Annotated in this window: 102 protein-coding genes, 1 tRNA gene and 5 pseudogenes (1 of these 108 only partly in view); 64 read left to right on the top strand and 44 right to left on the bottom strand. The window is 70.3% G+C overall.

Annotated elements, in window-relative coordinates; genetic code table 11:
• Positions 1 to 89 precede the first annotated feature (89 nt).
• Positions 90 to 1661 carry an ABC transporter permease gene (locus ACFYR3_RS27505; protein WP_355841073.1) on the top strand — a complete coding sequence of 524 codons (1572 nt, stop codon included), beginning with the start codon at positions 90 to 92 and terminating at the stop codon, positions 1659 to 1661.
• 122 nt (positions 1662 to 1783) lie between these two features.
• Entirely contained in the window at positions 1784 to 2371 is a 588-nt protein-coding gene (locus ACFYR3_RS27500) for an ABC transporter (RefSeq protein WP_355841074.1), read from the top strand.
• Positions 2372 to 2407: 36 nt separating this feature from the next.
• On the opposite strand, the gene mshD is transcribed toward ACFYR3_RS27500, so the two are convergent.
• Positions 2408 to 3334, bottom strand: coding sequence for a mycothiol synthase (gene mshD / locus ACFYR3_RS27495; RefSeq protein ID WP_355841076.1), 927 nt, complete (start codon positions 3332 to 3334; stop codon positions 2408 to 2410).
• Between the two features lie 129 nt (positions 3335 to 3463).
• Here mshD and ACFYR3_RS27490 point away from each other — a divergent pair, with 129 nt between their 5' ends.
• Positions 3464 to 3604: a hypothetical protein gene (locus ACFYR3_RS27490; RefSeq protein ID WP_389284923.1), complete on the top strand. Its 141-nt coding sequence runs from the start codon at positions 3464 to 3466 to the stop codon at positions 3602 to 3604.
• 428 nt (positions 3605 to 4032) lie between these two features.
• Positions 4033 to 5829 (top strand): bifunctional metallophosphatase/5'-nucleotidase, encoded by a 1797-nt coding sequence (locus ACFYR3_RS27485; protein WP_389284922.1) that lies wholly within the window; start codon positions 4033 to 4035, stop codon positions 5827 to 5829.
• Positions 5830 to 6017: 188 nt separating this feature from the next.
• On the opposite strand, the gene ACFYR3_RS27480 is transcribed toward ACFYR3_RS27485, so the two are convergent.
• From ACFYR3_RS27480 to ACFYR3_RS27465, 4 genes are all read right to left on the bottom strand, one after another.
• Positions 6018 to 7487, bottom strand: coding sequence for a HAMP domain-containing sensor histidine kinase (locus ACFYR3_RS27480; RefSeq protein ID WP_356784657.1), 1470 nt, complete (start codon positions 7485 to 7487; stop codon positions 6018 to 6020).
• Positions 7487 to 8218, bottom strand: coding sequence for a response regulator transcription factor (locus ACFYR3_RS27475; protein ID WP_355841082.1), 732 nt, complete (start codon positions 8216 to 8218; stop codon positions 7487 to 7489). The genes ACFYR3_RS27480 and ACFYR3_RS27475 overlap by 1 nt, the downstream gene beginning before the upstream one ends.
• Positions 8219 to 8297: 79 nt before the next feature.
• Positions 8298 to 8477 (bottom strand): hypothetical protein, encoded by a 180-nt coding sequence (locus tag ACFYR3_RS27470; protein ID WP_356784706.1) that lies wholly within the window; start codon positions 8475 to 8477, stop codon positions 8298 to 8300.
• 14 nt (positions 8478 to 8491) lie between these two features.
• The gene (locus ACFYR3_RS27465) at positions 8492 to 9706 is read right to left on the bottom strand and encodes a S1C family serine protease (protein ID WP_389284921.1); all 1215 of its coding nucleotides are present in this window, start codon (positions 9704 to 9706) and stop codon (positions 8492 to 8494) included.
• A 467-nt stretch (positions 9707 to 10173) separates the two neighbouring features.
• Between ACFYR3_RS27465 and ACFYR3_RS27460 the strand changes: the two genes are divergently transcribed.
• Positions 10174 to 11931, top strand: a complete 1758-nt coding sequence (locus ACFYR3_RS27460) for a trypsin-like serine protease (protein WP_355841088.1) — start codon at positions 10174 to 10176, stop codon at positions 11929 to 11931.
• Positions 11932 to 12041: 110 nt separating this feature from the next.
• On the opposite strand, the gene ACFYR3_RS27455 is transcribed toward ACFYR3_RS27460, so the two are convergent.
• Together ACFYR3_RS27455 and ACFYR3_RS27450 are read right to left on the bottom strand one after the other, a co-directional pair.
• Entirely contained in the window at positions 12042 to 13064 is a 1023-nt protein-coding gene (locus ACFYR3_RS27455; RefSeq protein ID WP_355841090.1) for a LacI family DNA-binding transcriptional regulator, read from the bottom strand.
• A 23-nt stretch (positions 13065 to 13087) separates the two neighbouring features.
• On the bottom strand, positions 13088 to 13906 hold the full coding sequence (locus ACFYR3_RS27450) for a response regulator transcription factor (protein ID WP_355841092.1): 819 nt from the start codon (positions 13904 to 13906) through the stop codon (positions 13088 to 13090).
• Positions 13907 to 14158: 252 nt separating this feature from the next.
• Between ACFYR3_RS27450 and ACFYR3_RS27445 the strand changes: the two genes are divergently transcribed.
• The 9 genes from ACFYR3_RS27445 to ACFYR3_RS27405 all read left to right on the top strand — a co-directional run bounded on the left by ACFYR3_RS27445 (position 14159) and on the right by ACFYR3_RS27405 (position 20073).
• The gene (locus tag ACFYR3_RS27445; protein ID WP_389284920.1) at positions 14159 to 15040 is read left to right on the top strand and encodes an alpha/beta hydrolase family protein; all 882 of its coding nucleotides are present in this window, start codon (positions 14159 to 14161) and stop codon (positions 15038 to 15040) included.
• 65 nt (positions 15041 to 15105) lie between these two features.
• Positions 15106 to 15360 (top strand): MoaD/ThiS family protein, encoded by a 255-nt coding sequence (locus ACFYR3_RS27440; RefSeq protein WP_261702086.1) that lies wholly within the window; start codon positions 15106 to 15108, stop codon positions 15358 to 15360.
• An 8-nt stretch (positions 15361 to 15368) separates the two neighbouring features.
• On the top strand, positions 15369 to 16502 hold the full coding sequence (locus tag ACFYR3_RS27435; protein WP_389284919.1) for a hypothetical protein: 1134 nt from the start codon (positions 15369 to 15371) through the stop codon (positions 16500 to 16502).
• Between the two features lie 182 nt (positions 16503 to 16684).
• Positions 16685 to 17428, top strand: a complete 744-nt coding sequence (locus ACFYR3_RS27430; protein WP_356784669.1) for a DUF2993 domain-containing protein — start codon at positions 16685 to 16687, stop codon at positions 17426 to 17428.
• A gap of 354 nt (positions 17429 to 17782) precedes the next feature.
• The gene (locus ACFYR3_RS27425) at positions 17783 to 17863 is read left to right on the top strand and encodes a putative leader peptide (protein WP_350310325.1); all 81 of its coding nucleotides are present in this window, start codon (positions 17783 to 17785) and stop codon (positions 17861 to 17863) included.
• 148 nt (positions 17864 to 18011) lie between these two features.
• Positions 18012 to 18857, top strand: a complete 846-nt coding sequence (locus tag ACFYR3_RS27420) for a sulfurtransferase (RefSeq protein WP_355841100.1) — start codon at positions 18012 to 18014, stop codon at positions 18855 to 18857.
• A gap of 30 nt (positions 18858 to 18887) precedes the next feature.
• Positions 18888 to 19175, top strand: a complete 288-nt coding sequence (locus ACFYR3_RS27415) for a DUF1416 domain-containing protein (protein ID WP_054232391.1) — start codon at positions 18888 to 18890, stop codon at positions 19173 to 19175.
• A 189-nt stretch (positions 19176 to 19364) separates the two neighbouring features.
• On the top strand, positions 19365 to 19628 hold the full coding sequence (locus ACFYR3_RS27410; protein WP_355841102.1) for a DUF3099 domain-containing protein: 264 nt from the start codon (positions 19365 to 19367) through the stop codon (positions 19626 to 19628).
• 49 nt (positions 19629 to 19677) lie between these two features.
• Entirely contained in the window at positions 19678 to 20073 is a 396-nt protein-coding gene (locus tag ACFYR3_RS27405) for a VOC family protein (protein WP_355841104.1), read from the top strand.
• Between the two features lie 57 nt (positions 20074 to 20130).
• On the opposite strand, the gene ACFYR3_RS27400 is transcribed toward ACFYR3_RS27405, so the two are convergent.
• A complete protein-coding gene (locus tag ACFYR3_RS27400) occupies positions 20131 to 20493 on the bottom strand; it encodes a DsrE family protein (RefSeq protein ID WP_261702080.1) in 363 nt (120 codons plus the stop codon).
• A gap of 252 nt (positions 20494 to 20745) precedes the next feature.
• Between ACFYR3_RS27400 and ACFYR3_RS27395 the strand changes: the two genes are divergently transcribed.
• The 6 genes from ACFYR3_RS27395 to ACFYR3_RS27370 all read left to right on the top strand — a co-directional run bounded on the left by ACFYR3_RS27395 (position 20746) and on the right by ACFYR3_RS27370 (position 26059).
• Positions 20746 to 21576, top strand: a complete 831-nt coding sequence (locus ACFYR3_RS27395) for a hypothetical protein (RefSeq protein ID WP_389284918.1) — start codon at positions 20746 to 20748, stop codon at positions 21574 to 21576.
• Positions 21573 to 22592, top strand: a complete 1020-nt coding sequence (locus ACFYR3_RS27390; RefSeq protein ID WP_389284917.1) for a hypothetical protein — start codon at positions 21573 to 21575, stop codon at positions 22590 to 22592. Before ACFYR3_RS27395 ends, ACFYR3_RS27390 begins: the two co-directional genes overlap by 4 nt.
• A complete protein-coding gene (locus ACFYR3_RS27385) occupies positions 22589 to 23617 on the top strand; it encodes a hypothetical protein (RefSeq protein WP_389284916.1) in 1029 nt (342 codons plus the stop codon). Before ACFYR3_RS27390 ends, ACFYR3_RS27385 begins: the two co-directional genes overlap by 4 nt.
• Positions 23618 to 23878: 261 nt before the next feature.
• Positions 23879 to 24454: an FABP family protein gene (locus tag ACFYR3_RS27380; protein WP_355841114.1), complete on the top strand. Its 576-nt coding sequence runs from the start codon at positions 23879 to 23881 to the stop codon at positions 24452 to 24454.
• 74 nt (positions 24455 to 24528) lie between these two features.
• On the top strand, positions 24529 to 24954 hold the full coding sequence (locus tag ACFYR3_RS27375; protein WP_356784679.1) for a Fur family transcriptional regulator: 426 nt from the start codon (positions 24529 to 24531) through the stop codon (positions 24952 to 24954).
• Positions 24955 to 25093: 139 nt separating this feature from the next.
• Positions 25094 to 26059: a YgfZ/GcvT domain-containing protein gene (locus ACFYR3_RS27370; RefSeq protein ID WP_389284915.1), complete on the top strand. Its 966-nt coding sequence runs from the start codon at positions 25094 to 25096 to the stop codon at positions 26057 to 26059.
• A gap of 56 nt (positions 26060 to 26115) precedes the next feature.
• Here the strand turns inward: ACFYR3_RS27370 and dtd are convergent, their stop codons facing one another.
• The gene (dtd, locus tag ACFYR3_RS27365; RefSeq protein ID WP_355841120.1) at positions 26116 to 26541 is read right to left on the bottom strand and encodes a D-aminoacyl-tRNA deacylase; all 426 of its coding nucleotides are present in this window, start codon (positions 26539 to 26541) and stop codon (positions 26116 to 26118) included.
• Between the two features lie 192 nt (positions 26542 to 26733).
• Here dtd and ACFYR3_RS27360 point away from each other — a divergent pair, with 192 nt between their 5' ends.
• The 3 genes from ACFYR3_RS27360 (at position 26734) to ACFYR3_RS27350 (ending at position 30608) form a co-directional block, all read left to right on the top strand.
• Positions 26734 to 27387, top strand: coding sequence for an AmfC protein (locus ACFYR3_RS27360; RefSeq protein WP_355841122.1), 654 nt, complete (start codon positions 26734 to 26736; stop codon positions 27385 to 27387).
• Positions 27388 to 27723: 336 nt separating this feature from the next.
• On the top strand, positions 27724 to 28662 hold the full coding sequence (locus ACFYR3_RS27355; RefSeq protein WP_355841124.1) for an asparaginase: 939 nt from the start codon (positions 27724 to 27726) through the stop codon (positions 28660 to 28662).
• 686 nt (positions 28663 to 29348) lie between these two features.
• Positions 29349 to 30608: a GNAT family N-acetyltransferase gene (locus tag ACFYR3_RS27350; protein WP_355841125.1), complete on the top strand. Its 1260-nt coding sequence runs from the start codon at positions 29349 to 29351 to the stop codon at positions 30606 to 30608.
• Positions 30609 to 30789: 181 nt separating this feature from the next.
• Here ACFYR3_RS27350 and ACFYR3_RS27345 read toward each other — a convergent pair whose 3' ends face one another.
• Positions 30790 to 30975 carry a hypothetical protein gene (locus ACFYR3_RS27345; RefSeq protein ID WP_355841127.1) on the bottom strand — a complete coding sequence of 62 codons (186 nt, stop codon included), beginning with the start codon at positions 30973 to 30975 and terminating at the stop codon, positions 30790 to 30792.
• Positions 30976 to 31191: 216 nt separating this feature from the next.
• Between ACFYR3_RS27345 and ACFYR3_RS27340 the strand changes: the two genes are divergently transcribed.
• On the top strand, positions 31192 to 32100 hold the full coding sequence (locus ACFYR3_RS27340; protein ID WP_355841426.1) for a GntR family transcriptional regulator: 909 nt from the start codon (positions 31192 to 31194) through the stop codon (positions 32098 to 32100).
• Here the strand turns inward: ACFYR3_RS27340 and ACFYR3_RS27335 are convergent.
• Entirely contained in the window at positions 32090 to 32284 is a 195-nt protein-coding gene (locus tag ACFYR3_RS27335) for a hypothetical protein (protein WP_355841129.1), read from the bottom strand. The two genes, ACFYR3_RS27340 and ACFYR3_RS27335, sit on opposite strands and share 11 nt — an antisense overlap.
• A gap of 187 nt (positions 32285 to 32471) precedes the next feature.
• On the opposite strand from ACFYR3_RS27335, the gene ACFYR3_RS27330 reads away from it, so the two are divergent.
• The 5 genes from ACFYR3_RS27330 (at position 32472) to ACFYR3_RS27310 (ending at position 38548) form a co-directional block, all read left to right on the top strand.
• Complete coding sequence (locus ACFYR3_RS27330; RefSeq protein ID WP_355841131.1) at positions 32472 to 33353, top strand: winged helix-turn-helix domain-containing protein; 882 nt, start codon at positions 32472 to 32474, stop codon at positions 33351 to 33353.
• Complete coding sequence (locus ACFYR3_RS27325) at positions 33302 to 34090, top strand: HAD family hydrolase (RefSeq protein ID WP_355841133.1); 789 nt, start codon at positions 33302 to 33304, stop codon at positions 34088 to 34090. The genes ACFYR3_RS27330 and ACFYR3_RS27325 overlap by 52 nt, the downstream gene beginning before the upstream one ends.
• 321 nt (positions 34091 to 34411) lie before the next feature.
• Positions 34412 to 35470, top strand: coding sequence for a phosphotransferase (locus ACFYR3_RS27320; RefSeq protein WP_389284913.1), 1059 nt, complete (start codon positions 34412 to 34414; stop codon positions 35468 to 35470).
• A 129-nt stretch (positions 35471 to 35599) separates the two neighbouring features.
• Entirely contained in the window at positions 35600 to 36229 is a 630-nt protein-coding gene (locus ACFYR3_RS27315; RefSeq protein WP_355841137.1) for a TetR family transcriptional regulator, read from the top strand.
• Positions 36230 to 36289: 60 nt separating this feature from the next.
• On the top strand, positions 36290 to 38548 hold the full coding sequence (locus ACFYR3_RS27310; RefSeq protein WP_389284912.1) for a HelD family protein: 2259 nt from the start codon (positions 36290 to 36292) through the stop codon (positions 38546 to 38548).
• A 142-nt stretch (positions 38549 to 38690) separates the two neighbouring features.
• Here ACFYR3_RS27310 and ACFYR3_RS27305 read toward each other — a convergent pair whose 3' ends face one another.
• Entirely contained in the window at positions 38691 to 39362 is a 672-nt protein-coding gene (locus ACFYR3_RS27305; RefSeq protein WP_389284911.1) for an SDR family NAD(P)-dependent oxidoreductase, read from the bottom strand.
• Between the two features lie 268 nt (positions 39363 to 39630).
• Here ACFYR3_RS27305 and ACFYR3_RS27300 point away from each other — a divergent pair, with 268 nt between their 5' ends.
• The gene (locus ACFYR3_RS27300; RefSeq protein ID WP_355841142.1) at positions 39631 to 40569 is read left to right on the top strand and encodes an NAD(P)-dependent oxidoreductase; all 939 of its coding nucleotides are present in this window, start codon (positions 39631 to 39633) and stop codon (positions 40567 to 40569) included.
• A 172-nt stretch (positions 40570 to 40741) separates the two neighbouring features.
• On the opposite strand, the gene ACFYR3_RS27295 is transcribed toward ACFYR3_RS27300, so the two are convergent.
• Positions 40742 to 41347, bottom strand: a complete 606-nt coding sequence (locus tag ACFYR3_RS27295) for a TetR/AcrR family transcriptional regulator (protein WP_355841144.1) — start codon at positions 41345 to 41347, stop codon at positions 40742 to 40744.
• Between the two features lie 65 nt (positions 41348 to 41412).
• Here ACFYR3_RS27295 and ACFYR3_RS27290 point away from each other — a divergent pair, with 65 nt between their 5' ends.
• The 5 genes from ACFYR3_RS27290 (at position 41413) to ACFYR3_RS27270 (ending at position 45032) form a co-directional block, all read left to right on the top strand.
• A complete protein-coding gene (locus tag ACFYR3_RS27290) occupies positions 41413 to 42429 on the top strand; it encodes an ATP-binding cassette domain-containing protein (RefSeq protein ID WP_389284910.1) in 1017 nt (338 codons plus the stop codon).
• The gene (locus tag ACFYR3_RS27285) at positions 42426 to 43274 is read left to right on the top strand and encodes an ABC transporter permease (RefSeq protein ID WP_389284909.1); all 849 of its coding nucleotides are present in this window, start codon (positions 42426 to 42428) and stop codon (positions 43272 to 43274) included. Before ACFYR3_RS27290 ends, ACFYR3_RS27285 begins: the two co-directional genes overlap by 4 nt.
• Before the next feature lie 126 nt (positions 43275 to 43400).
• Positions 43401 to 43931, top strand: a complete 531-nt coding sequence (locus ACFYR3_RS27280; protein ID WP_355841150.1) for a helix-turn-helix transcriptional regulator — start codon at positions 43401 to 43403, stop codon at positions 43929 to 43931.
• A 56-nt stretch (positions 43932 to 43987) separates the two neighbouring features.
• Entirely contained in the window at positions 43988 to 44575 is a 588-nt protein-coding gene (locus ACFYR3_RS27275; protein WP_355841152.1) for a hypothetical protein, read from the top strand.
• A 118-nt stretch (positions 44576 to 44693) separates the two neighbouring features.
• On the top strand, positions 44694 to 45032 hold the full coding sequence (locus tag ACFYR3_RS27270; RefSeq protein WP_355841429.1) for a DUF2516 family protein: 339 nt from the start codon (positions 44694 to 44696) through the stop codon (positions 45030 to 45032).
• Between the two features lie 478 nt (positions 45033 to 45510).
• On the opposite strand, the gene ACFYR3_RS27265 is transcribed toward ACFYR3_RS27270, so the two are convergent.
• The 3 genes from ACFYR3_RS27265 to ACFYR3_RS27255 form a co-directional block, all read right to left on the bottom strand.
• Positions 45511 to 46839, bottom strand: a complete 1329-nt coding sequence (locus ACFYR3_RS27265) for a SpoIIE family protein phosphatase (protein WP_355841154.1) — start codon at positions 46837 to 46839, stop codon at positions 45511 to 45513.
• A 325-nt stretch (positions 46840 to 47164) separates the two neighbouring features.
• Entirely contained in the window at positions 47165 to 48256 is a 1092-nt protein-coding gene (locus ACFYR3_RS27260) for an NlpC/P60 family protein (RefSeq protein WP_355841156.1), read from the bottom strand.
• 440 nt (positions 48257 to 48696) lie between these two features.
• Positions 48697 to 49482, bottom strand: coding sequence for a class I SAM-dependent methyltransferase (locus ACFYR3_RS27255; protein ID WP_356784697.1), 786 nt, complete (start codon positions 49480 to 49482; stop codon positions 48697 to 48699).
• A 331-nt stretch (positions 49483 to 49813) separates the two neighbouring features.
• Here ACFYR3_RS27255 and mshA point away from each other — a divergent pair, with 331 nt between their 5' ends.
• From mshA to ACFYR3_RS27240, 3 genes are all read left to right on the top strand, one after another.
• Positions 49814 to 51151 (top strand): D-inositol-3-phosphate glycosyltransferase, encoded by a 1338-nt coding sequence (gene mshA, locus ACFYR3_RS27250; protein ID WP_355841160.1) that lies wholly within the window; start codon positions 49814 to 49816, stop codon positions 51149 to 51151.
• Between the two features lie 78 nt (positions 51152 to 51229).
• A complete protein-coding gene (locus ACFYR3_RS27245) occupies positions 51230 to 51721 on the top strand; it encodes a YbjN domain-containing protein (protein ID WP_355841162.1) in 492 nt (163 codons plus the stop codon).
• 152 nt (positions 51722 to 51873) lie between these two features.
• Entirely contained in the window at positions 51874 to 53634 is a 1761-nt protein-coding gene (locus ACFYR3_RS27240) for a glycosyl hydrolase family 28-related protein (protein ID WP_389284908.1), read from the top strand.
• A gap of 35 nt (positions 53635 to 53669) precedes the next feature.
• Here ACFYR3_RS27240 and ACFYR3_RS27235 read toward each other — a convergent pair whose 3' ends face one another.
• Positions 53670 to 54461, bottom strand: coding sequence for an AraC family transcriptional regulator (locus ACFYR3_RS27235; RefSeq protein WP_389284907.1), 792 nt, complete (start codon positions 54459 to 54461; stop codon positions 53670 to 53672).
• A 49-nt stretch (positions 54462 to 54510) separates the two neighbouring features.
• Between ACFYR3_RS27235 and ACFYR3_RS27230 the strand changes: the two genes are divergently transcribed.
• Positions 54511 to 54963 (top strand): DUF2000 domain-containing protein, encoded by a 453-nt coding sequence (locus ACFYR3_RS27230; protein WP_355841168.1) that lies wholly within the window; start codon positions 54511 to 54513, stop codon positions 54961 to 54963.
• Positions 54964 to 55074: 111 nt separating this feature from the next.
• On the opposite strand, the gene ACFYR3_RS27225 is transcribed toward ACFYR3_RS27230, so the two are convergent.
• Positions 55075 to 56394 (bottom strand): MDR family MFS transporter, encoded by a 1320-nt coding sequence (locus tag ACFYR3_RS27225; RefSeq protein ID WP_389284906.1) that lies wholly within the window; start codon positions 56392 to 56394, stop codon positions 55075 to 55077.
• A gap of 195 nt (positions 56395 to 56589) precedes the next feature.
• Here ACFYR3_RS27225 and ACFYR3_RS27220 point away from each other — a divergent pair, with 195 nt between their 5' ends.
• Positions 56590 to 57351: a phosphoglyceromutase gene (locus ACFYR3_RS27220; RefSeq protein WP_355841172.1), complete on the top strand. Its 762-nt coding sequence runs from the start codon at positions 56590 to 56592 to the stop codon at positions 57349 to 57351.
• Positions 57352 to 57485: 134 nt separating this feature from the next.
• On the opposite strand, the gene ACFYR3_RS27215 is transcribed toward ACFYR3_RS27220, so the two are convergent.
• Positions 57486 to 58265 carry a hypothetical protein gene (locus tag ACFYR3_RS27215; RefSeq protein ID WP_389284905.1) on the bottom strand — a complete coding sequence of 260 codons (780 nt, stop codon included), beginning with the start codon at positions 58263 to 58265 and terminating at the stop codon, positions 57486 to 57488.
• A gap of 559 nt (positions 58266 to 58824) precedes the next feature.
• Between ACFYR3_RS27215 and ACFYR3_RS27210 the strand changes: the two genes are divergently transcribed.
• On the top strand, positions 58825 to 59298 hold the full coding sequence (locus ACFYR3_RS27210; protein WP_355841176.1) for a hypothetical protein: 474 nt from the start codon (positions 58825 to 58827) through the stop codon (positions 59296 to 59298).
• 38 nt (positions 59299 to 59336) lie between these two features.
• Here ACFYR3_RS27210 and ACFYR3_RS27205 read toward each other — a convergent pair whose 3' ends face one another.
• The 4 genes and pseudogenes from ACFYR3_RS27205 to ACFYR3_RS27190 form a co-directional block, all read right to left on the bottom strand.
• On the bottom strand, positions 59337 to 59882 hold the full coding sequence (locus ACFYR3_RS27205) for an HAD domain-containing protein (protein ID WP_355841432.1): 546 nt from the start codon (positions 59880 to 59882) through the stop codon (positions 59337 to 59339).
• A gap of 27 nt (positions 59883 to 59909) precedes the next feature.
• Positions 59910 to 60131: pseudogene (locus tag ACFYR3_RS27200) on the bottom strand (ribosomal protein L7/L12); the annotation flags it as partial.
• Between the two features lie 276 nt (positions 60132 to 60407).
• Complete coding sequence (locus tag ACFYR3_RS27195; protein ID WP_389284904.1) at positions 60408 to 64193, bottom strand: HelD family protein; 3786 nt, start codon at positions 64191 to 64193, stop codon at positions 60408 to 60410.
• A gap of 278 nt (positions 64194 to 64471) precedes the next feature.
• A pseudogene (locus ACFYR3_RS27190) lies at positions 64472 to 64966 on the bottom strand (ATP-binding protein); the annotation flags it as partial.
• Positions 64967 to 65141: 175 nt separating this feature from the next.
• Here ACFYR3_RS27190 and ACFYR3_RS27185 point away from each other — a divergent pair.
• From ACFYR3_RS27185 to ACFYR3_RS27170, 4 genes are all read left to right on the top strand, one after another.
• On the top strand, positions 65142 to 66059 hold the full coding sequence (locus ACFYR3_RS27185; protein WP_389284926.1) for a Scr1 family TA system antitoxin-like transcriptional regulator: 918 nt from the start codon (positions 65142 to 65144) through the stop codon (positions 66057 to 66059).
• Positions 66013 to 66153 (top strand): DUF397 domain-containing protein, encoded by a 141-nt coding sequence (locus ACFYR3_RS27180; protein WP_356780595.1) that lies wholly within the window; start codon positions 66013 to 66015, stop codon positions 66151 to 66153. Before ACFYR3_RS27185 ends, ACFYR3_RS27180 begins: the two co-directional genes overlap by 47 nt.
• A 314-nt stretch (positions 66154 to 66467) precedes the next feature.
• A complete protein-coding gene (locus tag ACFYR3_RS27175) occupies positions 66468 to 67364 on the top strand; it encodes a hypothetical protein (protein ID WP_389284903.1) in 897 nt (298 codons plus the stop codon).
• 85 nt (positions 67365 to 67449) lie between these two features.
• Entirely contained in the window at positions 67450 to 67662 is a 213-nt protein-coding gene (locus tag ACFYR3_RS27170) for a hypothetical protein (RefSeq protein ID WP_389284902.1), read from the top strand.
• A gap of 96 nt (positions 67663 to 67758) precedes the next feature.
• Here ACFYR3_RS27170 and ACFYR3_RS27165 read toward each other — a convergent pair whose 3' ends face one another.
• Positions 67759 to 67911, bottom strand: coding sequence for a hypothetical protein (locus tag ACFYR3_RS27165; RefSeq protein WP_389284901.1), 153 nt, complete (start codon positions 67909 to 67911; stop codon positions 67759 to 67761).
• A gap of 408 nt (positions 67912 to 68319) precedes the next feature.
• Complete coding sequence (gene phoU, locus ACFYR3_RS27160; protein ID WP_355841187.1) at positions 68320 to 69009, bottom strand: phosphate signaling complex protein PhoU; 690 nt, start codon at positions 69007 to 69009, stop codon at positions 68320 to 68322.
• Between the two features lie 244 nt (positions 69010 to 69253).
• Here phoU and ACFYR3_RS27155 point away from each other — a divergent pair, with 244 nt between their 5' ends.
• Together ACFYR3_RS27155 and ACFYR3_RS27150 are read left to right on the top strand one after the other, a co-directional pair.
• Positions 69254 to 70531, top strand: coding sequence for an ATP-binding protein (locus ACFYR3_RS27155; RefSeq protein ID WP_355841189.1), 1278 nt, complete (start codon positions 69254 to 69256; stop codon positions 70529 to 70531).
• The gene (locus ACFYR3_RS27150) at positions 70528 to 71208 is read left to right on the top strand and encodes a response regulator transcription factor (RefSeq protein WP_037622332.1); all 681 of its coding nucleotides are present in this window, start codon (positions 70528 to 70530) and stop codon (positions 71206 to 71208) included. The genes ACFYR3_RS27155 and ACFYR3_RS27150 overlap by 4 nt, the downstream gene beginning before the upstream one ends.
• A gap of 212 nt (positions 71209 to 71420) precedes the next feature.
• Here the strand turns inward: ACFYR3_RS27150 and ACFYR3_RS27145 are convergent, their stop codons facing one another.
• A complete protein-coding gene (locus ACFYR3_RS27145) occupies positions 71421 to 72071 on the bottom strand; it encodes a DUF461 domain-containing protein (RefSeq protein WP_355841191.1) in 651 nt (216 codons plus the stop codon).
• A 772-nt stretch (positions 72072 to 72843) separates the two neighbouring features.
• Between ACFYR3_RS27145 and ACFYR3_RS27140 the strand changes: the two genes are divergently transcribed.
• The 6 genes from ACFYR3_RS27140 (at position 72844) to ACFYR3_RS27115 (ending at position 79385) form a co-directional block, all read left to right on the top strand.
• Complete coding sequence (locus ACFYR3_RS27140) at positions 72844 to 73326, top strand: CarD family transcriptional regulator (RefSeq protein ID WP_003953493.1); 483 nt, start codon at positions 72844 to 72846, stop codon at positions 73324 to 73326.
• Between the two features lie 354 nt (positions 73327 to 73680).
• Entirely contained in the window at positions 73681 to 74433 is a 753-nt protein-coding gene (gene ispD, locus ACFYR3_RS27135; RefSeq protein WP_389284900.1) for a 2-C-methyl-D-erythritol 4-phosphate cytidylyltransferase, read from the top strand.
• On the top strand, positions 74423 to 74959 hold the full coding sequence (ispF, locus tag ACFYR3_RS27130) for a 2-C-methyl-D-erythritol 2,4-cyclodiphosphate synthase (RefSeq protein WP_355841195.1): 537 nt from the start codon (positions 74423 to 74425) through the stop codon (positions 74957 to 74959). Before ispD ends, ispF begins: the two co-directional genes overlap by 11 nt.
• Before the next feature lie 134 nt (positions 74960 to 75093).
• The gene (gene cysS, locus ACFYR3_RS27125) at positions 75094 to 76494 is read left to right on the top strand and encodes a cysteine--tRNA ligase (RefSeq protein WP_355841197.1); all 1401 of its coding nucleotides are present in this window, start codon (positions 75094 to 75096) and stop codon (positions 76492 to 76494) included.
• Between the two features lie 119 nt (positions 76495 to 76613).
• On the top strand, positions 76614 to 77558 hold the full coding sequence (rlmB, locus tag ACFYR3_RS27120) for a 23S rRNA (guanosine(2251)-2'-O)-methyltransferase RlmB (protein WP_355841199.1): 945 nt from the start codon (positions 76614 to 76616) through the stop codon (positions 77556 to 77558).
• Between the two features lie 123 nt (positions 77559 to 77681).
• Positions 77682 to 79385: a DoxX family membrane protein gene (locus ACFYR3_RS27115; protein ID WP_389284925.1), complete on the top strand. Its 1704-nt coding sequence runs from the start codon at positions 77682 to 77684 to the stop codon at positions 79383 to 79385.
• A 214-nt stretch (positions 79386 to 79599) separates the two neighbouring features.
• On the opposite strand, the gene ACFYR3_RS27110 is transcribed toward ACFYR3_RS27115, so the two are convergent.
• The 3 genes from ACFYR3_RS27110 to ACFYR3_RS27100 all read right to left on the bottom strand — a co-directional run bounded on the left by ACFYR3_RS27110 (position 79600) and on the right by ACFYR3_RS27100 (position 82348).
• Complete coding sequence (locus tag ACFYR3_RS27110; RefSeq protein WP_355841200.1) at positions 79600 to 80331, bottom strand: nucleotidyltransferase family protein; 732 nt, start codon at positions 80329 to 80331, stop codon at positions 79600 to 79602.
• A gap of 185 nt (positions 80332 to 80516) precedes the next feature.
• Entirely contained in the window at positions 80517 to 80966 is a 450-nt protein-coding gene (locus tag ACFYR3_RS27105; protein ID WP_355841202.1) for a hypothetical protein, read from the bottom strand.
• Between the two features lie 245 nt (positions 80967 to 81211).
• On the bottom strand, positions 81212 to 82348 hold the full coding sequence (locus tag ACFYR3_RS27100; RefSeq protein WP_355841204.1) for a sn-glycerol-3-phosphate ABC transporter ATP-binding protein UgpC: 1137 nt from the start codon (positions 82346 to 82348) through the stop codon (positions 81212 to 81214).
• 239 nt (positions 82349 to 82587) lie between these two features.
• Between ACFYR3_RS27100 and ACFYR3_RS27095 the strand changes: the two genes are divergently transcribed.
• Positions 82588 to 82661: transfer RNA gene (locus ACFYR3_RS27095), tRNA-Thr, on the top strand.
• Between the two features lie 201 nt (positions 82662 to 82862).
• On the opposite strand, the gene ACFYR3_RS27090 is transcribed toward ACFYR3_RS27095, so the two are convergent.
• Both ACFYR3_RS27090 and ACFYR3_RS27085 read right to left on the bottom strand, forming a co-directional pair.
• Positions 82863 to 83357: a hypothetical protein gene (locus ACFYR3_RS27090; protein WP_355841206.1), complete on the bottom strand. Its 495-nt coding sequence runs from the start codon at positions 83355 to 83357 to the stop codon at positions 82863 to 82865.
• Between the two features lie 215 nt (positions 83358 to 83572).
• The gene (locus ACFYR3_RS27085; protein ID WP_355841208.1) at positions 83573 to 84202 is read right to left on the bottom strand and encodes a lactococcin 972 family bacteriocin; all 630 of its coding nucleotides are present in this window, start codon (positions 84200 to 84202) and stop codon (positions 83573 to 83575) included.
• A 38-nt stretch (positions 84203 to 84240) separates the two neighbouring features.
• On the opposite strand from ACFYR3_RS27085, the pseudogene ACFYR3_RS27080 reads away from it, so the two are divergent.
• Positions 84241 to 84399 (top strand): annotated as a pseudogene (locus ACFYR3_RS27080) (ISAs1 family transposase); the annotation flags it as partial.
• A 133-nt stretch (positions 84400 to 84532) separates the two neighbouring features.
• On the opposite strand, the gene ACFYR3_RS27075 reads toward ACFYR3_RS27080, so the two are convergent.
• Together ACFYR3_RS27075 and ACFYR3_RS27070 are read right to left on the bottom strand one after the other, a co-directional pair.
• Positions 84533 to 84865, bottom strand: coding sequence for a hypothetical protein (locus tag ACFYR3_RS27075; RefSeq protein WP_355841210.1), 333 nt, complete (start codon positions 84863 to 84865; stop codon positions 84533 to 84535).
• A 348-nt stretch (positions 84866 to 85213) separates the two neighbouring features.
• Positions 85214 to 85769, bottom strand: a pseudogene (locus ACFYR3_RS27070) (tyrosine-type recombinase/integrase); the annotation flags it as partial.
• An 859-nt stretch (positions 85770 to 86628) separates the two neighbouring features.
• On the opposite strand from ACFYR3_RS27070, the gene ACFYR3_RS27065 reads away from it, so the two are divergent.
• Together ACFYR3_RS27065 and ACFYR3_RS27060 are read left to right on the top strand one after the other, a co-directional pair.
• The gene (locus ACFYR3_RS27065; protein WP_389284899.1) at positions 86629 to 89103 is read left to right on the top strand and encodes a hypothetical protein; all 2475 of its coding nucleotides are present in this window, start codon (positions 86629 to 86631) and stop codon (positions 89101 to 89103) included.
• A gap of 34 nt (positions 89104 to 89137) precedes the next feature.
• Positions 89138 to 89869, top strand: coding sequence for an RDD family protein (locus ACFYR3_RS27060; protein WP_389284898.1), 732 nt, complete (start codon positions 89138 to 89140; stop codon positions 89867 to 89869).
• A 146-nt stretch (positions 89870 to 90015) separates the two neighbouring features.
• On the opposite strand, the pseudogene ACFYR3_RS27055 reads toward ACFYR3_RS27060, so the two are convergent.
• Both ACFYR3_RS27055 and ACFYR3_RS27050 read right to left on the bottom strand, forming a co-directional pair.
• Positions 90016 to 91880: pseudogene (locus ACFYR3_RS27055) on the bottom strand (N-acetylmuramoyl-L-alanine amidase).
• 342 nt (positions 91881 to 92222) lie between these two features.
• Positions 92223 to 92717: a DUF1877 family protein gene (locus tag ACFYR3_RS27050; protein WP_355841216.1), complete on the bottom strand. Its 495-nt coding sequence runs from the start codon at positions 92715 to 92717 to the stop codon at positions 92223 to 92225.
• Positions 92718 to 92898: 181 nt separating this feature from the next.
• Here ACFYR3_RS27050 and ACFYR3_RS27045 point away from each other — a divergent pair, with 181 nt between their 5' ends.
• The 3 genes from ACFYR3_RS27045 to ACFYR3_RS27035 all read left to right on the top strand — a co-directional run bounded on the left by ACFYR3_RS27045 (position 92899) and on the right by ACFYR3_RS27035 (position 95546).
• Positions 92899 to 93555 (top strand): RNA polymerase sigma factor, encoded by a 657-nt coding sequence (locus ACFYR3_RS27045; RefSeq protein WP_389284897.1) that lies wholly within the window; start codon positions 92899 to 92901, stop codon positions 93553 to 93555.
• Between the two features lie 149 nt (positions 93556 to 93704).
• Complete coding sequence (locus ACFYR3_RS27040; protein WP_389284896.1) at positions 93705 to 94418, top strand: hypothetical protein; 714 nt, start codon at positions 93705 to 93707, stop codon at positions 94416 to 94418.
• A gap of 315 nt (positions 94419 to 94733) precedes the next feature.
• On the top strand, positions 94734 to 95546 hold the full coding sequence (locus ACFYR3_RS27035; RefSeq protein WP_355841222.1) for an AraC family transcriptional regulator: 813 nt from the start codon (positions 94734 to 94736) through the stop codon (positions 95544 to 95546).
• 84 nt (positions 95547 to 95630) lie between these two features.
• Here ACFYR3_RS27035 and ACFYR3_RS27030 read toward each other — a convergent pair whose 3' ends face one another.
• The 3 genes from ACFYR3_RS27030 to ACFYR3_RS27020 all read right to left on the bottom strand — a co-directional run bounded on the left by ACFYR3_RS27030 (position 95631) and on the right by ACFYR3_RS27020 (position 98975).
• Positions 95631 to 96341, bottom strand: coding sequence for a hypothetical protein (locus ACFYR3_RS27030; protein WP_355841224.1), 711 nt, complete (start codon positions 96339 to 96341; stop codon positions 95631 to 95633).
• A 230-nt stretch (positions 96342 to 96571) separates the two neighbouring features.
• Positions 96572 to 97075 carry a HAMP domain-containing sensor histidine kinase gene (locus tag ACFYR3_RS27025; RefSeq protein WP_355841226.1) on the bottom strand — a complete coding sequence of 168 codons (504 nt, stop codon included), beginning with the start codon at positions 97073 to 97075 and terminating at the stop codon, positions 96572 to 96574.
• A 91-nt stretch (positions 97076 to 97166) separates the two neighbouring features.
• Complete coding sequence (locus ACFYR3_RS27020) at positions 97167 to 98975, bottom strand: hypothetical protein (RefSeq protein ID WP_389284895.1); 1809 nt, start codon at positions 98973 to 98975, stop codon at positions 97167 to 97169.
• A gap of 198 nt (positions 98976 to 99173) precedes the next feature.
• On the opposite strand from ACFYR3_RS27020, the gene ACFYR3_RS27015 reads away from it, so the two are divergent.
• Positions 99174 to 102101 carry a BTAD domain-containing putative transcriptional regulator gene (locus ACFYR3_RS27015; protein ID WP_389284894.1) on the top strand — a complete coding sequence of 976 codons (2928 nt, stop codon included), beginning with the start codon at positions 99174 to 99176 and terminating at the stop codon, positions 102099 to 102101.
• Between the two features lie 125 nt (positions 102102 to 102226).
• Here the strand turns inward: ACFYR3_RS27015 and ACFYR3_RS27010 are convergent, their stop codons facing one another.
• The 4 genes from ACFYR3_RS27010 to ACFYR3_RS26995 form a co-directional block, all read right to left on the bottom strand.
• Positions 102227 to 103810, bottom strand: coding sequence for a glycosyl hydrolase (locus ACFYR3_RS27010; RefSeq protein ID WP_389284893.1), 1584 nt, complete (start codon positions 103808 to 103810; stop codon positions 102227 to 102229).
• A 514-nt stretch (positions 103811 to 104324) separates the two neighbouring features.
• Complete coding sequence (locus tag ACFYR3_RS27005; protein WP_389284892.1) at positions 104325 to 105359, bottom strand: hypothetical protein; 1035 nt, start codon at positions 105357 to 105359, stop codon at positions 104325 to 104327.
• Positions 105360 to 105753: 394 nt separating this feature from the next.
• Positions 105754 to 105951, bottom strand: a complete 198-nt coding sequence (locus tag ACFYR3_RS27000; protein ID WP_355841236.1) for a hypothetical protein — start codon at positions 105949 to 105951, stop codon at positions 105754 to 105756.
• A gap of 722 nt (positions 105952 to 106673) precedes the next feature.
• Positions 106674 to 108653 (bottom strand): hypothetical protein, encoded by a 1980-nt coding sequence (locus tag ACFYR3_RS26995; RefSeq protein ID WP_355841238.1) that lies wholly within the window; start codon positions 108651 to 108653, stop codon positions 106674 to 106676.
• A 495-nt stretch (positions 108654 to 109148) separates the two neighbouring features.
• Between ACFYR3_RS26995 and ACFYR3_RS26990 the strand changes: the two genes are divergently transcribed.
• On the top strand, positions 109149 to 109607 hold the full coding sequence (locus ACFYR3_RS26990) for a DUF4913 domain-containing protein (protein WP_355841240.1): 459 nt from the start codon (positions 109149 to 109151) through the stop codon (positions 109605 to 109607).
• A gap of 107 nt (positions 109608 to 109714) precedes the next feature.
• Here ACFYR3_RS26990 and ACFYR3_RS26985 read toward each other — a convergent pair whose 3' ends face one another.
• Positions 109715 to 110749 (bottom strand): NlpC/P60 family protein, encoded by a 1035-nt coding sequence (locus ACFYR3_RS26985; RefSeq protein ID WP_355841242.1) that lies wholly within the window; start codon positions 110747 to 110749, stop codon positions 109715 to 109717.
• 113 nt (positions 110750 to 110862) lie between these two features.
• Between ACFYR3_RS26985 and ACFYR3_RS26980 the strand changes: the two genes are divergently transcribed.
• Positions 110863 to 111303, top strand: coding sequence for a hypothetical protein (locus tag ACFYR3_RS26980; protein WP_355841244.1), 441 nt, complete (start codon positions 110863 to 110865; stop codon positions 111301 to 111303).
• Positions 111300 to 112541, top strand: coding sequence for a DUF418 domain-containing protein (locus ACFYR3_RS26975; RefSeq protein WP_389284891.1), 1242 nt, complete (start codon positions 111300 to 111302; stop codon positions 112539 to 112541). Before ACFYR3_RS26980 ends, ACFYR3_RS26975 begins: the two co-directional genes overlap by 4 nt.
• Here ACFYR3_RS26975 and ACFYR3_RS26970 read toward each other — a convergent pair.
• Positions 112459 to 113246 carry the final stretch of a type IV secretory system conjugative DNA transfer family protein gene (locus ACFYR3_RS26970; RefSeq protein WP_389284890.1) on the bottom strand. It continues 1012 nt past the right edge of the window, so 788 of the gene's 1800 nt are visible here — the last part of the coding sequence; its start codon lies off the right edge, out of view; it ends in the stop codon at positions 112459 to 112461. The two genes, ACFYR3_RS26975 and ACFYR3_RS26970, sit on opposite strands and share 83 nt — an antisense overlap.

Genomic DNA, 113246 nt, shown 5'->3' with positions numbered 1-113246 from the left:
TCGAACGGCACGCACTACAGGCCATGCACCCACCGGGACCGAGAGGTCACAACCCTACTCGTGAGGGCTGCAGAAGGGATGGTCCTCTAATGAGCGCCACCACCGGCACGATCACGCAGGCGGCTCCCACGGGGGTGGAGCCGCCTGCGCGGGGCACGGAATCCCGGGTGGCCGCAGTCCTGGCCCTCGCCCGCTTCGAAGCACGCGAACTGCTCCTCCAGATCCCGGTCCTGCTCTTCCTCGCGCTGTATGTCGGCTACGCCGGCTGGAGGTTGTTCATCGGGGGCGACGGCATGGACGACTTCCCGGTCCTCCAGGACGCCGACAGGGCCACCCAGCCGACCCCCATGCTGCTGGCCGTCGCCGTGTTCATCTGCGTCAACCGCGCAGTGCTGCGGTCCCGCCGGCATTCCACCGACCAGCACTTCGACATCCTGCCCATGGAGCACTGGCGGCGTACGGTGGCGCACGCGCTGTCCGTCCTGCCCCTCGGTGCGATCACGGCGTTCGTCGTCGGCTTCCAGTACACCTGGGCGGCACTGAAGCCGGGCGCCGTCGGTCACGGCTCACCCGCCGAACTGGTCGTGGGCCCGCTGATGGTCCTGCTGGCCGGTGTCCTGGGCGTCCTGCTCGCCCGGGTGATACCGGTCGGGTTCGTCGCCCCGCCCTTCGTGATCGGCGCGTTCGTCCTCACCACCCTGGTCTCCGCGGCCACCCAGGGAAAGCACTGGGTGGCCTGGCTCGGACCGGTCGTCGTGGAAGAGGGTGCCGACCCCTTCCCCTCCGAACTGCTGGGCCGCCCGGCCGCCTGGCACGCGCTCTATCTGACGGGCCTCGCGGTCCTGCTGCTCTGCGTTGCCGTGCTGATCAGCGGGGGCCGGACCCGGCTGGTCAAGTCGGTGGCCGCGGTCGCGCTCGCCGCGACGGCCGTCGGCGTGGCCGGACAGTCCCCCGACGAGCCGGCCTCGCTGCTCGCGGCCCGCACCAAGGCGTCCGTGACCCCGCAGAAGGTGCAGACCTGCGTAAAGCACGGACGGTCCACGTACTGCGCCTTCCCGGAGTGGGCGGGCCGTACCGCCGACTGGGCCGACGCCGTCGACCGCATTCAGTCCCGCGCGGGCGGTTCGGCCGGGGGCGAGCGGCTGACCGTGCGCCAGCGGATCGACGCCCGTTACGGCCTTCAGAGCGATGCCGCGATTTCCCCGTCCACGACGCCGGGCACCGTGACGGTCGGCACGCGCTGGGGCGGCAACCGCCTTCCCGAGTTCGCGGTCGGTGTCGCCTCTGTCCTGGTCGCGGGCGACGAGGACGCCGCCGGCAAGATGTGCGACGCCCGCGTGGTGACCACGATGTGGCTGGCACTGAGCACACAGCCGGACCCGGTCAAGTCCCTCCGCAACGTCCGGCTCGACGACAGCATCAAGGGTTCCGCCATCGCGCTGGCCCCCACGAACCCCATCTCCATGTCCGCTCAACAGACCACCGTGGTGCGTGAGTTGCTTCAGAGGCCGCACTACAGCGTCGCCGCCAAGGTGAAGGCCCACTGGACGGAGCTGACGTCGGCGAAGACGCCCACGGCACGGGTGGCCGAGCTGCTCGGCGTGCCGGCCGGCGGCGAGGGGACGCACGCGGATTCGGGGAGTGGCTCGTGCGAGGAGTAGCGAAGACACTGGGAGGGACTTCTGCGGGCCCGTCCGCGGAAGCCGCCGGGCCCCCTCCCGCGCACATCGTGGCACGCGCCCTGCTCCGACCTGTCTGGCGCAGTCTGCCGCGGTGGGCCCTGATGACAGGCGCCGTCCTCGGGCTGCTGCCGGCCGCCGCCTCTCGGACGGTCTCCGGTCCACCGGATCCATGGCTCTGTCTGAACCTGTTGCGGGCCTCCGCCCTCGCCTTCGCCCTGGGGCTGGCGTTCCTGCTCGACGATCCGGCCCGGCACACCACGGCCACGGTGCCGGTCAGGCGCCCTCTGCGGACCGGGCTGCGGCTGGCGCTCGTCGTGCCGTCCATGGTGGCGTGCTGGACGGCCGCGCTGTTCCTCGAACCCGCCAAGGGCCGGCCCCCGGTGGGCGCGATCACCCTGGAGGCAGCCGCCGTCATGGTGGTCGCGCTGGCCTCCGCGCTCGTAGCCGTGCGGCACTCGGACGCCGGCGAGCCGGGGATCGCGATATCCGCCGGAATCCTGGGCGCGTTCTTCGGCGCCGCGCTGCTGCTCCCCGAACGCTGGGAGCTCTTCGTCGGACCGTCCGACCCGCACTGGGACGACGCGCACCGGCGCTGGGCGGGCGTCCTGGTCATCGCCGTGCTGGCAGGAGCCCTCTCCCTGGCCGAACCCCTGCGGCGACGCCGGACAACCGTCCTCGCCCACCGCTGACCTCGGCCCGCGGAGCGGAGCTCGCGCAGCGAGGGCTCAGGACTCCGTTCGGTACATCAGGTCCGTCTCGTGGGTGACGAAGCCGAGACGCTCGTAGACGGTGACCGCCGCCTTGTTGTCGGCGTCGACGTAGAGCATCGCGGTGGGCAGGGTCTGTGCGGCGAGGTGGCGCAGGCCGATCGTGGTCAGCGCCTTGCCGAGACCGCCGCCCTGGGCGCCGGGGCGCACACCGAGGACGTACACCTCGCCCAGCCCCTCCTCGGCGTGGACCTTGGTCCAGTGGAAGCCGACGAGTTCGTCGCCGCGGAAGGCGAGGAAGAAGCCGGCCGGGTCGAACCACGGCTCGGAGGTCCGGTCGTCCAGGTCACGCTGGGTGAGGGAGCCCTGTTCGGGGTGGTGGGCGAAGGCGGCGGCGTTCACGGCGAGCCAGGCGGCGTCGTCCTGGCCGGGCACGAAGGTCCGGACGGTCACTCCCTCCGGCAGCTTCGGCTCGGGCAGGTCGAGGTTCTCCAACGGGCGGCGCATCTGGCGCAGTTCGCGGAACAGGGTGAGGCCGAGGACCTGTGCGAGATGCCGGGCGGCGGAGTGCCCGCCGTGCGCCCACACCCGCAGCCGCTTCCCGGACTCGTTGAGCATGGCCGAGCCGAGGGCCCGTCCGTGCCCGTGACCCCGGTATGCCGGGTGGACGACCAGCTCGGCGGCCGGGGCCTCGACCGGGTCGGTGTCCTCCAGCTGTGCGTAGCCGATCAGTTCGTCGCCGAGGGTCAGCAGCAGATGCCGGACGCCCTCACGGCTCCCGCCCTTCAGCTGAAGCCGCCCCTGTTCGGACACGGCCTGCTGTCCATCGGCCCGAGCGGCTTCCGCGAGCAGCCGGAGCACGTCCTCGGCCTGATCCGGGGAGAGCACGGAATAGGTCTCGATGGAGCGGGTGAGGGCGAAGGGTGCCGCGTCGTCGCTGGTCATGGATACGAGGGTACGGCTCGGTGATGGGGGGACGAGGAGTTGGGCGGCGTGGACACGGGTCGTGGCGGGGAAGGGCAATCCGGGCCGGTCCGAGCATGCCTTCGCGGATCGGGGCAGAGGCTCGAAGGGGTGCCCGACGGTACTCGATGGGCGGCGGTGACGTGCACCACGAACCACGCCGCCACCGGGCGCAACCCGTTCAACCTGCTCACCGCTGCCCGGTCCGAAGAGCCCGATCCCGTCACCGCACCCAACGACCGTCATCCGTAGAGGTCACACATTCGAGGCGGGAACCTTCGTTCTCTCCGGGCCTCGTACGGGCGGAGGCCGTCGAAACTCATACGTGCACGCCAGAACATGCTCACAGGCAGTCAAATCGCCAACCCCCTTTCGCGCTACGCGCGTTGATTCTAAAGTGCGTGCAAAGCTGCGGCTGTCCTTCAGGTCGTGGGGCTCGCGCACGGTTCGCGCAGCCCGCACGGCCTGAGGGCCCCGCACGGCTCGCATCACGTGCGGGGCCGGCAGTCCGCACCACCCGCACCACCCGCACCACCGCGGGTCCCGAACGGCGCACGTCGCCGGCGGGGGCCCGGCAGCTCGGACAGCCCGTTCGGCACGCACCACCTGCTCGGCACGTACCACTGCTCGGCTCACGTACGGCACACCGTTTCGCATCTCACCGTTCTCCAGGGGGAACCATGCCGCCCACGATCCGGTACAGACGCACTCATCGCCTCCTCGCGGCCGCCGCCGGCCTCGCCACCGTCGGTGCGCTGGCCGCGGCGATGCCCGCCAGCGCGCACCAGGACAAGGCCACACCGCTGCACCACCACGGCAGTGGCCGCTACCAGGACGTCCAGTTGCTGTCCTTCAACGACCTGCACGGCAACCTGGAGCCGCCGACCGGTTCCTCGGGCCGGGTCACGGAGCTGGAGGCGGACGGCACGACGAAGACCATCGACGCGGGTGGTGTCGAGTACCTGGCCACGCATCTGCGCAACGCCCGCAAGGGCAACAAGTACTCGATCACCGCGGCCGCCGGTGACATGGTCGGCGCCTCCCCGCTGATCTCCGGCCTCTTCCACGACGAGCCGACGATCGACGCGCTCAACGGCCTCGACCTCGACGTCACTTCGGTCGGCAACCACGAGTTCGACGAGGGCGCCAAGGAGCTGGCGCGGCTCCAGAAGGGCGGCTGCCACCCGACGGACGGCTGTTACGGCGGAGAGAAGTTCACCGGCGCCGACTTCCCCTACCTCGCGGCGAACGTCACCGACGAAAAGACCGGGAAGCCGATCCTCAAGCCCTACTGGGTGTGGAAGAAGAACGGCGTCAAGATCGGCTTCATCGGCGTCACGCTGGAGGGCACACCGAACATCGTCTCGGCCGAGGGCGTCAAGGGCCTGAAGTTCGGCGACGAGGTCGAGACGATCAACAAGTACGCCAAGGAGCTCCAGCACCAGGGCGTGAAGTCGATCGTCGCGCTGATCCACGAGGGCGGGGCGCCCGCGTCGACGGCGTACAACTTCGACTGCGACAGCCCCGGCGCCGGTGACGGCATCTCGGGGCCGATCGTCGACATCGCCAAGAACGTCACGCCGGCCGTGGACGCGCTGATCACCGGCCACACCCACCAGGCGTACGCGTGCACCATCCCCGACCCGGCGGGCAGGCCCCGCATGGTCACCTCGGCCTCCTCCTTCGGCCGGCTCTACACGGACACGACGCTGACGTACGACCGTTGGACCGGCGACATCGCCCGCACGGCGGTGAAGTCCGCGAACCACGTGGTCACGCGTGATGTCGCGAAGGCCGCCGACATGACGTCGTTGATCACCAAGTGGAAGGCGCTCTCCGCGCCGGTCGCCTCGCGCTCCATCGGCTACATCGCGGGTGACATCGGCAACACCGGCACCGAGTCCCCGATGGGCGACCTGATCGCCGACGCGCAGCTCGCGTACGCCAAGTCCGTCGACCAGGAGGCCGACCTCGCGGTGATGAACCCGGGCGGCATCCGCGCCGGACTCACCTACACCGCGAGCGGCGGTGAAGGCGACGGGGTGGTGACCTACGGGGAGGCGTACACGGTCCAGCCCTTCGCCAACACGGTGAACCTGGTCGACCTCACCGGCGCCCAGGTGATCACCGCACTCCAGCAGCAGGTGAGCGGTGCCAACGAGGCCGCTCCGAAGATCCTTCAGATCTCCAAGGGCCTCACCTACACGCTCGACCAGACCAAGACCGGCGCGGCGCGTGTCGTCGCCGATTCGGTCAAGCTCAACGGCACGGCGATCGACCCGGCCGCCACCTACCGCGTCGCGATGAACTCCTTCCTCGCGGGCGGCGGCGACGGCTTCGCGGAACTCGGCAAGGGCACGAACGTCCGTGTCGGCGGCGACGACCTGGCCGCCCTGGGTGCCTACCTGACGGCCAACTCCTCGGCCTCGACGCCGTACCCGGTCCCGGCGGCGGACCGGATCACGATCGTTCAGTAGCTGATCCCGAGGACCGGGCTCGGGGGCTTCCGCTTCGTTCCCGAGCCTCGTTCCCGAGCCTCGTCCCCGAGCTGCGCCGTGAGACGAACGAGCCCCCACCCCTCGCAGTCGCCGAGTCGGGTGGGGGCTCGTTCGCGGGAGCCTGTCAGGCATTGTCGCTCATGGGGTGTCGGTCCATGGGGTGTCGGTCAGGACATGTCCGGCGGAGCCGTCGGAGCCCCCGGAAGCCGTACGGTCGCGATCGTGCCGCCGCCCGCCGCGGGGTGCAGCGACACCTCGCCGCCGCACTGCTGGACCGTGCGGGCCACGATGGACAGGCCGAGGCCCGAGCCCGGGAGGGCCCGCGCGTCAGGGGAACGCCAGAAGCGGTCGAAGACGTGCGGGAGTTCGTCGGTGGGGATGCCGGGGCCGTGGTCGCGCACGGTCAGTTCGCCGTCCTTCAGCCGGACGTCGACGGTGCCGCCCCCGGGGCTGAACTTCACCGCGTTGTCGAGGATGTTCACGATCGCCCGCTCCAGCGCGGAGGGCTCCGCCCGGACGAACCAGGGCTCCAGATCGGCCGTGATCGTCAGCTCCGGGCCGCGCAGCCGGGCCCTGCGCAGGGCCGCTTCCACGGTGTCCTGGAGTGCCACGACCTCCACCCGGTCGGCCGGGTGTCCCGCGTCCGAACGCGACAGCGTCTGCAGGTCGCCGATCAACGCCGCCAGTTCGGTCATCTGCGCCGTCACCGAGGCGAGCAGCGCCTTGCGGTCCGCCGGGGGGATCGGGCGGCCGATCTCCTCGCTGCGGGTGAGGAGTTCGATGTTCGTACGCAGGGAGGTGAGCGGAGTCCGCAGCTCGTGCCCGGCGTCGGCGATGAGCTGCTGCTGCAACTCGCGGGAACTTGCGAGGGAGGCGGTCATCGAGTTGAACGAACGGGAGAGCCGGGCGATCTCGTCGTCGCTCTCCTCGTCCACGGGGATGCGGATGGTGAGGTCCTCGGTACGGGCGACGTGCTCGACGGCGTCCGTCAACTCGTCGACGGGGCGGAGACCGGCGCGCGCCACCCAGAGCCCGGCCGCCCCGGCGCCGACCACTCCGATGCCGCCGACGAGCAGGAGCACCAGGGCCAGCTCGTTGAGCGTGGAGTTGGTGCCCTTGAGGGGGACGGCGTACATGGTCGCGGCGTCCGGGACGATCGAAGTCGTGCCGTTCTGATCGCCAATGGTCAGGGGGACCGTCAGAACCCGTACGGGGTTGCCCTTGGTGTCGCTGCCGTCGCGGAAGATGCCGTGGCCCGCGACCGGGTTCTTGGCGAAGTCGGTGTCGCTGCCGGTGACCTCGATCTTGCCCGGCGAGACGGGTGCGACGCAGGACTGACCGTTCGCGGTGACCACCTGGAGGTAGGACTCGAACTGTGCCCGGAACCCCCCGGCGTCGGGCGGTGTCTGGCCGGACGGGTCGCTCGTGGAACTGTTGCAGTTGTTGATGGTGTTGGCGATGTTCCTGCCCTGCGGGCGGGTCGCCGACGACTGCAACTCATTGTTCAGCTCGTCGTACAGCTTCCCGCGCACGATGAACCAGCACGTCACCGAAACCGCCGCCACCGCGAACGCCACCGCCGCCGCCACCAGCAGGGCCAGTCGGGACCGCAGGGGCAGCGACCTGAATCTGCGCATCACTCCGCGCCGCCGGAGCGCAGTACGTACCCCACGCCCCGCACCGTGTGGACCAGGCGCGGCTCGCCGCCCGCCTCCGTCTTGCGGCGCAGGTACATGACGTAGACGTCGAGGGAGTTCGACGACGGCTCGAAGTCGAAGCCCCAGACCGCCTTCAGGATCTGTTCGCGGGTGAGGACCTGGCGCGGGTGGGCCAGGAACATCTCCAGCAGGGTGAACTCGGTGCGGGTGAGCTCCACCGGGCGCCCCGCACGGGTGACCTCGCGCGTCGACAGGTCCATGCGCAGGTCGCCGAAGGTCAGCGCGTCGTCCTCGACGACCGCACCCGCCGACGCCGCGTACGAGCTGCGCCGCAGCAACGCCCGGATGCGGGCGAAGAGTTCGTCGAGCTCGAAGGGCTTGACGAGGTAGTCGTCCGCCCCGGCGTCCAGCCCCGTGACCCGGTCACCGACCGTGTCACGGGCCGTCAGCATCAGGATCGGCGTGGTCGTGCCCGCGCCGCGCATCCGGCGGGCCGCGGTGAGACCGTCCATGCGGGGCATCTGGATGTCGAGGACGACCAGGTCGGGCTGGTAGGCCGTCGCCTTCTCCAGGGCGTCCGCGCCGTCGACCGCGACCTCGGTGTCGTACCCCTCGAAGGCGAGACTGCGCTTGAGTGCGTCGCGCACGGCCGGCTCGTCGTCGACGATCAGGATGCGCTGGGTTTCACGGTCGCCTTCGGCGGAGCTCATGGGTGTCGGGTTCCTCGGGTGGGATGGGTCGTGATCGGGTGCTTTCAGCCTCGCACGTTCCGGGCTGCCCCGGAATGGATCAGCTTCGTACGGTACGGCGGTGGCCGGAGGCCCGGCGCGGGGCGGGCCGGGAGACGGCGGGGGCCAGTTCCGGGGCGCGCCGTGCGGGCGTGTGCAGCTCGCGGGCGACCGCCAGGGCGAGGCCGAGTCCGGCCGGGTCGCCGACGGCCGCGGTGTGCGGGACGCGCTTGATCATCATGGCGACCTCCGGGGTCAGCTGTCGGAACCGCCGGCCCGCAGCGTGGCCAGGTCGGACTTGACGGTGTTGATCGGGATGGCGAAGCCGAGGCCGACGCTGCCCGCGCTCGACGAGGACGACGAGGAGTCCGAAGCGGCCGAGTACATCGCGGAGTTGATGCCGACGATGTTGCCGTTCATGTCGATGAGGGCGCCGCCGGAGTTGCCCGGGTTGAGCGAGGCGTCGGTCTGCAGGGCCTTGTACGTCGTCGTGGAGGAGCCGGTGTCGCCGTTGAACTGGCGGCCGCCGAACTCGAACGGCCACTGGCCGCTGCCGCCGCCCTGCTGTTGCTGCTGGCCCTGGCTCTCGTCGGTGGAGACGGTCACGTCACGGTCGAGGGCGGAGACGATGCCGCTGGTGACGGTGCCGGTCAGGCCCTCGGGGGAGCCGATCGCGACGACCTGGTCACCGACCTGGATGCCGTCGGAGTCGCCGAGCGTGGCCGGCTTCAGACCGGACGGCGCGTTCTCCAGCTTGATCAGCGCGAGGTCCTTCTTGCTGTCGGTGCCGACGGTCTTCGCGGTGTACGACTTGCCGTCGTTCAGCTGGACCTTGATCTCGGAGGCGCCCGAGATGACGTGGTTGTTGGTGACGATCTCGCCGCCGGTCGTGATGATCACGCCCGAGCCGGTGGACGAGCCCGCGTTCGAGGTCGCGCTGATCTCGACGATGCTCGGGCTGACCGCCTTGGCGACGCCGGAGACCGTGCCCCGCTGGCTGGTGGGCACCACGCTGGTGCTGCTGGTGCTGCTGGAGGCGACGGTGTCGTTGCCGGTCAGCTCCTGGAAGGCGTACGCGGTGCCGCCGCCGATGGCCGCGGCGACGATGGCCACGGCGGCGAGCAGGGCGAACGGCCCCTTGGCCCGTCGCTTGGCGGTGGCGGCCGCGCGGGGCTCCGGGTGGCCGGGTGCCGTCGTGGCGAACGCCGCGGTGGAGCCGACGGGGTCGGGATCGGGGTAACCGGCGTACGGGTCCGCGCCGTGGCCGCCGTTCCCGCCGCCGCCACCGTGGCCGGAGCCCGGCCAGACGGTGGTGCCCGGCTCGACGTGGACCGGCGCGGCCGGGTCGTACGCCGGCGGTGGAGGCCACTCGGGGTTCACGGAGGAGGGATGCGACTGCTGCTCGGGGTACGCGGACCCGTGGTCGTCGCCCTGGGGGTACTCGCCGCTGCGGCGGAAGCTGTCGGTCATGAAATAAGACTGTCCCCGGATCATGAGAGCTCCCTGAGTGGTCCCTGAGAAGCCCGACAGAACCTCGTATGCCCGATATAAAGATGCTTCCTGCGAGTCTCCTGCGAACCCCCTGCGAGTTCTCTGTGTGATCCCCGGTGCGTCTCGGTGTGCCCGGAGCCGACCGCGGCCGCCCGCCGGAGCGTTCGGGACGGCCCCCGTCACCCGGACCGTCCCGCTCCGGCGAACGGCAGGTTGCGCCCGGGTGATGTCCTGGAACGCCCGGGACGAACACTCGTCCGACCGCCGTGAAGGGCGTGTGTCGAGGGGCGGGTGAGGCCTACGATTTCCGGGCCGGAGGGGGGCTCCGCGGTTACGCCCGATGTCGATGCAAGCGATTGCCGTCGACGATCGGGCCGGTGCGTCGTATGCCCTTCTCGGGCCTCTGACGAAGAAGACAGCACACGCACCCACACCAGGAGTCCTGAGTGATACCTGCCCTGCGCGACCGCTGGAGACGCCCCGCCACGGCGTTGCCGACGGCCGCTCTCGCGCTGGCGCTGACCTGCGCCGGCGCCCTCGCGGCGCAGCCCGCCACCGCGGCCGACAACCCGGCCGGACTGCCCGACGCGAGCGTCGCCCAGTCCACGGCGGCGCCCGCGCCGACCGCCTCCGACAAGGAGTTGCGCCACCGCGTCGTCGAGGCCGCCAAGACCCAGGCGACCCCCGACACGGCTCCCAAGAAGACGCCGTTCATCATCGGCGGCACCGAGACGACGATCTCCTCCGCGCCGTGGATGGTCCAGCTCTCCTATTACGACAGCACGGCTCAGGTCGGCTACTTCTGCGGCGGCACCCTCGTCGCCCCGAACAAGGTCCTGACGGCGGCCCACTGTGTCGCGGGTCTGGACTGGACGGACAACGGCGCGGTGGTCGCCGGTGCCACGGGTCTGCTGGACGACACCAACGGCACCGTCGCGGGCGTCTACCGCCAGTGGAACCACCCGCACTTCAACGACTCGACCCTCCAGAACGACATCGCGGTCCTCACCCTGGACCGTCCTCTGGAGCAGCAGTGGCAGAAGCTGGTGGCCGCGGGCGACAGCGCCTCGTACAGGGCCGGCAACTCCGCCACCGTCTACGGCTGGGGCCTGACCTCCGGCGCCACGGACGCCGACCTGTCGGCGAACCTGCGCAAGGTCACCCTGCCGCTGGTCTCCGACTCCACCTGCAACAGCGCGATGAACTCGGTCCTCGGCGAGGACGACTTCGTCGAGGGCTCGATGTTCTGTGCGGGCACCCCGGCGACCGGCGTGGACGAGGGCACCAAGAGCCCGTGCAACGGTGACTCCGGCGGTCCGGTGATCGTCGGCGGCAGGGTCGTCGGCATCGTCTCGTGGGGTGTCTCCGGCTGCACCGCGAAGGGCGCCTACCCGGTGTTCACCAAGGTGTCCTCGTACACCTGGGCGGCCCAGCCCCGCATCGACGACACGGACCTGACCTTCGACGGCCGCGCCGACCTGCTGGAGCGGACGCCTTCCGGCGGCCTGTTCGAGCAGGACAGCAAGGGCACCTCGCTCGCCGCCCGTGCCTACCAGGGCAACGGCTGGCAGAACGCCAGCTGGGTCCTCCAGGCCGATCTGGACCGGGACTTCTACCAGGACCTGATCGAGCGCGACAAGAACGACGGCAAGCTCTACCGCAGCTACCTGAACCACGGCACGGGCCAGTTCGAGTGGATGCAGATCAGCTCGGTTTGGGGCGGCTACAAGTCGTACGCCGTCCCCGGTGACCTGACCGGTGACGCCCGCCCCGACCTGGTCGCGGTGGACTCCGACGGTTCGGTCTACCTCTACCCGGGCAAGGGCAACGGCCAGTTCTACGGCCGGGTCAAGATCGTCGACAAGGCGTGGAGGAACGTCAAGATCTTCGGCCACGGCGACCTGTCCGGTGACGGCCGTGCCGACCTGCTGGTCCGCAACAGCTCGGGCGTCCTGTACCTCTACCGGGGCACGCAGGTCGAGAAGACCCCGTTCTCCGCGCGCATCCAGGCTCGTACGGGCTGGAACTTCACCGCGAACGTGGCTGACGGCGACGTGACCGGTGACGGTATCGCCGACGTCGTCGCCCGCGACTCGGGCGGCACGCTCTGGCTCTACCCCGGCACCGGCAAGGCTTCCAGCAGCCTCTTCGGCAGCCGCAAGAGCCTCGGCACGGGTTTCAACCAGTACAACCTGCTGTTCTAGTTCCTACCTGGCCCACTGCTGCAAACAGAGATCCCCGCGCCCCCTCAGGGGCGCGGGGATCTCCGCGGTCCGTGCGTGCGTGCGGCGGCGTCGGGCCCGCCGAGCGGGGTCTACTCGCAGCCGCAGGAGTGGCGTACCACCAGGCGTGAGGGGAACAGCTTCAGCCGCTCGCGGCGGGACCCCGGCACCCGCAGCCCGTCGTCCAGTACGAGGTCCACGGCCGCGCGGGCCATCGCCGAGCGGTCCGATGCGATCGTTGTCAGAGGAGGGTCGGTCAGGGCCGCTTCCTTGACGTCGTCGAACCCGGCGACAGCCAGCTGACCCGGCACGTCGATGCGCAGCTCGCGCGCGGCCCGCAGCACACCGATGGCCTGGTCGTCCGTGGAGCAGAAGATGGCCGGCGGCCGGTGCGGTCCGGCGAGCAGCTCCAGGCCGACCTGGTAGGCGTCGTAGCGGTTGTACGGGGCCTCGAAGAGGCGCCCCTCGGTCGGCTTGCCGGCCTCCTGCATGGCGCGCCGCCAGCCCTCGACGTGGTCGGAGACGGGGTCGCCGACGGCGGGCGTCTCGGCCGTACCGCCGAGACAGGCCACGTACTCGTACCCGTGCTCCAGAAGGTGCCGGGTGGCGAGCTGGGCGCCCCCTATGTCGTCGGTGACGACGGCCACGTCGTCGATCGCCTCGGGGCGTTCGTGGAGGAGCACCACACGGGCGTCCCACGCGTCGATCTCGGCGGCCGCGTGGTCGTTCAGCGCGTGGCTGACGAGGATCAGTCCGGAGACCCGCATGCCGAGGAAGGCGCGCAGATAGTGGACCTCGCGCTCGGCGATGTAGTCGGAGTTGCCGACCAGCACCATTTTTCCGCGCTCGGCGGCGGCCTGTTCGACCGCGTGCGCCATCTCCCCGAAGAAGGGCTGGCGCGCGTCCGGCACGATCAGGCCTATGAGCTCGGTCTTCCGCGATGCCATGGCCTGGGCGACCCGGTCGGGCCGGTACCCCAGCTCCTTGATCGCGGCGAGAACGCGCTCGCGCGTGGCCGGGGCGACCGGCCGGGGTCCGTTGTTGATGACATAGCTGACGACGGCGGTGGACGTACCCGCCAGTCGCGCTACATCATCCCTAGTCACCTTGGCCACGCGCGGAGTCTACGCGGATGGACCTACCTCTGGGCAGGGCGTACGGCGGCTTCCTGCGGCTCCACGGCGGCCTCGGCCGGGGCGGCGCTGTCCAGGTGCGCCGTCTCGTCCGCATCCTCCGGCTTTGGCTGGGCCGCCTTGGCCTTCGCCCCGTCCGCGGCGCGGTCCACCTTCTCGGGGGTAACGAATCGATAACCGACGTTCCGGACGGTTCCGATCAGCGACTCGTGCTCGGGTCCGAGCTTCGCGCGCAGCCGCCGTACGTGGACGTCGACCGTCCGCGTACCGCCGAAGTAGTCGTAGCCCCAGACCTCCTGGAGCAGCTGGGCGCGGGTGAAGACGCGGCCCGGGTGCTGCGCCAGGTACTTCAGGAGCTCGAACTCCTTGAAGGTGAGATCGAGGACCCGGCCCTTGAGCTTGGCGCTGTACGTCGCCTCGTCCACGGAGAGGTCGCCGTTGCGGATCTCCATCGGGGAGTCGTCGTTGACGATCTGCTGGCGGCCCATCGCGAGCCGCAGGCGGGCCTCGACCTCGGCCGGACCGGCCGTGTCGAGGAGGACGTCGTCGATGCCCCAGTCGGCGGTGACGGCCGCGAGGCCGCCCTCCGTCACGACGAGGATGAGTGGACAGCCGGGTCCCGTGGAGCGCAGCAGCTGGCACAGGCTGCGGACCTGCGGGAGATCACGTCGTCCGTCGATCAAGATGACGTCGGCACCTGGGGTGTCGACGAGAGCTGGGCCTTCCGCCGGAGCCACGCGCACGTTGTGCAGCAGCAGGCCGAGAGCGGGAAGCACCTCCGTCGACGGCTGAAGGGCATTGGTCAGGAGCAACAGAGAACTCATCGCGCCTCACCCACTTGGGTCGTCCTGCCTTCGTGCACGGTTCGCTCGCCCATAACGTCTGGTTCCTCCTCGGTCCCTGCGAGGACGTTTACGGCACTGCCCTGTACGTGCGGTTCCCGCGCCCCTGGGATCCGCTGTGCGTCCGAGGCCCGTACACCTGCGGTTTCCCGCTTCGTATACAACGCTTCCGAAAGCACAAAAGGACCCGGGGGCTACTCTGCCCGAGTCCTCATGCCCAGCAGAATAGCCCACATGAGCTCAGGTCCGGCAGGTCAAGTGACGCGATCTTTCAAGAGTCCACGCCTTGAGACAACGTCGCGCACCCCTTTGCGGAAGTTTCTGCGCACGGTCGACGGGGTGACGATCGACGCCGCCTACGACCCCGGAACGGAGTCGTCGGGTGACCTTGCGTTCATCGTCGCACACGGATTCACGGGTGATCTGGACCGTCCGCACGTCCGCCGCGCTGCCGGCGTCCTCGCCCGCGGCGCGGCGGTGGTCACCTTCTCCTTCCGTGGTCACGGCGGATCGGGCGGCCGTTCGACGGTCGGCGACCGCGAGGTCCACGATCTGGCGGCCGCGGTCGCCTGGGCGCGTGAACTCGGGCACACCCGGATCGTGACCGTCGGCTTCTCGATGGGCGGCTCGGTGGTGCTGCGGCACGCCGCGCTGTACGGGGAGAAGGGGCCGGGGCCAGGTGGTGAGCCGGGGCCCGGCCGGGAGCACGAGGGGCGCACAGGGGCGCATACGGACGTGGTGGTTTCGGTGAGCGCACCGGCCCGTTGGTACTACCGGGGTACGGCCCCTATGCGGCGGGTGCACTGGCTGGTAACCCGCCCGGAGGGCCGGATCGTGGGCCGGTTCGGTCTGCGGACCCGGATCCACCACCGCGACTGGGACCCGGTGCCGGAGTCCCCGGTCGAGTGCGTCCCGCACATCGCGCCGACCCCGCTCCTCATCGTCCACGGCGACCAGGACGGCTACTTCCCCCTCGACCACCCGCGCATGCTGGCCGAGGCCTCCGGCGGCCACGCCGAACTGTGGCTGGAGCACGGCATGGGGCACGCCGAGAACGCCGCCGCCGACGACCTGCTCACCCGGATCGGGGACTGGGCCGTCACCCACGCGGGCTAGCCTGACGGGGTTCACGCAAACAGACGCGCGGACACCACACACCAGATCGCTGATTGAGGAACGAGATGGCAAAGGGCACGGTGCGTTACTGGGCCGCCGCCAAGGCCGCGGCAGGCGTCGACGACGAGCCGTACGACGCGGGCACGCTCGCCGAGGCACTCGACGCGGCCCGCGAACGACACCCCGGCGAACTCGTCCGCGTCCTGCGGCGATGCTCGTTCCTGATCGACGGTGATCCCGTGGGGACCCGCGGGCATGAGACGGTACGGCTGGCCGAGGGCGGCACGGTCGAGGTGCTCCCGCCGTTCGCAGGAGGGTGAGCGAGACGATGAGCAACCAGCCGTACGAGGGTCGGCACGAGGGGTACGACCCGTATCAGCAGCCCCAGCAGCAGGAGCCCCAGCAGCAGCCCGAGTGGCCGCAGCACACCCAGCAGTGGGAGGGGCGGACCTGGGAGACGCAGGCGCAGACGCCGGTCCCCGCGGCGGACACGTATCTGCCTCCGCAGGGGTACCAGACGTACAGCGAGCCCCAGGGGTACGGCGGCGTCGTGGGCGCGCCCCTGCCCCCCGAGGCTCCGGCACAGCCGTGGACCCCGGCACACCCGCCGGCCGCCGATGCGGCATCCGGCGCCGGCGGGACCCTTCCCGAGAGCGCGAGCGAGGCCGCCGGGTACGGGCCCGCGACCGTCATCGGCCAGAGCCGGATCACCGACGCCCAGCGCGCCCGCGCCGAGGGTCGGTCGCCGATCATCGAGCCGGGGATGCAGCCGGCCGCGCTGACGGCGCTGCTCGCGCTGCTGCTCTCCGGGGCGGCGGCGATCGGGGAGTACGCGCTCGTCGTCCCCCTCGTCCTGCTCCAGGCCGTCACGGCGGCGGGCTGGTTCCGGCTGAACGGGATGTGGCCCGCCCGGCAGGGCATCGCGCTGGCGTTCCTGGGCGCGGTGACCGCCGACGTGGCACTGCTCGCGGCCGGCCGGGAGAACGCGCCCGCCGCGATCCTCGGCACCCTCGGTGTGTGGGTCCTGCTGACCCTCGTGCTGCAGTTGCGCAGTCACGCCGACCCGGACACCCGGATGTACGGCCTGATGGCGACCGTCGTCTCCGCGGCTCTGTCGATCATCGCGGCCGGGTATCCGGCGGCCGAGCCGGACGCCGTGACGGTGGGCGCCGCCGCGGTCGCCGTGGCGATCCTGGCCCGCGCGCTGCCGCTGCCCACGGCGGCCTCCGTGGTCGTCGCGCTGCTGGCCGCCGCGGGCGCCGGTATCGCGGTCGGCGGGATGACGGACCTGGGCACACAGGGCGCCTTCCTGGGCCTCGGCGCGGGTGCCTGCGCGCTGATCGGGCACCGGGTGGCGAGCTACGACTACCCCTCCCGGTTCGTCCACTTCACCGCGGGCGTGGCACTGCCGCTGGCCGCCGCCGCCCCGGCGGTCTACCTGCTGGGCCGAGCGCTGGGCTGATCGCCGATCCCGTCGGCCGGATCCCGTCGGCCGGATCCGGGCGTCGGGCCGCGCCTATCGTCACAGGTGATCGACAACTACCTTCAAGGGCCCCCGATTTGGGGGCCCTTCGGGGTTAGGCTCGCGCTCGGCGGCCACTCGGCCGTTCAGACGGGGCCGTCCCAGGTGGGGGAACATCGAGCATGCGCGCACTGCGAATAACCCTGATTCTCGCAATCGTTCTCGGCGGTCTTTTCGTGCTCGCCGACCGGGTTGCGGTCGGGTTCGCGGAGGACGAGGCGGCCGGCCGGATCAAGAGCACCGAGGGCCTCGCGACCACCCCCGACGTGTCCATCGGGGGCTTTCCGTTCCTCACCCAGGTCGTCGGCGGTGAACTCGACGACGTGAAGATCGGCATCAAGAGCTACGAGGCGTCGACGGGCGGCACGGGCTCCTCCGCCGGCACCATCCGTATCGACGACCTCAACGCCGAGATGCACGGCGTCGCCTTCAACGGTGACTACAGCTCCGCCACCGCCGGCAGCGCCACCGGCAGCGCGTCGATCTCGTACGCCGAACTGCTCAAGGCCGCGAAGTCCGGCCCCGCGGACGTGGCGCCCGGCGTCGAGGCCCAGGTCATCGGCCTCTCCGACGGCGGCAACGGCAAGATCAAGGTCACCGTCTCGGGAACTGTCCTCGGCACCAAGCTCCCCGAGCCGGTCTCGGTGCTCAGCTCGGTCACCGTCTCCGGCGACACCGTGAAGGTGCACGCCGACTCGCTGCCCAAGCTGGGCGTCCAGCTCGCCGAGGGCCGGATCCGCTCCATCACCGACTTCCAGCAGAAGATCGAGCAGCTGCCCGGCGGCATCAAGCTCGACAAGGTCGAGGCGGCCCCGGGCGGTGTCGAGATCTCGGTGAAGGGTTCGGACGTCAGGCTGGTCGGGTAGAAGGCACTCCTGCCGGACCAGGCCCGTAGAAGTCCTACCGAACCGTGAAGTCCTACCGAAAGAAGTCCTGCCGAACCGGTCCGGGCCGGTTCGGACCGGCCCGGGATGAAGATTCTGCCGGGAGGGTCCGGTGGAACGGCCCGGTGGAAGGCCCCGTCGGCGGGTGGCTGTCCGAAAGGCGAGACGGCCCCGTCCGTACCGCAGATGCGGCGGCGAATTGATGACCGATACAGACCCCCGGAATCCATGGGGACCGGGCCTCGACGGCGCCTGCGTATCACAATGCGGACGATCGCGTCTCAACATTCGACACGCCGGTGACATGCGCGCCTGTCCGTCCCTACGATCGGACCCATGAAGCGACAGGCGGACCTCACGAAGCGGCGGGCAGTAGACCTGTGCCGCGTCGCCGCCATGCTCTGTCGCACCTTCTGAGCGGAAGCCTTCCCGCCTTCCGCGAGCCGGGCCCCTGGACCTCTCTTGTCCGGGCCACCATTGCGCCGCGCAGCCCTCACCGGCATGCAGCACCGCGCACCCTCTCCAACGCACCACCCCGCCGCAACTGCCCCGGAGGAGAACGAGCATGAGCCGCAGCGACGTCCTGGTAGACGCCGATTGGGTCCAGGACCACCTGGACGACCCGAACGTGGCCGTCGTCGAGGTCGACGAGGACACGTCGGCGTACGAGAAGAACCACATCAAGAACGCCATCCGGATCGACTGGACCAAGGACCTCCAGGACCCGGTCCGCCGTGACTTCATCGACCAGGAGGGCTTCGAGAAGCTCCTCTCCTCGAAGGGCATCGGCAACGACACGCTGGTCGTCCTCTACGGCGGCAACAACAACTGGTTCGCGTCCTACGCCTACTGGTACTTCAAGCTCTACGGCCACGAGAACGTGAAGCTGCTCGACGGCGGCCGCAAGAAGTGGGAGCTCGACTCCCGCGACCTGGTCGACGGCTCGCAGATCCCCGACCGCGCCGCCACCGCCTACAAGGCCAAGGCCCAGAACACCTCGATCCGCGCCTTCCGCGACGACGTCGTCGCCGCGATCGGTTCGCAGAACCTGGTCGACGTCCGGTCGCCCGACGAGTTCAGCGGCAAGCTGCTCGCCCCGGCGCACCTGCCGCAGGAGCAGTCGCAGCGTCCGGGCCACGTCCCGAGCGCCCGCAACATCCCGTGGTCGAAGAACGCCAACGACGACGGCACCTTCAAGTCGGACGACGAGCTCAAGGAGCTCTACGCCGCCGAGCAGGTCGACCTCGCCAAGGACACGATCGCCTACTGCCGCATCGGTGAGCGTTCCGCGCTCACCTGGTTCGTGCTGCACGAGCTCCTCGGTGTGCAGAACGTCAAGAACTACGACGGCTCCTGGACCGAGTACGGCTCCCTCGTCGGCGTGCCGATCGAGCTCGGCGCCAACAAGTAACCCTCAAGGCCTGAAGGACGGAATCGAAATATGTGTGGAGCGAAGGCCGGCGGCCCCGACGCCTCGACGATCAAGCCCGGTGAGACCACGATCCAGGGTCAGGTGACCCGCGACGGCGAGCCGGTGACGGGCTACGTCCGTCTCCTGGACTCGACCGGCGAGTTCACGGCGGAGGTCCCCACCTCCGCGACGGGTCAGTTCCGCTTCTACGCGGCCGAGGGCACCTGGACCGTCCGCGCGCTGGTCCCCGGTGGCACCGCCGACCGCACGGTCGTCGCCCAGACGGGCGGCCTCGCCGAGGTCGCGATCGCCGTCTGAACGGCGGACCGCCGTCCGTGACGGCAGTCGACTGAACGGCCGAAGGGCCGCACCCCCGGGGGTTGGACGCTTACCGGATCGGGGTGCGGCCCTTCGGCTTGCCCTCCTCGCCCGCCCCGGCACCCGTCCCCGCCCCGCAGGGGTCGCCGACACTGCGCCGGACGGGTTGTCCGGGCCTACGCTGGTGGTATGTACGCGCGCAGGCGTCATCTGTACTTCGCCATGATGGGGACGTGCATCGTGCTGTTCGTCCTCGCCTGGGGAGTCGTACGGCTGTGGTCGGTTCCCGTGGCCGTCGGAATGTGTGTGGTGGCCATGCTGATACCGCCGGTGGCCGCGATGGTGGCCAACCGGCGGGGGCCGGAGGACCGATGGTGGGACGACCCGTCCGGGGACCCGAAGTCCGACGAGTGGTGGGACGAGCTGGACGGCAAGAAACGACGGCAGCAGTAGAGCGGCAGCACTGAAAACGGCGGCGGAAGCAGGAGCGGAAAAGGCGTCTATGTCGCGTACGAGGTTGTCCACCGTGGTGCTCGACGCGCCCGACGCCCATGAACTGGCCGACTTCTACCGGAGGCTGCTCGGATACGAGGTGCGCGCCGAGGAGCCCGAGTGGGTGCTCATCGGCCCGCCGTTCGGCGGGGTCGCGCTCGCCTTCGAGACCGAGCCGCTGTACACACCGCCGGTATGGCCCGCGGGCCCCGGTGACCAGCGGATGATGCTCCATCTCGACATCGAGGTCGACGACCTGGCCGAGGAGACCGTCCACGCCGTCGAGCAGGGTGCCCGGCTGGCCGACCATCAGCCCCAGGAGGACGTACGGGTGCTGTTCGACCCGGCGGGCCACCCCTTCTGTCTCTGGGTGGACACGCGCGGCCGGCGCAGACGCGGTCAGTAGGGCCGCGGCGCGGTCGGCGGAGGCGCGGGCCCTGCCCGCGGAGCCGTGCGGACGGCGTCAGTAGACCAGCGCCTGCGTCCCGTCCGCCATCGCCTCCTGCACGAACACCTGCGCACCCGCGATCCGTACGCCCTCCAGGACGTCCTTCTCCGTGATGTCGCGCCGGGCCGCGCACTGGGTGCACAGGGTGATGCGCCCGGCCGCCAGGATCGAGTCGATCAGATCGGGCAGCGGCGCCGCGTGCGGCAGCTCGAACTCGGCGGCGCGGCCCGGCAGCGCGAACCACGCGGACTCGCCGGTCAGCCAGAGAGAGACCTCGACGCCACTGGCCACGGCCACCGCCGCGACGGTGAACGCCTGTGAGCAGCGCTCCGGGGCATCGGCCCCCGCCGTCACCTTGATCACGAGCTTGTTCGCCATGACCGCCATGGTATTCCGAATCGTGATCAACGTCCGGGCAACCCCATGCGTGAGCCATGGGTCTCCTGTGCACGCGGATACGGAATCCGTGCTTCACGTTCGTGGGGGGACGTCTTGGTAGTACCCGAAGGATCCGAAACACCGGAAAGACCGGGCGTGCCCGAGGTTGCGCCGATTACTGATTCCGGTACGACACCTCGTGCTCCCGTACAGCCCGCGGAGTCCGTGCCGGCCGAGGAATCCCCGGCGTCGGTGTCGACCCCGGTGCTGACCGCGGCAGCGGCGGAGCCGGATGAACCCGCGGCGTCCGCCGAGCAGTTGGCTCCGGTGATGTCCGAGTCCGCCGAGGCGGAATCCTCGGTCGAGGCGGATGACGCTCCGTCAGTGCCGCGCGTCCGTCGGCGCGGTCGTACGACTCTGCTCATCGCCACGGCCGCCGTGCTGGGTCTCGTCGCCGGTACCTGCGCCGGATACCTGGTCCAGGCCGACCGCGCGCCCACCGAACTGCCCTCGCTGTCGCAGCCGGTGGTCGCCCAGGCCAAGGGCCCCGGCCCCGAGCCGCTGTCCGCCGCCCAGGACCACCGGGTGAAGACGGACGGCGATCTGCGCAAGCTGCTGCTTCCCCGGCCGAAGGGCGCCAAGGTGCCCGACTGGGCGCCGGAAAGGGACGGCTGGCTGGACCTGGCCGTCTACGCGGGTGAACTGGAGCACTCGGACCGGGTGTTCGGCGACCTCGTCACGGCGGAGTTCCGGCGGGCCGCCGGCGTCACCTGGACGGTGGGCAGCACCTACAACGCCAGCGTCCGGCTGGTGCAGTACCGCCAGGAGGAGAACCTCAGCGCCTCGGACCAGGCGGGCGGGTGGGACGTGGACGACACCAGCAGCTGGCCCGTCCCCGGTGCGAGCGACGGCATGGTCTACCTCTTCAAGCCGGAGAGGAAGGCCGGCTACCTGCCGCTCTACAAGGCGCAGGCGACGGCCTCGCGCGGTGACATCGCCATGGAGATCTGGATCTACGACTCCAAGCCGATCCCGAAGTCGAAGATCATGGACCTGGCCAAGCGGCAGATGGAGCGGCTGTGAACGAGCGATCTGCGAACCCGGAGGACGCGGAACCCATGAAGCCCGTGGAGCCCGCTCCGGCGCCGGCCGCGTCCGAGCCGGTAGTCCCCGAGCCGGTAGTCCCCGAGCCGGTAGTCCCCGAGCCGGTAGTCCCCGAGCCGGCGGTCCCCGAGCCGGCGGTCCCCGAGCCGACGGCGACGGCGGCAGTGGCCGTGCCGGAGTCGGCCCTGCCCGGGTCCGTCGTGCCGGAAGCGGTCACCGCTGAACCCACTCCCGGCAAGAAGCCCGTCCGGCGTGGCCGTATCGCCGCCGTCGCCGGTGCCGTGCTGCTCGTCGGGGCCGTCATCGCGGGCAGCGCCTACACCGTGGTGACCGTCCAGGACGCCGACCGTGCCGCGGGCGCGCCCACCTGGAAGTTCCCGAAATCGGAGAAGCACGAGGTCAAGACGCCGAAGGCCGCCTCGCCCCTGGCCGCCGTGCTCGTGCCGTACGACGACAGCTGGAGCCGCGGTCCGGACATCGCCGAGTTCGGCTCCGACGCCGCGCTCAGCGGGGGCGAGGCCACCGCCCTGCGCAAGGAGTCGATCCGCGGTCTGCCCCGCTCCCAGCGGCGGCGGATCGAGAAGCAGATCGACAAGCAGCACACCAAGGGCATCGCGATGCGCAGCTACCTGAGCACGTCGAACGCCGGAGACTCCACCCTCTACGCGTCCCATGCGTTCACGGTGAGCATCGAGCTGGTCCAGATGGAGGACAAGGCCGCGATCCGGAACAGGTCCACGTTCCAGAACGAGTTCCTCGACGCCCTCAAGATCTTCCGTGCCGGACCGAAGATCGAGGGCCACAAGAACGCCAAGTGCTTCCTGCCGCCCAAGGACAAGGAGGAGAAGCTCGACATGATGATCTGCTCCGCCTACCAGGGCGACGTACAGGTCAGCGTCACCGCGTACGCGGCGAAGCCGATGAACACCAAGGGGGTCGCGCAGCTCCTCCGTGAGCAGCTCGACCGTATCCAGGAGCCGGGGGAGGCGGTATGACCGAGCAGACGACAGAGGTCGGCCAGACGACGTCGGCCGAGCAGACGACGGTGGTCGAGCAGACGGCACCTGCCGAGCGGACCGAACCGGAAGCCGTACCGCAGACCGAGCCGCAACCCGACTCGCGGGCGGCGGAGCCGCCGGCCGTCACACCGCCGGCAGGGCCGGAGGCCGCGGTGAGCCCGCTGCCCGAGGAGCCGTCCGCAGGCGCCGAGGTCATCGCGGCCGACGAGCCCCAGGTACCCCCGGTCAAGGTCAAGAAGGACCGCCGGGTGCTGCGCGCCGTCCTGCGCTGGACCGCCGCCACCGTGGTCTTCGCGGCGGTCGGCTCGTCCGTCGCGTACGGCATCGCCGGCATGGAGCGCACCGACGTACCCGGTCTGGCGACGCAGGCCGACGGGCGCTGGGACTACCCGACGATCACCAAGCCGCCGCTGCCGTCCGGCAGTCCGGGCCCGTTCGCCTCGTCGAACAAGGCCGGCACCCACTACGCCGACCTGCGCAAGCTGCTCCTCCCGGCGCCGAAGAACGCCAAGGCCGATGCGGCCCTGCGCGGTGACGACGGCTGGCTGGCGCAGAAGACCTTCCTGGCGCAGTACGCCGAGCCGCAGGCCCGGGAAACCCTCGGCGATCTGCTGACCGGCAGCGCCGTGCGGCACATCGCCGCGCGCGGCTGGACCGCCGCTGACGGCACGCACACACGGATCTACCTGCTCCAGTTCGACACCGCCGCCGTCGCGGAGGACCTGGCCTCCGCGCAGCTGACGAACTACGACTCCCCGCACTACGCGCTGCGCGGTGCCGCCCTGACCGAACGGGACGAGCAGTTCCCGGAGCGGGCCGCAGTCGACGAGATCACCCGGTACGCCTACACGGAGAGCAAGCCGTACGGCGCCGAACAGGTCCGTGAGGCGTATGTGTCGGCCGGGGACACCATCGCCCTCGTCGTGCAGTCCCGCAAGGGCTCCGCGTCGGCGGTTCCCTTCCAGCAGACGGTGGTTCTGCAGAGCCAGCTCCTCGGCTGAGGACCACGGCCGCGACAGGGCCTACCTGAAAGAGAGCGCCGGGCCCCAGCCGCGTAAGCTGGGGCCCGGCTTTTGTGTACCTCCCCAGTCCCGGCTCGCCCGGGCGGGGACCCGTTCCGCTCACCGAGGAGCACCCCGTGGAGATCTTCTTCGAAACCCTGCTGGCCTTGGTCTGCGTCGGCGTGCTCGCCTTCGCCGGACTGACCGTGAAGAAGCTGTACCAGGGCCAGCGCTGACCCCCATCAAGGAACTGCTCAGCTCATGATCGAGATCCCGTCGGACCTCCACAAGGACCTGGTCCCCCTTGTCTTCCTGCTCGGCGACTGGGCCGGAGTCGGTGTCTACGACTTCCCCGGCTCCGAGAAGTGCAACTTCGGGCAGGAGGTCAGTTTCACGCACGACGGGCGGGACTTCCTGGAGTACCGCTCGCACAGCTGGGTGCTCGACGCGGAGGGCGAGAAGGTCCGGCCGCTGGAGTCGGAGGCCGGTTTCTGGCGCGTCGACGCCGACCGCAAGGTCGAGGTCGTGATGACCCGCGACGACGGCGTCGTCGAGATCTGGTACGGCGAACTGGCCGACAAGAAGCCGCAGATCGACCTGGTCACCGACGCCGTGGCCCGTACGGCCGCCTCCGGTCCCTACACCGGTGGCAAGCGCCTCTACGGCTATGTGCACAGCGACCTCATGTGGGTCGGTGAGAAGCAGACCCCCGAGGTCGAGCTGCGCCCGTACATGTCCGGGCACCTGAAGAAGGTCGTCACCCCGGAGGACGTCGAGCGCTGGGCCAAGGACCTGCCCGACGACATGCCGGACGACGGGATCGCTTTCTTCAAGTAGGCCGCAGTCCGGTTCGTGAGCCGCCGTGCAGTTCATCAGGTCGGCTCCGACGGGAATGGTCCTAGACTTCCAGTGTGGTGAGCACCGACTGGAAGAGCGACCTCAGGCAGCGCGGCTACCGGCTGACGCCGCAGCGCCAGTTTGTCCTCGAAGCAGTGGACACCCTGGAGCACGCGACCCCCGACGACATCCTCGTGGAAGTGAGGAAGACGGCGTCGGGGGTCAACATTTCCACCGTCTACCGGACCCTGGAGCTCCTGGAGGAGCTCGGGCTGGTCAGCCATGCCCATCTGGGGCACGGCGCACCGACGTACCACCTGGCCGACAGGCACCATCACATCCACCTCGTCTGCCGCGACTGCGAGAACGTCATCGAGGCCGATGTCTCCGTCGCCACCGAGTTCACCGCGAAGCTCCGGGACACCTTCGGCTTCGAGACGGACATGAAGCACTTCGCCATCTTCGGACGCTGCAAGGACTGCCAGGCCCGGGAGAAGTGACCGCGCTGGACACCGGCGCAGGAGATCTCGGAATTGACCCCGTACGAGCACGGATGGTCATCCGGGATCACATTCGGCGATCACGCGGTCTCGGCGCAGAAATAAAATCGGCGACCGCGCGGTCGTAGTGTGTATGTCCATGAAGAGCTCCCTCCTGTCCCTGCCCGGCGCCGTTCCAGCCGAAGGCGTGGACGAAGGCGTCGCGGCCCACTACGGCGACCTGTTCCGTGAGCAGCGTGCCCTTGCCGACGGCATCGGCTTCGTGGACCTCTCGCACCGCGGAGTCGTCACCGTCACCGGCGACGACCGCCTCGCCTGGCTGCACCTGCTGCTCACCCAGCACGTAACCGACCTCCCGGCGGGCCGTGCCACCGAGGCGCTGATCCTCTCCGCGCACGGCCACATCGAGCACGCGCTGTACCTCGTGGACGACGGCACGACGGTGTGGATGCACACGGAACCCGACACCCAGGACGCGCTGATCGCCTACCTGGAGTCGATGAAGTTCTTCTACCGCGTCGAAGTCGCCGACCGCACCGCCGACTTCGCGGTCGTCGAGCTCCCGGCCGGTTCGATCGCCGAGGTCCCCGAGGGAGTCGTCGTCCGCGAGACGCCGTACGGCCGTGATCTCTTCCTCCCGCGCGCGGACCTGGACGCGTACGCCGCCAAGGCCGGCCCCGCGGCCGGTCTCCTCGCCCACGAGGCCCTGCGCGTCGAGCAGCACCGGCCCCGCCTCGGCTTCGAGACCGACCACCGCACCATCCCGCACGAGCTGGGCTGGATCGGTACCGCGGTGCACCTCCAGAAGGGCTGCTACCGCGGCCAGGAGACGGTCGCCCGCGTCCAGAACCTGGGCAAGCCCCCGCGCCGCCTGGTCTTCCTCCACCTGGACGGCAGCGAGGTCCTTCTGCCTCCGCACGGTACCGAGCTGCGCCTCGCGAGCGAGGACCCCGACGGCCGCAAGATCGGCTTCATCACCACGTCCGTACGCCACTACGAACTGGGCCCGATCGCCCTGGCACTCGTGAAGCGCAACGTGCCGCTGGACGCCCCGCTGATGGCGGACTCGACGGCGGCGGCGCAGGAGGTCGTGGTCGAGCCGTAGGGCTCGTAGCTCCGGGAGGGGTCATATCTCCCGGAGAGCTCGCACCTGTTGGGTGCTCACATCTCCAGAAGGACGGTGAACGGGCCGTCGTTCGTCAGCGAGACGCGCATTTGGGCGCCGAAACTGCCTGTGGCCACCGTGGCGCCCAGAGCGCGGAGTTGGGCGACGACCTCGTCGACGAGCGGCTCGGCCACCTCGCCGGGGGCGGCGGCGTTCCAGGTGGGGCGGCGGCCCTTGCGGGCGTCGCCGTACAGCGTGAACTGGCTGATGACGAGCAGTGGCGCGTCGATGTCGGAGCAGGACCGCTCGTCGGACAGCATCCGAACGGACCAGAGCTTGCGCGCGAGTTGGGCCGCCTTCTCCTTGGTGTCCTCGTGAGTGACCCCGACGAGGACGCACAGGCCCTCGCCGCTGATCTCGCCGACCGTCTCGCCGTCCACGACGACGCTCGCGCCGTCCACCCTCTGCACCACCGCACGCATGCGGACCATGATGCCGTGTCACGGCGCCATCGCGCGCCGCGGGCCCTTCGCGTGAATTCCAGGGGTATCCAACCCGCCATCTGGGGCTGATCGGGTCACTCAGTCACATAGCGACCATCCGGGGTGGCACCATGCGGGGTGTCGCGGTGCGTCCGTTGGGTGGACCGCTGTTCGAGGGGACGGTAGAGGCACATGAGCACATCGAGGACCGGGCAGCCCGGGGCCGTGTCATTGACCCGCACGAGCACACGGGCGGAAGGGATGGCGGCCCGGCCGCCGGTGCAGCGCACCGACAGCGGCCCGCCGGCGGCCGGCCCGGCCCGTTCCGACATCGTCCTCCTCCGGCTGCCCGAACTGCGGACGCTGCGCCGGGACGCCCAGCGGGACGAGGCCGACCTCAGTTATGTCCGGCGGCTGCTCCAGGGGCGTATCGACATCCTGCGCGCGGAGCTCGCGCGCCGCGGAGAGCGCCGGATGACCGGCCCGGCCTCCGGACACCTGTCGCTCGTGGACCGGGGGAACCCCTCCGTCGTCGAGCGGCTCTCGGAGATCCTGACGGACGCTCCGGCCCGGTACCGCTCCTCGGCCCGTCATGTGACGGTGGGCACGCCGCACGGCGAGCAGTACCGGGCGCTGGCCGCAGACATGCTCGCCGAGGTGGAGCTGTCGGACCTGGACGCCCGGACGGACGAAGAGCTGGTCGCGGGCCTTGGGCGGCTCGTCCGCTATGAGCAGCAGGTCTCCCGGCAGCGCCAGCAGCTTCAGCGCACGGCCGACGATTGCAGCGCCGAGATCGCCCGCAGGTACCGTGAAGGCGAAGCACAAGTAGACGACCTGCTCATGTGACGTGGCGGCCCCGGCGATCCCGGGGCCGAGGGGTGCGCCGGAATCCAGGGGCGCGCTTCCGCTCCGCGCAGGCGGGGGTGTGGACCGGGACACGACCCGGCCGATGCCTTCCGAGCGGGTCCCCGTTCCGGAAGGCCACCGCCGATGTCCGTAGCTCCCAGTACGCCCGAAGGCCCGCCCATACCCGACGCCACACCGGTCATACCAGGCGCAACCAGCACTCCTGCCACCTCTGGCACTCCTGCCACCTTCGTTACCCCCAGCCCAGCCGGTGTGCCTGGTGCGCCCGGCTCGACTCGTACGACCGGCGCCGCCCCTGCTCCCGGTGCAGCCGGCGTGCTTCCGGTTCTCGCCGAGGTCGTGCGGTCCGGCTTCGTCGAGGGCCGCCACCGCGGCAGCCTGGTGGTGCTGGCCGCGGACGGGACGGTCGAGCTGGCGCTCGGCGAGGTGACGGCGCCGGTCTTCCCCCGCTCGTCGAACAAGCCCATGCAGGCCGCGGGCGTCCTGCGCGCGGGCCTGGACCTGGCCGGGGAACGCCTCGCCCTCGCCGCCGCGAGCCACTCCGGCGAGACCTTCCACCGTGATCTGGTCCAGAAGATGCTCGTCGAGCACGGACTGACCGGCGGGCAGCTCCAGTGCCCGGTGGATCTGCCGCTGGACCCGGTGGAGGCCGAGACCTATCTCGCCTCCGGTGCCGTCCGCGACCGGGTCACCATGAACTGCTCGGGCAAGCACACGGCGATGCTCGCGGTGTGCCTGCAGCGCGGCTGGCCCACCGAGTCGTACCTCGATCCCGGGCACCCCCTTCAGCGGTTGATCCACTCCGTGATCGAGGAGAACGCCGGGGAGACCGTCGCCGCGGTCGGCACGGACGGCTGCGGGGCGCCCCTGATGGCCATCACTCTCACGGGTCTCGCCCGTGCCTTCCGCTCCTTCGTCCTCGCGGCCCCCGGCTCCGCCGAGCGCCGCGTCGCCGACGCCATGCGCACTCACCCCGAGTACGTCGCCGGTACCCGGCGCCCCGACACCTGGCTGATGCGCGAGATCCCGGGCGCCCTCTCCAAGATGGGTGCCGAAGCCGTCCAGGCGTTCGCGCTCCCCGACGGCCGTGCCCTCGCCTTCAAGATCGACGACGGCGGGGGTCGGGCACTGGGCCCCGTCCTGGCCCGCGCGCTCGGCCTGCTGGGCGTGGACGCGCCCGTGGTGACGAGGATCGGCAGCGCACCCCTGCTGGGCGGCGGCCGCGAGGTGGGCGAGATCCGGGCGGCTTTCTGAGGAGAGGACACGGTGGGCCGGGGACGTGCCCTGTAAGCGGCGGCGCGGGGCACCCTGCCAGGTCACGGGGAACTGCGCCGGGGCTCGCCCCGGGCTCGCATCCGTCCCGCGCCAACTTGCACCGGGCTCGTGCGGGCTTGAACCGTCCCGCACGGGCCCGCGCCCGTCCCGCAGCCCCGCAGTGGGCCCGCACCGGGCCGCACCGGGCGGGCACCGGGCCGCACCGGCCCACACCGGGCCGCGCCGGGCCGCGCCGGGCCGCACTGGGCCGCGCCGCACCGGGCTCGTGCGGGCTTGAACCGTCCCGCACGGGCCCGCACCCGTCCAGCAGCCCCGCAGTGGGCCCGCGCCGCGCCGCACCGCACCGGCCCGCACCGGGCCGTACCGGGCCACGCCGGGCCACGCCGGGCCACGCCGGGCCGCACCGCACCGCGCCGGCCCGCACCGCACCGGGCCGGCACCGCACCGCGCCGGCACCGCGCCGCACCGGGCTCACCGGCCCGCACCGCCCGCCCCGGGTGCGGGTGCCGAGGGTTCTGGGTGGAGCCCTGGGTGCAGATGCCGTTGGTTCCGGGCGGTGCCGGGGGTTTCGGGTGGAGACGGTGTGCGGAGGGGGACGGTACGGCCGGGAGAGACCGCGCGGAAATCCGGGCGACACGCCGTCGACGTCCGCCTAGCGTGGCTCCATGACCCCGCCCGACGCCATCGACGTACGACCGATCACCACCTCCGACATCCCGGACTGGCTGCGCGCCCTGAAAACGGGGTTCCTGCGGCCGCCGGTCGTCTCGGAGCGGGAGGCCGAGGCGCGGGCGCCGGTGCTCATCCCGCCGAGGACGGTGGGCGCGTTCGACGGCTCCCGCTGTGTCGCGACGTTCAGGTCGTTCCCGCAGGAGCTCACCGTGGTCGGCGGAGCGACCGTCCCCGCGGACGCGATCTCCAACGTCACCGTCTCGCCCACGCACCGCCGCCGGGGCCTGCTCACCCGCATGATGAAGGCCGACCTGGCGGCGGCGAGGCAGCGCGGCGATGTCGTCGCGACGCTCATCGCCGCCGAGTACCCGATCTACGGCCGCTACGGCTTCGGCCCCGTCACCACCACCACCGAGTGGACCGTCGACGTACCGCGTACCGGTCTGGACCCCCGCTGGGCGGGCCCGTCCGACGGTGGTCGCATCGACCTGGTGGACGCCGAGGACGTCCGCAAGGCGGGCCCCGAACTGCACGAACGGTTCCGGCGTGACCGGCCCGGCGCGGTGAGCCGCGACGAACGCTGGTGGCAGGTGGACACCGGCCTGCTGCGCCTCGGCGACGACCCCCGGAAGGAACCGTTCTACGCCGCTTACCGATCGGCGTCCGGCGAGATCGAGGGACTGGTCTCCTATACGTCGGACGACAACTGGGGCGACTCCAACCAGCCCCGGAACACGGCGGAGGTGAACTGGCTGCTCGCGGTGACACCGGCGGCCGAGCGCGCCCTGTGGCAGTACCTCTGCTCGATCGACTGGATCACCCGGGTCAAGACCGGCCGACGCGCCCCCGACGATCTGCTTCCGCACTTCCTGCCGGACCCGCGCGCCGCTCGCATAACCAGCCAGTCGGACTGGCTCTGGGTGCGGATCCTGGATGTCGTACGGGCTCTGGAGGCGCGGACGTACGGTGCTGCCGGGACGCTCGTGCTGGACGTGACGGACGAGAGCGGGCCGGACGGCGGCCGCTACCGGCTCCAGGCCGCGTCGGACGGCACGGCGACCTGCGCACCGACCACCGAGGAAGCCCAACTGTCCCTCTCCATCGCAGACTTGGCGACGCTCTGGCTCGGGGACGAGTCCGCCGTCCGGCTGGTGGCGCTGGGCCGGGTCCGGGAACGGCAAGAGGGCGCCGCCTCCGTGGCCGACGCCCTGCTGCGGACGTCCAGGCGACCGTGGTGCCCGGACATCTTCTGAACTGCTGCTGCCAGTAGGGAGGTTCTCCTTCCACGCGGGTGCCGATGCCGACTGCTCATCCGTAGCGATTCAGTTGTGGTTGTGGTGGTGCGGGTTGGTGCGGTGGTGCGGACTGACCGAGCTCCCGGCTCCCCTCCGGAGGGGAGCACGGTCAGCCGGGCTGGCGGACGGCGGTGTCCGGTCAGCCGGACTGGGCGAGCAGCATCACGAGGATCACGGCCCCGATGCCGCTGACGGTGGTGTTCCGGGCCTTGAGCCCGACGGACAGCGCGACGAACGCGATGATGCCCATCGGCCCGTACTCCCACTGGATGAGGTTCTCGAATCCGATGGCCAGGGCGGCGACGGCGAGGGCGACGAGCGGCATGACGGTCCCTCCTTGGGGACGGGGAGGCGGACCCCCGCTGAGGACCGTCCGCGCCGGCCGCCCGGCGCACAGGCGGAGCTTCGGCGGCCAACCCTCCGGAAGTTTGACCATGTTGTGCAAGTTGGCGACCAACTCACTCTTACTTATCTCCGTGTTGGGACGACTCATAACCACCTGTCCGGCAACTGTCAAAAGATGGCGGGAAGTTGTAGGGTTCTGGTTGTGGAGCCGGAGCATGCCGCCGTCAACGGGCGGAACAGGTCACCACGGCCGCCGAGGTCACACCGTGAGGTGGCCGACGAGCTGCGCAGCCGGATCAGGTCCGGTCAGCTGCGGGCCGGCCAGCGTATGCCGACCCAGGCCAAACTGGCCGACGAGTTCGGTGTCGAACGCGGCGCGGTGCGCCAGGCGCTGCGCATCCTTCAGTCGGAGCGGCTGCTCGTCAATGTGTCCAAGGGGAGCCCGGCGACGGTCGCGGACCATCCCGAGAGGGCTCTGACCGGGCCGGAAGCTCAGCCGCAGTCCACCATGGTGGCGCTCGCCCCACGGATCACGGCGGCCTTCGCGGTCCCGCACGTGGAGATCGACGCCCTGTGCCTGACCGCCGTGTCGCTCACCCTCGCCATGGGTGAGCCGTTGCGCGAGATTCACGCGGGGCGCATAAAACCGGCCAGGGTCGACGTCCGGGTGCTGCTTCCCAGCCGGGACATCGACCTCGCGTTCCCCGCGCCGGTCGACGACCTGGAGGACGACCGCCCGCGGCGTCGCTGGCTCGCCCAGCGCAATGCGCAGGTGCAGGTGCTGCGGCACAATCTGCTGGCGCTGCGGGCCACGCACGGCATCGACGTGCGGGTCTCCTTCCGCGCGCTGCCGTTCACCCCGCCCGTGAAGCTGTACCTGCTCAACGAGGCGGAGGCGCTCTTCGCGTACTACACGCTCGCGCGGCGGGGCGAGGAGATCGACCACGAATACCTGGAGATGTACGACGCCGAGGGCACGCAGTCGATGCTGTTTCCCTTCAGCCAGGGAGTGGGACTGCGGGACACCACGTTCGTGGAACAGTCCCACCTCTGGTTCAACGCGCTGTGGGAGACCATCAGTTCCGAGCTGCTGTTCACGAACTGATGGCGGGCCCCGCGACCAGCAGGGCCAGCACGACAGCCCCGATGGAACTGCACGTGGGGTTCCTCGCCTTGATCCCGATGGTGAGCAGCAGCAGCCCGACGATGCCCGTCGGTCCGTACTGCCATTGAACGAGTTGCTCGAAGCCGACGACGAAGACGGCGGAGAGGAGGGCGATGGCGGGCACGGTGGTTCCTCCTGCTTCTTCAGTGACCTGCTCGGGGTGCTGGGTGCCACGGATGGGCGAGGGGGAGGCAAAACTTCCGCCATCTTGGCCAAGTTGGTAACCAACTCTGACTATGTTGTCCCCACTTGGTAAGGATCCATAAACAACTTTCAAGCAACTCCCCATAGATGGGAGAGAGTTGTACCGTTTGGTCGTGACTCAGGAGAACGTTGTGGTGAGTGACAGCAGCAGAAGGCTTTCGCCCCAGCAGATCGCCGACGTCCTGCGGGAGCGCATCCGCACCGGCGAGCTGAAGGCCGGCGACCGTCTGCCCACTCAGGCGGAACTGGCCGACGAGTTCGGCGTCGAGCGCGGCACGGTCCGGCTGGCCCTGCGCGAGCTCCAGGAGGGCGGCCTGCTCAGCAACGTCAGCAAGGGCAGTCCGCCACGGATCGCGGAGGTCGCTCCCACCCGGAACGGACCGCAGCCGACGATGGTGGGCCTCGCCCCCCGTCTCGCCGAGGCGTTCTCCGTGCCCCATGTGCGGATCGACGCGGCCTGCCTCACCGCGGAGACGCTGATGATGGCGCTCAGTGAGCCGGTCCGCCAGATCCACGACGGCAGGATCCACCCGGAGCGCATCGACGTCCGGATCCTGCTGCCCAGCAGGGAGATCAACCTGGCCTTCCCGATCTCCGTCGACGACCCCGGCGAGGACGACCCGGTCCACGAGCGCTGGCTCAGGCAGCGCAACGCCCAGGGACACGTCCTGCGCCACAACCTCCAGTCCCTGCGCTCCTCCCACGGCATCGACGTCCATGTGACCTTCCGGGCGCTCCCGTTCACACCACCGGTGAAGCTGTACCTGCTCAACGGATCGGAGGCGCTGATGGCGTACTACATGATCACCAGGCGTGAGGAGACCGTGGACAGCGGAGTCCTGGACATGTACGACACCCTCGGCTCCGCGTCCCTGCTCTTCTCGTTCGAGAAGCGGGCGGGCGGGCGGGACAACGCGTTCGTGGACGAATCCCAGCAGTGGTTCAACGCCCTCTGGGAAACCATCACCACGGACCTCAGACTCTCCTAGTGACTTCTGATACGACGCAGACTGATGCGGTGGCGACACAGACGGAGAACCTGCGGGACACGATCACCCAAGCGCGCTTCGTGCTCTTCGACTTCGACGGGCCGGTCTGCCGGCTGTTCGCGGGGCACTCGGCGGAGACGGTGGCCAGGGATCTGGTCGAGTGGCTCGAACGACAGGGGATGCGCGGGCTGCTGACCTCTGAGGAACGCGTACACCCCGACCCGATGGAGGTTCTGCACGCGGTCAACCGGCGGCGTCCGCACAGTGACCTGGTGGCCGAGCTGGAGGCACGGCTCACCCAGCAGGAGCTCAAGGCGGTGGCCAAAGCCTGGCCCACCGAGTACGCCGACGCGGTGATACGGACCTGGAGCGCCGTCGGCGCCCGGCTGGCCATCACCACCAACAACTCCCCGCACACGGCGGCCCGTTATCTGGACACTCGCGGTCTGGGCGAATGCTTCACGCCCAACATCTACGGCCGCACCCAGGACCTGCATCACCTCAAGCCCGACCCGCACTGCCTCAATCGGGCGCTGAACGCCCTCGGGGCGGATCCGTCGAAGGCGCTCATGATCGGCGATGCCCCCTCGGACCTGTACGCGGCCGAGCGGGCCGGGGTTCCGTTCCTCGGCTACGCGTGCAACGAGCGCAAGGAGAAGCTGCTGCGGGACGCCGGAGCCGAGCACGTGGTGGCGTCGCTGCGGACGGTGCTGCAGGTGCTGTGGGGTCAGCTCTGAGACGCGTTCCTCGTCTTCGTGCCGCGTGATGACGGTGTTCGCCGTGAACGGGGGTACCCCCGACAGTGTGAACCGCAAGGGAGTCCGCGCGGCGGCCGAGGTGAGCTGTAGTCGCTGCTCAGTAGCTGCTTCGCGGGAGCCGGCGGCCATGTGTTCACGTAGCGGATCAGGGCGATGGGCAGCAGGTCTTCTGGGATTATGCCCATTCACGAGGGGCCGGGGAGTACCGTTCTCCCCTCTTTTCTCATTGGTTGCGGTCACCCGAGAGAACGGTCAATGTCACCCGAATCGGCTTCCTTGGCTCGGCAGCGAGCCGTTGAGGTGAGTGGCGACGCGGGAGCGGTCGAAGGGCCACTCCAGGGCTACCACCATGAGACGTATGTCTTCCCCCTGCCGGGTGGGGCCGCGGGGGCCGAGCCGGTCCGCTGGAAGTGCCGGGAGCCGCGTCCCGGACTGCTGTGGTTCGACCGGCGCTGTTTCGCCTCCGAGGAGCAGTTGCTCCGCGCTCTGGTGGGACGGATCGAGGGCATCCCCGACCTCATTCAGGCGGGTCCTGCCGGTCTCCAGCGGTTCATCGAGGGACAGACCCTGGGCGCGCTGTACGGATCCGGCAGCGAGATCTCTCCGTCCCTCTTCGGGCAAATCGTTTCCCTCTTCGGGCAGTTGGCCCGTGTCAGGCCCGATTCTCTCACCGCGGAACGGACGTGCAAATCCGCGGACCGGGCGGCCGAGGGCGACACCGCGGGCTTTTTGGAGCGGCTCATCCTGTTCACCGAAAAGCAGGTGTACCAGGAGAATCGGGCCGACTTCGAGGGAGTGTTCGAGGCGCTCGGACTGGGCGAGGCCTCCTTCGCGAATCTCCGAAAGCATGTCTCGGGACTGACCGGGCGACCCTTCTGCCTGCTGCACGCCGATCTCCACCGCGAGAATTTCGTGGTCGATGCCGAGCGGCGGCTCTGGACGATCGACTGGGAGCTGGCGATGTTCGGCGACCCGCTCTACGACCTGGCCACCCACCTCTACCTGATGCGGTATCCGAAGGATCAGGAAGAGCTGATGACCGAGCAGTGGTGTGCGGCCGTCGAGAGTGCCGCTCCGGGCAGTTCGGCCGGATGGGAGAAGGACCTGCCCAAGCTGCTCGCCTACAAGCGTGCCCAGTCCGTCTTCACCGACGTCATCCGGACGGCCCTGTCGCTGGTCGAGGAGCCGAGGGTCGACGAGCGTCTCCTCGTACACGTGGGCGGCAAGATCCAGAAGGTGCTGAGCGCCGCGACCAAACCGCTGGAGATCGAGGTGCCGACCGTGGAGGACGTCACCGCCTCGCTCGAAAAGTGGTACTACAAGCGCTATGACCCGATCGGTAGCAAGCGTCTGCCGTGACGCGCGCCGCGCGCCGACGGTGGGGCACGGTGGGGCACGGCGGGACAGGGCGGGAGGGGGTGGGAGAGAGCCGCGTGCGCGGGATTCCGTGTCGGGGCGGGGTCCCGATCGGTGCGTAGGCTCGTGACCATGAGTGACACCGGACTGCGCGAACGCAAGAAGCAACGGATGTACCAGGCCGTCTCCGACACCGCCATCGGCCTCTTCCTGGAGAAGGGGTTCGACGCCGTGTCCGTCGCCGAGGTCGCGGCCGCCGCCGAGATCTCCAAGCCGACGCTCTTCCGGTACTTCCCGGCCAAGGAGGACCTCGTCCTGCACCGCTTCGCCGACCACGAGACGGAGGCCGCGCGGGTCGTCGAGGAAGGCCGGGCGGCCGGGCGGTCCGCGATCGACGCGCTCCGCGAGCACTTCCTGGACGGGCTGCGCCGCGAGGACCCCGTCACCGGGCTCAACGAACATCCCGGCATCCTCGCCTTCCACCGGCTGCTCTACGGGACGCCGTCGCTGGTGGCGCGGATGTACGGCTACCTGGAGCGGTCCGAGGCCGCGCTCGCCGAAGCCCTCGCCGAACCGCTGGGCGCCGGGCTCGACGCGCGGCTCGCCGCCGGGCAGATCACGGCCGTGCGCCGCATCCTCGCCGAGGAGAACCTGCGGCGGATCGCGGAGGGGGAGCGGGTGGAGGACGTGCGTTCGGACGCCGCGGTGGCGGCCGAGCGGGCCTTCGCGCAGCTCGCGGCGGGGTTCCCCGGGCTCACCTGAACGAGACGTGACCGGGTAAAGAATATTACTCAGTTGCGTTATTCCGGTACTCTGGGTGGAATGACGCCACCCGACCCCGTCCGACGGCATGCCCCGGACCTGCCGCTCGCCCGCTCCCTCTCCCGTGAACGAGCCTTTCACGACACCTGCCGCGCCGCCCTCGCCGCGATGGTCGACGGTGCCGAGGAGCAGGTCGTCACCGGTGAGGACGTATCCGCCTCCGGCGCCGACGCCGAAGTGCTCGGATACCAGCTCCGCAGTCAGGCGAAGGAGCTGCGGGAGCTGCCCCAAGGGCCTTTGTTCTTCGGCCGGTTGGACTTCCAGGACGCGGGCGCGGCGGCCGGCGACCATGCCGGGCAGAGCTATCACATCGGGCGGCTGCGGATCAGGGAACACCCCGCCGCCCCGCCGCTCGTCGTCGACTGGCGCGCCCCCGTCTCGCGGGCCTTCTACCAGGCGAGCGCCCGCGCCCCCCAAGGCGTCGCCGTCCGCCGCCGCTTCGGCTGGGCCCCCGGCAGCCGCGGCGACTCCGCCGACCTCACAGGACTGGAGGACGAACCCATCGGGGCGGACCGGATCGCGGCGGAGCCGATGGGGGTCGGTGATGCCGGTGGCGTGGGCGTCGAGCGTGAGGGCGCCCCGTGGCTCGCCCCCTGCGAGGGCGGGAGCGAGGGCGAGAGGCGGGGCGAGGGCGAGGAGGGCGGGCGCGAGCGTGTCGGCGGCCGGACTGCCGCGAGCGGGATCGTCGGGGCCGGGACGGTCGGGAGCGGGGCCGGTCGTGGCAGTTCGATCCTGACTGGGGAGATCGAGCGCCCCCGCGTCGGTCCCATGCGGGACATCGCCGCCACCATCCAGCCCGAACAGGACGATCTCGTACGAGGTGATCTCGCGGCCTCGGTCTGCGTACAGGGCGCCCCGGGCACCGGCAAGACGGCCGTCGGCCTGCACCGGGCCGCCTACCTCCTCTACACGCATCCGCAGCGCATCCGCCGCGGCGGCCTGCTGATCCTCGGCCCCAACCGCACGTTCCTGTCGTATATCGCGGAGGTCCTGCCCGCCCTCGGGGAGACCGGCGTACGCCAGTCGACGATCGGGGAGGAGATCGCCGCCCACCCGGTGACCGGCGAGGACGACGAACGTGCCGCGGTCGTCAAGCACGACGCCCGGATGGCCGAGGTGCTGCGCCGCGCGCTGTACGGGAACATCGGGGTACCGGCCGACGCCCTCGCCGTGCCGGACGGCACATACCGCTGGCGCGTCCCCGTCGCCGTACTGCGCCGCATCGTGGACGACGTACGTGCCGAGGAACCGCCGTACGCCGTCGGGCGCGAGCGGGTGCGGACGCGGGTCGTGCGGTATGTGCGGGAACGGGCCGAGTGGCGGGCCGGGCCGCAGACGAACGTCTGGGCGCAGCGGATCTCGCGGGCCCGGCCGGTCGGCGAGTACGTCGACGCGGTGTGGCCCCGGGTGCGCCCGGCGGAGCTGCTCACTCAACTCCTCACCGACGCCGGGGCGTTGGAGTGGGCGGCCGACGGGATCCTCGACGCCGACGAGCAGAAGGCGATCCTGTGGGCGAAGCCGCCGCGTTCGTGGAAGTCGGCACGGTGGTCGGCCGCCGATCTCGTTCTCCTCGACGAGATCGCCGGGCTCATCGAACACCCCGAGGGATACGGCCACTTGGTGATCGACGAGGCGCAGGATCTGTCGCCGATGGAGTGCCGGGCCATCGCGCGGCGGGCCTCCTTCGGGTCGCTGACCGTGCTCGGGGATCTCGCGCAGGGCACGAATCCCTGGGCCGCGCGGGAATGGGACGAACTCCTCGTCCATCTCGGCAAACCGGACGCCGCCGTCGTCCCCCTGACGATCGGGTTCCGGGTGCCCGAGGTCATCGTCGAACTCGCCAACCGGGTGCTGGACCGCCTCGGGGTGGGCGTTCCGCCGGCTCGATCCCTGCGCAGAGACGGCGAGTTGAGGATCCGGCCGACCTCCGAACCGTGGGCCGAGACCGTCGCGGCCGTGCGGGAGGCGCTCGCGTACGAGGGGTCCATCGGGGTCATCACCGCCGACGCGGACGTCGCCGGGGTGCGGGAGGCGCTCGGCGCCGCGGGGATCAGTGCGGCCGGCGTCGACGAACTGGGCGCCAGGGTCGCGGTGTTGCCCGCGGGCCTGGCCAAGGGACTGGAGTACGACCATGTCGTGGCCGTGGAACCGGCCGCGATAGCGGAGGCCGAGGCGCGCGGGCTGCACCGGCTCTACGTGGTGCTGACCCGGGCGGTGTCGCGCCTGGACGTGATCCACGCGCGCCCGCTGCCCTGGTGACCGTTGCCCTGGTGACCCCTGCCGCGGCGGCCCCTGCTCCGGTGATCCCGCCCAGATGAGGCCTGCCTTCTGATCCCGCCCGGGTGAGGCCTGCCTCTGTGGCCCCTGCCTCTGTGGCCCCTGCTCTCGTGATTCCGCCGGTTCACCAGGGCAGTGGCCGGCCGTCGCGGAAGAAGCCGCCGGTGGGGCCGTTGTCCGCGAGGGTGGCCGCCCAGACGACGCTCGCGGCGCCCTCCTCGACGGGCCGGCCGCCGGGCCCGCCCATGTCGGTGGCGACCCAGCCCGGACAGACGGCGTTCACCAGAATCCCGTCGGACCGCAGTTCGGCGGCGAACATCCTGGTCAGGGCGTTGAGAGCGACCTTCGACGCCGAGTACGCCGGGGTCGCGCCGCCCATGCCCGTGAGAGACGCGACCTCGCTGGAGACGTTCACGATCCGCGGGTGCCGACTCGCGCGCAGCAGCGGGAGCAGCGCCTGGGTCAGCCGCCAGGGCCCGTACAGATTGGTCTCGGCCGCCGCACGTACGACATCCAGGTCGGCGGTCGTGGCGCGCTGCCAGGTGTCGTACGTGATCGCCGCGTTGTTGATCAGTACGTCGAGGGTGTCGATGTCCCGGGCCGCCGCTGCGATGTCCGCCTCGGAGGTGACGTCGAGGCGGAGCGGGCGGACACCGGGCAGTCCGATGGCCTCGGCCGCGTCGGCGGCGGCCTCCGCGGACCGGGCCGTCAGGTACACGGTGTGGCCGTCGGAGGCCAGCCGGCGGACGGTCTCATGGCCGATACCGCGGTTGGCGCCGGTGACGAGCGCGATCACGGGGTCGCTCCGGCGGAGTCCAGGAGTGGGATCAACTGCTCTTCCTCAGGCGTCGGACGGTCTTCGAGCCCGCTCGTGAGGCGGTCCGCCTCGGAGCGTACGCGGCCGGGTCCGCGTGCCCTCCCACGCCGGTGACCCCGGCGTGCCGTCCGCATGTCACAAATGCCCCGGTCCGGTTCGTCCATGGGGTGAGAGCCGGTCGTTGCCTCAGGGTGGCATCCGGCGGGATCGGGCGGGGTCGGCCGAATCGGTTGGAATCGGGAAGGTGATGGTCATGCGGGTGTTCGTGGCGGGCGGGACCGGGGTTCTGGGGCAGCGGCTGGTGCCGCAGCTCGTGGCCCGTGGTCACCAGGTGACGGCGACGACGACGAGTGCGACCAAACTGGGACTGCTGCAGCGGCTCGGCGCCGACGGCGTCGTGATGGACGGGCTGGACGCTGTGTCGGTCGGCGAGGCGGTGGCGGGCGCCCGGCCGGACACGATCGTCCACCAGATGACCGCGATCTCCATGGCCCACGCGGGCAAACCCGACATCAAGCACCCGGACCGCTGGTTCGCCACCACCAACCGGCTGCGCACCGAGGGGACGGACCATCTGCTGGCCGCGGCGGAGGCGACCGGCGTCCCCCATTTCGTCGCGCAGGGCTACGCCAGTTGGAACGGTATCCGCGAGGGCGGCTGGGTGAAGACGGAGGAGGACCCGCTGGATCTGATGGAGGGTACGGCGGCGCACGGGGGCATGCTGGCGATGCGCCATGTCGAGGAAGTGGCGCTCAAGGCGGGCGGAGCGGTCCTGCGCTACGGCGCGTTCTACGGTCCCGGCGCCACCGACGACCAGGTCAAGCTGGTGCGCAAGCGGCAGTTCCCGCTGGTCGGGCGGGCCACCGGGCACAGTTCGTGGATCCATCTCGACGACGCGGCGAGTGCCACCGTCCTGGCTGTGGAGCAGAAGGCGACGGGCGTGTTCAACATCGTCGACGACGATCCGGCCCCGGCCTCCGAGTGGCTGCCCCACCTGGCCTCGTGCGCGGGAGCGAAACGGCCGGTGCGGATTCCCGTGTGGCTGGCGCGACTGCTGGCCGGGGACCAGGCGGTGGTGATGATGACCGAGGGGCGCGGTTTCTCCAACGCCAAGGCCAAGCGGGACCTCGGCTGGCTGCCCCGCCATCCGTCGTGGCGCCAGGGCTTCGCGGAAGCGCTGGCCTGACCTGGGCCGCACCACCGCGGGTACTTGAAGGGGGGCAGGGGTCTTCGTGATGGACGTGATGCCGGGCGGCGGCGTCGCAGGCCTGCCGGGTGGTTCGGCGCTGCCGCGCTGACCGAGGTGGTCCCGCGCTGCCGCGGACCGACCGCGCGGAGGTCCCCCGGAAGGCAGAGCTCTACGGGCGGCGCGTCTTCCCGCCGCAGAGGCGAAGTGTGCTTTCCAAACACAGCAGCTCGGCCTCATGGGTGGTGAGGCGCCCGGTGGCGACCTGCGCCGCGGCGGTGTGCTGGAGCCCGAGGACGGCGGCGGCGAGCCAGTCCGCGGGGAGTGACGGGTCGAAGTCGCCCGCGTGCTGACCTCGCTGGATGAGCCGTTCGAGCCGTGGGGGCACGACGTCGTGGGGGTCGGGGTCCGGTCGCGGGAGCCGGGCCGCGGCGGCGTTCAGCACCACGGGATAGCGGCCGATGAACCGCCAGCCGGCACCGAGGAACTGGGCCAGCGCGTCGGCGGGCGGGGCCGTGTCGAGGCCCGCGTCGTCGAGCAGGGCGGTGTACTCGGCGGCCGCGACCTCGACGAGGGCGGTGACCAGGGCATCGCGGGAGGGGAAGTGCGCGTAGACCGTCTGGCGAGTGATGCCGGCGGTGGCGGCGATCTCCTCCACGCTCGCGTCGGGCCGCTCGCCGAGCACGACCCGGGCCGCGTCCAGGATGGCGTCGATGCTGCGCCGGGCGTCGGACCGGCGGCGGCGTGGCGGCGTGGCGGTGTCGTGCGAGTCGACCATTCCAAGAATGGTAGGCGTTCGGCCATAACCTTGACGAACTGTAAGAGATAGCTAACTCTTACAGCATGTCAAAGAAAAGTTCGGGTGGGGATCATCCGGCTGTCGAGGCACACGGTCTGGTCAAGGCCTACGGAGAGAACCGGGCGCTGGACGGGATCGACCTCACGATCCCGCGCGGTCAGGTGTTCGGATTCCTCGGCCCCAACGGGGCGGGCAAGACCACCACGATCCGCATCCTGGCCACGCTGACGCGGCCGGACGGCGGCACCGCCCGCGTCCTGGGCCACGACGTGCTGACCGACGCGGACGCGATCCGCGCCCGGGTGGCGGTGACCGGCCAGTTCGCCTCCCTCGACGAGGACCTGACCGGGTACGAGAACCTGCTGATCCTCAGCCGGCTGCACGGCCTGTCCCGAGCCGCCGGCAGACGGCGCGCCGACGAGCTGCTCGCCGCGTTCGACCTGACCCGGTCGGCGGCCCGGCCGGTGAGCGGCTACTCGGGCGGCATGCGCCGCCGGCTCGACATCGGCGCCAGTCTGATCGTGACCCCCGACCTGCTGTTCCTCGACGAGCCGACCACCGGTCTCGACCCGCGCAGCCGCAACCAGGTGTGGGAGCTGGTCCGCCGGATCGTCGCCGCCGGTACCACGGTGCTGCTCACCACCCAGTACCTGGAGGAGGCCGACCGGCTCGCCGAGCGGATCGCGGTCATCGACAACGGCCGGATCGTGGCCGAAGGCACCAGCGCCCAGCTCAAGTCCCGGGTCGGCGCGGGCACCCTGCACCTGCGGCTCCTCGACGGCGAGCAGCGTCCGCAAGCGCTGCGGATCCTGGCCGGCGTCCTGGAGGGGACGGTCCAGCTCGGCGCCGACCCGCTCGCCCTGTCGATGCTGCTCACCACCCGGCCTGACGCGACGGACGTGGGCCGGCTGGTCGGGCACGCCATGACCCGACTCGCCGACGCCGGGGTCGGCATCTCCGATCTCTCCCTCGGTCAGCACAGCCTGGACGAGGCATTTCTCGCCCTGACCGGCCATCGGGCCGGTCCGGCCGTCATCGACCACGAGGAGCTGAGCGCGTGAGTACTCCTGCCGCCTCCGCGCGCCCGGCCGGGGCGGAGGCCGACCCGATCGACGTCCTGCTCGCCGCGGGACGCTCACGCAGCCGTGCCGGAGCACTGGCCGCCTCGGCCACCTTCGGCCTGCGCGCCATGCTCAAGATCAAGCACGATCCCAAGCAGCTCGTGGACTCGGCCGCCATTCCCATCCTGTTCACCGTGCTGTTCACCTACCTGTTCGGCGGCGCCATCAGCGGTTCGACCGGCGACTATCTCAGGATCCTGCTGCCCGGCGTGCTCAGCATGAGCATCGCCGTCGTCACCATGTACGGCGGTGCCCGTCTCGCCCAGGACGTGCGGAGCGGAGCCTTCGACCGCTTCCGCGGCCTGCCTGTCTGGCGCGGCGCCTTCGTGCTCGGCGGCCTGATCAGCGATGCCGCCCGCTATCTGTTCGCCTCCGCCATCGTGCTGGTCCTCGGCCTGGTCATGGGCTACCGCCCCGACGGCGGCGCGCTCGGCGTGCTCGCCGCGGTCGCCCTGGTCGTCACCTTCGGACTCTCGCTGTCCCTGCTGTGGGCCGCGGTCGCCCTGGTCGTCCACGACCCGGCAGTCGTCATCGGCATCGCCAACGCCGTGCTGATCCCGATCTCGTTCGCCAGCAACATCTTCGTCCAGCCCGGCAGCATGCCCGGCTGGCTCCAGGCCTTCGTCGACGTCAACCCGCTCACCCACGTCGCGACGGCGGCCCGGGACCTGATGAACGACACCGGCGGCACCGGCGCGGCGATCGCCTGGTCCCTCACCGCGACCACCGTCATCACCCTCGTCTGCACCCCGATCACGCTCCGCCTCTACAGCAGGCAGGGCTGAGGCGACAGCAGGCAGGGCTGAGGGGTGATCCAACGAGGATCCGACGGTGTCGTACGACAAGTGGCGTGACACACTTTTGCAAGCAGGTGCTTGCAATAGTTAGCGATGGTGCGGCAAGGTGGAGTCATGGCATCGCTCAACGTCGGCAACCTTGGTGAGTATCTGCGGGAACAGCGGCGCACCGCGCAGCTGTCGCTGCGGCAGCTCGCCGACGCCGCCGGGGTGTCCAATCCGTATCTGAGCCAGATCGAGCGCGGGCTGCGCAAGCCGAGCGCGGAGGTGCTCCAGCAGGTCGCCAAGGCGCTGCGGATCTCCGCCGAGACGCTGTATGTGCGGGCCGGCATTCTCGACGCCGAGCGGGACCGGGACGAGGTGGAGACGCGTGCAGTCATCCTCGCCGATCCCACGCTGAACGAGCGGCAGAAGCAGGTGCTGCTCCAGATCTACGAGTCCTTCCGCAAGGAGAACGGATTCGAGATCGCGCCGGCGGACGGGACCGCTCACGGCATCGAGGTGCCCGGCACCGGCGAAGTCCGCGGCGCCGACGCACCCGAGGCTCAGGACATACCGGACGCCCAGCCTTCACCGGACACCGCCGTCCGAGGCCCCCGCACGGCCGACGGCAGCGATGCCGATCCGCAGCAGACCGCGAGTTGACCGCATGCGGATCACCAAAACCCTCAGCTGAAAGCGATTACGGGAGGACCATCGTCATGGCCATCACCGACGACATCCGCAAGGCCGCCACGGACCCGACCCCGCTGTACTTCCTCGCCGGCACCGCCGACCTGGCCGTTCAGCAGGCGAAGAAGGTCCCCGGCATCGTGGAGCAGATCCGCGCCGAGGCCCCGGCGCGCATCGACACCGTGAAGAAGATCGACCCCAACGCCGTCCAGGAGAAGGCCACCGCCCGCGCCAAGGAGGCGCAGGAGACCCTTCAGGCCAAGGTGACGGAGATCCTCAGCACCCTCGACACCGACCTGAAGAAGCTCGGTGAGTCCGCGCAGGACTTCGCCCTGCGTGGTGTCGGCGTCGCCGCCGAATACGCCGTCAAGGCCCGGGAGACGTACGAGAAGGTCGCCGAGCACGGCGAGCAGACCGTACGGACCTGGCGCGGCGAGGCCGCCGAGGAGATCGAGGACTTCGCCATCGCCGTCGAGCCGAAGGCCGAGCCGGTCGAGGTCAAGGAAGAGGAGAAGCCCGCGGCCGACGCCGAGGACGCTTCCTCCAGGAAGAACCCCGCGAAGAAGGCCCCGGTGCGCAAGCCGGTCGCCAAGAAGACGACTCCGCCCGCGAAGTAGGCGAGCGGCGGCAGCACAACTCCGCCTTACGCTGACGGGCCGGGGCACTCTCTGAGTTCCCGGCCCGTTCTCCGGGTACGGTGGCCGTAGAGACGACTCGAACAGGGCGGTGGGCATTGTGCTGATGACGGCATTCGGCGGTCTGATGTGGCTGATCTTCACAGCCATGCTCGTGCTCGCCGTGGTGGCGCTGGTGTTGGCCGCGGTCGCCCGCGAGGACGCCTACCGTGCCGCCGACAAGCAGAACAAGATGTTCTGGCTGATCATCCTCGGCATCACCGTGGCCGTGAACCTGCTGGTGCCGATGCTCTTCCTGCAGCTCGCGGGCCTGATCGCCACGATCGTCTTCTTCGTCGACGTCCGCCCCGCGCTGCGCCAGGTCTCCGGCGGCGGCCGGGGTCGCAGCGGCGGAAGCAGCAGCGACGGCCCTTACGGCCCCTACAACGGCGGCCGGTAAGCCACCCCGATCGCCCGAGACACACCGGCTTGCAGGACATGGCACGCCGCCTGAGAAACGGCGGCCCGCCCCCCCAAGCCACGAATCACCCGCGGCCGTCCGCGCAGCGGAGAGGCCGTGCCGGTGCGTCCCGAATGTCCGTCGCTCACGTTCGGATCGAGCGACAGTTCGCGCAGGTAGCCCACGTCTGATCCCGCGGCGACGGACTGGGATGTACCGCACGGCCCCGCCCCATCCACCGGACCCGCACGCGAGCAGACCCGCACGCGAGCAGACCCGCACGCGAGCAGACCCGCAGGGGGCGCACCGCGCAGGGGAGTGAACCCCGCACGCGAGCGGACCCCGCACGGTGGCGAACCCCGCACGCGACGGACCCCGCACGCGACGGACCCCGCACGCGACGGACCCCGCACGGGGCGAACGGCGCAGGAGAGCGAACCCCGCAGGGGAACGAACCCCGCGACGGCGGAGTCGGACGTTACGGCGTCCTGTCCAGGAGCAGTACCGCCACGTCGTCCGCCAGTTCCCCGCCGTTGAGTTCGCGCGCCTCGTTCACCGCCGCGCGCAGCAGCTCCTCGCCCTGTAGTCCCTGGGCGAGCTGGCGGCGGACCATCTCCACCATGCCGTCCAGGCCCAGGCGTTCGTTGCCCACGCCGGTGTGGCCCTCGATCAGACCGTCGGTGTAGAGCATCAGGCTCCACGCGGCACCCAGTTCCACCTGCATGCGCGGCCAGCGGGCGTTCGGGAGCAGACCGAGCGCGGGGCCGTTGTTCTCGTAGGGCAGCAGTTCGGCGGCGCGGCCCGGACGGGCGATCAGCGGCGACGGGTGACCGGCGAGGCAGAGCCCGGCACGGCGGCCGTCCGGCGCGATGTCCACGGTGCACAGCGTCGCGAAGATTTCGTCGTTCTCGCGCTCGTGCTCCAGCACCTGCTGCAGCGTGGACAGGAGTTCGTCGCCGCACAGGCCCGCGAACGTCAGCGCGCGCCAGGCGATGCGCAGTTCCACACCGAGCGCCGCCTCGTCGGGCCCGTGCCCGCAGACGTCGCCGATCATCGCGTGCACCGTGCCGTCGGCCGTGCGCACGGTGTCGTAGAAGTCGCCGCCGAGCAGCGCGCGGGAGCGGCCCGGACGGTAGCGCGCGGCGAAGCGCAGCGGGGAGCCCTCCAGCAGCGGGGTCGGCAGCAGACCGCGCTCCAGACGGGCGTTCTCCTGGGCGCGCAGCTTGGACTCGGTGAGTCGCCGCTCGGCCTTGTCGGAACGTTTCCTCTCCACCGCGTAGCGGATCGCGCGGCTCAGCAGTCGGCTGTCCAGCTCGTCGCGGAAGAGGTAGTCCTGGGCGCCGACGCGCACCGCCTCGGAGCCGCGCTCGGCGTCACCGGACGCGGTGAGCGCGAGAACGGCGTGGCCGGGCGCGAGCCGCAGTACGTGCTTGAGCGTCGCCAGCTCGTCGGCGCTGTCCGCCGCCCGGCCCGGCGCGGGCAGCGCGAGGTCGAGCAGGATGCAGTGGACGTCGTCGGTGAGCAGCCGCTCGGCCTCGGTGAGGTTGCGGGCGGTACGGATCCTGATCGGCTTGCCTGCCGCGTCGAGCGCTTCGGGCACGCCGAGTGAACCCGCCGGGTCGTCTTCGATGACCAGGAGAGTCAGGTTGGTGGTGCCGGTGATCGGGGTCGTGGTGCGGGCTTCCGGTGCTGTCCCGGCGGGGCCGCCGGTGGTGTCTCCGGTTGGGCCGCCGGGTGAGAACACGGCTTGAGCCTGACCACTTTCCACGGCCGGGATGGCTCTCTGCCGCGGTACGGGTACGGGCATCGTCTGGGTTCCTTCCCTCCCCCCGAGGGCGTGGTGGGCGAAGGACCTCGACCCACCGACGGGGACCATAGCGCCCGCCGGTGCCGCAACGGAATGGCGAACGGCGCGGTGCCCGGCAAAGGGCCACCGTCATATGCCGCATCCCGTAACGCATTTGGACAGGACGCGGTTCCGACAGGGATGACGAAGGTCACGTCCCCGGGGTTGCGAGGGCGGGGCAACCGTGCGGTACGTCACGTGCGGTGCGTCACGCGTGTCCCGTGACGCGTGACGCCTTCCGTGGTTCGCGGTGTTGGGCACCCGGTGCGGCGTATTGCGCGGCGCCTTATGCGTCCGGCCGTACGACGCCCAGGATCCGCATCGAACCCGCCCCTGTGATCGTCACCGTGCGTCCGGGGCGCGGGGCGTGCACGATCGCGCCGTCCCCTATGTACATCCCGACATGGCTGGCGTCGTCGAAGTAGATGATCAGGTCGCCGGGGCGCATGTCCTTGATGTCGACGTGCTTGAGCTGCTTCCACTGTTCCTGCGAGGTGCGGGGGATGGGGTGACCGGCGGCCGCCCAGGCCTGTGAGGTGAGCCCCGAGCAGTCGAACGTCTTCGGACCCTCGGCGCCCCATTCGTACGGCTTGCCGATCTGGTCGGTCGCGAACTTCACGGCCTTCCTGCCCTGCTCGGACGCGTCGCTCTTGATGTCCGCGAGGACACCGGAGCTCAGCCAGGTCGACTGCGCCTGGTACGCGGCCTCCTCCTCCAGCTTCGCCAGCCGCTCCTTCTCCTTCTTCTCCAGCCGCGACTCCAGCTTCTCGGCTTCGGAGATCCGCTGCTTGATCTTCTTCTTGGCCTCGGCCCTGGTCCTGCGGTCGGCCTCCAGCTTCCGCCACTGCGCGGAGGCGTCCTTCGCGTACAGCTGCAAGTCCTGCTGGGTGCGCGCCATCTCGTCGAGCAGCCCCTTGGTGGCGTGCTCGCCCTGCCGCACCCGTCCCGCGCCGTCGAGGAACTCCTGCGGGTCGTCGCTCAGCCACAGCCGCGCCTCGGGCGGCAGCCCGCCGCCCCGGTACTGCGCACGGGCCGCGGCACCCGCGCGGTCCTTCAACTCGTCCAGCTTCGCCTGGCCCTTGACGATCTCCTGGGCCAGACCGACGATCTCCGCGGACTGCTTCTCGGCCTTCTCCTCGGCGGCGTTGTACGCGTCCGTGGCGACCGCCGCGTCGTGGTACAGCTTGTCGAGCTTCTTGCGGACCGCTTCAAGGTCCTTGTTGCTCACAGGAGTCGGGGTCGCCGTGGGGGTTCTGGTGGGCGCCGGTTTCGGTGCCGGGCTCGCGTAGGCCGTCCCTGGTGACGCCAGTACCACGCAGGCACATGCGCAGGCCAGGGCCATGGCCGCCGTGGTCAGGCTCCGCTTGCCGGATCCCATTAGTCTGCCCCCAAGCTGATTTACCGTCAGTAACATACGGAACGCCTGGGGGATCGTGCCATGTCGGCGCGCAATGCGACAGAGCCGGGCAAGAACTCCCTTCCCCCCGCGTGCAAGGCGGCCAGGAACTCCCTTCCCCCAGGCCTGCTTCGGCATGACGATCTCACTCCCCCGAGTGTGTGACGTGCGACTCACCGAGATCGTTCCCCGCAGGTCACGCGCTGGTCGCCTCCCGGCCTTTGGGCAGGCCGGTTCGGCACGCCAGAGTCCGGTCGGTTCGGCGCGCCCGGGTCAGATCGGTCCGGTTGGTTCGGCGCGCCCGGGTCACATTGGGCCCGTCCGTTCGGCGTACCGGGGTCGTTCGGCTCGTGCGCTTCCGGATTGATTCGGTCCGCCCCGGCGCCCGCCGCTGTCGTTGCCCTCGGATGCGCGGCGCCGCGTCAGGTGCGCGGCGCCAACGCCTCCCAGCGCACTGTCACTTCGCCCTGGCGCCAGCGGGTGATCCCGTCCGTGACCGGCCAGTCGGCCGTCAGGTCGCGGACCGTGCGTATCCAGCGCTGCCTCGCGCCGTACGCGGCGTACGGCGCGGCGGCCGCCCACGCGCGGTCGAAGTCGCGGAGGAAGGCGTGCACGGGCTCGCCCGGGACGTTGCGGTGGATGAGGGCCTTCGGCAGCCGCTCGGCCAGGTCGGACGGGCGGTCGAGCGAGCCGAGCCGGGTGGCGAAGGTGACCGTGCGCGGGCCTTCCGGGCCGAGGGCGACCCAGACGTGCCGGCGGCCGATCTCGTCGCAGGTGCCCTCGACGAGCAGTCCGCCCCGGGAGCCGTGGTCCGCCGGTGCGAGCCGCGCGCAGAGCCGCCGCCAGACCTCGGCGACCTGCTCCTCGTCGTACTGGCGCAGTACGTTCGCCGCCCGGATCAGCCGCGGCCGGCCCGGCACCGGGACCTCGAAGCCGCCGTGCCGGAAGGCGAGTCCCTCGCGTTCGTACGGGCGGGCGGCGGCGACCCGGGCCGGTTCGATCTCGATGCCGAAGACGTGGGTGCGGGGTGCGGCGGTGCGCAGACGGGTCAGCAGTTCGACCGCGGTCCAAGGCGCGGCGCCATAGCCGAGGTCGACCGCCACCGGCTCCGGCGTCCTGCGGAGTTCGGCGCCGTGCACCGCCGCGATCCAGCGGTCCATGCGGCGCAGGCGGTTGGGATTCGTCGTCCCGCGCGTCACCGTACCCACGATGGGGGTGCCCCCGCTCGAGCGAAGCCGAGAGTGGGGGAGGGACGCCGCGCGGGTTGTCATGCGTACGAGAGTAGGCGGCCCCGGCGGGGACCGGGCGCCCCTGTGGACAACCCGTGGCCGGCCCCGGCCCGCTGTGGAAAACCCCGGTGGCGACCCTCGTGGAATTGCGGCGGGCAGGGAGGCAGACGCACACGGGTATCGAACGGTTGAGCGACAAGCGGTAATGATTCGGCAAAGAGGAAATGGAGCGGACACCTCCGGCGTTCCACCTCCTGGAGGGCGTGACACGTCCTCCGAAAGGCATGCCCGCAGCGAGGAGGAACGCCACGTGAGCCAGTACGTCAGCAGGCTCGGGCGTCGCTCACCGGCGGCACCCTCACGGCTCAGGCTGCACCGCAGGCCCCGTCGCGTCGCGATGCTCTCCGTGCACACCTCGCCCCTGCATCAGCCCGGCACGGGCGACGCGGGCGGGATGAACGTATACATCGTCGAACTCGCCCAGCGGCTCGCCGCGATCAACATCGAGGTCGAGATCTTCACGCGGGCCACCACCGCGGCACTCCCGCCGACCGTCGAGCTGGCTCCAGGCGTCCTCGTCCGGCACGTCGACGCGGGTCCCTACGAAGGCCTCGCCAAGGAAGACCTCCCGGCCCAGCTGTGCGCGTTCACCCATGGCGTCATGCAGGCCTGGGCCGGTCACCGCCCCGGCTACTACGACCTCGTGCACTCGCACTACTGGCTCTCCGGCCATGTCGGCTGGCTGGCCGCAGAGCGCTGGGGCGCGCCCCTGGTGCACGCGATGCACACCATGGCCAAGGTCAAGAACGCGGCGCTGGCCGAGGGCGACACCCCCGAGCCCGCCGCCCGCGTCATCGGCGAGACCCAGATCGTGCGCGCCGCCGACCGCCTCATCGCGAACACCGCGGAGGAGGCCGACGAGCTCGTACGCCACTACGGGGCGGAGGCCGGCAAGGTCGCCGTCGTCCACCCGGGCGTCAACCTCGACCGCTTCCGGCCCGCCGACGGCCGCGCCGCCGCCCGCGCCCGGCTCGGCCTCCCGCAGGACGCCCTGATCCCTCTCTTCGCGGGCCGCATACAGCCTCTGAAGGCCCCCGACGTGCTGCTGCGCGCGGTCGCCGTGCTGCTCGACGAGCGGCCGGAGCTGCGCGCCAGGATCGTCGTCCCCGTGGTGGGCGGTCCGAGCGGCAGCGGGCTCGCCAAGCCCGAAGGGCTCCAGAAGCTGGCCGCGCGGCTGGGCATCGCCGATGTCGTGCGCTTCCGGCCGCCCGTCGGGCAGGACCAGCTCGCGGACTGGTTCCGGGCCGCTTCGGTGCTGGTCATGCCTTCGTACAACGAGTCCTTCGGGCTGGTCGCCATCGAGGCGCAGGCGGCCGGTACGCCGGTGCTCGCGGCCGAGGTCGGCGGCCTGCCGGTGGCCGTGCGCCACCAGGAGACCGGCTTCCTCGTCCCCGGCCACCATCCCGCCGACTACGCGCGTGTGCTGCGTCAATTCGCCGACGACGAGACCCTCGTGGCCCGCATGGGTGCCGCCGCGGCGCGGCACGCGGAGCACTTCGGCTGGGACACCGCGGCGGCGGCGACGGCGGACGTGTACACGGCGGCGACGCAGGACCACCGACGCCGGGTGCGAGCACACCACGCCTGACGGCGGTCCCGGTCAGGTGTGGTTGCACCACACCTGACCGGCGCGTCACCCCCGCCGCGGGTCACGTACGCTCGGCTCATGGCTGACGCAGCGTCGATCATCGAGCGGGTCCTCACCGAGGCCGAGCTGGAGTGGGAGAGTCCCGGGGCGGGCTCGTACGTCGTGAAGCTGCCCGGCACCCGCAAGCTCTCGACGACGGTCTCGCTGATCGTGGGCAAGCACTCGCTGTCGCTGAACGCGTTCGTGATCCGCCACCCCGACGAGAACCACGAAGCGGTCCATCGCTGGCTCCTGGAGCGCAATCTCAAGCTCTACGGGGTCGCCTACGCGGTCGACTCCCTCGGTGACGTCTACCTGGTCGGCAAACTGCCGCTGACCGCCGTCACCCCGGAGGAGGTGGACCGTCTCCTCGGGTCCGTCCTCGAAGCGGCCGACGGTTCCTTCAACACCCTCCTGGAACTCGGTTTCGCCTCCGCGATCCGCAAGGAGTACGCCTGGCGGGTGTCCCGCGGCGAGTCGACGCGCAATTTGGACGCGTTCACGCATCTGACTCAGCGCCCCACCAACTGACCCTCGCCGTCCAGTAATTAGGCATTGCGTGACCCCTTCCCCACCCGGGGTCCGCGTGGCATGCTCGCCGCCGACGCAGATCTGAACGTCGTTCACATCCATGAAAAATCGCGCGGAGGTCGCATGAGAGCCACAGGGAAGGGCGGACGGGCATGACCGACAGGAACCGGTACACGGGGATCACCAGACGGGCCCTGCTCGGCAGCGCAACGGCAGTGGCGGCGGGCGCCGTGACCGGCGCGGCGGCCACGGCGGCGGCCGCATCGCCCGGAGCCACGGCGGCGCCGCCGTCACCCGTGCGGGGGACGGCCGTCGCGACATCCGGGGGTACGCCGGGCACGCTCTCCCGGCCGGGCGAAGTCCCGGCGCTCTGGCGCGAGTTCACCCGCTCCCCGTTCACCCACCCGCAGATCCCGTACGTCGGCCGGTCCGGAGCGCGCCGCGGGGCGGCGCGCTTCCCCCGCCACCCCGTCGTGGCCGACATCCGTGACCACGGCGCCGTCGCCGCCGACGGAACGACGGACTGCGCCCCCGCGATCAACCGTGCCATCGCCGCTGCCGGAAGGGCCGGCGGTGGCACGGTCACCATCCCTCCCGGAACGTTCCGCATCGACGACCTGATCCACATCGGTCACTCGAACGTGGTCCTCCGGGGCGCCGGCAGCGGCCGTACGACGCTGTACGCGACCAAGAACCTCACCGAACTGATCGGTGTCTACGGATCCCGTTACGGCGGCGACAAGTCTTCCTGGTCCTGGGCCGGCGGCCTCATCTGGCTCGCCCCCACGGCCCGTTGGGACTCCCTCGTCGCCGCCATCAGGGCCAAGGCGTGGCCCTTCGAGGGCTGGACCGGCAATGGACGCGACGCCTGGCAGACCCTCACGACCGTCGAGCCCGCACGCCAGGGATCCTGGACGGTCACCGTCGCGGACGCCTCGAAACTGCGCCCCGGCACGCTCGTCCTCCTCCGTCTGGCCGACGACGCCGACCACACCCTCCTGGAGCACATGTCGGGCGGCGGACCCGGACCCGAGGCGTACTTCTGGGACGACAAGACCAAACTGACCTCGTACGTCCCCTACGAGTGGCCCGTTCGCATCGCCCGCGTGCACGGGCGCCGGGTGACCCTCGAACGCCCCCTCCCGCTCGACGTACGCCCGGAGTGGGACCCGCGGCTGACCACGCACGTCGAGGAGCTGACCGGCTCGGGGGTGGAGGGGCTGACCCTGGAGGCGGTGGAGACACCGCAGTCCCCGCACCTCCTCGACAAGGGATACAACGGCGTCGTCGTCCAATGCGCCTACGACTGCTGGGTGGACGACGTCACGGTCCGCCACGTCGACAACGGATTCGGTCTCGTCGCCGCCTCCGCCTGCACCCTGCGCCGTACGACCGTCGCCGGACGCGGCTCGCACCACCCGTACTTCTGCCGCGAGGGCTCGCACGACAACCTGATCGAGGACTTCACCGTCGAGGAGCGCACCGTCCCCGCGCCCGCCGGAACCCAGCTGCACGGCATCAACGTCGAGGGCCTGTCCTCGTACAACGTCTGGTCGCGCGGCGACATGCGGATGGGCACCTTCGACTCCCACCGCGGACTGCCCTTCGCGAACGTCCGCACCGACATCACCGTCGACAACGACGGCCGGCACGGCGGCGACGCCTCCGCCGGACCCCTGTTCGGCGCGCGCTTCACCCACTGGAACATCCGGGTCACCAACGGCCGGGCGGGCCTGATGAAGATCGACGGCCTCGCCCCGTACAGCGCCACCGTCGGCGTCAACGAGGTCACCGAGTTCGACCAGATCGACGTACCCGACTTCACCGGGGACCTGCATTCCCGACTGGAGCTGTACGGGACGACGGACGTCGTACGGCCGCGCAATCTGTACGAGGCCCAGCGCGACCTCTAGGCCGCGCCATGACTCCCGAGCGGTCCGCCGCCGGCTCACGACCGTGCGTACCGGCCCGGAGTCACCCCCACCAACCGCCGGAAATGGCGGGTGAGATGTGACTGGTCGTAGAAGCCGGTCGCGGCGGCCACCTCCCCCGGTGGCCGTCCGTCGAGCAGCAGGCGGCGGGCGCGGTCCACGCGGCGGGACATCAGGTACTGGTGCGGGGCGATGCCGAACGCGCCGCTGAACGCCCGGACCAGGTGCGCGGGGTGGGCGTGCACCAGCCGCGCGGCCTCGTCGAGGGCGATCCCCTCGACGAGCCGTTCGTCCAGGAGCTCGCGCAGGCGGTGGGCCAGCGGCCGGTCGGCTCGCGAGAGCTCCGCGGCGGATTGGGGGCGCAGCAGGCCGCGCAGCCGGTCCGAGATCAGCGTCAGCCTGCTGTCGGCCTCCAACTCGTCCCCGGGATGCGCGAGCGCCGTGTGCAACTGCCCGACCCGGCGCCGCAGTACGGCATCCGCCAGATCGGGCCCGTCCACCGCGGGGCCGATGAGGTCGTCGGCCAGGCGCGAGCCGTCGAGGTAGAGGACGCGCTTGCGGAAGCCGTGCTCGGTGGCGGGAGCGCCGTTGTGCGGGATGTGCGGCGGCAGCAGCGACACCGTGTCGTGCGGGGTGCCGTGCTCATGGCGGTCGAGGTCGTAGCGGACGGCGCCGTCGTCGACGATCAGCAGGGTCCAGGCCTCGTGCACGTGCATCGGGTACTCGTACTCGGTGTAGTGCGCGTGGAAGACCTCGACGATGCCCGGGACGCTCGGGCGCCACGCCGATATCTCGCGCTGGGGGGCCATGCAAAGAACGTACAAGACGACGGTGCACGCCGGTCGGCAGTCTTCTCGCATGAGCAGCGAGAGCGACATGAGCCCTTCGGACGACGGGCGCGTCCGTTTCGACACCAAGATCACTGTCGTCCTGCGTGACGACCTGGAGCCCTGGCAGCGGCTCAATGTGACCGCCTTCCTCGTCAGCGGCCTGGGGACGGCGGTCTCCGAGGTGATCGGAGAGCCGTACGAGGATGCCGACGGGGTCTCCTACCTCCCGATGTTCCGGCAGCCGGTGCTCGTCCTCGAGGCCTCGAAGGAGACGCTGACCGCCGCCCACGGCCGCGCCCTGTCCCGGGCGCTGCCGCGGGCGGTGTTCACGTCGGACCTGTTCACCACGGGCAACGACCGGGACAACCGCGCGGCGGTACGGGCCGTGCCGACCGGTGAACTGGACCTCGTGGGAATCGCGGTGTACGGGCCGCGGAACGCGGTGGACAAGGTGGTGAAGGGGGCGCGGATGCATCCGTGAGGTGCGGATTTGTCCCCGAGGGTGACCTCGGGCGGGGGTGGCCTCGGGCGGGGGTGACCTCAGATCGGTGTGACCTGGGCACCCGCGTGTCCCAGACAGGCCGGCGTGACCCTAGGCCGGGGTGGCTTCCGCGTGGGGTGCCGCGGCGGCGGCTATCTCCGTCACGGCGGGGCCGGCCTCGCCCACAGGGGCCGGGACCTGGGACGACTCCCGTACCGACTTCTGCGCCGACTCCTCGGCCGGGAGCCGTCGCATGAGCAGCCCGTATCCGAGACCCGCCGCCGTGCCGACCACCGCGCACAGGCCCCAGAGCCAGGCCGCGCCGAAGCGGTCGATGACGACGCCGGACATCACCGGGGCGATGAGCGCGGCGAGGGCCCACGAGAGCGTGTACATGCCCTGGTAGCGACCACGGCCGTGGACGGGGGAGAGGCGGACGACGAGACCGGTCTGCGTCGGGGCGTTGACGATCTCGGCGAGGGTCCACACGCAGACGGTGAGGGTGAAGACCCCGACCGACCCGGCGAAGGCGGTGAGCCCGAACCCGTACCCGGCGAGCAGCGACGAGAGCACGAGCAGCCGCTTAGGGTCCCGGTGCTCGATGAAACGGGTGACCGGGATCTGGAGCGCGACGATGAGTACGCCGTTGACGGCCATCGCCGTGCCGAAGTCGGCCGGGGTGAAGCCTGCCTTGCCCATGGCGACCGGCAGCCCGACGGAGCCCTGCTGGAAGACGAGGGCGACGAGGAAGGACAGCCCGACGACGCTCATGAACCGTCCGTCGCGCAGCACGGTGCCGAGCCCGACCGCGGGTTCCGTCTCCTTGGCGACCTGCACGGGCCTGGACTCCGGGAGCTTCGCGAAGACGACGAGCGCGCAGACGAGGGTCATGCCGGCCTCGATGAGGAAGCCCGCGAGGTAGCTGAACTCGGCGATGAAGCCGGCGCCGATCGAGGAGACGGCGAAACCGAGGTTGATGGCCCAGTAGTTGAGGGAGAAGGCGCGGACGCGGTCCTCGGGCCGGACGATGTCCGCCATCATCGCCTGCACGGCGGGCCGGGAGGCGTTGCTGGCCATGCCGACCAGGAAGGCGACCGAGGCGATGGCCACCGGGTCGTGCATGAAGCCGAGCAGCGCGACCGAGCCGGCCGTCGACACCTGCGCGACGAGCAGCGTGGGCCGCCGGCCGAACCGGTCGGTCATCACTCCGGCGGCGAGCGAGGAGACGACGCCGCCGAGGCCGTGCAGGGACGCGACCAGACCGGCGTACGAGGCGGAGTAGCCGCGGTCGAGGGTCAGATACAGCGCCATGAAGGTGGCGACGAAGGCCCCGAGCCGGTTGATGAGTGTGCTGGTCCACAGCCACCAGAACTCACGGGGGAGCCCTGAGACGGTCTCCCGGACGGCACGTCTCAGGACGGCGGCTGGCATGGATCCCCCACGGATGTAAGCGGCTCGGGCGGTGAGCACAACTTACGAGCGGGCTGCCTCGGAGAGCCACTCAATTAACAGATGCCGTCAACTGAAGGACGGTGAAGAGGGGCGGGAGCGTCGAGGCGGGGCTTCCCGTGTCCGACTGATGGCCTAGGGCGCGAGCGGTCGCGGGGTTCGATTACGCTCGGAGCCATGGCCGACGCACCGTACAAGCTGATCCTCCTCCGCCACGGCGAGAGCGAATGGAATGCGAAGAACCTGTTCACCGGTTGGGTGGACGTCAACCTCAACGAGAAGGGCGAGAAGGAGGCAGTCCGCGGCGGTGAGCTGCTCAAGGACGCCGGCCTGCTGCCCGACGTGGTCCACACCTCGCTCCAGAAGCGCGCGATCCGCACCGCCCAGCTGGCCCTGGAGTCCGCGGACCGCCACTGGATCCCGGTCCACCGCAGCTGGCGCCTGAACGAGCGTCACTACGGAGCCCTCCAGGGCAAGGACAAGGCCCAGACGCTCGCCGAGTTCGGCGAGGAGCAGTTCATGCTCTGGCGCCGCTCGTACGACACCCCGCCGCCGGCGCTCGACCGCGACTCCGAGTACTCCCAGTTCGACGACGCGCGCTACGCGGCGCTGCCGCCGGAGCTGCGCCCGCAGACGGAGTGCCTCAAGGACGTCGTCGTCCGCATGCTTCCGTACTGGTTCGACGGCATCGTCCCCGACCTCCTGACCGGTCGTACGGTCCTCGTCGCGGCGCACGGCAACTCGCTGCGCGCCCTGGTCAAGCACCTCGACGGCATCTCCGACGCCGACATCGCGGGCCTGAACATCCCCACCGGCATCCCCCTCTCCTACGAGCTGGACGCCGACTTCAAGCCCCTCAACCCGGGCGGCACCTACCTCGACCCGGACGCGGCCGCGGCGGCGATCGAGGCGGTCAAGAACCAGGGCAAGAAGAAGTAGAAAGCACGATCATGCCTCCCACCTGCGCAAACGGCGCGGGCGGGAGGCATTTTCGTGGTCTGGACCCTCTGCGGGACCTCAGCGCGGTGGCTTCTGCGGCGGTGAGTTGGGGAACATCTCAGTGCGTAGCGGTGTCATGGAGCGCTGCTGCGTGCTTCGTACCGGCTGGCTGTGTGTTCAAGCAGTTTTCGGCATGCCTCCGCCATTTCTTCCAGCAGGTCGTCATCAATGCCAAAGTTCACAAGGACACCACCGTTCGAGGTGGGCATCGCGCTGCGGATTTTCGCGGCTCGGAGACTGGGCCAGAAGCGGCCGTGGGCAAAGCCGGAGGCCACACGCCACAGTGCCTGGGTTGGGGTAGGTGCAAGCCCGGCGCCTGCGGCGGCCTCGTAAATGATGCTCGTGGCCTCTGGCTTCGTCAGGCTGGGCAGGCCGAGGGTCAGGGCCAGTTGCTTGACCTCTTCCCGGCGCTCAGCTCCGGTCTTGCCACCCGGCCTCGGGCCGTGGTTTGTGTCTCTCTCGTGCTGGGCGCGGTTGCGGAAGTCTTCAGCCCACAGGGAGAGCACCCGGTGGCGACGCTCATCGCGGTTCTTGCCGGCCAGGAGCCATGCTGCGGTGGCGAAGTTCTCAAGGGCCCCGCGCAGCAAGGTCCAAGGGCTGTGCAGGTCAACCTGCTGCGCGACGGTGACGAGCTGCGTGAAAGCCTCGACATGAGTGAGGCCGGCCGAGAAGGAAGACTGGACGAACTTGGCGGCACCCCACGGCCCCAGGGGTTCGTCGTCCTTCGCCAGACTGCTGCGCTCTGCCGCGTCGGGCAACAACAGGAAGTGATTGTCCGCTCGGTAGACGGCGGCTGCGTTGAAAAGCGGGGCGAGGTAGGTGAAGCCCTCCCGGCCGGTCGCGGGCCCGTTCATTTCGTCACCGTACGCCGCTCGTGACGCGTCACGCCTTACGTTATCCACGCCTGCTTGTCTGGTCTTGCGTCGCGTGATTCGTAAGGGTCGCCGGACTTGCAAGGCCACGCGCTGGGCCCTCCGAGGACGACCAACGACGACAGGCAACTACCATCAACGACCGTCTGAATGCAGGTCAGTTGGGGTACGTGCCGCGCTGACCAGGACCGAAAAACGGGCCCGCCAGACCCAGGGCAAGAAGAAGTAACCAGACGCGATCAGGCCCCCTACCTGCGGGTTTCTCGCTGGTAGGGGGCTTCTTGCTGTGCTGCTCGCCCCGCGGTCGGCGATCGCATGAAGCTGATCAGTGGCCTCCCGGCGATCAGGTTTGTCGCCGTGGAGTATCCGGCAGAGCGGCCAGCCCTGTCCTGGGCCGTGCCGTGCCGTGTCGGGCGCCAGGGGGCTGGATCGTGGCCGATCGTTTGAATGCTGCATGGGGTGAATACCGCATTTGGCGGGGCTTCGTCTGGAATGTTCGAAAGGGCAGTGGGGCCGGTCTTCTCGATGTCACAGTCGAGGCGTGACATCGACAACCCTCGTGCCACTCCTTGGCGTCTTGCTCGGCGGCTTCGTGTCGACAGTGACTCAGTACTCGCTGGGGCGCGCCTCGGAGCGGGCCGAAGTACGGCGGAGCGCTCGTGAACGAGCCGAGACGCGTCGCAACGAACGCGTCACCCACCTCATCGGCTTCCTCTCCGCGGTACAGGAAGCCGAACGCGTCGCCGTGGACCGCTATCACCACAACCTGACCGACGAGCAGTGGCAAGCGCGGGCAAAACAGTCCATCGACCGGATGTGGGTCGCCCAGAAGACGATCCACATGCTGTGTGCGGCCGAGGTGAACCAGGCGGCACGTGATCTGGCGTACGACGTTCAGGACGTGATCAGAAAGGGCCCCGACGATCCGGGAGAACCGCGCGACGAGAAGGTCTGGGAGTACATACGCCCCAGCCGAAAGGCGTTCCTGGACGTCGTCCGCGACCAGTTGAAGTAGAGGGCCGGCCGCGGTGAACGAGTTCGGCCGGCCGGGTCCTAGCCGCCCGTTCCCGAGGCTGAGCCCGGTACGGCGGTGCGGAGCCAGTCGGCCAGTGCGGAGAAGTCGTCCTCGGTCAGGCCCTCGGACGGGTCGACGCGGTGAAGCAGCGAGGGGCCCTCGTGCTGCGCGGCGACCCAGAGCCGGTCCACGGGGCCGATCTCGTCGTCGACCCAGATGAACGGGCGGCCGCCTGCCCAGTCCACGAGGGTGCGGGTCTTCCAGTGCAGGCCGCGCGGACCCTCGTCGGAGGAGCCAGAGGCCTCGGGCCACGCCACCACAGGCAGCCGGGGCAGCCCGATCCGTGGGCCGACGGACTCGTTCGCCTCGGCCGTCCATGTCGTCGCCCACACCAGGTCGCACCCCAGCGCCATCAGACGCGGGCCCACGGCCGGATCGAGCCGCCCGAGCAGCGGATTTCCCTGATCGGGGAGCGCTTCGGAGCCGGAACCGGAGTGGGAGACGGAGGTCTGGTGGCTAGCGGGCGACGGGCCGAACGGGATGAGGGGGCCGTCGACGTCGAGGAAGAGGATGGCGCGCCCCACCGTGTGTTCCCTTGTCTCCGCCCGCGCTCCCACGGCGTGGAGAGCCGCGACCGCTGCCTCGGCGTCCCGCTGGGGCAGGCCGTGGAGGATCACGACCGGGGCCCGGTCCGCGAGAACCTTGCTGCGCCACAGGCTCAGTCCGGTCAGCCGTCGTACGACGTGGGCCGTGTCCAGTCCAACGGGCCCGGGGCCGGTGAGCAGCACGTCATGGGGCACGTCGTCGCACACCAGTAAGAAGTACTCCGTCATCGCTCTCCCCGTCCCTCTCCGGTCCGGAGGATACGAGCCCGCAGTCGTCGTGTCGCCTCGATTCGGGTGGTCCTTCTCGTTCGGCTGCCTGACCCGGGTGTCTGCCCGTCGCCTGCTCGATCGGAGGGCAGCCCCGGGACACCACGGGGATGGCGGTGAGTCGCCATCCCCGATCGGCCACGTCGGCGTCCTGCCAGGGTGACCACCGGGGTCGGCCTTGGCCCACGAGTCAGGCGTGGGCCACGAGTTAGCCGTGGGCGATGAGCCGTTCGCTGGTCAGTCGGTCAGGTGCAGGGCCGTTCGTGCGTCCGGGCCGTGCCAGCCGGCTGCGGTCCGCCATACGACGTGCACGCCGAAGACCTCCCGGATCGCGTCGGGGGCCCAGTCCTCCGTGGGCGTCTCGGACAGGACCAGGTACCGGGTGTCCGCGGAGCGGGCTTCCGCCCGGTCGAGTTCCATGAGGCGGACGGCTCCCGCACACAGGTGCGCGTAACCGGAACGGCCGGCGCCGAGCACCTCGTAGCGGAGGAGACCGTCCGGGCCCTCCAGGGTCGCGTCGGAGACGCGGGAGTCCGAAGGGCGTAGTCCGGCTCGCAGAAGAGCGGCCCTCAGTTCGAAGCGCACGGCCTCGTGCGTGTTGCAGTCCCGGTCGGTCTGCGCCTCGACGTCCAGTTGCCGTGCGAGTGCCTCGCTCCACGCTGACCGTCCCTCGGACGGGGCGGGGTCGGTGTCCAGGAGAGCGGCAGTGTTCATGGGGTCGGTGTCCTTCTGCTCGTGTGTCTGGCGCGGCTCGGTCGGTGGAGCCGTGATCGCCGTGATCGCCTCGGGTGGTGCCGTGACTGCTTCGGGTGGTGCGGCGGCGGCTTCGGGCGCCGTGTCGGGCTCGGATGCCGTCTTGGGCTCGGGACCGAGCTCCGGTACGGGCTTCGGCTCCGGCTCCCGCTCCGGATTCGGCTCCGGTTTCGGCCCTGGCCCCGGCTCCGGGTTCGACTCCGGTTCGGTGTCGCTTCGATGGCGGAGTTCGTCCTGAGCCCGGTCGAGGGCGTCGGTCCAGTGACGGAACGCCGGATCGTCCGTCAGGGCGGCTCGCAGGCCGGGAGCGTCCGACGCGACCGCTTGTCGTGTGCGCTGGGCGAGGTCCGCCAGATCGCTCAGGCGGTCGCGGTCGGCCGAACCCAACAGGCGCCAGACGCTCAGCCAGTCGACCCGGTCGCGGCGCAGGCAACGGCTGGCCATGCCCCTCAGTTCGGAGAGGAGAGCCGTCGTCTCCGGCCGAGCCGCTCCGTCGCCGTCGGCTATGTCCCGCAGGACGCCGAGTGCGTCCTCGTAACGGGGCGCCATCCGGGCGGAGATGGGTCTGCGGCCGAAGTCGCCTGCCGATACCAGGCTCAGCCGGCCTTCGTTCCGGGTCACCCAGCCGTCCAGCCGGGAGCCCGTGGCCGGGGTTGGTTCGCCGTGGCGGTGGACTAGGAGAACTGTCCGCTCCGTCGCGGGGGCGAGGACCTTCACCTTCCAGTGCGAACTGGGGCCGGGGCCGAGCACACGCACGTTCACGGATGTGCCGACCGGCAGTTCATCGCCGCTGGAGCCATCGCTACTGGAGCCATCGCCGCTGGAGCCATTGCTGGTGGAACCGTCGAGGGCGGTGTCTTCGGAAGTGGAACCAGCGGCGCCCGGCCCTTCCCCCAACGGTGCTGCGGCGGGTGCCAAGTGCGGCAGAGCGGGGGAGAGTTCACCGTTCGCGTCGTCGACCGTAGCGCCGAGTTCGAGCGGCAGCGGTGTCGTGTGGAGGACCGTCAGTGTCTGGGTGCTGCGGGTCAGGGCGACGTACAGCTGGCGGAGTCCTGCGGGGCCCCGGTCGGCGATGGTCGTCGGCTCCAGGACCAGCACATGGTCGAACTCCATGCCCTTGGCCTGGGCGGCGGGGAGTACGGACACCGTCCGGAGCATCTCCTCGGTCATGTCGTCCACGAGGTCGACGCGTCGGCGGACCTCCTCCAGCCAGTCGGAGTCGTCGGGAACGATGACGGCGATCGACCTCGGGGACCGCCCGTCATCGGTGCCCACGAGTCGTGCCGTACGCGTCGCCGCGTCGTCCAGCAGCTCCCAGGGAGTTGTGGACACGAGCCGCACCGCCTCGTCGCCGGCCCGTCGCACGGCCGTCGGGTAGGGCAGGGAGGGTGCGACGGCCCGGGCCAGCGGCGCCACGAACTCCATGATCTCCGCGGGCACTCGGTAGCTGGTGTTCAGCTCGGCCACCCGCCAGTCGCCCTGCGCGGACAGAATTCCGCCCAACTGGTCCCAGGCGGTGTAGGAATGCGGTCCGGTGGCCTGGGCCAGATCGCCGAGCACGGTCATCGAGCCGGTCGGACACCGTCTGCGCAGGGACCTCGCCTGCATCGGGGTGAGGTCCTGTGCCTCGTCGACCACGATGTGCCGGTACCTCTGCGGGCTCTCCCCGGCGATGAGGAAGCGCAGCTCTTCAAGGCACACCAAGTCGTCGATGGTCCAAGGCTCTTCGGCGGCGCTCTCGGCCTTCGGCCTCTGGAGGGCCGCCTGTTCGCCGCCGTCGAGGATCCCGGAGGCGCACTCACCCAGTCTGGTGGGCGAGTTGAGCAGACCGCGCAGTGCTTCCTCGGGGCTCAGCGCGGGCCAGATCCGGTCGACGAGGGTCGTGACCTGCCGGTTGCGCTCCAGATCACGGCGCACGGTCGCGTCCCCGCTGCGGCGCGGGGCGATCCGGACGAGTTCACCCAGCAGCCGGTCCACCAGCAGCGTACGGAACCGGTCCCTGCGCGACCGGTAACCCTCGGGTCCCTCTCGGGCGTCCTGGAGGAGGCCGAGCACCTCCGAGCGCGGCACACGCAGGGAAGTGCCGCCCACGACAACGACGAAGGCCGGTTCGTCCTGGGCGTGGGAGGGGGCCGAGATGATGGTGTCGAGGGCTTCGGGCCGGCACTCGTTCTCCACTCGCCCGCGCAGTACGGCCGCCATCCGTTCGTCGGACTTCACCAGCCGCGCGGCGATGGAGTCCGTACCCCGGATCTCCCCTTCCCAGAGGCGGGCCAGTTGTACGGCGGTGACATTGCGGGTGCCGAGGGTCGGAAGCACGCGCCCCACGTACTCCAGGAAGTTCTGGTGCGGTCCCACGACCAGGATGTCCTGTGCGCGGAAGTGGTCGTTGTTGACGAGCCAGGTCACTCGGTGCAGACCGACCGCCGACTTTCCGGTGCCGGGCCCGCCCTGAATGACGAGGACGTCCTCGGGCGAACCGGTGACCAGTGCCATCTGGTCACGTCTGATCGTCTCCACGATGTCGCGCATCCGGCCACTGCGGGACCGGCGCAACTCACGCAGGAGGAACTCGTCGACCGGTTGCGGTCTTTGACGCCGTCGGCCGACGACATGGCGCGGCGAAGGGACGGTACGCGGCCGTCCGTGGTCGTCTCCGGCGGGCGGGGTGGTGGTGCTTTCCGGCTTCTCCGGGGCTTCCTCCGCCTCAAGGACTTCAAGAGCCTCAGGGCCTTCGGCGGCTTCGAGCGGAGTGGGCTTCTCCTCGAGAGCCGGCGGTGAGGTGGCCTCCCGCCCGGGTCCCAGCGAGCCGGTGTGCGGTTCCGCGGCCGGGGTGATCTCGTCCAGGAAGTCCTCGACCGTCCGCTCGGCGCAGCGTAACCGGCGTCGCAGGAGCACTTCGCCCGGCGTCTCCGGGCGGGCGTTGTGCCAGCTCACGGCGATCGGGTTCGTCCAGGAGACGACCACCTGTTCGCGGGTCTCGGTGTCGAAGACATGGCGTCGCCCGACGTAGAACGTCTCCGGCTCGGCGTCGCCCGCTTCCTGGATGTCGACGCGGCTGATGACCAGGGCCTCGCCCCCGAGACCGCCGTACTCCTCCGCTGTGCTCTCCGCCTTCTTGCGGACCGCGACGCCGTCCTTGCCGCTCGCGGAAGCCGTGGCCGTCGATGGCGACGTCATCTCCGCGAGCCGGGCCTCGTAGCAGTCGTAGGCGCGGTCGACGGCCTTCTGCTCGATGGCGATGACCGCGTCCCGTGGTGTCGTGCTCACGTGTGTCCCCTCCTGGCAGCGCCCCTCGCGCTGCCGCGGGCCAGGGCCCGCCTCCCCTGCCCCAGAGGTAGCAGAGTTCGACGGTCAGACCACGGTCAATCGGACAACAGCCCCATAATCGCGGTGACTTCGGTCAGCTCCGAGCACATCTGGTCCTCTGGCGGACCCGATGTGGAACAGGCGGTGTTCTGGGTGCGGCTCGGCGGTCCCTCCGTGTCCGTCCCCGCCTCGCCCAGGAGGTCTCGCTGTGCCCGGGGTTTTCCGTCCGGGGACCCGGTCGACACCTCCGCCCAGACCGTCTTGCCCACGGGTCGACGAGGCATCGAGCCCCAGCGCACGGCCAGGACGTCCACCAGGAGCAGACCTCGGCCGGACTCGCCCTCGGGGTACGACGAGGGCGGGGCCGTGGGTGGCCCCTTCGCGGAGGCGGCGTCCGCGACCTCGATACGAACCAGGGCCGCAGCCGCGTCGAGGGTGAGATGGAGGCCGAAGTCGCGTCCAGGGACGCGGCCGTGCTGTACAGCGTTCGCCGCGAGTTCGCCGACGACGAGGGCGACCGTGCACGACACGTCCGACATCGGCGGGTGGCCCCACTCCTCCATGCGCCGGACGGCGATACGCCGGGCGAGCTGCGCACCTCGTGGCGAGGAGGCGAACTGCTCTGCGAAGGAGGGGAGTTCACATGTTCTGTCGGTGAGCGCCACGGGTTGCGCCGCGCGGGGCGCGGTGCTCCGCCGTGGCTCGTCTCCCGGAGTGGTCGTTCCTGTCAGCACGGCTTTCCCGTCCTTGTCCGTCGAGTCGGGCATTCCGTGACGCACACGAGTCGTCACGTTCCGTGCTCAAGAGTCGACCGATCGCCCTACGCTCGACAGGTGACGCGGCCTTACTTTTCAGTCCGTAAGGAACGGAAGTGACGCTTTGGCCAACGGAATTGACCCCAGTACGTCGATGGCGGGGCTCTTCGGCGCACGGGTGCGCAGGCTTCGCACGGCGGCCGGACTGACCCAGGCCGAACTCGGCGACAGAACGCACGTGGTGAGCACGCGGATCACGCAGATCGAGCGGGCGTCCGGGGCGAAACCCACGCTGGAACTGGCGCGTGCGCTGGACGCGGCCCTCGGCGCGGACGATCTGCTGGTCGAGCTATGGCCGTACGTGTACCGGGAGGCGTTTCCGGACTGGTCGCGGAAGTTCATGGAGCACTCGGAGCGGGCACTGGCCATCAGGCAGTACGCGGCTCACGTGGTGCCGGGTCTGTTGCAGACGGAGGACTACGCGCGGGCGGTGCTGAGAGTCGGTCGAACACTCGGCAGCAAGGAGCAGTTGGAAGAGCGGGTTGCCCTGCGTATGGGACGACAGGTGCGCCTCGGCACGTCCGATCGGCCCGAACTGTGGGTGGTCCTGGACGAGGCGGTGCTCAGGCGTCCGGTCGGCGGCCAGGCGGTGATCCACGAGCAGTTGGCGCGGTTGCTCGGGGTCACGGCGGAACCTCACATCACCGTGCAGGTACTGCCGTTCGATCAGGGCGAGCACGATGTCATGGGCGGCTCGCTCACGGTGCTCACCATGTCGGACGGATCGGAGATCGCCTATACGGAAGGCGCGCACTATGGCCAACTCGTCGAGGATCCGGACGAGGTCAGGAGTTTCGCGCTGGCCTACGATCGGCTGCGGGCGGCGGCTCTGCCCCCGCTCATGTCTCTCGACATGATCCGATCCGTGATGGAGGACAACCACCGTGGAGCGAAGGTCCCGTCCCGATCTGAACGGCGCCGTCTGGCGCAAGAGCAGCTACAGCAATCAGGAGGGGGGCGACTGCGTGGAGGTGGCCGACCGGTTTCGAGGAGCCGTCGTCCCGGTCCGTGACAGCAAGGTCCCGCACGGTCCGGCGCTGTGCTTCGAAGCCGCCTCCTGGGCCGCCTTCATAGGCGAGTTGAAGGCCGGGCGCCACCGTTCCTGAGGCGACCGGGCCTCGGCTGCGGCCCGTTTCCCGGGCTCACCGGGCTTCGGTCACCGTCCGTCTTCCGGGCTCACCGGGCCCTTGTCCGCGAGGGTCCGGCGGGCCGCTGACCTCCTGAAAGAACCGGGGGAAAGAACTACCCGCCCACCCACCCTCCCCACCGCGAAGCCCGCGTCACTCGTCCGGGTGACCGGCTTGCAGGGGCGGGATGCGGACCGTTACGTTCGCCGCGACAACCGAAAAAAGTACGGCCCCCGGCCGGGACTGCAATCCCGAACGAGGGCCTGACCGATCAGGAAGCTTCGACCTTCCCAATGGCTGACTCGCAGTCTAACGCGCGCCTGCGCGCCGACGCCGGAACTCCGACCTCCGGCGTGATCCATGTACGCACCCGCCTCACCGCCGACTTCACCGTGATCTCCAACGCCCTCGCGCAGCGACGCGGCAGCGCGGTCACGGTCGGCGTCGCGGCGTACATCTCCTCACTGCCCGACGGCTCCCCCGTGAGCATCGCCGCCCTGTGCGAGCACTTCAGCGAGGGAGAGATCCTCATTTCGCGAGCACTGAGGGAGCTGGAGACGGCCGGGTACCTGGAGCGCCGCCGCGAGCGCCTGTCCACCGGACAGATCCGCACCCGGACGTACTTCCATGACATCCCCTGCGGCACCCCGGGACCGGACGGGCCTCCCGAGCCGCCCCGGCCTCGGCGGCAGCCAGCCACTGCTGCGGTGGTCCCGCCCGCGTCCGCGGACGTGCAGCCGCCCGTACAGGTCGAGGCTGTGCAGCCACCCGTGCAGGCCAAGGCCGAGACGCCGATCCCACATGCCGACGCCGACTCTCGAGCCGTCGCCGTACTCGCCGCTCTGCGCCGAGTCGACGCCCGCCTTGTCCTGTCCGCGCAGGAAGCCGCCCGCCTCGCCCCGGCCGTCACCCAGTGGCTCGCGGCAGGTCTCCTGCCCACGCAGATCACGGACCACCTCACCGCACGGCTCCCGGACCATTTCCTGACGCGCCCGGCCGGCATCCTCGCCTACCGGCTCAAAGAGACTCCCCTTCCTCTCCCCGCACCGGCCCGAAGTGCAGAACCCCCCGTACGTCCGGCGGTCGTGCCCATGCGGAACTGCGACGGCTGCGACCGGGGATTCCGCACGGCGGAACCCGGCCGTTGCCGGGACTGCCGATCCCGGGACCAACTCCGTGCGGCCGGCTGAGCCGATGACTGGGTGTGCGGTGCACCCCCAGGTGGGAGGCTCGACGTGGCACGATGCGAAACCCGGGGCCAAAAAGAGGCGGGGCATGGCCCACAGGTTCACGGACGGACTCCTGCCGCCCGCAGAGACCGCCTCCTACCTTGAGATTCCGCAGTCGACTCCCACCTCGTGGCTGAAGGGCAAGACCGCCGGAGCGCCACTGGTCCACCAGGTCGAGCCGGTGCGCAAGGGGCAGCCCTCGGTGCCATCGAGCGCACGTGGCCGTCCTGACGGGCGGACCGCGAGTCGGCAGAAGTGATGGACGGAAGGCGAAGGGCCCGGCGGAAGTGAAGGTCCTCGGCAAGGGCGAGGGGCCCCGTCCTGCGACGGGGCCCCTCTGGACGTACGTAAGCGATCAGCCGCACTGGCAGGGATTGCCCGACTGGCAGCCGCAGCCGCAGCCGGAGCCGCAGCCGCAGGCGCCGAACAAAGGGAGAGTTTTGATCTCGGCGGGCTGTTGGGTGGCGCGGTCCTGGGTCGGGTCGGGCGTGCTGGGGGATTCGGCCATGGGTCCCTCCTTCAGGCACGGAGGCGTCCGACGCACACCGCGCCGCACAGCCCCTGTCGCCCATGACATGCCCAGCCGGGCGGGCGCATCAACGGCGCACTGAGGCGTCTCTCGCGCCCAGGGCGCGAATCCCACGCGGGGCGGGCCGGGATCAGGGCGCGCCTCCGGCGCCCGCGAGGGAAAAGCGCCGGGCCCAGCCGTCCCGACTGGGAACGGCTGGGCCCGCAGGCTTCGTGCGTCCGGAGAGGGCTGTGCCCGCCAGGGAGAGGTGGGCCGCCCCGTAACCCCGGCCCGTCTGGGAGAGCCGGGCCTGTCAGGAGGCCCTGGCTTGCCCAGGGGGAGTCAGGTTCGTAGCCCTGGCCCGTCTGACGAGGGTCGGGTTCGTAGCCCTGGTCCGGTAGGAGAGGGCTACGCGCTCTCCACCCCCGTGGCCGGCTGGATGTCCGGCTGGAGTTCGTCGGCGTGTTCGCCGGTGACGAGGTAGACCACTCGCTTGGCGACCGAGACGGCGTGGTCGGCGAAGCGCTCGTAGTAGCGGCCGAGGAGGGTGACGTCGACGGCGGTCTCGATGCCGTGCTGCCATTTGTCGTCCAGCAGGTGCTGGAACAGCGTGCGGTGCAGGAGGTCCATCTCGTCGTCGTCCTGCTCCAGCTGCATCGCCAGGTCGACGTCCTTCGTGATGATGACCTCGGCCGCCTTGGCCATCAGGCGCTGGGCGAGCTGGCCCATCTCCAGGATCGTGGCGTGCAGGTCGTGCGGGATGGCGCGGTCGGGGAAGCGCAGCCGGGCCAGCTTGGCCACGTGCTGGGCCAGGTCGCCGGAGCGCTCCAGGTCGGCCGACATCCGGAGCGAGGTGACGACGATACGGAGATCCGTCGCCACCGGCTGCTGGCGGGCCAGCAGGGCTATCGCGCGGGCCTCCAGCTCGTGCTGGAGATCGTCGACCCGCTGGTCGGCAGCGATCACGCTCTCGGCCAGCTTCAGGTCGGAATCGAGGATGGCCGTCGTGGCACGCCCGATCGCCGACCCGACGAGCCGGGCCATCTCGACCAGGCCGTCGCCGATCGAGTCAAGTTCTTCGTGATACGCGTCACGCATGTGGTCGTCCCTCTCGTACGTCAGCATTTGGGGGTCCGGGGTCCGGGACCGTGTTGTTCCGGCCGCCGCCAGGCCGCCGGAGGGACCCGAGAACCCCACGCTCCCACGTTCGGGCCTGTACGCGTCCGTTTCCGGCATCCCAAGTGAATCAGTACTGGCTCCTGGGTGAACTCTGGGCGACGAGTGTTCGAGGTCGCACTCGGATGGCTGTGGCCAGGAGCGACGGCATGCCTAACCTGGGTGCATGGACGTGAACGCGGCGGTCGCCGCAGCGGCAGCGATCGCCGGAGTACTTACCGGTGTCATCGCCATGCTGGCGTTCCGCTGGAGCGAGCGCGACCAGAAACGCCCGACCCGCAGCTCTCTGCACACGGACGCGGTCCTTCCGCCCGGTGTGGACACCGTGCTGTCGGTGCTCAGCTCCTCTGCGGTCGTACTCGACGAAGCGGACGCCGTGGTCAAGGCCAGTTCGGCGGCTTACGCCCTCGGACTGGTGCGCGGGGGCAAGCTGGCCGTCGAGCCGATGCTCCACATGGCGCGTGACACCCGTCGTGACGGGGAGATACGTCAGGTGGAGCTGGACCTGCCGAGAAGGGGCACGGGGAGGGGTGAGGCCCTCGCCGTCTCGGCGCGCGTGGCTCCCCTCGGGTCGCGGCTCGTCCTCCTCCTTGTGGAGGACCTGACGGAGGCGCGCCGGATCGAAGCCGTACGGCGGGACTTCGTCGCGAACGTGAGCCATGAGCTCAAGACTCCCGTCGGAGCGCTCTCCCTGCTCTCCGAGGCCGTCATGGACGCCTCGGACGACCCGGAGGCCGTCGAGCGCTTCGCCGGACGCATGCAGATAGAGGCCACCCGGCTCACCAACCTCGTCCAGGAGCTCATCGACCTGTCGAGGGTCCAGAACGACGACCCCCTCGAGGACGCCGAGCCGGTCCGTGTCGACGAGCTGGTCGCCGAGGCGATCGACCGCTGCCGCCACCAGGCCGGCACGAAGCAGATCACCATGTCCGCAGGCGGCACCGCCGACCTGAGCCTGTGGGGGAACCGGGGTCAGCTCGCCGCGGCCCTCGGCAACCTCGTCGAGAACGCCGTCAACTACTCGCCCGCCCGCACCCGCGTCGGGATAGCCGCCCGCCGGGTGACGGCACCCGGTGGGGAACACATCGAGATCGCCGTGACCGACCAGGGCATCGGCATCTCGGAGAAGGACAAGGAGCGCGTCTTCGAGCGCTTCTACCGTGTCGATCCGGCCCGCTCCCGTGCCACCGGCGGTACGGGCCTCGGGCTGGCGATCGTCAAACACGTGGCCGCCTCGCACGGCGGGGAGGTCACGGTGTGGAGCTCCGAGGGTCAGGGCTCCACGTTCACCCTGCGGCTGCCGGAGGCGACCGCGGCCCGCGAGCGCGTGACCGATCACCACATGCCCGGACTCGACGAAGAGGACGAGACCGGGCAGCCCGACGGGACGACCACCGTCACATCCCCGTACGAACCGCTTCCTGCCCCGGAGGTCCTTCCGTGACCCGTGTGCTCGTCGTCGAGGACGAGGAGTCCTTCTCCGACGCCCTGTCGTACATGCTCCGCAAAGAGGGCTTCGAGGTCGCCATCGCGACCACCGGGCCCGACGGACTCGACGAGTTCGAGCGCAACGGCGCCGACCTCGTGCTCCTCGACCTGATGCTGCCGGGGCTGCCCGGCACCGAAGTCTGCCGCCAGCTGCGTGGCCGGTCCAACGTCCCGGTGATCATGGTGACCGCCAAGGACAGCGAGATCGACAAGGTGGTCGGGCTCGAAATAGGAGCAGACGACTATGTCACCAAGCCCTTCTCCTCCCGGGAGCTGGTCGCCCGTATCCGGGCCGTCCTGCGCCGCCGCGGGGAGCCGGAGGAGGTCGCCCCGGCCGCCCTGGAGGCCGGTCCCGTCCGGATGGACGTCGACCGCCACGTGGTCACCGTCTCCGGCGGCAAGGTCGACCTCCCGCTGAAGGAGTTCGACCTCCTGGAGATGCTGCTGCGCAACGCGGGCCGCGTGCTGACCCGGATGCAGCTCATCGACCGGGTCTGGGGTGCCGACTACGTCGGTGACACCAAGACCCTCGACGTCCACGTCAAGCGTCTTCGCGCGAAGATCGAGCCGGACCCGGGCGCGCCCCGGTACCTGGTGACGGTGCGCGGTCTCGGCTACAAGTTCGAGCCGTAAACCGGCCCCACCTCCACGCCCGTGCCTGGAGTACGGCGTAGAGCATGACGCGGAAGTACGACGAAGGGCGGGACCCCTGGAGAGGGGTCCCGCCCTTCGTCGCACTGTCGTACGGACCGCTGTGGCGCGTACGGGCTCGCGTATGGGCCGCGTACGGGCCGCGTCATGGGTCGTGTACGGACCCTTGTGCGCGCCCGGCGGACGTCAGCTCACTACGAGGCGGACGCCGACGAGGTGGCGGTGGCCGGGGCCGTCGCGCTCGACGACGGCTTGCCCGACGCGGGCGCGGACGGGGAGCCCGTGACCGACTCCGACGGCGAGGTGACCGGGGAAGCGGTCGGCGCCGCCGGGATGTCGCTCGGGCCCCACTTGGTGAAGTAGCTCTCGGCCGGGACGACGTAGGCGCTCAGGCTCACGTCACCGGTCTTGCTGAAGGCGAAGGTGACCTTCTGGACGCTGCCGTTCAGGACGGTTCCCGAGGGGCTGGACAGCGCCGCGGAGGCGTTGCCCTTGCCGCCGAGGACGATCGAGCCGCCAGCCGGGACGGTCAGCTTGCCCGTGCCGCTCGCGGGCGTGATCTGGGCGGTGCCCTCGCCCTCGACGCTGATCGAGTCCACGGTCTGCGCGCTGGTTCCGTTGTTGAACAGCGTCGCGGAGATCACCGCCGGACCGGTGGCCTTCACGTCGGGCTGGGTGATGACGAGCGCGTTCTGGACCTTGATGTCGCCCACGGAGGTGGCCGCGTTGTCCGGCTTGACCTCCAACGTCTGGGCGTCGCTGCCGGCACCGCACGCGGCGAGAGAGGCGATCGAGAACGCGATGACGGCGGCGGCGAGAGTGCCGCGTCGAAGGCTGCTGCTCACGGCGGCGGCAACTCCTTGAACGTGGGCGAAGCAGGGCGACCTCTGTGTAAAGCCGCCCTAAGGGTCTGTCAGCGGCCTTAGGTTACCGATCCGTTCCCGCGCGACCGCACCCGACCCTCCCCAAGCCGCCGACTTTGCTCGCCCGAGGGGAAACCCGGGCGCGCTGAGGATGGGTCGGGCTCGGGTTGGGGCGGGCTCCGGTGGAACGGGCTCAGGGGTGGTCGCGCTCCGGGCGGGGCGGGCTCGCGAGGCATGCGCCCGCGGGCTCCGTTGCGCCGGGTGTGCGCCCCGCCGTTCACGCTCCGCTCCAGTGGCGCGTCGGCTACTTTGATCGCGCGCTCGTCCGCCATTCACTTAAGTTCCGCAGACTTAGGCTTGCGCATTTCGTGGAATGAATGCCGGCTCTCCGGAAAATGGATCACGGGGTCATCGAGGGCCGATGAGCAGGTGATCATCGAACGCCTTGATCAATTCCGGATTCGTCTCGTACTCGGCTCCGCCCATCGAACGGAGTAGCGGAAGTCGCGCTCTTGGAGCCGGACAAAACGGGATGTTCAGACGCAGGTGACGGGCTCCGGGTGCCTGTAACGTACGCGTTTCACTCCGCCTGGACAGCGGCTCCGACCTGCGAATACCCTCTTCCGCTCGCCCCTCGCAGCACGTTCCTGTTGCGGTTGTCAAGCCCCGAGATATGCCCTGACCTGCGAAAACGCCATTCAGAAGACGCCGTTTCCGTGTTACTCTGGATAGCCACGGAAGGGGTACCTGTCACATGACGTTCAAGGTTGGCGACACCGTGGTCTATCCCCATCACGGGGCCGCGCTGATCGAGGCCATCGAAACTCGCCAGATCAAAGGCGTGGACAAGACCTACTTGGTGCTGAAGGTCGCCCAGGGTGACCTGACGGTACGTGTGCCAGCGGACAATGCGGAGTTCGTCGGCGTACGTGATGTGGTCGGTCAGGACGGGCTGGACCGGGTCTTCGAGGTGCTGCGCGCGCCGTATGCCGAGGAGCCCACGAACTGGTCGCGTCGCTACAAGGCAAATCTGGAGAAGCTCGCCTCCGGCGATGTCATCAAGGTCGCGGAAGTCGTGCGTGACCTGTGGCGTCGTGAGCGCGAGCGCGGACTCTCCGCAGGTGAGAAGCGCATGCTCGCCAAGGCGCGCCAGATCCTGGTGAGCGAGCTCGCCCTCGCGGAGAACACCAACGAGGACAAGGCCGAGGCCCTGCTCGACGAGGTTCTCGCGTCCTGACGCCGGCTCAGTCGCCGAGACGCCAGTCGTCTTGACGTACGCCCAAGCCCGCGCAGCAGCGCAATGAAATGCCGCGGTGCCCGATGACGCAATTGCCAAATTGCTGTCGCCGGGCGCTGCGGCATGTTCGTACCCGCGCCCATTCGGTAAACCGGACGTTCACCCGGCATCGGCTTTCCCGCGGTATACCGGCGTATCCGATACTTGGGGTGCCGACCCGGGCGGTCGACTCGACCGGATGTCACGGAAGGGTCCGGTCAAGGCGTCGCGCCCGGCGCTCCCCCAGCTCTCCGAGCAGGGGGTACCCCCAGGCCATACCCATCCCGGTCGAGCACTAAAACCTGACAGGAACCGATGTCTGACGTTTCGCTCTCTTCGCCGCCGGAAGCCCGCACCGCCGCCGTGATTCCGGCCGCCGGACGAGGTGTGCGCCTCGGTCCGGGCGCCCCCAAGGCGCTCCGCGCGCTGAACGGCACGCCCATGCTCATCCACGCGGTCCGCGCGATGGCCGCGTCCCGCGCCGTCTCCCTGGTCGTCGTCGTGGCTCCGCCGGACGGCGCGGCCGAGGTGAAGACGCTGCTCGACGCGCACGCGCTGCCCGACCGCACCGACTTCCTCGTCGTCCCGGGCGGTGACAGCCGCCAGGAGTCCGTGAAGTACGGGCTCGAAGCGCTGCCGCCCGGCATCGACATCGTCCTCGTGCACGACGCGGCCCGGCCGCTCGTGCCCGTCGACACCGTGGACGCCGTCATCGAGGCCGTCCGGGACGGCGCTCCCGCCGTCGTACCGGCGCTGCCGCTCGCCGACACCGTCAAGGAGGTCGAGCCCGCGGCCGTCGCCGGGGAGCCCGAGCCGGTCGTGGCCACCCCCGAGCGGGCGCGGCTGCGTGCCGTGCAGACGCCGCAGGGCTTCGACCGCGAGACGCTTCTGCGGGCCCACGAGACCGTCACCGACAAGGTGACCGACGACGCGAGCATGGTCGAGCAGTTGGGCGTGCGGGTCGTGGTCGTGCCGGGCCACGAGGAGGCGTTCAAGGTGACACGCCCGCTGGACCTGGTGCTGGCGGAGGCGGTTCTCGCACGGCGGAGGCTGAACGATGGGTTCTGAGACACCGGAGCGGACGGCCGGGCAGGACCAGGGACGGGCTCAGGGCCCGGTGATCCCGCTCGTCGGGATCGGCACCGACATCCACGCCTTCGAGGAAGGGCGGGAGCTGTGGTGTGCCGGCCTGAAGTGGGAGGGGGAGGGCCCCGGACTCGCAGGGCACTCCGACGCGGACGTCGTGGCGCACGCCGCGTGCAACGCGCTCTTCTCGGCGGCGGGCCTCGGTGACCTCGGGGCCCACTTCGGCACCGGGCGCCCGGAGTGGTCCGGGGCGTCCGGGGTCGTGCTGCTGACGGAGGCGGCGCGGATCGTCCGCGAGGCCGGCTTCGTCGTCGGCAACGTCGCGGTCCAGGTCGTCGGACCCCGCCCGAAGATCGGCAAGCGACGGGACGAGGCCCAGAAGATCCTTTCGGACGCGGTGGGGGCGCCGGTGTCGGTGTCGGGTGCCACGACGGACGGGCTCGGATTCCCGGGCCGCGACGAGGGCCTGATGGCCGTCGCCACGGCACTGGTCGTCCGGGCGGGCTGAGACAGGCGGCCGGGCTGAGACAGGAGAGGGTCCCGGGGTTCGTCCTTTCGGTTCCGTCCCCCGTATGTCACGAATACGTGGCCTTGCGGGGGAAGGGTCGCGGGGCACTACCCGGGGCCCACTACCCTGGAGTGGTGACCATTCGTCTGTACGACACCAGCGCCCGGCAGATCCGTGACTTCACCCCGCTCGTGCCGGGTTGCGTCTCGATCTACCTGTGTGGCGCGACCGTGCAGGCGGCACCGCACATCGGGCACATCCGCTCGGGCCTCAACTTCGACATCATGCGCCGCTGGTTCGAGTACCGCGGCTATGACGTGACGTTCATCAGGAACGTCACGGACATCGACGACAAGATCATCGCCAAGTCGGCCGAGCAGGGCCGCCCCTGGTGGTCCATCGGCTACGACAACGAGCGCGCCTTCAACGACGGTTACGACGCGCTCGGCTGCCTGCCGCCCACGTACGAACCGCGTGCCACCGGCCACATCCCCGAGATGATCGAGATGATGCGCGGGCTCATCGAGCGCGGTCACGCGTACGCGTCCGACGGGAGCGTCTACTTCGACGTGCGGTCGTACGACGGCTATCTCCAGCTCTCCAACCAGGAGCTCGACAACCTGCAGCAGCCGTCCGGGGTGGGCGAGACCGGCAAGCGCGACCCGCGTGACTTCGCCATGTGGAAGTCCGTGAAGCCGGGCGAGCCGAGCTGGGAGACGCCCTGGGGCCGGGGCCGTCCCGGCTGGCACCTGGAGTGCTCGGCCATGGCCCACAAGTACCTGGGCAGCGCCTTCGACATCCACGGCGGCGGGATCGACCTGATCTTCCCGCACCACGAGAACGAGATCGCGCAGGCCAAGGGCTTCGGCGACGAGTTCGCGAAGTACTGGGTGCACAACGCCTGGGTCACCATGAGCGGCGAGAAGATGTCGAAGTCCCTCGGGAACTCGGTCCTCGTCTCCGAGATGGTCAAGGCGTGGCGCCCCATCGTGCTGCGCTACTACCTCGGCACCCCGCACTACCGCTCGATGATCGAGTACAGCGAAGAGGCCCTGCGCGAGGCCGAGTCGGCGTTCGCGCGCATCGAGGGCTTCGTGCAGCGGGTGGTCGAGAAGGCGGGGGGCGTCGTCGAGCCGTCCGCCGAGGTGCCGCCCGCGTTCGCCGAGGCGATGGACGACGACCTGGGCGTCCCGCAGGCGCTCGCGATCGTGCACACGACGGTCCGGCAGGGGAACTCCGCCCTGGCCGCCGACGACAAGGAAGCCGCCGTCGCCCGCCTCGCCGAGGTGCGGGCCATGCTCAGGGTCCTCGGGCTCGACCCGCTCGACCCGCAGTGGGCCGACGAGAGCGACCGCGGCGATGACCTGCACGGCGTCGTCGACACCCTCGTCCGGATGGTTCTCGACCAGCGCGAGGCCGCCCGTACCCGCAAGGACTGGGCCACCGCGGACGCCATCCGCGACCAGCTCAACCAGTCCGGCCTGGTCATCGAGGACGGCCCGCAGGGGCCGCGCTGGACGCTCGGACCGCGCTGAGCACCCGCTCCGGCGGCCCCGGCCGACCCCCGTCGGCCTTGATCGATTGTGCCGCCCGGACCTCCGGGCGGCACACTTCATATACGTACGTACGCACGCTTCAAACAGACAGGTAGGTCATGGCTGCTAACAACCGCCGCATGTCCGGCAAGAAGGGCGCGCAGGTCGGCAGTGGCGGCCAGCGACGCCGGGGCCTGGAAGGCAAGGGTCCGACCCCGCCCGCCGAGGCGCGCAAGGGCCACAAGAAGAACCGCATCGCGGGCGCCAAGGCGAAGCAGATCGTCCGCCGCCCCGCCCACCCCAAGGGCCGCGGCGGCAAGGGCACGTCCGAGATGGTCGTCGGGCGCAACTCCGTCGTCGAGGCGCTGCGCGAGGGCGTCCCCGCGATGACGCTCTACGTCCAGCAGTTCATCGACAACGACGAGCGGGTCCGCGAGGCGCTCCAGCTCGTCGCCGAGCGCGGCGGCATCCACCTGATGGAGGCCCCCCGCCCCGAGCTCGACCGCATGACCAACGGGCTCAACCACCAGGGTCTCGTCCTCCAGGTCCCGCCGTACGAGTACGCGCACCCCGAGGACCTCGCCGCCGCCGCTTACGACGAGGGCCAGGACCCGCTGATCGTCGCCCTCGACGGGGTGACCGACCCGCGCAACCTCGGCGCGGTCGTCCGTTCCGCCTCCGCCTTCGGCGGCCACGGCGTCGTCGTGCCCGAGCGGCGCGCGGCCGGCATGACCGCCGGCGCCTGGAAGACGTCGGCCGGTGCCGCCGCCCGTATTCCCGTCGCGCGCGCGTCCAACCTGACGCGGGCCCTGGAGGCGTACAAGAAGGCCGGCCTCGTGGTGGTCGGACTCGCCGCGGACGGCGAGGTCGAGGTCGGTGACCTGGAGGCGCTGGGCGGCCCCGTCGTCATCGTCGTCGGCAGCGAGGGCAAGGGCCTGTCCCGACTCGTCGGCGAGACCTGCGACTTCCGGGTGCGGATCCCGATGCCCGGTGGCGCGGAGTCGCTGAACGCCGGTGTGGCGGCGGGAGTTGTGCTGTACGAGGCAGCACGCCGACGCGCCTGAACAAACGTCCAGGTGGTCACCCCCGTGGGGCAATCGGGATGTTCTGGACGATCTTGACGCGGTCCGGACAGTTCGGCGTGGTCAAAGCAGTGTCCTAACCACACGTCACTCGGTTAGATGAGTGTGGACACCAGAACACCCCGCACACCCACGGGGGACCGCTCGTCGGGATTCGACGAGGTTCCCGCGCTGAGCATGGTGAAGGTGCCGAGCGATCCGGCGCAGGTCATCGTCAATCATGCGAGCTTCCGCGTCCAGTTGGCGGGTGCGTCGCGCGGCCAGTCCCCGCGTATCGCACGGCACTTGGGCTCTCCCGGCGACGCCGCGCGGATCCCCGGCGCAGGTGCGCCGGGCCGAGCGGGCGGGGCCGGTCCGGCCGACGGCGCCCGCCGCCGCGCCCCCGTCGTCTGGAGCGGGAAGTCCGCACCGGACGACACCGGCGCCCACCGCCTGCTCCAGGCCGTACGGAGCGCGGGCCTCACCCACCGCTCCACCCGGCCGACGGCCGCCGCCGGTTCGACCCAGGTCATCCCGCGCATCGGCGAACAGCCGGGCTACGCAGGCGATCTGACCGTCGACACGGTCGAGACGCCGCTCGTAGGCAGCCAGCGTGCCCCTCTCGGTGAAGAGCAGCGGCTGCTGCCGCAGATGCGCAGCGTGGGCAGTGCCTACGACGAACAGGCCTACGACGAACAGGCCTACACGGACACCGACTTCGGGGACGACGGCTTCGAGGGCGACGGCTTCGACGACACGGCGGGCGACGCCTCCGGCAGGCGGCGCAGTTCCGACCCGGTCCGGCAGGCCTATCACCCGGGCCGCCGGATGAACCTCGGCGTCGTGCTGCTCCCGCTGCGCGTCTTCCTCGGATTCATCTCCGTCTACGCGGGGATGGGCAAGCTCTGCGACCCCGTCTACTTCGACGGCGGCAAGCGCGGTTCCATGGTGAAGTGGCTCAACACCCTGCACCCGTGGGAAGTCGCCGAGCCGCTGCGGCAGTTCGCGCTCCAGCACCCCGTCGGCTCCGGGCTCGTCATCGCCTTCTTCCAGGTCATCGTCGGCGTCCTGACCGTCCTCGGGCTGTGGCAGCGGGTGGCCGCGGTCGTCGGCGCGATGCTGTCGGCGGCGCTCATCGTCACGGTCAGCTGGAAGACGGTTCCCGCGTACGACGCGCCCGACATCATCTACCTCGCCGCCTGGTCCCCGCTGATCATCGCGGGCGCCCCGGTCTACTCCGCCGACGGGCGGCTGGCCAGTGAGGCCTGGCGCAGGCTCGGGCCGCGCGCCGACATCTGGGACCTGCGCGCCCGGGTGCTGCGCCGTGGCGCGCTGCTCACGGCCGTCGTCGCCGGACTGACCCTGCTCATCGGTTCGCTCCTCGGCGGCGCCGTCCGCGACTCCGGCCGGATCGTCGTCCCCGGACCCGGCGAGGCCCCGCGCAACGAACTGCCCGGCTCCCCGCTCCCCGAGACGCCCGGCAAGCGGCATCAGAAGGCCACCCCGTCGGCCTCCGTGGCGCCCAGCCGGAGCAGCTCAGCGCCCCCGTCGCAGGCGGCCGGTACGCCGGGCGCGACCCAGGAGACCAGCCGGACCGGCGCCGGGCAGCCCAGCCAGACCCAGGGCAGCGGCCAGGCCCCGCCCCAGCACTCCGCGCCGGTCGACCAGGCCCCGAGCACCAGCGCGGGCCCCACCAGCAGCGGCGGCACGGCGACCGGCGGCAGCGGTGGCGGCAGCGGCACCGGTGGTACGGGCGCCGCGAACGGCACCTCCACCGGCGGGAGTTCGTCCACCGGCCAGCCGGGCCTGGTGGGCGGTCTGCTGGGCTGATCGCCCTGCGGGTGGTCAGCTGGATCGACCGCCTGGTGGGTGCTCAGCCGGGCTGACACCCTCGCCCCGCGCAACGACGGCAGGGCCCCGCACGCAAGTGCGCGGGGCCCTGCCGTCGTGTTGCGTGCGCGGCCCTGAGGCGGTCGTGCGTCGGGAGCTCCCGTAGAGCCGGGAGAGCGTCTCTGACGGGTCTCTGACGGGTCTCTGACGGTCTCTAACGGCCCAGGGCCGCGAGCTCCTTCGCCGCTTCCGTGAGGTCCTTGGCGGTGTCGATGGCGCGCCAGTAGGCACCCTGCGGGATCGGGAAGCCGGACAGCCGGCGTTCGCGGGCCAGGCGGGGGAAGGTGGTGCGCTCGTGGTCACCGCGCTCGGGGAGCATCTCGGTGAACTCGGGGGAGAAGACGTAGACGCCCGCGTTGATCTCGAACGTGGAGGGCGGGGCCTCGATGAAGTCCGTGATGTGACCGAAGCCGTCCGTCTTGACGGCGCCCCACGGGATGCGGGGGCGGGCCAGCGCGAGGGTCGCGACCGCGTCGCGCTCGGCGTGGAAGTCCGCCATGTCGCGCAGCGAGAAACGGGTCCAGATGTCACCGTTCGTCGCGTACCAGGGCAGGTCGGGGTGCGGGAGGTGCGCCGCGGCGTACTTGAGGCCGCCGCCGCGGCCGAGGGGCTCCGTCTCGACGACCGTCGTGACATTGAGCGGGAGGTCGGCCGAGTCCAGCCACTTCTGCAGGACGTCGGCGAGGTGACCGCAGGAGACGACGACGTCGGTCACGCCCTCCTCGGCGAGCCAGGTCAGCTGGTGGCCGATGATCGGTGTCCCGGTGCCGGGGATCTCGACCATCGGCTTGGGCCGGTCGTCGGTGTAGGGGCGCAGCCGGGAACCCTGGCCGCCGGCCAGGACAACGGCTTGAACGGGGCGCGACGCGGCGTTCGGATCGGTCATGCCCGAACTGTACGTGGCGCCCCGCACCCGGCCTCCTGCGGCAACCGTTCCTTAATCAGCTGTTACCGGGCGGCCCGGAATCGGCCGATTCACGACGCTGTGGGGCGGGCGGCCCCGAAGGGCTGTACCCCTCGGAGGGAGCTGTGGTCTCCGAGGGGAGCCCGCCCGGGGACGGGGCGGTGACCTCAGAAATGGGTGGCCGCGACCCCCGAGGCGAACGCCGTGTCGCAGACGGGCCGGGCGAAGGACTGGGCGCGGGTCGGTCCGTACACACGGACCGCGGCGCGGCCCAGGGCGCGGGCGATGGAGGCGCAGTGCTTCGCGAGCGCCGGACGGCCGTTCACCGCCTCCTGGAGGTGGGTGAGGGCCACACCCGGGTTCTTCTCCTGGAGCTCCAGGAGAAGCGTGTCGCGCAGGACGTCCTGCGGGGCACGGGCGACGGCTCGCGTCGAGACGTCTTCGGAGGACGCGGTGAGCACCGAGCTCGAGGAATTCCCCGACCAGTTGACTCGGGTGACCGCGAGAGTCCCGGAGAGCACCAGGACGACAGGCAGAACGAGGGCGAGGGTGCGGCCGATCCGGCGGGCGGGGCCACGGCCACGCCGGGTCCGTTGGTTAGTGGTGGAGTGCTTCACGCGAGTGAGGGTAGCGCGGGGTGATGATTTGGCGACATTTAGTCACCGGTTCGGGGGATGGGGAAGCGGCGTTTTCAGGGTGCCGTGTTGACGCACGCATATCGAAATGCCCGGTCTGCCGGGGTATTTGTCGACAACGAAGAGGGCCCCGCAGCCTGCTGCGGGGCCCTCTTCGTCAACTTGAGTGAATTCAACCCTTACGGGGTGCGTGTTTCCGCCGGGCTGACGCGGACGTCAGGCCGACGTCAGTCGGACAGGCGCTCGCCCGTCGAGGTCGAGAACACGTGGATCTCGCCCGGACGCGGCACTACGTGCAGCGTGGCGCCCTTGTCCGGGACCGAGCGGCCACTGACGCGGACGACGAGGTCCGTGAGCTTGTCGTCGACCTTCGCGGAGCCGTAGACGTAGCCGTCGGCGCCGAGCTCCTCGACGACGTTCACCGAGACGGCGAGGCCGGCCGGGGCGTCCTCGGTGTCCTTGGAGAGCGACTTGGCGGCCTCGCCGTTGTGCTCGACCACGTCGAAGTGCTCAGGGCGCACACCGACGGTGACCGTGCGGTCGCCCTTGTCGGCGGCGGCCTTGAGGGCCTCGCGGTTGACCGGGACGACGCTGTTGCCGAACTTCACGCCGCCGTCGGTGATCGGGACCTCGATCAGGTTCATGGCCGGGGAGCCGATGAAGCCGGCGACGAACAGGTTGGTCGGGCGGTCGTACATGTTGCGCGGCGAGTCGACCTGCTGGAGCAGACCGTCCTTGAGCACGGCCACACGGTCGCCCATGGTCATGGCCTCGACCTGGTCGTGGGTGACGTACACCGTGGTGATGCCGAGGCGGCGCTGGAGCGAGGCGATCTGCGTACGGGTGGAGACGCGGAGCTTGGCGTCGAGGTTCGACAGCGGCTCGTCCATGAGGAAGACCTGGGGCTCACGCACGATCGCGCGGCCCATGGCGACACGCTGGCGCTGACCGCCGGAGAGGGCCTTCGGCTTGCGGCCGAGGTACTCGGTGAGGTCGAGGATCTTCGCCGCGTCCTCGACCTTCTGGCGGATGTCGGCCTTGTTGACGCCGGCGATCTTGAGCGCGAAGCCCATGTTGTCGGCGACGGTCATGTGCGGGTACAGCGCGTAGTTCTGGAACACCATCGCGATGTCCCGGTCCTTGGGCGGCAGGTGCGTGACGTCGCGGTCACCGATGCGGATGGTGCCGGCGTTCACGTCCTCGAGCCCCGCGAGCATGCGGAGCGAGGTGGACTTGCCGCAGCCGGAGGGACCGACGAGGACGAGGAACTCGCCGTCCTCGATGTCGATCTCCAGGGCATCGACGGCGGGCTTCTCGGAACCCGGGTAGATCCGGGTCGCCTTGTCGAACGAGACAGTGGCCATGGTGATGGGCCCCCTTCACCGGCAGGAACGTGCCGGACGATCCGTTGTAAAGGTGGTGATCCACTATGGAAACGCCCATAGTGGTGTAGTCCACATGAGTGAACTGGGTCAGGACGCTACCTGGCGTTCATGTGTTCTGTCAGCACCCGGGCACCGGTGAAGTTCGCGGAAACTCTCGACAGGGCCCCGCTGCGACGTGGGTACACTGCACGGGCACGCACGCCCCGCGCGCGCGGCAGGCCTCCTTAGCTCAGATGGCCAGAGCAACGCACTTGTAATGCGTAGGTCGTCGGTTCGAATCCGACAGGGGGCTCATCTTCGGCCCAGCTCAGACGGTGTCTGAGCTGGGCTTTTGCGTTCAGTGGACGCGGCGGCGGCGCTTGGCGCGGACCGCGCGGCTGTCCGGGGTCTCAGGTGTGGTCTCACCAGGGGCTTCCGGCGGGGCCCTGCCATGGCTGCGTCCCGGCAAGCTGTCATCAAGTCCACTCGAACCGACATGGACAGGATCACGCGACTAGCCAACGCCCACCCCGGCGGAACGAATACGGCGAGACCTCCACCAACCCCAGACCGTGTGGCCCACCAGAGCGACCGCAACGGCAACAGCCGTGAACCGAACGGTGGTCCAGGTACCCAGAACAACCTGACTCGGCCCGCGCGACTCCATCTCCAGACGCATGGAAGTCTCATAAAAGGCCACCAGGGGAATAAGCAGCCGGAAGAACAGGCCGCCGATGCCCGGCACCTGTGCGAGGTTCCCCAGGAGTCCAAGGGGTGCTCCGAAGAGGAATGCCAGCACACCCCAGAGGGCGATTCCGGATGATCCCGCACCTGAGGAATCCAGTCCACCCAGGGAGGCCAGGTTTCCCTTGGTCAGGTAGTAGGTCACGACGCCGATAGCCAGTCCCAGAGGCGCGAGAACAACCGATTCGATTTTGGATCGGCGGAAATAGCCCACCAGAAACGGGTAACAGGCCCACGGCCACCCACCGGTGAAAACGGCGCCCATGGCCGCACCCGGACTGCCGCCCCAATGCTCAGCGGTAGGCCCTATCAGGCCGAGCAACAAGCCAAGCCCGAGTGGCACCGCAAACGACGCGGCCCGAGCACCCCAAAAGTTCACTCTCTCCCCTTCCAGCCCTGATGTGGCATTACTCCGGGCCCGTGTGCGCCCGGAGTAATGCCTCACCCGAGGGAGGTCAACCCTCATCACGGTGGACACATTTATGCATTACTGTAATAGGCATAGCAAGTGTATGCCGCACCATTTATTGTGTTGGCGTAGGAAGTCTCCCCCTTCGCCACCCAGCCACTTGAATGGTCGATGTTCCGGACCCTGACCGTTGTCTTGTGCTTCACATCCGCAATGTAGTTCGAGTAGCACTTCTTTCCATCCGACACCAGATCGTCCCCATAGCACCACTTGCCATGGGTCACATTCTCGCAGGTATTCCCTCTCAGCTGAGCGGCCGATTCATTGATTTCCAGCTTTACCACGCCCCACTCGGAGGGGTCACCCAGCTCCGCCGGCGGGTTGACGCCGTCACCCCTCTTGTGGGTGATGGGCTGCCCAGGTATGAGGCCGTCGCCGGCCTCAACCACGGTATCGCCGGTACCGGTTCCGCCCTGAGGGCCGTAGGCCGCCGCCGGGGTGGCAAAGCTGGAAACCGCAAGCGCGGCGCCCGAAATGCCGAAAAGTATTAACTTTCCAAACTCTTTCACGTTACCCCTTCTCCGCTCCCCGCTATCGGGGGCTTCGGAGGGATCTTCTATGAGGGCGCTGTGGTGGTCAAGGCTTGGCCGTTTTACGGCCCCGGCACGGCCTGAAACCGTTGTCCGGGCGGTGGTATTCACGGGCGGGGCCATGAATGCGCGGCCACGGCACGCGTGTCGTCAGGGCCCATAACACCCCCGCCGTCCTGGCCGCCGTCCGCGACCTGATCCGTGGTGCTCTCAAGCCGGCCGGGCACGTCAACGTCGCCTCCGCCCGACGCGCCCACACCGACCGACACCAAGGCCTCGCCCTCTACGGCATCGCGAAATCGCCATGAACCGGGACATTCAAGGGGGAATGCCGGGCCCTGTGCCTCAAGGTGGCCGGGCTCCAGCCGTATACGGGGTCGGCGCATCACGGATTTGAGGACGAGGCGCCAACCTCCGAAGTGCTCTCCAGTGCACAGCGCATCACAATCGAGCCGACCGAACTATGAAGTCTTCTCCGCCATAAAGAGACTCGTAATGAATCTCGATGAGCATTCTTTGGGAGATGAGTTCCCAAAACCACCTGGGCTCATCTCCGTTGCATTCGTCGATGTGTAACAGGTAGCTCTTCTGCCCCGGAACAAGAGCTGTACCTTCGACCAGAGTCATTACCTTCGGATGAAACGGGAGGGGCTGAGCCACTCTGCGGTAGGTCTGTAGGTCCCAGGGCCCGATGGCCTCCCCGTCGAGCACCACCAAGGTCTTGGTCACAATCGCCGGTCCAATACCAGCATTGATGACCTCAAGGCGGGCCACGTCGTCCGTATAGCCTGCCCTGACCGTCCGACACTGCAGCAGGGGCCGTACTGACTGTCGGTTGTGTTCTCGGCCGGCTCTTGTCTGAACCAGACTGATCCACAATGAGCCGAGGGCTATCAGGGTCGCGCAGATAGCAGTGCCTGTGTTGGCGTCCAACGTCGTCCCCCCACTGCTGAATCGTCTAGGGATGAGACCCAATCGCCGCATGCATGGTTCCGAAGTCGCTGAATCCACGGGGACCCGCACCGTCCGTCAACGTGCGGCAACGGGCGCGGAGGCGTACGGATGCCCTCGGGCCAAGCTCGGACAACTTGTACCCGGTAGGTCGTCGGTTCGACAGGGGGCTCACTTTTCAAGCCCGGCTCGGACGGTGTCTGAGCCGGGCTTCTGCGTTCGGCGGACGCGGCGGTGCTTGGCGCGGGTCATGCGGCTGTCCGGGGTCTCGGTTGCGGTCTCGCGAGGGGCTTCCGGCGGTGGCATGAAGGTGTCTCCCGTGCGGCGCATGGCGTCCTTCCAGAGGTGAGAGCGCCCCTTCACGTGCAGCCGCGTCCGACTGATCCGCGTGTGCCGGAGGATCTCCATGATGGTGACCATGTCCACGCCCAGCTCATTCGGAATCGTGCCGGCCGTGTGACGGCTCCCGTCGTAGCGGCGGCGGTCGTCGATGCCTGCATCGGCAAGCAGCTCCTTGAATTCCTCCCAGTCGGCTCGGGGGTCGAGCGGTCGGCCGCCGGGGCGCGTGAATACGGCGCCGTGCGCCGCACGCGTGTGGGGCCTTGCAGCCGTGGCGCCAGGTGAGGCGCTGCAACTGCCACTGAGGGTGGAACGTCCCGCCATCGAGGTCGACGTACGGCCACCGGAAGCCGAGTACTTCCCCTTGCCGGAATCCCATTCCGACGCCAGAGCAGTTGGTCCGTTGCTCGGAGCGCGGTGCTCATCGGGACTTGTCTTTTCTGTGGGCTCGGGGTGCCTCTCAGGAGTCCGCTACACGCGTTGGTGCCGTGCCGCTGCAGATTCATGGGCTCGGAAGAGGGTCGAGGGTGGACCCGGGCCGTCCTGGAGGGGGAAGCCGCCATCGGTGGTGACCGTGCCGATTGGCCAGGGCCCAGCTGTGCCGGGGAAGCCAGGGCCAGGGGATCGCGTGATCGTCGTCGCTCTGGGTGATTCGTCACGCACGCCAAGTGGTTGATCGGGACGGTCGGGTGATGGTGCGTCATGTCGTGGGGGCGGACATGTGAACGCCTTTGCGGGGGCGTGGTCGTGCCGACAGGCGGATTCCGTCGGGGGGTTGGCGCTTCGTTTCCGCCGGTCAGCGCTGCCGCGGTGACTCATGCATATTGCATGAGTCACTCTGGGCTGCTATCAATTGCTCCACGCATAAACCACGGGATCTTCACAACGTGAAGAACGTCCTTGTCGGTTCGGCGCTCATGGCGCGGTCGCATCAGCAGACCGCAGGCCGAATGTCGGGTCCCCCAACCGGCGCCCGGCCCCGTGATGTGTCCGGGTGGTCGGGGGAGTTCGCACGATTCCACCCGTAGGCCCCCCGGGCCGCCCGTCCTTCAGGGAAGCAAATGAGTACCTGTCCGTCCTGCGCTGAACCGATAGCCGCAGGTCACGCGTTCTGCGGCCGTTGCGGGGCACCGGTCGCGCCAGCTCCGTCGGCAACTGCGCCGATGCCGCCGATTCCGTCCGCACCGCCCGCGCCGGGGAACTCGCAGGTCCCGGCCGTGCCTCAGTCGGCACCCGGGCAGTCCGGTGTGACCGCTTCCGGTCGTCCGGCCGCATGGTTCAGCCAGGTCCGGCCGGACGCGCAGTCCGCCAAGGCCGCGGCCGTCAGCGCCCTGTCGGCTCTGGGGAGCCAGCTCGGCCTGCTGTTCGTCGTCCTCGCCGTCGCCGCCCAGTTCCTGCCCGAGCGGAACACCGGCACGGTCGCCGACTGGCTGACGGCCGCGGTGTGGGTGGCCGGACTGGCCCTTCGGGGCACCCTGGGCCTGACGGTCGAGGGGGGTGGGGAATCCGAATCGGGCAGCGGCTTCGGCGACTTGATGCCCGGGGATTTCGCCGGTCAAGCGGAGATCGGCCTCACCCTGCAGTTGCTGCTGTTCACTTGCACCGCCCTGTTCGCGGTGTGGTGGTTCGCCCGGCGTGGCGAGCGGCGGGCGGCGGCGGACACCTGGGCCCGCGTGGCGGGCCGGTCCGCCACCGGTGCCCTTGTCTACGCCCTCGCCATGAGCGTTCTAACTCTGGCCACCCACTCCTCCTCCGTTTTCGGAATGAAGACCGAGGAACTCGGGCCGGTGTCGGTCGACTTGGGCGTCGCCGTGTGGCCGCTCCTCCCGTACACCGTCGTCTTCGTCTTCCTCGCCGACTTCGCCGCCCGGGCCGCCGTTCGCCACGGCACCCTGGGCGCGCTGCCGGGCGGATTCGCCGGCCGGCTGCGCGACTGGCGGTCCCCGATGGTCGCCGCGGGCACCGTGAGCGCGGTGCTGCTCGGCCTGGGCGCCCTGACGGTGCTGGGCTTCGCGGTCTTCGGCGACACCGGTGACCTGAACGCCGGTGCCGCATTCGGCCTTTCGCTGCTCACCTTCATCAACTCCGCGGTCTGGCTGACCGGTGTGGCCATGGGTGTGACAGCCGGCAGCTCCTTGAACGGCGCCGCCGGCATCCAGTCCGTCCTCGGCGGCGATGACACCAGTCGGCTGAAGGACGTGAAGGCGGGCCTGTTCACCGGCAACATGCCCGGTGCCGCCTATCTGCTGCTGCTTCTCGTCGCCTTGGTGGTGGTCGTTACGGCGGTGCGTCACGCGCTCGCCCACGACCCCCGGGAGCGGATGCTGAGCACCCTGTGGAGGTTCGCGGCCGCCATGGCCGTGCTGTGGATGCCGCTCGGCATCGTGTCCGGACTGAAGGCCGATGTCGACGGGGGCGTCGATATCGGGGTGGGGCCCCTCGGCGCCAGCGGTAGTGCGCACGGTTCGGTGTCCTTCGGCCTGAGTGTCTTCGGGACGTTGTTCGTGGCGCTGCTGTGGGGTGGGCTGCTGCTCGTCGCGGCGCAGTTCCTGACCAGGCCGCTGCTGAGCGTCTTCCCCGCCGCGGGTACTTGGGTGCTGCGGATGCCCGGCCTGCCCGTGCACCCGCAGTGGGCCGCGCTGCTCGCCGACGCCGCGCACCGCAAGGGCCGCCCGGTGCCGCCCCGGCTGACGGGCGCGCTGACCGAGCCGCTGGCCACCGACGCGAAGTGGGCACGGTTCACCGGTGTCGGCCTGATCGTCGCCGTCGTGCTCGGCGGTGGCGGCACGGCTGCCTGGGCGGTCGTGGATTCCCAGGTCTACGGCCCGAAGGCGGCTGCCGAGGACTACATGCAGGCCGTCGCGGACGGACGTGCCGAGGACGCCCTGGAACTGCTCGACGGCTCGCCCTCCGGCCGGCTGCTGACGCAGGCGGCGCTGGACGGCCAGCGGAAGGCCGCCCCGCTGACCGATGTGAGCGTCGACGAGGTGGACGAGTCCGGGACGACGGCCACCGCCACCGTCACCTACTCGGTGGGCGGGGAGAAGCGCGAGACCTCGCTGCGACTGGTCACCGACGAAGAGGACGAGCACCTCGGTCTGTGGCGGCGCTGGAAGGTCTCGGGCGGCCTGGCGCGGGTCGATGTGACGGCGTCTCCGCTGCTGAGCGAGGCCAAGGTGAGTGGTGTGTCCGTGCCGTTGAAGGACGGCACCGCCGAACTCGCTGTCTATCCCGGCATGGTGACCGTCGAGGGCGTGAACTCCGGCTATGTCGCCGCCAGTGGCGGCGGCTCGGTCATGGTGGATCCCGGCGGCAGCGAAACCCCCGACGACCTTGACGCGGCTCTCACCGATGAGGGCGAGCAGGCCGCGCGGGAGGCCGTGGTCACCGAGCTGGCGCAGTGCGCGGAGCGGAGTACGACCCTCGAACCCGAGGACTGCCCGATGAGTCCGGACGGCTGGTACTCCTCGCTCGACGAGGTCGAGGACGTCCACTGGACCCAGCAGTCCGAGCCGGTGCCGGCGGCCGAGCTGGCCGAGGACGGAACCGTGACAGTCACCGGCGAACTGGACCTCAAGGTCAGCTGGGTCAGCGTCGACGACTGGGCCGGCGCCAAGGAGAAGCAGAAGGACACCTGCACGAAGTCCTTCTCGGCGACCGTCGATCTCTCCGGCACCACGACCACCGTGACCTTCGACTCGGGCTACGACTACGGATGGTGATCGGATCCGGCCGTGATCGGGTCCTCTCCCGCTGATGGCCGAGGGACTCGGTGCGGCGAGATCCCGCCGCACCGCACCGCACACCGCGCCGCGTCCGCCGGAGCCGTACCGCAAGCAGCTTTTTCCGCAAACCCCTGAATATGTCGACCTTTTGAGGAGTAATGCCATGAACATGGATAAGACACCCGTCGGAGCTCCGGCTGACACCGCGACCGAAGCCACGACCGAAGCCACGACCGAAGCCACGACCGAAGCCACGACCGGGCCGGCCCCGACGCAGGCGCCGGGCTTCGGGCCCGCTCCGGTCGTGCCCGCCGGTTATGCCGCGCCCGCCGGATACGCCGCGCCCGTTGTCCCTGCACCGGGGCCGGGTTACGTCGTGTACGTCACGCAGACCGTGCCGAAGGAGCTGCGCGTGGGCGCCGGCGCGCGTTTCGGTGCCTACCTGCTGAACCTGCTGCTGATAGTGGTCACCCTGGGGATCGGCTGGCTGGTCTGGGCCATGGTCACCTGGTCCACCGACGCGGCGAACCCGGCCCAGAAGATCATGGGCCTGACCATAGTGAAGAAGGACACCGGCGTCCGGCTGACCTGGGGCGACATGTTCGTCCGCAACTTCCTGCTGGCCGGCGTGGTGATGGGCTTCCTCAGCGGGATCACGCTGACCATCGCCGCCTGGGTCAATCTGTTCAAGATCTTCGGTAGCGAGAAGCAGAGCCTGGTGGACTCCATGGCCGGCTCGGTCGTCGTCAGGCGCACCGTCTGAGCGTCGGCCCCGCTGCCCGACCAGGACGTACCGGCAGATCGGTACGTCCTGGTCGTACGAATCCTGAGCCGCGGCATGTCGTCCTGACGGATCTCGTCGACGCCCGCCATGCCTTCGAACACGGCCCGCGCGCAGTCCCTTCGGTGTTACTTGATGTAGACGAGGCTGTCGGTGGTGACCGTGGGGCGGCCGCTGGTGCCGACCACGACGATCTTGATCGTGTGCTTGGCGCTGCTGGACCAGGTCTTGGTCCAGATCGCCTGCCGGTACTGGGTGGTGGACGACTTCAGGTCGACGGTGGAGATCTTGGTGCCGTCGACGTAGATGTAGGCCTGGCCGGAGGTGGCGGCGCGGGAGACCACCCACGCGGCGGAGCGGCCGGTGAAGGTCCAGGTGAGGGCGGCGCCCTTGGAACTGCTGGAGTAGGACTGGCCGCCGAGGTAGCTGGTGGAGGAGCGGGTGGTCCAGCTGCCGGACTTCGTGGCGGCGGTCTCCTGCAGCACAACCGGGGTGTACGAGGGGGAGGCCGTGCGGTAGTTGCCGGCGTAGTCGTAGGCCCGCATCGACCATGTGGTGGCGGTGCCGGACTTGGCGGTCTGGTTGGAGGTGGTGGTGGTCGGGCCGAAGCCGGCGGTGGTGGGGGACAGCAGCTTCACCTCGCGCAGGGCCTTGTCGTCGGTGGCCTTCCAGCCGAGAGCCACGGGGATGGCGCTGGTGCTGACGGTGCCGGAGCGCAGGGAGAGGCCCGGGTTGGTGGTGAAGGTCGGTGCGGTCGTCTCGGCGACGACGGTCAGCGCGGCACTGGTCGCGGTCCTGCCGGACTGGTGCACGGCCCGCACGGCGACGGTGTGGCTGCCCAGGGCCAGGGTGGCGCCGGCCCACCGAGCACCGCGATCCCTGCGGACTCCCGGTTCCAGCCGTAGGTGTGTGCGCCGAACACCGGGAGGTCGACGCCGCCCTTGCGGCCCTCGAAGATGGTGCCGCACTTGTCGACGAGGAAGTTGTAGCCGATGTTTTTCCAGCCGCTGACCTGGACGTGGTACGCGTAGATGCTCCGGATGATCGACGGCGAGTCGGCGCAGGAGTAGTCGTTGGCCCCGTCGGTGTGGTGGACGAAGACCGCCTTCACGTCCGCGATGTACTCCGGCGCCTCGGGGCTGATCGACTCGTCGGCACCCCAGTCGGCGCGCGAGACGATCGGCGGTTCGGGCACGGTGGACGGCGGCGCCGGGGGCGGCGCGCTGGACGACGTGCTCGGCGAGGGCGACACGGAGTCCGTGGGGGACGCCGAGTCAGAGGGCGGGACGGAGTCCGTGGGGGACGCCGACGCGGTGGGCGGGACGGAGTCGGTGGCTGCGGGCGGGGTGTCCGTCGCAGCCGGGGACGTGGTGGTCTGGCCGTCCGTCGGCGTGACGGTGGTGCCGTCGGTGGTGCCGTCGGTCGGCGCGGACGCCGTGGCGCCGGGACTTTCATCGACGACGAACGCGGCCCGCTCGGCTGCGGTGCCGCCGGCCTTGGTCTCGGCGTCGGTCAGCACACCCGGGTCGACCAGGTTGACCTCGAGCCCCTTGGGCAGAGCGGAGCTGCCGGCGCCGTTCTTGCGGACGACCTGCACCTGCATGCCGTCGGAGGGGCCGACCCACAGCGGCTCGGAGGCTCCGCGAACTCCGGCGCCCGGGTGCTCCAGCGGGTCGACGTTCAGTTCGAGGTCCTGCCAGGCGCTCCACCGGCCGGTCTCGAGGCTGCGGGTGCGTACCTGCGCCGTGCCGTCGAGCCGCTTGGCCGCCCCCGTCCAGGAGACGCCGAGCATCGAGAACTGCTCAGTGTCCGTGCGCGGCAGCTCCCGCTTGTCGCCTGTGCCGCCTTTCAGCGCGAGGTCGTACACCTTCGCCGGTCGCTTGGCCCGGCGGGCCGCGCCAGGATCGGAGGACGGGCTGGCGACGGCGTAGGTCACCACACCCCCGCCTCCCAGGACCAGCGCACCGAGCGTCAGCCACGCCCGTCGTTTCATGCTCAGCGGTCTGTACACATGCGATGTACGACGACCCACGACGTATCCACCCCTAGAAGGCCCACAAAGGCCACAGAAAAATAGTCACATGAGGCACACCTGTCACACAGGCAGCCGCCCTCTACAGCGCACCGCGTCCGGCGAACGTCACAGGCCAACAGGCTGTGGTGACGCAGACCACTGCGATGGCGATGTGTCACGCGTTGGCGCTGGTCAGCCCCTTGGCCGTCCGCAGCGGCCCGGCCGTCCTTGCCCTCGAGCACGCGGCTGCCCTCGCACGGCGACGCTGACAAGGGGTGCCTCTGTCGGCCGCGGATTCCTGACCCGCGGCTTACGTGCGTCTCAAGCCGGCAGCCACTTCACCACCGCGTCCCCGCACTCGGCCGTCTGTGCGTAGAACGCCCTCAACTCCTGGTGCGCCACCGCGAACGCATGCCACGTCTCGGGCTCCGCGGTCACGCCGCCGTAGCGCGGCAGCAGTTCGGCGCGGGCGAAATCCCACAGCGCGTCGAAGTCGGCCGTCGCCAGGAACCCGGCCACCCGGCGGGCCTGGGCCGCCGTCAGCACCAGGAACGGCGGCTTGTGCCGGTCGGCGCGGAACACCGGCCGACCACCGAGCACCACCTGGGTCCGGGGCCGGTCTTCGGCGCGATGCGGGGGAGCGCCGGCGTAGATGCGTTCCTGATCCAGATAACGCTTGTCCAGCGACTCTTCACGGTGCCGGCCGACCCGGCGCCGGACGGTCTCCGAGTCGTCCTCGAAGAGTCGTTCGAGCCAGGTCGTGCTGTTGCGCAGTGCGGGGGGCGGTACAGCTCGCAGACGGAGGTACGTACTCATGCAAGAGGGAGCGCACGGGGGCGCCGGAGCATTACACGGCCCGACGGACCCCGCCGGGTGACGGGCACCGGCTGCGACGTGAAGGGGCGCCCGAGGCGTTGTGACACTTCCGTAAGGGCGGACGCTGGTAACCATGGGGCCGCCGATGCGACCGGAGCACGGCGGACGGCATGCACTCGCCATGGACCCGGTACGAACGAGGACAGTCTTGGGCCAGGTACAACCCCGCCGTACACAGGCGTACGACGGGGAGTTGGGCGCGGCGGTCGCGCGGGCCCAGGACGGCGACGAGGCCGCTTTCGCGGTCGCGTACCGGATCGTGCAGCCGGGCCCGCTGGGCTATCTGCGCGGCCTGGTCGGCGACGACGCGGAGGACGTGGCCTCCGACGCCTGGCTGGAGATCGCCCGTGACCTCGGCCGTTTCAAGGGGGACGGGTCCGGGTTCCGCGGCTGGACCTCGACCATCGCCCGGCACCGGGCGCTGGACCATCTGCGCCGCCAGCGCGTACGGCCCCGGGCAGGAGGGACCGAACAGGACGTACTGGACCTGCCCGGCCGGCACAGCACCCATGAAGAGGCCCTGGAGTCCTTGTCCACCGAGCGGGCGCTGGAACTGGTCCGCGGGCTGCCACGGGACCAGGCCGAGGCCGTGCTCCTGCGGGTCGTCGTCGGCCTGGACGGTCCCGCCGCCGCACGCGTCCTCGGCAAGCGTCCGGGAGCGGTGCGCACTGCCGCACACCGGGGCCTGAAACGTCTGGCCCGTCAGTTGTGCGTCGCCGGCGAAGCGGACAAGGGTGTGACGAATGAGGCTTCCTCAACGCTGGGTGATTCGAAATGAACGACGTCGGCAACAGTGACCGACGGACAGGCATCGGACTCGGACGCCGAACGAATCGAACCGGTCGAACAGGAACGGAAGCGGACATGGGTGAACGGCTGGGCGGTGACGGAGTTCCGGGCCGTCGACGTGCGCACCCTGGCGGCGCCGTGTCCGACCCGCGGGAGGTGCGTGACGCCGCCGCGCTGGAAACGGAGCTGGGCGCCGTGCTGCGCGGAGGTCGTCTCGACCCCGAGGTCGAGCAGCGGACCCTGGCCGCCTTCCGGGCCGCCCGTGACGCAGGTGCCCACCGGGCGCGTACCCGGCGCCGGGACGACTGGCGGCTGCCCGCGGAGCGGCGTGCCAGGCGTCCTGTGAAGACAACGCTCGGCGTGGTGTTCGCCAGCCTCACGCTGGGTGGAGTCGCGGTCGCGGCCATCGGTGCCGTCGGCTCGTCCACGGACGGTGACGGTGCCGCGCGGGGGACAGCGCATCCGTCGGCGGTCGCCCCGGACCAGCCGGGCGGTGAGGCCTCGTCGGCGTCCTCGGGTGTCCCCGGACCGACCGACCGCCCGGCCACCGCCCAGGACACAGAAGCCCACTGCCGCGCCTACGAGCAGGTCAAGGATCGCGGCAAAGCGCTCGACGGAACGGCTTGGCAGCGACTCGTCACGGCCGCCGGCGGGAAGGACAAGGTCGCCGCATACTGTTCCGAACAACTGGCGCGGGCGACCGCCACGCCGAGCGGGTCCGCCGCCAACGGCAAGGCGGGAGGCGCCGGTGCCTCCGGCAACGGTGCCTCCGGCAACAACTCCGGCGGCGCGGGCAACGCGGCCGGAAACGGCCGGGCAAGCGGCGCGAAGGGCAGCGGGAAGCACAAGTAGCCCGCGCCGTGCGCAATCCGTGCCCGTAAGCCGTGCCCAATCCTTGCCCGTAAGTCATGCCCCTCCGCCAACTCATCCGGAGCCTGCGGGGGCTGCTTCAGTCCCGCGGTGTGCCCCCGCCCGCCGGTGAAGAAGATCAGGTGATTCAGGAGTGCCCCGACCTTCAGCTCCGAGCACGGTGTGCGCGCGTCGAACGCGTCCGGCTCGATCCCCCGGACGATGTCCACCGCCGCTTTCGAGGCTCGGGCCATCACAGATCTCGTCTCCACGCCATCCCTTCCCCGTTCGCCGTCAGGCACGGTAGACAGGACGACGATGACGGGTATTGAAGAAACGCGACAGCGGGCCATCCTCGACCCGCGCACCGCGGCTGAGCGGTTCCGACTCGACCACGAACCGACCCCGGCTGATCTGGCCCCATTCGTGGACGGTTACTGGATCCTCCACTGGGACCTGACCGAACCACACCGGCAGCAAGTCCTCACCTACCCGGTGGTTCACCTCACCTTCACCACGGGCGGGCAGGCCCAGATCACAGGCATCGTCAGCGACACGTTCACCCGAGAGATCTCCGGCACCGGCCGGGTACTCGGTCTGCGATTCCGGCCCGGCGGCTTCCGCCCCTTCCTCACCGCCCCGGTGTCCACCCTCACCGACCGAGTCCTGGACATCGAAGAGATCTTCGGCCCGACGGCGCGGGCAGCAGCGGACGCCATCATCGCCGAACCCCGCGTGCCCACCGCGCTCCACCTCGCAGCCACGCTCCTGCGCGACTTGCGGCCCGCGCCCGACCCTGCCGTCGACATGGCGGCCGGGCTGGTCGAAACGATCAGCACCGATCCCGCTGTTCTACGGGTGTCCCAGCTCGCCGCGATCGCCGACATGAGCGTGCGCCGGCTGCAGAGGCTGTTCGCCGAATACGTCGGCATCGGACCCAAGTGGGTGATCCGGCGAGCCCGCATGCAGGAAGCCGCCGCACGTGCGGCCGCCGACCCGCAGGACTGGTCCGCTCTCGCCGTCGAACTGGGCTACTCCGATCAAGCACACTTCACCCGCGACTTCACCGCGTCCATAGGCATCTCCCCGGCGCGGTACGCGTCTTCGGCGGGACGCCGGAACGACTCCTGAAGTGCCGTCCCCACCCGTTTCCTGAAGTGCCGGCCACCCGTTTTCACGGGCACGGGCACGGGCACGGGCGGTGGTGCTGGCGCGTCAGTTCTGGTTGACCGGCCAGACGGCCGCCGGATCGCAGCGGGCCGGGCACGCCAGCAGGTAGACCTCGTTGCCCAGGAACAGCCAGTAGGTGTCGGCCCTGACGCTGTACGGCTGTTCTGGCCGGCCGGGGTGCACAGCGAAGTCCATACCCTCAGGAATCTGGCAGACGTACACCAAGTCCGCACCGCACGCGCATCTGTAGTCCTCGGGCCCCTGCGCCCAGGACGGGGTACCGCCCACCTTGAAAGTCTGGGACCCGACGCCCTCCTCGTCGGGGGTGTCCACGAAAGGCCGCAGAGCCAGCGGCAGCGCGCACAAGGACGGTTCGGTTTCCGGGTCCGGCAGCGCCGCGCGGCTCTGAATCAGTACGCGCCAGAACGGGGCCGGGTAGGGCGGCTGCGGAGCGTCCCAGTACCTCGGTACGAGCCGGCCATCAGCAAGCTGTGGGTCGGATGCGTCGTTGTGCGCACGGCAGTGAAAGACAAGGAGGTGCTCTCCGCCGAAAGGCTCCAGGTCCCAGGGGATGTCGAACTGGAAGAACAGAGCCATCCGCTCACCACAGAAGCACTCGGGCCAGTCCTGGTCCTGGTCGAGAAAGGGTCGGCCTCCCACCGAGTTCCGCGCCGGACGGACCAGCGGTTCGGTTCCGACCTCGACCGTGTAAGCAGGCCAGGACGAGGAGGATGCGGACGGTGCTCGTTCGAACATCCGCTCAGCGTAATAGCTGTCCTGTGACAGTCGGTCGCGGATGAAATGGTCTTGAAGTGGCGGGTATTCCGGCCGAGCCCGGCCCCGAACTCGGCTACGCGGGCGGCCCGTTGCTCGTCGCCCGTTGCCGTTGCCCGTCGCCGTCGCCGTCGCCGTCGCCGTCGCCCCCGCGACCGCTCTCGTACGCCGAGCCACGGGGTCGCGCACCGGCGCACCTTCCGCCGGCCGACTCAGCAGGGCACGTCGAGCGTGACCGCGGCCCCCGCAGCTTCCGTAACTCCCGTGCCTCCCATGGCTCCTGGTGAGATGTTCGCGGCGCGGGCCGTCCCGCCGTGCGAGGCGGCGACCGCGGCGACCAGCGCCAGGCCCAGTCCCGCGCCGGGCGTGGTGCGGCTTGCCTCGGCACGGCTGAAGCGGTCGAAGGCGTGCGGCAGGAAGTCCGGCGGGAAGCCGGGGCCTTCGTCGGAGACCGACAGGGACAGCCGGCCGTCGCGTGCCTCGGCGCGCACCACGATGGCGCCGCGACCGTGCCGCAGGGCGTTGTCCAGGAGGGTGCCCACGGCCGGTTCCAGCCAGCGGGGGTCGACCCGCACCGTCGCGGGGCCGTACGCGACGGTCAGGGTGCGGCCGTCGCGTTCCGCGTGCTGCTCCTGGTCGAGGACGAGATCGTCGGCGCGGAGGCGGCCCGCCGGGTCGGGGCGGCGCCGCGATATCGCGCGCAGCCGGGCCAGCACACGCCGCTACGGCGAAGGTCTCAAGGGTGGCTCAGCGACAGCCCGGGGCGGCACCGATGGCTTCGGCCGCCTCGGCAGGCCGTCGGGTGCCTCAGACCGTGAACTTGACCGCTTCGAGCCAGCGGTCGTTCTCCAGGGCGCCGCCGAAGACGAAGCCGGGGCGCGCGTCGGCGCAGCCCTGCCCGCCCCAGTCGAAGCCGTGGACCTTGACCGTCTGGCAGATCCGGCCGCTGCCGATGTTGATGGCGAAGCCCGACATGACAGGGGCGCTCTTCTTCGTGCTGCCGATGTAGTTGTTCCTGCCGTCGGCGATGACGGCCGTCCACTGCGGTTCCCATTTGCCTTGCCCGTTGGACGACTCGGGGTCGTGGACGAAGGCGTTCGCGGCCGAGCCGTCGCTGCCGGACACCGCGATGTTGAGGGCCTTGATCGGACGGTTCCGGCCCGAGGTGCCGGCCATCGTGCCGTCGCACACGGGCTTCTGCCAGCCCTGCCCGGAGACGTAGGCGCGGTAGCAGATGTGCCGCCCCGAGGGATCGTTCCGGGCGAGACGGTTCACGGCGGTGGCCGCGGTGTCCTGCGCGGGCTTCGCGGTCACCGTGGCCTGCGGCGGCCTGGCGGTCACGGTGACGGTGACCCCTCCGCCGCTCCTCGGGTCCTTCGCGCCCTTGGAGCCCTTGGACCCCTTCGCGCCCTTCGACTCCTTCGGATTGACCGAGGGCGAGACCGAAGGGCTGGGGGGTGGTGGGATGCTCGCGGACGAGGTGGAGATCGGCCCCGACTTCCCGGCCTGCGGGCTCCTGCTCGTCTCGTCGCTCGACCGGGCGGCCTGTTTCTGGCGCCCGCCGTCGTCCGACCCGCCGCTGCCGAGGATCACCAGCGGAACGATGACGAGGGCGGCCACGACGAGGGCCACCGGCCCGACCACCAGAGGCCTGTGGAGCAGGCCGGGCCCCACGTACTCGTCGTCCGACTGACGCGATCCGCTCCTGCGGACGAGCTGCGGACCGGGCCTCGCGCCGCGGTCGGAGCCCGCGCCAGCGATACCGTTCCCGTCGGCGATGCTGCCCCCGCCGGGGGAGGGCGGCAACGGCAGCGGCGCGGACTCCCGCTGCCGTTGCTGCTCCAGCGTGTACGCCTCGACGTCGAAGTCGTCATCGTCGTCCAGGTCATCGTCGAACAGGCCGTCGTCGTCCAGGTCGTCGTCCGGGTCATGGTTGTCCCGGTCATCGGTGTCCAGGGCGCCGTCGAAGTCCTCGTCGAGCGTCTCGTCGGCCGCTGCCTCTTCGGTGAACTCCCCGGTGAATCCTTCGGCGGAATCGTCCTCGGAGCCTGTGACCAGGCCGTCGTCGTCTCCGGCGGGCCCGGGTCCGTGCGCCGAGGCCGCGCCCTCGGCCGGCTCCGGAGGCTCCTCGACGCCGGGCGTCGGCGCCGGGCCGGAAGCCGGTTGCGCCGCCGCGGTCCCGGAGGGCTGCTCCCTCTGGTCCACCAGCGTGCTCGAACCGTCCGGGGCCACCTCGACGAACGCGACGTAACCCGCGGAGGGGTCCGAGACGGTGGCGGTCACGGTGGTGCCGCGGTCCCGCGCGTATCCGTGCAGCGTGTCGAGGATCGCGGCGTCGATCGTCACCCCGTCCGCCGACGGTACGGGCTCTCCGTCGATCGCGGCCGAGCCGTCGCCGGAGATGACCACCGCGAAGCGGGGAACCTGCGCGGGCGCCTCCCCCACGGGTTCGGGTGCGGGCGTCTCCGCCGGGCGTTCGGGCGAGGACGCATCACCTGGGGGTTCCCACTCGGGTGCCTCGCCCGCGGGTTCCGGCTTGTTGAGGTCCGTCGGCTTCCCGGGCACGGCGGGGTCGCCCCCTGTGGTCGGTTCGGCTGTCTCTTCGCCCCGGCTCATGGCGCTTCCTTCCTGACGGTCCCGGCCGCGTGGCGTCGGCCGGGCCCGTCGCGTCGGTTCCTCGTAGCGCAACGGGCGCCGCCCGGGAACGGTTCAATTCCCGGGCGGCGCGGCGCGGCACGGAGGCGGAGGGGATGTGTGCTCCTGCACACTCCCAACTCCCCTAAGCGGACTGGAGTGTTCAGTAGAGTGCGGAGAGTGAACGCCTATGAGGATTCTGTGCGCTTCGCCGTGCTGGGACCGGTCCGGGCATGGCGTGGCGATCAGGAGGTGGACGTCGGTTCCCCACAGCAGCGGGCTGTGCTGGCGGCGCTGCTGCTCCGGCGAGGGCGCCCCGTCATGCTCGGCGAACTCCTCGACGCTGTCTGGGGCGAGGAGCCACCGGCGGCAGCCGTGTCGGTCGTACGGACATATGTCTCGCGTCTGCGCAAGGGGCTGGAACCGGGACGGGGCTCCGCCGACGCCCCGCGGGTGGTCGTCTCGGTCGGTGACGGATACCTGCTGCGGATCCCTGAAGCCGCCCTGGATCTGGGATTGTTCGAGCAGCGGGTCGCCGAGGCCAGGAAACTGCGCGCCGGGGGCGATCCGTCCGCGGCGGCCGATCTGCTGCACGCCGCGCTCGGCGGCTGGCAGGGGGCGGCACTGGCGGGAGTGCCCGGACCGCTCGCCGAGTCCGAGGGTTCCCGGCTGGACGAGCAGCGGCTGGCCGCGCTGGAGATGCGGCTGGACGTCGACGTGGAACTCGGACGCCACGGCGAAGTGATCGCCGAACTGGTCTCGTTGACCGGGAAGTACCCGCTGCGGGAACAGCTGTGCCGGCTGCTCATGCTGGCCCTGTACCGGTCCGGGCGGCAGGCCGAGGCGCTGGCCGCCTACCGCAGGACGCGCGGCACCCTGGTGACCGAGCTCGGCATCGACCCCGGCACGCCGCTGAAGGATCTGCACGACCGCATCCTCGCCGCCGACGCCTCCCTGGACGCCCGGCCGTCGCGGCCGCCGCGGCCGCCCGAACCCGAGCCGCCCGCGGAGTCGGACCCGCCGGTTGTCACGCACGCGGCGCTTCCGGCCCAACTGCCCGCCGACCTGCCGACGTTCGCCGGTCGAGAAGCCGAACTCGACCGGGTGCGGGCCCTGTTGCCCGAGGCGGGCGAAGCTCCGACCTCGGTGGTGATCGGCGCGATCGGCGGAATGGCCGGCATAGGCAAGACCACCCTGGCCGTGCACTGGGCCCACGAGATGGCCGACCGCTTCCCCGACGGACAGCTCTATGTCAACCTGCGCGGCTTCGACCCGACCGGCGTGGTGATGATGCCGGAGGACGCCATCCGGACCTTCCTCGACGCGCTCGGCGTCCCCCCGATGCGGATCCCCGCGAGTCTCGACGCCCAGGCGGCCCTCTACCGCAGCATGCTCGCCCAGCGGCGGGTACTCGTCCTGCTCGACAACGCCCGCGACACCGACCAGGTCCGCCCGCTGCTGCCCGGCTCCCCCGGCTGTCTGGTCATCGTCACCAGCCGCAACCAGCTCACCGGCCTGGTCGCCGCGGAAGGGGCGCACCCGCTGACGCTGGACCAGCTGACGCCCCCGGAGGCGTACGACCTCCTGGTGCGCCGCCTCGGCACCGACCGGCCGGCGGCGGAACCCCGGGCGGTGGACGAGATCATCACGCGGTGCGCCCGGCTGCCGCTGGCACTGTCCATCGTCGCCGCCCACGCCGCCGCGTACCCCGATTTCCCGCTCAGTGCCATCGTCGACGAGCTCCGCGAGAGCCACGGCAGCCTCGACGCCTTCGCGGGGGGCGACGACATCACCACGGACGTACGGGCCGTCTTCTCCTGGTCGTACAAGGTGCTGTCCGCCCCGGCCGCGCGCCTCTTCCACCTGATGAGCCTGCATTCCGGGCCCGACATCTCCGCGCCCGCCGCGGCCGCTCTCGCCGGGCTCCCGCCGCGGGAGGCCCGTGGTCTGCTCGTCGAACTCACCCGCGCCCATCTGCTCACCGAACACTTCCCGGGCCGCTACACCCTGCACGACCTGCTGCGCGTGTACGCCGCCGAACGGGTCCACGCCGAGGAGACACCGCAGGAGCGGGACCGGGCGGTGGAGCGGCTGCTCTCCTGGTATCTGCACACCGCCGACGCCGCCTACCCGTACATCACCCCGCGCCGGCTACGGATCCCCCTCGATCCGCTGCCTCCCCTGTGTCTGCCGCTGGGGTTCACGACGCACGACGAGGCGCTCGGCTGGTGCGAGAGGGAACGGAGCAACCTGGTCAGCACGGTGCACCAGGCCGTCGTTTCCGGGCATCCCGGCATTGCCTGGCGGCTGCCCGCCGTCCTGTGGGGGTTCTTCTACCTCCGCAGCCACATGCACGACTGGCTCGACACCGCCAGGGCGGGACTGGCCGCCGCCCGCGCCGCCCACGACCGCGAGGGCGAGGCCCAGGGCCTCGCGGACATGGCGGCCGCCCTGCGCAGTTCGGGCCGGCTCGACGAGACGATCGACCACCTGCGTCAGGCGATGGTCGCCTACCGTGATCTCGGGGACCACGACGGCCGGGGGTCGGCCGTGTCCAACCTGGGCGACGCCTATCTCCAGTCCGGGCAGCTCGCCAAGGCCGTCGAGTACATCCGTCGGGGGCTGGCCATCGAACGGGTCATCGGCAGTGCCTGGGGCGAAGGCATCGCCCTGAGCAACCTGGGCGACGCCTATCAGCGGCTCGGCCGGTTCGACGAGGCCGTCGACTGCCTGGACCAGGCGCTGGCCATCCTGCGTGTCAACGGCAACCGGTGGGTCGAGGGCGTCACCCTCGACATCCTCGGCACGGTTCACCGCCGCCTGCGGCGCCACGATGCCGCGGTCGAGTACCACCTCCAGGCGCTCAGGACGCACCGGGACATCGGCAACCGGTGGGGAGAGGGCCACACCCTGAGCAATCTCGGGGACGTACATCTGGACGCCCAGGAACCGGAGGCCGCGCGCGACAGCTGGCTTCAGGCCCTGGCCATCTTCGTGGAGTTCGACCATCCGGACGCCGAGACGGTCCGTGCGCGGCTCGGCCGGCTGGAGGACGCCCCGCCCGGCGCCCGCGCCCAGGAGGCTGCCGAGCCGGGGCGGACCGCCTGACATACGTCTCCTTCGGTTCCTTTGAATCCTTCGATCCGGGTCCGGCCGAGGTCCCGGGGCAGGGCCTCGGCCGGGCTCACCCGCACAACGGACTACAGGAGAGCACGGTTCAAACGGGGGCCGTGTCAGCTCGCGTCGCGGTAGACCCGGCCGCCGGCGTTGGCGGTCGCTCCGTCGTAGAGGCCGGTCGGGCTGGTCACGGTCGAGAGCGTGAACCACGCGTAGCGCTCCACGAAGTCCAGGCCGTCCAGCATCGTCGTCGACGACCTGATGAAGTCGGTCTGCTCCTGCTCGCCGGGATAGCGGGGCGTGCCCTGGGAGAAGTCGATCAGGCCGTACTCGGTCAGCCAGATCGGCTTGTGGTAACGGTCGTGGACGGCCTGGAGGTAGCCGCGGAGCTGGGCGGCGGCCTCCGGGCCGAAGTCGGAGCCGTACCAGTGAAGCGGGATGAAGTCCACGCGCAGACCGCGCTGGGCGGCTCCCTGCATGAAGCGGTCCAGCCAGCCGCCGGCCACGTCGGCGCCGGTGGCGACCGCGGGTGCGCCCAGACGCAGCCCGGTCGCCTCCAGCCGGGGCCACTGGTCGAGCGCCTGCTCGGGGGCCATGGCGGCCTGCTTCGGCGAGTCCGGCTCGTTGAAGCCGAGCAGTTCCTTGCCCTCCTTGGCGGCCTGGCCCAGTTCCGCGTCGGTGACCGAGCCGGGACCCCAGATCATCGGGACGTAGTCGACACCGGCCGGCTTGGCGACGGCGCCGGTGGAGGACGCCCAGTTGAAGTACCAGGACGCGCCGGAGTCGGCCAGCGCCTGGGAGGCGCCGTCGACGGGGTTGAGGCTGACGCCCTTGCGGGTGGCGGCCGGGTTCTGGTTCCCCGGGCCCGGCGGCGCCGTGGTGGCGGGGTCGGCCGGGGCGGCGGCGCCGGTGCCGAAGGCGACGGTCAGGCCGGCGCACCTGGTGCACTGGTACATGACCTTGTTGCCGGGCTCGGCGTCCTGTCTGGACCAGGCGTACGCGGTGGGGCACTTCTGGTTGATCATGTCGCTGTAGCCGGTCTTGGCGTCCCGGTCCGGGTTGACACACACCAGCGGCGAGCCCGTGCCCGGGTCCTTGACGAGGTTGTCGGCCGGGCAGGCGGACAGCAGGTCCTCCGCGCAGCCCGCGACGGCGCACGCACCGCTCGCGGGCGGTGTCTCGCCGTCGGGCGTGATGGTGACGGGTTCCGCCACGGCGTTGACGTAACTGACGTCGTACCAGGGAGCCAGGGAGTCGGCCGGATCGAAGTTGAACTCGGCGAGCCCGGCGGGCTGTTCACCTGTCGAGCAGCGGTCCGCGTACGGTCCGCAGTCACCGACGGCACAGTGGAACGTACTGCCCTCCTCGCCACCGCAGCCCTGGCGGGCGAAGAAGGTGCCGCGCCAGTGACCGGCCCCTTCGCGCTCGGGGACGGTGAGGGTGGCGGACTGGCCCGGGTCCAGCACCGGCAGGCCGGTGAGCGCGGTCGAACCGTCGGCATTGACCGTGCTGCCGACCCAGATGCGGCTGGCCGTCCTGTTCTGCAGGGTGACGGTGTGCTCGGCGGCACCGACGTCGGCGGCCGGTGTTCCCTGGATGCCGGTGTCTCCGGAGCGGTGGGCCCGGATCGCCACGGCGGTGCCTGTCACACCGACGACGATCAGGAGCAGTGCCAGGAGTAATGATGTGCGTCTGCGCATAGGGCGTGCCTCTCCGTGGGGCTTGCGCTGGTTCGGCGATCAGATGCGTCGCTGCGGGCACGACGGACGGTCGGGGGTTGGCAACTGTTCGTTGGATAGTGCTCACAAGGCCGAATTAGCTCGATCGTGTGATGGTCGGCTCGCGGGCTCGCGGGCTCGCGGGCTTGCGGTCTCCTGGGCCGACTGGGTTAGCGTGATCGCGCGATTTGGGACGCCGGGTACGGCGTCGGCGTGCGGGGCCCCCGCTCCACCGGAGAGATGGTTCGGGGCCTCCCCGTCGCCTCTGGCCGTACCTGTTTGACCAGGTCGTGCTAGGGAACTGGCCTCTCGGGATCGGACCACGCACAGGATGCGTGTCGCTGCCCCGGGGTTGAGTACGCCGGGGACCTGGGGGTACCTCCCACGCCCTTAAGGCAGTGGGGGAGCGCTCAAGACCGTTCGGGGCGTGCGGCTGAATGGGCTCAATCCTGCTCAGTCTTAAGGAACGGTGGATGGTTCATCCCGGCGGTGGATGTCAGGCCCGTCGCGCCCTCGGGGCGGGCGTGTTCGTGTTCTGTCCGGCGTGCACGGAGGCGGTGGACCTTGAGGGGGAGTCGCCGCCGCGGGAGGCCGAGGCCGACCGGGTGGAGGCCATCGAGCCGCCCAGGATGGTGCGCCCCTCGTCGCTGAGCAGGGGCGGCGGCCCGCTCGTCGCCGGGACAGCGGAACCGGGCAGGGGAGACACCGGAGTCACGGGACTCGGGGGAGCAAAGGACAGGGGCGCGGTGCTCCCGAACTGCGGGGTGGTCCGGGCCGAGAGGAAGGCGGTTCCGTCGCTCATCGATTCCCGGCCCGGGTTGCTGAAGTCGGCGTTGTTCCAGGCATGGTGGGCCTGTTCGGCCTCTTGGACGGGGGTGGGCGTCGGGCCTGTGGCGCCGGCGGTGACTCTCTCGAGTCTCGCCTCCTCGGCTGCTTGGAAGCCGAGAGCGTCGCTCAGCTGATCCTGGCCCGGATTGCGGGAGTTGTCGGTGCTCCAGACGTACTGTGCCCGCTGGGCCGCCTGGAAGGCGCCGCCGTCGCTCATCTCGTTCTCGCGCGGATAGTCGAAACTGCTCCTGGCCGAACTGCTCCTGGCCGACGCTGCGGCCGAGTCCCGCTGACCGGCCGCCGGGCGCTCCCAGCGTGCGCGGAGCCGCTCGAACTGCTCCTGGTCCTGGGCCATGATGGCGGTCCGGGCGTTGGTCATGGCCTCCGCGGCCGTGACCGTCCGCGGTACATCGCCCCGCGACGTGCTCCGCTCCCGCGTCGGCGGGTCGGCGCTCGGGGGAGCGTTGCGCCGCAGTTCCCTCATGTACGCGTTGTTGGCGTACATCGCGACACTCGGCATGCTGGTGGGGGATCTGTCGTACGCCTTCTTCCACTTCTTCTCGGTTCTGACCAGCTCCAGAACCGCGTCTTCGAAGGCCTCTCGTGCATGGGGCGGAAGCCCGTTGACCGTCCCCTCGAAGGCCGCCCTCGACGACAGCGGCGACGGAGCGGAGAGAGGTCGCTGCGGTGGGCCGTCCCTCATCGCCCGAGTCGAGTCCGGCTCGGCCCGGCCGAATCCGCCTGCCTCCTGCCCGCCGCCCACCTCCTCCCCGCCGCCGGCCGAGGGGGCTCCCCCTCCCGACGGCGACCGGCCCCTGAGGCGGTCGATGAAGCGACCCAGTTCGTCCGCCAGTTGATCCCAGGCGCCTTCCGTGTTCGTCGGGCGCGCTTCGTTGCCGGGACGTCGGCCTCGTATGGCGTATTCAGTCTTGAGCAGGCTGCGCGCCAGAGCGACTTCGGGGGGAACCGGTTGCTCGGGCGGCGTCTTCCTGGCCAACCGCCTCCTGGCCGAGGAAGCCGCGCTGTCGTTCGCCACGGTTGCCCCTCACTCATGTCGGAATATCGGATGTGCGACCTCCGGTCGGAGGTGGGCGGGGTCACGCCCCGCGCAGCTCGAACCCGCTCGGCAACGGCAGCAGGCCAGGGGGAAGCGGGATTTCGGGGAACCACGGGGCGCCGTCGACCGGTCGCGAAGGGGCCGTGCGACGGGCATAGCAGCCGTCCGCGTCGGACACGGACCGGCGGCGCTCCAGCAGACCCTGCGACGCGAACCGCCACGCGTGGGCCGCGGTCATGGGCGTACCTCCCCAACTGTCGGCTGTGATCCGTCGGCCGGGCGCCGACGCCAGTCGGAGGAGAACAACGGACCAGGCGCGCCCGGTGGTTCAACCCATCGCCCCCGAAACGGACGTCGGAGTGCTGTGGCCGTGCGATTGCCCCCGGTGGTACGGCCCCGTTGTGCCCCACTACTGGGTGACGCGGCGCACCGCCGACGGGACGAGAACCGGGGAAAGGGGCGGGGGAGGGGAGCACCGGAGAGAGGAGAAGCGGCATCCAGGACCAGCGTGTCAGCCGCAGTAGAGGAAGCCCTGCCGGTGGGCCCGCCGCCCATCCCCGCCATCGACCCGCCCGGACAGAACCCGGTGGGCGTCTTCGACGTGGAGGCGCAGGCCTACCTCGCGGCCGACACCGACAACGGTGCCGTGCGACGCAGCAGCCCGCGGACCAGCAGCAGCCGCCTACCCTGCCGGCGGACCGGCCCATCGCTCGCCACGACTCCTTGGCGACCGGCGTCTCGACGGGATCGACGCCAAGGCCGACCGCGACCCGCCGGACGACGACACTGGTCCCGCGGACCAACTCCACGAACGGCAACGGCAACGGCAACGGCCGTGGGCCGGCCGCCGGGGGCAGCTGAAAGGCCGTAACGGCCCGCTTCGTCACGCGAAGCGGGCCGTGCGCCCGGGTCCGCACCGCCGCGAGCACGCCGCGGGGGCCGGGAGGTGTCCGTCAGTCCCTACTTACCGTGGCCGCCGGGCTTCTTCTTCTGCTGGGCTCCTGCCATCCATGCCAACACGCCGCTCGGCGCCTTCGTCTCCTTCTTCTTCTTCCCGCTGTGTCCGTGCCCCGACGAACTGCTCTTCACCGGGGCCGGCGCCTCGGGCGGCGGACTGGGGTTCCTGGGTGCCTGGGCCAGGGGTGCTCCGAAGTTCGAGGAGGCCGAGCCCGTGCTCGGGGTGCGCTCCTGAGCGTCGTACGAGGGGTTGTACGTCGCCGTCCTCGCAACGGGAGCGGGTTCGGATGACGGAGACGAGGAGGAGGCGGTGTAGGCCTTGGCGTTGACCCGGTTCAGGGGTTCGCCGAACTGGCTGTCGGAGTAGGTGCCGGCGCCACGATTCGCCTGAGAATCAGGGAAGTAGGACTGACGGTCCACCGAATCTATCTGCGGCTGGGCGCTCATGCTGTACCCGGCGTACGGACCTGACGGGTTCCTTACGGGGCCCGTTTCGCCCGAGCCGTACGAGCCGCCGTAGGCCCGGCCCGGATTCTGGTTGCCGTAGTAGTCGAAATACGAGGACTGGGCGGCACCCGGTCGTTCACCGGGTGAGACCGCCACGCTCATGTTGGACATGGTGGTTGCGAGCGGATTCTCGATCTCGTAGTCCGGGGTGTCGAAGTGCGGCACCGAGCCACCGGCGGCCGGGTAGCCGCTGATCATCTGGCCTCCGGTCGGAAGCTGATGGCGAGCATTGGACATGTACGCGTGCTGCCCGCTGCTCAGGGTGTTCACCGGCCCCAAGTAACCGCCGGAGCCGGAATTGCTGGAGGCCGTGGTGACCGTATGGAGAGACCCCCTCGCCACATTTCCGGGGACCTGTGGGTTGGAGCCCGATGAATGGGTCGACGCGCTCCCTCGCGCCTCCTGCGCGGAAGCGACGGCTTGGAGCCTGTCCTCCAGCGTCTGAGCCGCCGACGGCGCGGCAGGCCAGTTCTGACCGGCCTGCGAGCTCTGCGACGGATGACGTTCCCATCCTGCGATCTGCTCACGGGTCGCCGTGCTGTGAGGGAACTCTGCGCCTGCGCCCGTCACGAAGACGGCCTGGTCGGGGTCCCGATTCGCGTTGTCGAGAATTCCCCTGAAACCGTCGAGCGACTGCTGAATTCCCTGGCGGTTTCTGAGTATTGAGCGCGCCACCTGCTGGGTCTGATACTCCCGGTTCTGTTCCGCGGAATACGAAGGCGTCCGATCGAGAGTCATGACCTGGTCCCAGGAATTCTGGGACCGAACCGTGTACGTGGCGACCTCATCCAGCACAGCCGTTTGTTGGTTCCGCCGCCGTACATGGAAAGTTACGCCGTCGACTTCCCCCCTCTCCATCTTGTTCAGCAGTTCAGGCATCTCGATCGTCTTCAGTACGCTGTTTTCGTCCACCCCCCGGTAGACGTCCGCGTGAACGGTTCCGCGGGATTCAGCCATGAAGGTCTGAGATGCCTCGCCCCACATGTAGTTCATCGAGGGCGAGGGCGTCGCGCGGTCGTGTCCCGTGTCGAGCCCGTCGAGGATCGCTGCCCCGGGGGCGCTCTCCAGCGTCCTTCCGTTGTTGAGCTCTGCCCTCAACTCCGCCGGCATCCCGGTCGTCTTCGACCATGCGCCGGTGTTCCTTACGTGCTCTGCGCCTGCCTTCTCCAGAGCAGCTTCCCATTTGCTGTTCCTGCTGTAGGAGTCCTTGTTCTGATTGTCCAGCCACCAGCGCGCTCGGACCGAGAAAGCACCTTTCTTCTGCAGCTCTCGCACCAGGTTGTGAACCACCTGGGTGTTTGCTACGGGCTGCCGTCCCGCATTGATCTCGCGCCCTTCGAACCTTACTTGGTCGTAGAAGGCTGTCATGGCCGCGTGGAGAGCAGGATTGTCCGCCGCCCGCAGACCCCGGTAGCGGTTCAGACGTTCGAAGGATTTTTCTCGCCCGCGCCGGAATTTTGATTCGCTGAAAGCCATCGCGGTGTCTTCCCTTTCTGCCTGACGAGCAGTCGCCGCCTACCCGCACTGCGGATCGAACGGGGTGGGACCGACGATTGCTCACATGATCGTGTGCGGTTGTCCTGTGGGCGGATCCCACCGCCCTGTCTGTCTTGACAGGCAACAACGGAAAGAGCTCTCCCACGGTTCACCCGCCCTCGGCTCGAATCTGGCGGGGATCTTGGACTTTCCCGGTACGGCAGCATGATCAGTCGGCGCGTTCGGGGCTGTTTCGAAGGCCGACGCAGATGACGAGGTGTCCGTTGTCCGTTCGTCCACCTTCCGGTGAGCGGGTCAACCCTTGGACGCGGCCCGGCGGTTCAACCCGTTGTCGGCGCCGGTGATCCGCGGGATCCGTGAACCACGTACCACACGCGTGCGTTGTGGTGCCCAGACGGGACCTGGACTTCGTGCTCCACGGCTTCCCCGACCGCTGTCCGACGCGGCTCTCACCGCACATCAGGAAGGAGCGCCATGACGGTCCAGACGACTGACGCCGAGCAGGTGACCGCAGCGCCCCCGGCGCCCCCGGCGCCCAAGTTCATCCTCTATCTGGAGGCGCCGGAGTACGGCCGGGCGCTGCGGCAGTTGACCCTGTGGGTGCACCACGTGCTCCTGCCGGTCTACGGCCGGGAGGTCACCTCCATGGCTCCGTGGTGCTCGCGCTGGTGGGAGCACCCGGAGGCGGTGGCCCAGCTGCACGGGCTGTGGCTCGCCTGGGGGGAACTGAGCGACACCGGCTCCGAGTCCGGCATGACCGGCCCGGCGAGCTGGCACCGGGACTTCCTGGGTCCGGTCATGCAGAACCTGCGGGACCCGTCGGGTGCGTTCGCCGGCTGCAAGCCCGGTTCGCACCGACCGAAGGAGGTTCCCACCGTTGACGCCGTCGACCCGTTCGCGCCGCCGCCCGGACCGCCGCCCGCCCGGGGCTGAAGGACGCGCCCGGGGCTGACGGGTGCGTTCAGGATTCCGGCGGAACGAGGGGCGGACCATGGCGCTCCGCCCCTCGTCCTCGTCCAGGTCCAGGTCCAGGTCCAGAGTCAGGCGTCCGGCCGGACCACCCCGAGGATCTCCATCGACGCGGCCGGGGAGACGTACACCCAGCGGCCGGGCCGGGGAGCCTGGATGATCTTGCCGCCGCCGATGTAGAGGGCGACATGGCTGGCGTCGGCGAAGTAGATGACGAGGTCGCCGGGGCGCATGTCCTCGATGGGGACGTGCTTCAGCAGCCGCCACTGCTCCTCCGAGGTGCGCGGGATGGGGTGGCCCGCCGCCAGCCAGGCCTGCGAGGTGAGGCCGGAGCAGTCGAAGGAGTCGGGGCCCTCGGCTCCCCATACGTAAGGCTTGCCGAGCTGGCGGGTGGCGAAGGTGATCGCCTTCCTGCCCGCCGGGGTCGCGTCGGTGCCGACCTTCTTGAGGATGCCTGTGTCCACCCATTTCGCCTGGGCGTCGTCGGCCTCCTTCTTCTCCAGCGCGGCGAGCCGCTCGACCTCCTTCTTCTCCAGCCGCGACTCCAGCTTCTTCGCGTCGTCGATGTGCTTCTCGATCGCCTGGCGCTCGGTGTCCTTGGCTCGGCGGCTCGCCCGCAGACTCCTCAGTTCGCCTGCGGCCTCGTCGGTGCGGTTCCCCAGGTCCTTGCGGGTGGCGCTCAGGGAGGTCAGCACCCCTTGGGTGGCCTGCTGTGCCTGTCGGGCCAAGGACGCGTTGTCCAGGGCGCGTTCAGGGTTGTCGGAGAGGGCGAACTGCATCTCGGCGGGCAGGCTGTCGCCCCGGTACTGGGCGCGGGCCGCCGCCCCGGCCAGTGAGGTGAGGCGGCCCAGTTTCGTCTCGGCCGCCTCGATCCGGCCCTGGAGCGTGTGAACACGCTCCTCCTGCTCGGTCACCTTCTCGTCGGCGGCGTCGTACTTGTTCGTGGCGACCTCCGCGTCGTGGTAGAGGCGCTTGAGTTCGGCGCGTACCTCGGTCAGGGTGCTGGGCTCGGCCCGGGCCGGCTGCGGGGCCGTCGCCGTCAGGGCGAGGGCCAGGGTGACGGTCGCCGCCGTCCGGTGGCCGTGTGCGCGCAGAGTCCGTCTCATCTGTGCCGAAGCTCCTTTCGTGGGCGTCGCATGAGGTGTGCGGGGCGGGGTCGTCAGCACAACGGGGCGGTGGCGTCCCGTGGTTCAAAGCGGGGTGTGAACCGGCCGGACGCGTGACCCGTTGTGCGTCCCAGGTGCGGTTCGCGGACGAAGGGATCGGTATGGGCGCGGAGTTGGTGCCGCTGGCGCTGTGCACGGGGTTCGGCCTCGGCTTTCTGACGCTGGCGACACGGTCGGCGCTGGGGGCCGTACGGCTGTGGGTGCGCGGGCTGCGCGTGATGGGTCAGGTGACGCCCCGCATGGCCGCGGACCGGCGGTGGGGCGGGCTCGTGGTGTTCCCCGACCACCTGGGGCGGGGGCTGGTCTTCGACCCGGGGTGGCGGGGGCCGCTGTGCGGGCTGCCGCCGGTCGGCGGGAGCGTGCCCGTGGTCTACGCGCAGAACCGGCCGGCCACGGCCCGGCTGTGGACGCTGCGGTATCTGCTGGCGCCGTCGTTCGGATGGTTCCTGTCCTCGACCCTGGCGTTCGGCACCGGCGTCGCGGTCTCGTCGTGAGCCGGGACGTGGCCGCGGCGCGGCGGGGCGGGGGCGGATCCGACGGCCTCGGGCGGGTCCACGGGATCGACGCGCTGCGCGGGTTCGCCCTGTTCGGCATCCTGCTCGTCAACGCCCAGCTGATGGCGGGTCCTTACACGGCGTTCGGCGGCGGTCCCGACGCCTCGGACATCGACCGGGCGGCCGCGTGGGGGGTGACCGCGACCACCACCGTCTATCAGCTGTTCTCCTTCCTGTTCGGCTACAGCTTCGTCCTCCAGAGGCGTGCCGCCCGGAAGGCGGGTGCCGCGTTCGCCGCACGGCATCTGCGCCGCACGGCGGGGCTGTTCGGACTCGGTCTCGCGCATGCCGTGCTGCTCTATCCCGGCGACATCCTCATGACGTACGCGGCTCTGGCCCTGGTCCTGTACGGCCTGCGCGACCTCACTCCCCGGGCCGCCGTACGGGTCGCGGTCTGCCTGGTGGCGGGCCTGGCCGTCCTGCTGCTCGGGTACGGACTGCTGACCGTCGCCCTCACCGAGCCGCTCACCCCGGCCCAGTACGCTCCCCAGGTCGCGGACACCGTGGCCGCCTATCGCGGCGGGGCCCTGTCGGTGATCGGGGCGCACCTGCGCGAGCTGCCGACCGCGCTCGGCGCCAACCTGATGTACGCCCCCGACATGCTGGCCGCGTTCCTGGCGGGGCTCGCGGCGGCGAAGACGGGGCTGGTCGAGCGGCGCGGGCGGGACCGGGCGTGGCTGCGGCGCACGGTCGTACGGTGGCTGCCGGTCGGCCTGGCCGGCGGCGCGGTCACGGCGTGCTGTGCGAACGGGCCCCTGGACAGCAGGTGGTTCCTGGTCGGCCACGCGGTGTCGCTGCTCACCGCGCCGGCCCTCACGGTGTCGTACGCGTGCGGAGTGCTCCTGCTGGCCGACGCGCTGCGCCCGGCGGCGGGCGTGCTCGCCGCCTCCGGGCGCATGGCGCTCAGTCACTACCTCACCCAGTCGCTGGTCCTCGCCTGCGTGTTCACCGGGTACGGGTTCGGGCTCTACGACCGGGTCGGCACGGCTGTCGTACTCGCGGGCTGCGTGGTGCTGTACGGCCTCCAACTGTCCCTCGGCGCACGGCTGATGAACCGTGGCCGGTACGGGCCCGCCGAACTGGTGCTGCGCACGGTCACGCTGGCGCGGCGTCCCGCCCCGGGGCCGTCTTCTCCAGGGCCACGCCCGGCAGCAGACGACTTGCGGCCCGTTCCGTGATCGCCGCAGTCTCCGCCTTCGCCGCCGCCGAGATGGCACCGGCGCCGGGCTCCTTGTACCAGGGGCGCAGCCGGATCAGGGCGGGCCTGATCCCGGTGGCGAGGAGCAGCGCGGTTCCCTTGGGCAGGGCGCGGATCCTGTCGGGCGGCAGGACGGCCTCCTGGCGGTAGGAGTACGAGCGTGAAGTGCCGTCCTTGCTGCGGGAGATGCTCGGTGTGCGTACGTCGTGCTGACCGACGAGGATGGAGATCTTCTGGACGAAGTCGGCGTCGTCCAGGCCCGCGCCGAGGAGTTTGACGGTCGCCGCGCTCCACAGCGCGTCCATGCCGACCTCACCCCACACCCGCGCTCCTTGGCGGTAACTCTGCAGCAGGGTCACGACATTGATGCCGCGGGAGCCGAAGTGCGAGTACAGCTCGGGGAGATCGGAGATGCGGCACACGTTCGCCGCTTCGTCGAGCACCGCGGTCAGCGGCGGGTCGAGACGCCCGCCCATGCGCTCGGCGGCGACGACACCTGCCCGCATCGTCGCGTCCGCGAGCCCCGCGATGACGCCCGCCGCCGAACCGCCGCCGTCCTTGGACAGGAGGTAGAGCGTGTCGTGGCCGAGGACGTGCTGATCGGGACGGAACTCCGGGAGGTCGGGGTCGGGGGTGACCCAGGCAAGGATCTCGGGGTCGAGGAGGCAGGACACGGTCTGCCGGG

Source organism: Streptomyces sp. NPDC005784 (genome assembly GCF_042871525.1).
Classification (GTDB): domain Bacteria; phylum Actinomycetota; class Actinomycetes; order Streptomycetales; family Streptomycetaceae; genus Streptomyces.
The sequence above is the reverse complement of the archived record's forward strand: the minus strand, read 5'-3'. Positions and strand labels throughout refer to the sequence as shown.

Bases quoted from the DNA above. Each gene is read 5' to 3' on its own strand.
- ACFYR3_RS27505 (WP_355841073.1), top strand. From the start codon at position 90: ATGAGCGCCACCACCGGCACGATCACGCAGGCGGCTCCCACGGGGGTG.
- ACFYR3_RS27500 (WP_355841074.1), top strand. From the start codon at position 1,784: ATGACAGGCGCCGTCCTCGGGCTGCTGCCGGCCGCCGCCTCTCGGACG.
- mshD (WP_355841076.1), bottom strand. From the start codon at position 3,334: ATGACCAGCGACGACGCGGCACCCTTCGCCCTCACCCGCTCCATCGAG.
- ACFYR3_RS27485 (WP_389284922.1), top strand. From the start codon at position 4,033: ATGCCGCCCACGATCCGGTACAGACGCACTCATCGCCTCCTCGCGGCC.
- ACFYR3_RS27480 (WP_356784657.1), bottom strand. From the start codon at position 7,487: ATGCGCAGATTCAGGTCGCTGCCCCTGCGGTCCCGACTGGCCCTGCTG.
- ACFYR3_RS27475 (WP_355841082.1), bottom strand. From the start codon at position 8,218: ATGAGCTCCGCCGAAGGCGACCGTGAAACCCAGCGCATCCTGATCGTC.
- ACFYR3_RS27470 (WP_356784706.1), bottom strand. From the start codon at position 8,477: ATGATGATCAAGCGCGTCCCGCACACCGCGGCCGTCGGCGACCCGGCC.
- ACFYR3_RS27465 (WP_389284921.1), bottom strand. From the start codon at position 9,706: ATGACCGACAGCTTCCGCCGCAGCGGCGAGTACCCCCAGGGCGACGAC.
- ACFYR3_RS27450 (WP_355841092.1), bottom strand. From the start codon at position 13,906: ATGAGTTCTCTGTTGCTCCTGACCAATGCCCTTCAGCCGTCGACGGAG.
- ACFYR3_RS27445 (WP_389284920.1), top strand. From the start codon at position 14,159: ATGAGCTCAGGTCCGGCAGGTCAAGTGACGCGATCTTTCAAGAGTCCA.
- ACFYR3_RS27440 (WP_261702086.1), top strand. From the start codon at position 15,106: ATGGCAAAGGGCACGGTGCGTTACTGGGCCGCCGCCAAGGCCGCGGCA.
- ACFYR3_RS27435 (WP_389284919.1), top strand. From the start codon at position 15,369: ATGAGCAACCAGCCGTACGAGGGTCGGCACGAGGGGTACGACCCGTAT.
- ACFYR3_RS27430 (WP_356784669.1), top strand. From the start codon at position 16,685: ATGCGCGCACTGCGAATAACCCTGATTCTCGCAATCGTTCTCGGCGGT.
- ACFYR3_RS27425 (WP_350310325.1), top strand. From the start codon at position 17,783: ATGAAGCGACAGGCGGACCTCACGAAGCGGCGGGCAGTAGACCTGTGC.
- ACFYR3_RS27420 (WP_355841100.1), top strand. From the start codon at position 18,012: ATGAGCCGCAGCGACGTCCTGGTAGACGCCGATTGGGTCCAGGACCAC.
- ACFYR3_RS27415 (WP_054232391.1), top strand. From the start codon at position 18,888: ATGTGTGGAGCGAAGGCCGGCGGCCCCGACGCCTCGACGATCAAGCCC.
- ACFYR3_RS27410 (WP_355841102.1), top strand. From the start codon at position 19,365: ATGTACGCGCGCAGGCGTCATCTGTACTTCGCCATGATGGGGACGTGC.
- ACFYR3_RS27405 (WP_355841104.1), top strand. From the start codon at position 19,678: ATGTCGCGTACGAGGTTGTCCACCGTGGTGCTCGACGCGCCCGACGCC.
- ACFYR3_RS27400 (WP_261702080.1), bottom strand. From the start codon at position 20,493: ATGGCGAACAAGCTCGTGATCAAGGTGACGGCGGGGGCCGATGCCCCG.
- ACFYR3_RS27385 (WP_389284916.1), top strand. From the start codon at position 22,589: ATGACCGAGCAGACGACAGAGGTCGGCCAGACGACGTCGGCCGAGCAG.
- ACFYR3_RS27380 (WP_355841114.1), top strand. From the start codon at position 23,879: ATGATCGAGATCCCGTCGGACCTCCACAAGGACCTGGTCCCCCTTGTC.
- ACFYR3_RS27370 (WP_389284915.1), top strand. From the start codon at position 25,094: ATGAAGAGCTCCCTCCTGTCCCTGCCCGGCGCCGTTCCAGCCGAAGGC.
- dtd (WP_355841120.1), bottom strand. From the start codon at position 26,541: ATGCGTGCGGTGGTGCAGAGGGTGGACGGCGCGAGCGTCGTCGTGGAC.
- ACFYR3_RS27360 (WP_355841122.1), top strand. From the start codon at position 26,734: ATGAGCACATCGAGGACCGGGCAGCCCGGGGCCGTGTCATTGACCCGC.
- ACFYR3_RS27350 (WP_355841125.1), top strand. From the start codon at position 29,349: ATGACCCCGCCCGACGCCATCGACGTACGACCGATCACCACCTCCGAC.
- ACFYR3_RS27345 (WP_355841127.1), bottom strand. From the start codon at position 30,975: ATGCCGCTCGTCGCCCTCGCCGTCGCCGCCCTGGCCATCGGATTCGAG.
- ACFYR3_RS27315 (WP_355841137.1), top strand. From the start codon at position 35,600: ATGAGTGACACCGGACTGCGCGAACGCAAGAAGCAACGGATGTACCAG.
- ACFYR3_RS27310 (WP_389284912.1), top strand. From the start codon at position 36,290: ATGACGCCACCCGACCCCGTCCGACGGCATGCCCCGGACCTGCCGCTC.
- ACFYR3_RS27300 (WP_355841142.1), top strand. From the start codon at position 39,631: ATGGTCATGCGGGTGTTCGTGGCGGGCGGGACCGGGGTTCTGGGGCAG.
- ACFYR3_RS27295 (WP_355841144.1), bottom strand. From the start codon at position 41,347: ATGGTCGACTCGCACGACACCGCCACGCCGCCACGCCGCCGCCGGTCC.
- ACFYR3_RS27290 (WP_389284910.1), top strand. From the start codon at position 41,413: ATGTCAAAGAAAAGTTCGGGTGGGGATCATCCGGCTGTCGAGGCACAC.
- ACFYR3_RS27280 (WP_355841150.1), top strand. From the start codon at position 43,401: ATGGCATCGCTCAACGTCGGCAACCTTGGTGAGTATCTGCGGGAACAG.
- ACFYR3_RS27275 (WP_355841152.1), top strand. From the start codon at position 43,988: ATGGCCATCACCGACGACATCCGCAAGGCCGCCACGGACCCGACCCCG.
- ACFYR3_RS27265 (WP_355841154.1), bottom strand. From the start codon at position 46,839: ATGCCCGTACCCGTACCGCGGCAGAGAGCCATCCCGGCCGTGGAAAGT.
- ACFYR3_RS27260 (WP_355841156.1), bottom strand. From the start codon at position 48,256: ATGGGATCCGGCAAGCGGAGCCTGACCACGGCGGCCATGGCCCTGGCC.
- ACFYR3_RS27245 (WP_355841162.1), top strand. From the start codon at position 51,230: ATGGCTGACGCAGCGTCGATCATCGAGCGGGTCCTCACCGAGGCCGAG.
- ACFYR3_RS27240 (WP_389284908.1), top strand. From the start codon at position 51,874: ATGACCGACAGGAACCGGTACACGGGGATCACCAGACGGGCCCTGCTC.
- ACFYR3_RS27235 (WP_389284907.1), bottom strand. From the start codon at position 54,461: ATGGCCCCCCAGCGCGAGATATCGGCGTGGCGCCCGAGCGTCCCGGGC.
- ACFYR3_RS27230 (WP_355841168.1), top strand. From the start codon at position 54,511: ATGAGCAGCGAGAGCGACATGAGCCCTTCGGACGACGGGCGCGTCCGT.
- ACFYR3_RS27225 (WP_389284906.1), bottom strand. From the start codon at position 56,394: ATGCCAGCCGCCGTCCTGAGACGTGCCGTCCGGGAGACCGTCTCAGGG.
- ACFYR3_RS27220 (WP_355841172.1), top strand. From the start codon at position 56,590: ATGGCCGACGCACCGTACAAGCTGATCCTCCTCCGCCACGGCGAGAGC.
- ACFYR3_RS27215 (WP_389284905.1), bottom strand. From the start codon at position 58,265: ATGAACGGGCCCGCGACCGGCCGGGAGGGCTTCACCTACCTCGCCCCG.
- ACFYR3_RS27185 (WP_389284926.1), top strand. From the start codon at position 65,142: ATGGCGGGGCTCTTCGGCGCACGGGTGCGCAGGCTTCGCACGGCGGCC.
- ACFYR3_RS27175 (WP_389284903.1), top strand. From the start codon at position 66,468: ATGGCTGACTCGCAGTCTAACGCGCGCCTGCGCGCCGACGCCGGAACT.
- ACFYR3_RS27170 (WP_389284902.1), top strand. From the start codon at position 67,450: ATGGCCCACAGGTTCACGGACGGACTCCTGCCGCCCGCAGAGACCGCC.
- ACFYR3_RS27165 (WP_389284901.1), bottom strand. From the start codon at position 67,911: ATGGCCGAATCCCCCAGCACGCCCGACCCGACCCAGGACCGCGCCACC.
- phoU (WP_355841187.1), bottom strand. From the start codon at position 69,009: ATGCGTGACGCGTATCACGAAGAACTTGACTCGATCGGCGACGGCCTG.
- ACFYR3_RS27155 (WP_355841189.1), top strand. From the start codon at position 69,254: ATGGACGTGAACGCGGCGGTCGCCGCAGCGGCAGCGATCGCCGGAGTA.
- ACFYR3_RS27140 (WP_003953493.1), top strand. From the start codon at position 72,844: ATGACGTTCAAGGTTGGCGACACCGTGGTCTATCCCCATCACGGGGCC.
- ispD (WP_389284900.1), top strand. From the start codon at position 73,681: ATGTCTGACGTTTCGCTCTCTTCGCCGCCGGAAGCCCGCACCGCCGCC.
- ispF (WP_355841195.1), top strand. From the start codon at position 74,423: ATGGGTTCTGAGACACCGGAGCGGACGGCCGGGCAGGACCAGGGACGG.
- rlmB (WP_355841199.1), top strand. From the start codon at position 76,614: ATGGCTGCTAACAACCGCCGCATGTCCGGCAAGAAGGGCGCGCAGGTC.
- ACFYR3_RS27110 (WP_355841200.1), bottom strand. From the start codon at position 80,331: ATGACCGATCCGAACGCCGCGTCGCGCCCCGTTCAAGCCGTTGTCCTG.
- ACFYR3_RS27100 (WP_355841204.1), bottom strand. From the start codon at position 82,348: ATGGCCACTGTCTCGTTCGACAAGGCGACCCGGATCTACCCGGGTTCC.
- ACFYR3_RS27090 (WP_355841206.1), bottom strand. From the start codon at position 83,357: ATGGGCGCCGTTTTCACCGGTGGGTGGCCGTGGGCCTGTTACCCGTTT.
- ACFYR3_RS27060 (WP_389284898.1), top strand. From the start codon at position 89,138: ATGGCCGAGGGACTCGGTGCGGCGAGATCCCGCCGCACCGCACCGCAC.
- ACFYR3_RS27050 (WP_355841216.1), bottom strand. From the start codon at position 92,717: ATGAGTACGTACCTCCGTCTGCGAGCTGTACCGCCCCCCGCACTGCGC.
- ACFYR3_RS27045 (WP_389284897.1), top strand. From the start codon at position 92,899: ATGGACCCGGTACGAACGAGGACAGTCTTGGGCCAGGTACAACCCCGC.
- ACFYR3_RS27035 (WP_355841222.1), top strand. From the start codon at position 94,734: ATGACGGGTATTGAAGAAACGCGACAGCGGGCCATCCTCGACCCGCGC.
- ACFYR3_RS27030 (WP_355841224.1), bottom strand. From the start codon at position 96,341: ATGTTCGAACGAGCACCGTCCGCATCCTCCTCGTCCTGGCCTGCTTAC.
- ACFYR3_RS27020 (WP_389284895.1), bottom strand. From the start codon at position 98,975: ATGAGCCGGGGCGAAGAGACAGCCGAACCGACCACAGGGGGCGACCCC.
- ACFYR3_RS27010 (WP_389284893.1), bottom strand. From the start codon at position 103,810: ATGCGCAGACGCACATCATTACTCCTGGCACTGCTCCTGATCGTCGTC.
- ACFYR3_RS27005 (WP_389284892.1), bottom strand. From the start codon at position 105,359: ATGAGGGACGGCCCACCGCAGCGACCTCTCTCCGCTCCGTCGCCGCTG.
- ACFYR3_RS27000 (WP_355841236.1), bottom strand. From the start codon at position 105,951: ATGACCGCGGCCCACGCGTGGCGGTTCGCGTCGCAGGGTCTGCTGGAG.
- ACFYR3_RS26995 (WP_355841238.1), bottom strand. From the start codon at position 108,653: ATGGCTTTCAGCGAATCAAAATTCCGGCGCGGGCGAGAAAAATCCTTC.
- ACFYR3_RS26990 (WP_355841240.1), top strand. From the start codon at position 109,149: ATGACGGTCCAGACGACTGACGCCGAGCAGGTGACCGCAGCGCCCCCG.
- ACFYR3_RS26985 (WP_355841242.1), bottom strand. From the start codon at position 110,749: ATGAGACGGACTCTGCGCGCACACGGCCACCGGACGGCGGCGACCGTC.